The sequence below is a fragment of the Collinsella sp. AF05-9 genome (assembly GCF_003465595.1).
Classification (GTDB): domain Bacteria; phylum Actinomycetota; class Coriobacteriia; order Coriobacteriales; family Coriobacteriaceae; genus Collinsella.
This window is the reverse complement of sequence record NZ_QSBB01000001.1, coordinates 1-115,343: the sequence shown is the minus strand read 5'-3', so window position 1 is coordinate 115,343 and position 115,343 is coordinate 1. Positions and strand designations below refer to the sequence as shown.

Here is a 115,343-nt window from a genome sequence, read left to right as displayed (position 1 = left end):
GGAGCAGTTGGAACAGATCGTCGGTACCGTAAAGACAATCTTCTTGAGCTCGATAGCTGCGGTCTTCACGGTGTCGAGCGCCTTGCCGCCGCCGCATGCGATAAGCACGTCAGCTTCCTGGCAGGCAGGGGAGTTTACGACCTTGGCGATATTGGCACGCGTACTGTTGGTGCCGTAGACGCGCGTCTCCAGAATCTCGACGTCGGTACCCTCCAGTGCCGCTTCGATACCGGGAAGTGCCGCGGCCAGTGCTCGTTTGCCACCGATGATTGCGACCTTGGTCGCCCCGTACTCGGCCAACGCGCCGTGCAGCTCGTCAAAGCAGTCTTCGCCAACGGTATAGTCGCTCATTCCGATCGTGCGCATAGCAATCTTCTTTCGTTCGATAAAGTGCTTACAGGTATTTTGCTCCAAGAGAAGGTCCACGGCCGCAAGAAATTTCGAACGTATAAAACCAGTGTTGAGGGTTTTTCGCCGGTGCGGAACGTGCTAGCATACTCCGCATAAGCGTTGATGGGGACGAGTAGTCGGCCGTCCGCATGCTACAGAGAGCGGGGAGCGCTGAGAACCCGTGCATGCGACCGATGAAAATCACCCCGGAGCTGCGGTCCCAACGGACGTGCCGCGCAGGTTCGTCTTAGTAGACATCGCCGAGATGGTCGTCGATACAGACCAGCCGAGTAACGGATGCGAGCGCGCGAATACGCGGGCGAGGGCATCTAAGCTGGGTGGTTAAGCGAAGAGCTTTTGCGGGCGTGCAGCCCGTTTGTGGCGCTTCGTCCCAGCTTGTAGGGACGGGCGCTTTTTTGGTGCCCAGAGGGCGTGCGCGCCCACGACATGAAAGGGGTACCGTGGCAAACGAGTACAAGCAGACGATGAATCTGCCCAAGACCGGTTTTCCCATGCGTGCCGGTCTTTCCAAGTCCGAGCCCAAGCGACTCAAGGACTGGCAGGACAACAAGGTCTACGAGCAGGTTCTGAAGAAGAACGAGGGTCACAAGAAGTTCGTGCTGCACGACGGCCCTCCGTACGCCAACGGTCCGATCCACATCGGCCACGCCATGAATAAGATCTCCAAGGACATGATCAACCGCTACTGGATGATGCAGGGCTATGAGGTTCCCTACGTCCCCGGTTGGGACTGCCATGGTCAGCCGATCGAGCACAAGGTCGAGGAGAAGCTCGGCACCGAGAAGTTCAACCAGACCTCCACGGCTAAGATCCGCGAGCTCTGCAACAAGTTCGCTGTCGAGAACATCGAGCTGCAGAAGGCCGGCTTCCGTCGCCTGGGCGTGCTCGGCGACTGGGACAACCCCTATCTGACGCTCTATCACCAGCATGATGCCGCCGACATCGAGGTCTTCAAGGCCATGTTCGATAAGGGCATGATCTATCGCGGCCACAAGCCGGTTCACTGGTGCAAGCATTGCCACACCGCACTCGCCGAGGCCGAGATCGAGTATTCCGACGAGACGAGCCCGTCCATTTTCGTGCGCTTTGAGATGACCTCCAAGCCCGCCGGCCTCGAGAACTTCGACGGCCCGGTCGACTTTATCATCTGGACGACCACGCCGTGGACCATCCCCTCCGACCAGGCCGTTTCCCTTAAGCCCGGCGCCGCCTATGTCGCCGTTGAGCACGAGGGCCGTGCCGAGGTCATGCTCGAGGACCTGGCTCCTAAGTGTTGTGAGGAGTTTGGCTGGGAGTACACCCCGGTCATGGTCGATGGCAAGCCCTACGTGGTTTCCGCCGAGACCTTCCACCACATCCACTACAAGCAGCCGATCTTTGACGGCGTTGAGGGCGTGGCGCTGCTGGCCGATTACGTCGGTGTCGATGACGGTACCGGTATCGTCCACAACTCGCCCGGCCACGGCGTCGACGACTACTTCGCCTGCCTCAAGGAGGGCATCACCGACATCTGCATGCCGGTCGATGACGACGGCAAGTTCTACACCGGCGAGGAGTTTGGCACCGGCGGCCCCTTCAGCGGCATGGATACCGATGAGGCCAACCCGCACATCATCGAGTTCCTGCGCGAGCGCGGCACCCTGGTCCTCGAGAAGAAGATCACGCACAGCTATCCGCACTGCTGGCGCTGCAAGCACCCGGTGCTCTTCCGTGCTACCGACCAGTGGTTCGTCTCGATGGACAAGACCGGTTTGCGCGAGCAGGCTGGCAAGGAGGTCCGTGAGAACGTCAAGTGGTATCCGGCTCACGCCGCCAACCGCATCGGCGCCATGGTCGAGCAGCGTCCCGACTGGTGCATCAGCCGCCAGCGCAACTGGGGCGTGCCTATCCCCAGTTACACATGCGCCGACTGCGGCGAGAAGGTCATGAACGACGCCACGCTCGACGCCGTCATTAAGCTCTTCCACGAGAAGGGCTCCGACGCCTGGTTCACCGACGCTCCTGAGAGCTATCTGGGCGAGGCCTGCGTCTGCCCCAAGTGCGGTGGCCATCACCTCAAGGCTGATAAGGACATCCTTGACGTGTGGTGGGACTCCGGCGTGTCTTGGAAGGCCGTCTGCGAGTACCGTCCCGAGCTGGAGTACCCGGCGGACGTCTACCTCGAGGGCTCTGACCAGCACCGCGGTTGGTTCCAGAGCTCGCTGCTCACCTCGGTGGGCGCCAACGGCCACGCTCCGTACAAGGCGGTCGTCTCGCAGGGCTTCACCCTCGACGGCCAGGGCCGTAAGATGTCCAAGTCGCTCGGCAACGTTATCGACCCCAACAAGGTCTGTGACGAGATGGGCGCCGACATCATCCGCCTGTGGGTTGCTTCCGTCGATACCAGCTCCGACGTGTCCATCGACCACGAGATTCTTGCTCGTACGTCCGATGCCTACCGTCGTTTCCGCAACACGCTGCGCTTCCTGCTCTCCGAGCTCGAGGGTCAGTTTGAGCCCGAGACCGACGGCGTCGCCTTTGCCGACCTGCTGCCGCTCGACAAGCTCATGGTTGCCCGCCTGACCCAGGTCCAGGCCGAGGTCGACGACGCCTACGCTAGCTACGAGTTCCCGCGCGCCTACCGTGCGCTTTACGACTTCGTGGTTACCGAGCTTTCCAACGTGTACCTCGACGCCCTGAAGGACCGTCTGTACTGCGAGAAGCCTGGCTCGCTCGAGCGTCGCAGCGCCCAGACCGTGCTCGCCGAGCTCTTCTCGATGCTCATGCGCGACCTGCAGCCGATCTTGTCCTATACGGTCGACGAGGCCATGGCCTATGCGCCCGCCGGCTGCGTCGATAACCAGAAGTACGCCGCGCTGCTCGATTGGTACAAGTCGCCCATCACGGTCGACGAGGCCAACGAGTTTGAGGGCGTGCTCGAGGCTTCGCTCGAGCTCCGTAGCGTCGTGACCAAGGCCCTTGAGGATGCCCGCTCCGCCGGCACCTTCACCAAGAGCCAGCAGGTCCGCGTCAAGGCGGTCGTTCCTGCCGAAATGTATGCGCTGCTGACCGGCGACAAGGCCGTCGACCTGGCCGAGTTCTACATCGTCTCCGATGTTGAGCTTACCCAGGGCGAGGAGCTTTCTGTTGCCATCGATGCAGCCGAGGGCGAGTGCTGCGACCGTTGCTGGAACTACCGCACCACCGTCGGCGAGTACAACGGCCACGCTCACATTTGCAAGCGCTGCGCGAATGCCCTTTAAGGCACGGTAACTCGGCATTTTAGTTATAGGGAGAATTTAGGCGCCTTCGGCCCATTTGCTCCGCTGAAGAAAAGCGACATTCCGTTATCCGGAATGCCGCTTTCTTTTATGCTGGTTATTTATCTGACGTTAGCGAATGTGTCGTGCGCTCTGCGTGTGGCAATATAAGATGGTTATTTGCGTTTAACGGATTTTGATTATCTGAGGGTAGGGGATTTCTTTGGGTCGTGGTGCGGATATGACGCCGCCTATGCGTTGGCGGTTGGGTGTTGCTGGTGGGGTGGCGCTGGTTGTGCTGCTTGTTGACCAGCTGACCAAGCTTGCGGTTCGTGCCGTGGGCGACGCCTTGCATGTGACCGTCATCCCCGGTGTTATCGACTTTATGTTTGTCCGCAATATCGGTGCTGCCTTTAGCATGGGCGAGGGGCATGGCATCGCGTTTGCCGTGCTGGCGTTGGCGGTCATTATCGCTATTGCCGTGTACCTCGTTCGTGCACCCCAGCTCGCCCATCTTGAGGTTGTGGGCATGGCGATGGTTGCGGGCGGTGCTATCGGCAATGCTATCGATCGTTTGGCCTTTGGTTTCGTGACCGATTTTATTGCCACCACCTTCATTGATTTCCCTGTCTTTAACGTTGCCGATATCGGTATTACGGTCGGTGTCGTGCTGGCGCTCATCGGCTACATGTTCTTGAGCCCTGCCGCTCGTGAGGTCGATGCGACCGCCGAGCTCAACGCCCGTGACGAGGCCCGGGCCAAACGTAAGGCCAAGCAGCGTGGGGAGCGTGCCCGCAAGATTCGCGAAAGGAATGAGCGCTAATGGCCGACATCCATATCCTTGTTGCCGACGATGCCGCTGGCCAGCGTCTCGACGCCTATCTGGGCGCCAACGATGGCTGCCCCACGCGCTCTGCCTGCGCGCATCTGATTGAGGGCGGGGCCGTAGTAGTCAATGGCGAGACCTGCCTGTCCAAAAAGTACGCCGTGCGAGCCGGCGACCGTATTTCGGTCGATTTGCCCGAGCCGCACGATCCCACCGACGTGATTCCCGAGGCCATCCCGCTCGATATCCGCTACGAGGACGACTATCTCATTGTGCTCTCCAAGCAGCGCGGCCTGGTGTGCCATCCTGCGCATGGTCATGAGAACGGTACGCTCGCGAATGCGCTGGTCTATCACTGCGGTATCGACCATCTGGGCACCGTGCAGGGCGAGGACCGCCCCGGTATCGTGCATCGTTTGGATCGCGATACCTCGGGTCTTATGCTTGCGGCAAAGGACGACGACACCCAGCGCGCGCTCCAAAATCTTATCCGTACGCGCACGCTCGACCGCCGCTACATTACGCTCGTTCACGGTCATATCGCCATGGATGAGGGCACCATTAACACCGGCATTGCCCGTTCTACACGTGACCGTGTCAAGATGGCGGTTTCCGATGATCCTTTTGCACGCCAGGCCATCACGACCTTTAAGGTCCTTGAGCGCTTTGATTCCACGCGCTTTGATGACGGCTACACACTCGTTGAGTGTCATCTGTTTACCGGTCGCACGCATCAGATTCGCGTGCACATGCGCCATATCAACCACGCCTGCGTGGGCGATCCGCTCTACGGTAAGTGCGATGCGCGTGCCGATCAGGGTCTGACCAGGCAATTCCTCCATTCCTGGCGCGTGGCGTTCGATCATCCCGTGACGGGAGAGCGCATTGAGTGCCGCGACGAGCTGCCGTGGGATCTCGCCGCCGTCCTCGACGACTTAGCCCCGCGTTCGCTTGGTCGCACTGCTGCCGGCGACGAAATCGTACCGCAGCTCGGCCTGCTCGAACCCTAGCCAGTATTAGGTGGTTTCTTGAACTCGGTAAGCCTGCGGTAAGATATACGGTTGTTTACGTAACACGTTCCTGGGAGCCTGCATGCTCGCCTTTTTACAAACCAACACACCCATCGTGATCTTCAACCAGATTGTCGTCACGCTGCTCACGGTCTGCTTCTTGTACCAGGTGGTCTTCTTTGTCATCGGTGCTCTCCGCGGCGAGGTCGCGCCTCCCAAGGCCAAAAAACTCCACCGGTATGCCTTCTTTATTGCAGCACACAACGAGGAGGCCGTTATCGCCAACCTCGTTCGCTCCATCAAGGACCAGGATTATCCGTCCGAGCTCATCGAGGTCTTCGTGGTCGCCGATGCCTGCACCGATAACACTGCGCAGCTCGCGCGCGAGGCGGGCGCTGTCGTGTACGAGCGAAACGACCTGGCCCGTAAAGGCAAGAGCTGGGTCATGGACTTTGGTTTCGACCGTATCCTTAACGAGTATCCCGACACCTTTGAAGGTTACTTTATCTTCGATGCCGACAATGTTATCGCCCGCGATTACGTGTCCAAGATGAATGATGCCTTTGACCAGGGCTTCCATGTGGTCACGAGCTATCGTAACTCCAAGAACTTCGGAAGCTCGTGGATCTCGGCAGCGAATGCCACTTGGTATCTGCGCGAGGCGCGTTTTCTCAACAACGCGCGCAACATCTGCAAGACGTCCTGTGCTGTCTCGGGTTCGGGCTACCTTATCTCGGCTAGCGTTATTGAGGGCATGCACGGCTGGCAGTTCCACACGCTGACCGAGGACATCCAGTTCACTACGTTCTGTGCCATTCACGGCATTCGTATTGGCTATGCGCCGGCGGAGTTCTTTGACGAGCAGCCCGTGACGTTTAAGGCGTCCTGGAAGCAACGTATGCGTTGGACCAAGGGCTTCTACCAGGTGTTCTTTACCTACGGTAAGCATCTGGTCAAGTCGACCTTCCGCTATCATCGTTTTGCCGCCTACGATATGTTTATGACGATTGCCCCTGGTATGCTGTTATCGCTGATTTCGATGCTCGCCAACGCCACGTTCCTGATCGTCGGTGGTCTTTCGCATGGCTTTTTGGCTACCGAGGTCGAGATGCAGGCGTGTGCCGCTTCGCTCATCATGACCTTCGTCATGATGTATCAGACCTTCTTTATCCTGGCGCTGCTCACGACTATCTTCGAGTACAAGCACATCCATTGCGCGCAAAAGTGGCGCCTGGTGACCAACCTGTTTACCTTCCCGATCTTTATGTTCAGCTATATCCCCATTACGGTGGCTGCGTTGTTCCTGAAGGTCGACTGGGTCCCGACGCAGCATGCCGTCAGCGTTACCCTCGACGAGGTCATGCAGGGCGCTAAATAACCACCACCAAAACCACCACGAAGGGGACAGGCACCTCTGTGGTGGTTTTTGCTTTTGAGTGACTGCCCCGGGAGGTGTTCAATGGTCTATATTCCCTTTTGGATCTGCGCCTTTGCCGGTGCGGTGATTGATGTCCGTGAGCGGCGGTTTCCCAATGAACTTGCTGGCGCGTGCGCCGTGGCGGCGTTTGCGGGCGTTTGGCTCGACCTCGGTTTGAACACAACGCTTGACCACGCAGGTCTTGCCGTCATCGTGTATCTTGCCCTCGTTCTGACTGAGTTCCTCTGGCGTCGTCTTCGCCAAATCCCGGGCATCGGCATGGGAGATGCCAAGGCACTCTTCGCGCTTTGCACGCTCGACCCTATGGGTGGCATCGTGGCATTTGCCGCCGCGCTCCTGGTCCTTGCCCTCTCCTGCCTCATCACAAAATCGCGCTCCTTGCCATTGCTCCCGTTTTTGGTGCCGATTTTTGCCATAATCGAGGTTGTGGGCTGCACTTTGTAACCGATTGCGCATCCTTCTTAAGGAGCATGCCATGGCAACTAATCAAGAAACGGCCGTCATTAAGGCGCGCATGGACCGTATTCCCTCGGCGTTGTCGCCCGAACTTTTCGAGCGCATTGCCACCGATCGTGCTTCGGGCTATGTTAACCCGTATCGTTGCAACGACGATCAGGTCATTCGTCGTATTGATCGCGCCTCCGACAAAGGCACGCTTATGCGTCCGGCGTTTATGCGCGATACCGAAAAGATACTTCATCTTCCGGCGTACACCCGTTATGCAGGCAAAACGCAGGTCTTTAGCTTCCGTAGCAATGACGATCTGTCACGCCGCGGTTTGCACGTGCAGCTTGTCTCCCGCATTGCGCGCGATATCGGTCGCGCCCTGGGGCTCAATTGCGATCTGATCGAGGCGATTGGCCTGGGCCACGACTTGGGCCACACGCCTTTCGGCCATGCCGGTGAGCGTTTTCTCAACGATATCTATCATGAGCGCACGGGTCGCTACTTTTTCCATAACGTTCAGTCGGTCCGCGTGCTCGACGCCCTGTATGGCCGCAACGTGTCGCTCCAGACGCTCGACGGCGTGCTATGCCACAACGGCGAGTACGAACAGCGTGTTTTTGAGCTTTCGGACATGGGTTCCTTTGACCAGTTCGACCGAACCGTCGAGGAATGCATTGCCACAGGCTATAGCGCGATTGAGCACCTGCGTCCCATGACGCTCGAGGGCTGTGTGGTGCGTATCTCGGATATCCTCGCCTACGTCGGTCGTGATCGTCAGGACGCCATTGCGGCGGGCCTGCTGTCGCCCGACGCTTTTGACGATGGTCGGGGCGGCGCCTATAACAGCTGGATTCTCACGCACGCTTCCATCGATATCGTTGAGCATAGCTACGGCAAACCGCGTATCGAGATGAGCGAGGACCTGTTTGAGGAGATCCGCCGAGCCAAGCGCGAGAACTACGAGAAGATCTATAGCAAGGGCGGTATCGAAGGCGATTCCGAGGAGGAGCTGCGTGAGGCGTTCGAAAAGCTCTACGACCGTTGCCTGCAGGATATAAACGAGGGTGACGAGTCCTCCTACATCTTTAAGCACCACATTTCGCGTATTGAGCAGCAGCTTTCCTATTATGGCCGCATCTATGCTTGGCAGGACGACAAGGATCAGACTGTCGTCGATTACATCGCAAGCATGACGGATGGTTATTTCTGCGAGCTGACGAGCAAATTGTTCCCAGGTCTAAAGTTTCCGCACCGCACCTATATTAACGAACGGTAGTTCGTATCCTTTCGGTATACTGTTGGTCAACAACGATTTTGATTGATGCACGGGATGGCTATGGACGACCTTTTTTCTGCTTCGACGCGCGAGCGCTCTTTTCAGAATGCCCCGCTTGCGGTGCGTATGCGCCCCAATTCGCTCGACGAGTATGTGGGCCAGCAAAAGGCCGTCGGTAAGGGCTCGTGGCTGCGCGCCGCGATTGAGCATGACGTGCTGTCGAGCGTGATTCTGTACGGCCCGGCTGGCACGGGCAAGACGACGCTGGCCCACATTATCGCCAACCATACCAAGAGCGAGTTTGTCGAGGTCAGCGCCGTGACGGGCACCGTAAAGGACTTGCGCCGCGTGATTGACGAGGCCAAGACGCGCCTGAATACGTACGACCGCCGCACCATTCTATTCATCGATGAGATTCACCGCTTCTCTAAGTCGCAGCAGGATGCCCTGCTGCATGCAGTTGAGAACCGTACCGTCATTATGATTGGCGCTACGACGGAGAATCCGTACTTCGAGGTCAACTCGGCGCTGCTCTCACGTGGTCGAGTCGTGGAGCTTGAGCATTTAAAGGACGAGGATATCGCCATGCTTATCGAGCGTGCGCTCGAGGCACCTCAGGGCCTGAACGGTAAGTTCTCGGCCGATGAGGATACGGTCAAGACCATTTGTACGCTGGCTGCGGGTGATGCACGCTCGGCCCTGACGACACTTGAGCTGGCGAGCGAGATTGCCGTCACGCGTCCCGATACCGAGGGGACGCCGGCTCCGGCGGCGGGGGAGCGCTATCCCATCACGGTCGACGATGTGAAGATCGCCAATCCGCGCCGTGGGTTTTCGTATGACAAAAACGGTGACATGCACTACGACATTATCAGTGCGTTCATTAAGTCCATGCGCGGCAGCGACCCCGATGCCACCATTTATTGGCTCGCGCGCATGATCGATGCAGGGGAGGATCCTAAGTTTATTGCACGCCGTATTATGATTCAGGCTTCTGAGGATGTTGGCAACGCCGATCCGCAGGCGCTTTTGGTGGCGCATGCCGCGTTTAAGTCTGCCGAGGTCATTGGCTATCCCGAGTGCCGCATTAACCTGGCTCAGGCTGCACTCTATGTGTGCTTGGCGCCTAAATCCAACGCGTGTGAGGCTTCAATCGATGCGGCGCTGGCCGATATTCATTCTAGTGGGCTTCGCGAGGTGCCGAGTTATCTACGCGATCGCCATCGCCCGGGCAGCGATGAATACGGTGTGTATAAGTATCCGCACGATTATCCCGAAGGCTGGGTCGACCAGCGCTATTTGCCCGAAGGCTTAGAACGCGGTGCATTTTGGCAGCCTGCCGGCCGCGGTTGGGAAGAGTGGCGTGTGGAGCAAAGCGAGCGCGACCGTAGCGGCAACGCTCCCAAGTAGGCCATTGGCGCCTCGCACATTCCCTTTGGGTATCTTTGCCCTTCTTTGGGGTACCATGAAAAACGTCTGTATTTCGATTCCTTCGGGAGGCTTGTATGAGTCCCATTCAAATCGCCCTGCTGGTGCTCGCCGTTGCCGGCGTGTGGGCTGTTGTCGAGCTCGCGCTCACGCTGCGCAAGACCCGCACCGTCGTCGACTCGCTCGACAAGACGGTGAGCGACCTCAATAATACGCTCGCCGAGGCACAGCCCGTGATGGCAAAGCTCGATGGCGCTGTCGATGAGCTCACCCCCGCGCTGGCACAGGTTGAGCCGCTCCTCAAGTCGAGCAAGACTGCCGTTGATGCTCTGACGTCTAACCTCGTTGAGGTTGAGGCGGTCGTTCGCGACATCTCCGAGGTCACGGGCAGCGTGGCCGAGGCTAGCAATGCCGTATCGAGCGTGACTGATTCTGCTGCTGGCGCCGTGCAGAAGCTCTTCAATAAGGTGAAGGCTCCTGCAGCCGACGCCGATCGCAAGCTCGCCGCTGCCGCCGCCGAGGCCGAGCAGCCTACTGAGCGCGTTCTGATTGGCGATGACGATGCCGCTGCTGACGACGATGATGTTCAGAAGCCCGCAGCCAAGCCTGCTCAGTATTACACCTATACGCCTGCCGAGACCTCCGAGGAGTCCTGCGATGAGTAGTGAAGCAACCTGCCCCATCACGCTGAGCGTTGCCGGTGACCCTCGTCTCGCGCGCTTGGTGCGCATGACGGCCGCCAACGTCGGCGCCCTGTGCTCTATGTCCGTCGATCGCATCGAGGATATCCGCATGGCTGCCGAGGAAGCCTTCATCTTTGGGTGCACCGCGGTCGACTGCGACGACATCACGATCAATTTCGATGTGGACGAATCTCACGTCGGCATGACCTTTACCTTTGGGGATCAGGCCACCGTCGACGAGGATGACCAAGCTACTGTGTATGCCGAGCTCATTCTTGCAAGCGTGTGCGATTCCTACGAAAAGACTGCGGCGCCCCTAACGCTTTCCCTCGACCTCAAGGCGGATATCTAATATGACCGAACGTTCCCGGAGCGGCAAGACCGCTTGGGACAAGGAGAAAACCCGCGAGCTGTTTCGTCGTTATAAGGAGACCGGTGATTCGGATGCCCGCGAGCAGCTCGTCATGTCCCATATGAATCTGGTAAGGTTTCTTGCCAACAAATTTAAGAACCGCGGCGAGCCGCTCGATGACCTTTTGCAGGTCGGCTATTTGGGCCTGCTCAAGGCTATCGACCGCTTTGACCCTGAACGCGGACTTGAGTTCACGACGTTTGCCACGCCCACCATCTTGGGTGAGATTAAGCGCCACTTCCGCGACAAGGGCTGGAGTGTGCGCGTGCCGCGTCGTCTGCAGGAGCTCTCGGCCAAGGTCAACCAGGCTACCGATAAGCTCACCAACGAGCTGCAGCGTTCGCCCAAGGTTGAGGAAATCGCCGAATACCTGGACGTGACCGTCGACGAGGTGCTCGAAGCCATGGAGTCGTCCTCGGCCTACACCTCGGTGCCCATCGAGGCCCCCGGTGCGTCCGATTCCGATGATGCGCCTTCGATTCTCGATCGCTATGCCGACGACGACAACGAGCTCGACTTTACCGATGACCGCCTGGTAATCGAGGAAGCCATCCGCGATTTCTCGCCGCGCGAGCGCGAGGTTATCGAGCTGCGCTTCGTTAAGGGCATGACCCAGATCGAGATTGCCAAGAAGCTTGGCATCTCGCAGGTGCAGGTCTCGCGCCTGCTGCGCCGTACCCTTAAGAAGATTCAAGATAAGATCGACCCCGACGGAGTGATGATTCGTTCATGAGTGAGCACCCCCAACAAATCGACCGCACGCTTCGCGATACCCGCATTCTGACGCTGCGCATTTGGGGTGTCGTCGGCTGCATTGTCATCGCTGCCGTCATCTTTAACCTTATGGGCATCCTGGCACCGGTCATCGAGTTTCTCGCTGTCGGTTCCATCATCGCTTTTGTGATGTCTCCGATCACCAACTGGCTCGAGCATCACGGCGTCGGACGTGGCCTCGGTTCGCTCATCGCACTCATTGTGGTTGTTGCCGTGCTCGTCGGCGTCGTCTGCATCCTATCGCCTATTTTGCTCGGTCAAATCATGGAAGTCCTGAGCCGCCTGCCCGAGCAGCTTCGTGTTGCGGGTGGCGATCTCAACGAGATGCTCTCGCACGCCAAGACGCTCAATAACACGCCGCTCAAGGAGTATCTGGACGACATCTTTCTTCGCTGGTTACCGTAGCGTCCAAGTACGTCTCGCAAATCGCTGCCGAGCTCGGTCGCGGTGTATTCCCGCTTATTACCAATACGGCCTCGCAGCTGTTCGTCATCTTCCTGGGCTTGGTGCTTGCCTATTGGTTGGCCTGCGACTATCCCCGTATGCACCACGAGGTCTGCACCATCATCGGACAGGAAAAGGAGACCTCGTACCGCTTTATGGTGGCCATCCTTTCGCGTTCGGTCGGCGGCTACATGCGTGGCATGGTCATCACATCGATCTGTGGCGGTTTTCTTGCCTTTATTGGTTTTACGATCATCGGCCATCCGTATGCAGCACTCATGGCTATCTTTACCGGCATTATGCACCTGGTTCCGGTTGTCGGTCCCTGGGTGAGTGCGGCGATCGCCACGGTGCTCGGCTTTATGTTCAGCCCCATGCTGGCGTTGTGGACGCTTGTCGTGACCATGGTGGCTCAAAACGTCACCGATAATGTCATTTCGCCTAAGGTCATGCAGAGCTCGGTGCAGGTGCATCCCGTTATGAGCCTGACGGCTCTCGTTATCGGTTCGGCACTCATGGGTCCCATCGGCATGGTTATCGCCATTCCGCTGTGCGCGGCCCTCAAGGGCATCTTCGTCTACTACTTTGAGAACGAGACCGGCCGTCAGCTCGTGGCCTATGACGGCGCCGTGTTTAAGGGCACTCCGTATCGCGATACCGAGGGTAACCCAGTTGCCGCCTACGACGCGCTTGGCGACGATACGTTCATCTACGAGTCCGAACTCATCGGCAACGAGACCGCCCCCGAGGCCCAGGCAATGCCCAAGCCCGAGTTCGATAATCCCTGGATTAAGCTCTCAGGCCTACAGCCCGACGCGACGGGTTTCTTTAAGAACCCCTTTGCCAAGGACGACGACACAAGCTCTGACGACGACACCAAAACCGGCATCGACGGCTCCATGGACGATTCGGATTCCAAATAGGCCCTGTTAGCGTTTCTTGATGTTGTAAATAACAATAAACGCGATCAAAGCGATTGATAAGGGGCCAGCCACATAGAAAAAGATGGTGTCAATTGCGCTTAGGGTGTAATACGCTTTATCGCCAGATGTTACTGCGTACAATGCGTAGCCAAATCTCGGCTGGTTCACATACCAGCTCGAGTAAGCGAAGATTGCTAAAAGGGCTACTGAGGTTAGTGCATTCACGACAAACCGTTTGCTATTCATTGATCGCTCCTTCCGGACGATTCCTATATGAAATTTTACCAAAATCATTTTTTTCAAAGTATTTGACAGACCATAATAACGTGCACTTTCGCTGAAGGGTCGCTGTTTGGCGGCCCTCTTTTTTGCACAGGCGCGGTGGGATGGTAATATCGTTACGTTTGAACTGTTTCGATGTGAAACCGAGGAGATTCCCTCTATGAGTGCTGACTACCCGTCAATGACTACGGCCGAGATTCGCTCCAAGTTCCTCAACTTCTTTGAGGAGCGCGGTCTTAAGCTCTATCCTTCTTCGTCCCTCGTCCCCGACGATCCTTCGCTGCTGCTTGCCAACGCCGGCATGAACCAGTTTAAGGAGTACTACCAGGGCAAGAAGACCATGAAGGAGATCGGCGCGATCTCCTGCCAGAAGTGCGTCCGCACCAACGACATCGACTGCATCGGCGAGGACGGCCGTCACCTGTCCTTCTTTGAGATGCTCGGCGACTTCTCCTTTGGCGGCGTCTCCAAGCAGCAGGCCTGCGCTTGGGCCTTTGAGCTCATCACCAAGGAGTTCAAGCTTCCGCTCGACCGCCTGTACTTTACCGTCTTTACCGAGGACGACGAGACCCACGACGTGTGGCGCTCTCTGGGCGTTGCCGAGGATCACATCTCTCGCCTGGGCGAGGACGACAACTTCTGGGCCGCTGGCCCCACCGGCCCCTGCGGTCCGTGCTCCGAGATCTACTTTGACATGGGCGAGGAGGTCGGTTGCGGCAGCCCCGACTGCAAGCCTGGCTGCGACTGCGACCGCTTCCTTGAGTTCTGGAACCTCGTGTTTACCCAGTACGACCGCCAGGAGGACGGCTCCATGCCGGAGCTGCCGCACCGCAACCTCGATACGGGCATGGGTCTGGAGCGCATGGCCGCTATCATGCAGCACAAGACCGCTAACTACGACGGCGATCTGATGCAGCACCTCATCAAGCTCGGTGAGAAGATCAGCGGCAAGACCTATGACGCCGACGATTACTCCGGCGCCAGCCGCTCCCTGCGCATCATCGCCGACCACTCCCGTGCCGTCGACTTTATGATCTCGGACGGCATCCTGCCCGGTAACGAGGGCCGCGAGTACGTCCTGCGCCGCCTGCTCCGTCGTGCCGTGTTCCACGGTCGTCTGCTGGGCATCGAGGGCGCCTTCCTGACCAAGTTTATCGACGAGGTCAACGCTCAGATGGGCGAGGCTTATCCCGAGCTGCTCAAGAACGTCGCGCTCGTTAAGGGCATCGTCGCCTCCGAGGAGGAGCGTTTCTCAACGACGCTCGACAACGGCCGCGTTTACCTGGACGAGGCCCTGGCCGCGCTCGCCGACGGCGCTGTCCTTCCGGGCGATGTTGCCTTTAAGCTTCACGACACCTTTGGTTTCCCCATTGACCTGACTGTCGAGATCGCCGGCACCGCCGGTCACGACGTCGACATGGATGGCTTTACCGCTTGCATGGAGGACCAGAAGGCCCGCGCCCGCGCCAACGCTAAGGGCGATGCCTGGGGTAGCTTTAACGACGTGTGGGTCGAGCTTTCCGACAAGGTTGCCGCGACCGAGTTCGACGGCTATGACAACGACGTCATCGATGGCGCCAAGGTTGTCGCCATCGTGCGCAACGGCGAGTCCGTCGAGTCCGTTGCCGCCGGCGAGGACGTCGAGGTCGTGCTCGACCGCACCCCGTTCTATGCCGAGATGGGTGGCCAGCAGGGCGACGCCGGCAAGCTTTCCGCCGAGGGCGTTGCGCTGACCATTTCCGATACCAAGAACCACAACGGCCTGTATGCCCACGTCGCCCACGTCGCCGAGGGCACGCTGACCGTCGGTGCTACCGTGACCGCCGCGCTCGACGCCGAGCGCCGTGGCTTCCTGCGTCGCAACCACACCGCCACGCACCTGCTCGACGCCGCGCTTAAGCAGGTCCTGGGCGAGCATGTCTCCCAGGCTGGCTCGTTGGTGACGCCCGAGCACCTGCGCTTTGACTTCACGCACTTCGAGGCCCTGTCCTCCGAGCAGCTCAAGGCTGTCGAGGACCTGGTCAACCAGCAGATCTTCGCTTCCAAGCCGGTCGTGACCCGCGTCATGGGCATCGACGAGGCCAAGGCCGCCGGTGCTGTCGCCCTGTTTGGCGAGAAGTACGGCGATGTCGTCCGCGTTGTCTCCGTGGGCGCCGAGGATCAGCCGTTCTCCCGTGAGCTCTGCGGTGGTACGCATGCCGCCAACACTGCCGAGATCGGCCTGTTCAAGATTATTTCCGAGTCCTCCACGGGCTCGAACGTCCGTCGTATCGAGGCCGTGACCTCTAAGGGCGCCCTTGATTACATGGCCGACCGCCTGGCGCTCGTTGACGCCGCTGCCGCTGCACTCAAGTGCCGCGTTGACGAGGTTCCCGCCCGCGTGGAGAACCTGCAGGCCGAGCTGCGCGAGACCGCCGGCAAGCTCAAGAAGGCACTCACCGGTGGCTCCTCCGATGCGATTTCCAGCGCCATCGAAGGCGCTGTCGAGGTCAATGGCTACAAGCTCGTCGTCGCTGAGCTCCAGGGCCTTGAAGCTGCCGACCTGCGCAACGTGTGGGATACCGTGCACCAGAAGGTCGCCGGCCCCGTCGCCTGCGTCGTCGCTAGCGTGACCGAAAAGGGCACCCCGGCCCTGCTCGCTGCCGGCTCCGATGACGCCGTCAAGGCCGGTTTCCACGCCGGTAACGTGATCAAGCAGATCGCGGGCCTGGTCGACGGTCGCGGTGGCGGTCGTCCCAACATGGCCCAGGCTGGCGGCAAGAACGCTGCCGGTATCGCCGATGCCCTCGCGGCTGCCAAGACCGCGCTCGGCGCTTAAGTAGTCGCTGTGGTCGCGCTCGCGCTGGACATAGGGGAGACCCGGATTGGCATTGCCGTCTCGAGCCGTGATGGCAAGATGGCAATGCCCGTCAAGGTGCTCCCGGCTGCCGAGGTCACTGGCATGGCCAAGACGTTCCGTTACCTGGTTGAGGACTATGAGCCCGATATCCTTGTAAGCGGACGTCCCTTGACCATGGCCGGTGAGCCCGGCCCCCAGGCCGAGCGCGTTGCCGCCGTTGCGCAAAAGATTGCCCAAGAGCTCGATCTTCCGCTTGAGTTTGAGGATGAGCGCCTGTCCTCGCAAGAGGCAAAGCGTATCCTGCGCGAGCAGGGACTCAACGAAAAGCAGATGAGGGGCAAGATTGACATGATCGCCGCCAGCCTGTTCTTGCAGACGTGGCTCGATCGCAAAAACGAGGAGGTTTCGCATGCCTAGCGCTTCCGATCCGCGCCAGCCGAATCGCCAGGGGCAGCCTACGCCGCGCCCTGTATCGTCCGGCCAGCGTCCGATGCAACCGACGCAGCGTGCGGCTCAGCCTGCTGCTCGTCCCGCACAGCCCTCCTCTCGTGCAGCACAATCTGCTCAGCGTCCTGCCCAACAGCCCGCTGCCCGCGCAGCCCGGGCCGCAAGCGGTACCCGCTTTAAGCAGCAGGCGCCCACGCAGCGTGCGCAGGCGCCTCAATCGCATACGCGTACACATCATGCTCACGGCACACATGGCGTAGCTCCGGCCACGCGCTCGAGCTATAACACGCATGCCCGCCGTGGCGTCCAAAAGAAAAGCTCTCCGGTGCCTATGATTATCGGCGTTGTTGTTGCCGTACTTGCTCTTGCTGCCATTGCCTTCTTTGTCGTTCCGGCCGTCAAGGGCCTGTTTTGCGGGGAGGAGACAGGCGTCACCGCTGGCCAGCGAGTTACCGTCACGATTCCCGAGGGAGCTTCGGGCGATACGATCGCCTCGATTCTCTCCGAGAACCATATTGTCGAGAATCCCAAGGATTACTACGCGGCGGTCAAAAAGCTCAACGCAGATATGTCGCTCAAGCCCGGCACGTACTCGTTCACGACGCTGATGGATGCGACCAAGGTTGTCCAGCAGCTCATGGAGGGGCCCAATGCCGGCTCCGATGCGCTGACTATCCCTGAGGGCCTAACGGTCGACCAGGTCGCCGATCGCGTGGCCGCGGCATACGACAGCATCTCCAAGGAAGACTTCCTTAACCAGGCCAAGGCGAGCAATTATGTGAATGATTACGCTTTCCTTAAAGATGCCGCGAACGATTCGCTCGAGGGCTTCCTATTCCCCAAGACCTATTCGTTGGGTAAGGACCCGTCTGCCGATGATGTGATTCGCGCCATGCTTGACCAGTTCAACGCCGAGTATAAGTCGCTTGACTTTGCCAGCTGCGAGGCCAAGATCAAGGAGCGCTATGGCGTGGAGATGTCCGATTACGACATCGTTAACCTTGCCTCGATCGTCGAGCGCGAGGGCCTCAACGCCGATCAGCGCGCGCATGTGGCTTCGGTTTTCTATAACCGTATGGCGGGCAAGCTCGATGGCCTGCGTTACCTCAATAGCGATGCGACCATGATGTATGTCACCGGCGGCGAGGTTACCGCCGACGACCTGCAGAGCGATAGTCCGTATAACACCTATAAGCATGAAGGCCTGCCGCCCACGCCCATCTGCTCTCCGTCGCTCGAGGCGCTCAAGGCTACCCTTGAGCCGACCGACTCTGATGACCTGTATTTCTACATTACACAGGACGAGGAGTATTTCTCGAAGACCTACGAAGAGCACCAACAGTCTTGGAATTGATCATGAGGATTTTTAGCCCCAAACGTTATGTTGCCTCAGTTGACCGCATCGACCTCGATACCCTCTGGGCCGACGGCAAGCGCGCCATTCTACTCGACCGCGATAACACTCTGGTGCCGCGCGATACCGAGCAGGTTCCCGCTGCGGTTTCAGCTTGGCTCGAAGCCGCCCATGCCAAGGGCTTTAAGCTGTGTATGGTGTCCAATAACTGGCATCGCGACCAGGTCATGGCATCGGCGCGCGAGCTGGGGCTCGAGGCTATCAGCCACGCCATGAAGCCCGCCCCGTTTGCCCTGAAGGCGGGTCTTAAGCGTCTGGGCGCCACGGCCGACGAGGCCGTGCTGATCGGTGACCAGCTGTACACGGACGTGTGGAGCGGTAACTTTGCCGGCGTTGACACTATTCTGGTCAAGCCGCAGGCGACCCAGGACCTGTGGTACACGCAGATCTTCCGCATCTTTGAGCGCCGGGCCCTGCGCGACCTTCCCTGCGAGGAATAGGTTTCGCCATGTCTCAGCACATCAAACACGGCTGCGACCATATCTTCTTTATCGGCTTTTTGGGCGCGGGCAAGTCGACGCTTGCGCGCAACGTGGGCACTATGTTCAAGCGGCGTTTTATCGATACCGATCGTTTGGTTGTGCGTCGATGCGGCAAGTCGGTGACCGAGATATTTGAGACCGAGGGCGAGGATCGTTTTCGCGAGCTCGAGACCTCGGCACTCCGTTCGCTTCAAAGCGAACGCAGCCTGCTGGTATCGTGCGGGGGCGGCATCGTCGAGACGCCGGTGAACATTGAGCTGATGCACGAGATGGGTACCTGTGTGTACCTCGAAGGCGACTTTGAGGACTCGTTGCGCCAGATTCGCCGCTCCGATACCCGGCCCGATTTCCGCTCGCCCGAGCACGCTGCGCGCCTGTTTGAGCATCGCCGTCCGCTGTATCGCCGGGCCGCCGATATTACCCTTGATATTCGCAACAAGTCCTTCGAGGACGTTTCCTACCTTTGTGCCGAGATGCTTTTGGAGCGTGGACTGCTATGATTCGCCGTCAACTTATCAATTTCCAAAACCGCAGCGTCGATGTCCGCGTCGGATTGGGCGCGTTCGAGGAGCTGCCGCGCATGTTTGCCTCGGCTGTGGGCAAGCCTAAGCGCGCGATGGTGGTTTGGAACGACGCCACATCCGAGCGATTTGGCGAGGTTGTCGAGCATGCACTGGTTGACGCCGGTTTTGCCGTGTCGCTGCTCGCCCTCGAGGTTTCCCCTGCCGGTGCTACGCTTGCCGATGCCGATACCGTCTTTGGCGCCCTGTCGGCTAACGGCATTACCTGCGACGATCTCGTTGTCGCTGTCGGCGACACGGCGACCTGCTCGGTCGTTTGCTGGTGTGCCAATCAGTGGTGCGGTCGCACCGAGTGCGCCTTGCTGCCGACGACGTTCGACGCCATGCTCACGGTCGCGACGACCATGAAGCCGCTCGTCGCCTCGTCGGCGCATGCGCTTCCCGCTATCGCGTTCCGTCCCGAGCCGGGCTTGGTCGTGTGTGACCTCGACCTTGTACGCGAGGCGGACCCCGAGGATCTCAAGCTCGGCTATGCGGTGCTCGTTGTCACCATGCTTTCGAGCAGCAAGTCCCGCTGGAATCAGTTTACTGAGACCGTCCCCGAGATTCTCTCGGGCGAGGAGGTTGCGCTCGTCAATGCCGTTCAGTGGTCTCAGACTGCACGCAAGGACGTACTGATGGCCACGAACCCGAGCGCCCGCCATGCGCTCGATTTTGGCAAGACGGGGGAGCGCACCCTGCGCGCCTGCTTGGGCGATGCCGCTTCGCCGGTGCCTGCCTACCAGCTGTTGTCCGAGGGCATGCGCTTTGAGGCGCGCCTAGCCCATGATGCCTGCGACTTCGACATCGATTACGTCTTTGAGGTCGATGACTGCCTGGAGGACTTTGGTATCGAGGAGCTTGCCTTTGATCTGGAGCCTGCCGCATATATCGAGGAGTTCCGCAGGCAGCAGTTTGCCCGCTCGAACCGCAGCATGTTGCCGCTGCCCGCGGCACTCGGCGCCATTCGTTTAACGAGCGTTGAGGACGAGGTTCTTGAGCGCCATGCTCACGCCTACTTGGCTTCTCGCAAAGAACTTCTCTAAGATTTATTGACATCCATCGTCTTTCGTATCATGTTGAGGGGCGGGTTTCAATCGGTCGTGGATCACATGCGATTCCGTCGTTCGGTTGAGACCCGTCCCGCACTTTTAGAGACAACAAGAAAGGAATCTGCATGTCAGAGTTTGCTGCCGGCCCTGCCGGTCGTATCGAGCGTGTCCGTGTCCTGATGGCTGAGCGCGGCTACGACGCTATCGTGGTTCGTGACGAGGCCAATCTTCGTTGGCTTACGGGCGTGAAGGGCGTCTTTGATTACACCTTCGAGTTCCCGCACGCGGCGTTTATTACGGCTGACCAGTGCCTGTTCCATACCGACTCGCGCTACCTCAACAGCTTTGAGGAGAACACGCCCGCCGGCAGCCCTTGGGTCTACGACATGGACGAGGGTACCATCCCCGGTTGGGTCGCCGGCAAGATCGCGGCCAACACGTGCCGCGTCTGCGCTGTCGAGGACGACATGCAGATCAACTTCTACCAGGGCATTCAGCGTGGTCTGGAGGATCGTTCCGTCGCCTGCATGCTGCCGCTGATGCATGACGACATTCGCAAGATGCGCGCCATTAAGGACGCCGAGGAGATCGAGCTCATGCGCCATGCGCAGTCGATCACCGATGCCGCCTTCCAGCATATGCTCGGCTTTATTAAGCCCGGTATGACCGAGAAGCAGGTTCGCAATGAGCTCGAGAACTTTATGTTCGCCAATGGCGCCGACAGCCTGGCCTTTGGCTCCATCGTGGCGAGCGGCCCCAATACCGCCAATCCGCATGCCGTCCCGAGCGACCGCGTGATCGAGAAGGGCGACTTCGTCCTTATGGATTACGGCGCGGGCTACTGCGACTATCGTTCCGACATGACGCGCACCGTCGTGATGGGCGAGCCTACCCAGGAGCAGCTCGACCTCTATGCGCTCGTGCGCCGTACGCACGAGGAGTGCGTCGCCGCCATCCATCCGGGCGTCGAGGGCAACGACATTTTCAAGCTTTCCAAGAAGATCATCGGCGATGCCGGTTATGGCGATTACTACAACCATGGTCTGGGCCATGGTGTCGGTATCGACATCCATGAGCTGCCCAACTTCAACCGCAGCAAGAACATCATCGAGGTCGGCTCGGTTATCACCATGGAGCCTGGCGTGTACCTGCCCGGCGTGGGCGGCGTGCGTCTGGAGGACTACGGCGTGGTCACCGAGAACGGCTACGAGCCCTTCACCAAGACACCGCATGACCTTCACGTCATCGATTGCTAGTCTACTTCGGTAGATAGTTTGGGGCGGGGCGTCTGGATCGATTCGGACGCCCCGCGTTCTCTTTTTATGCGCTCGCCGCAGGCGCCGTCTGCAAGTGTATAATTTCGCTCGTATGTAATTTGGACGCTTGTGCGTTCTGCCCATAACAAGAAAGGTCGCTATGCCTACCATTTCTACCGCCGACTTCAAGAACGGCCTCGGTCTCCGCATTAAGGACAAGGTCTACACCATCGTCGAGTTCCAGCATGTCAAGCCCGGCAAGGGCGGCGCGTTTGTGCGCTACAAGACCCGCGACATCAAGAGCGGCCGCGTCGTCGAGAACACCTGCAATGCCGGCACCAAGTTCGAGAGCGTTATGCTCACCACCCGTGAGTTCCAGTACCTCTACAACGATGGCACCGACTACATCTTCATGGACAATGAGACCTATGAGCAGGTTCCTGTTCCCGAGGACATGGTGGGCGAGAACTCCAAGTGGCTGCGCGAGAACGACATTTGCCAGCTTCTCTTCGCCGACGATGAGCTCATGGGCGTGACTCCGCCGATGTTCATCGAGACCACCATCGTCCAGACTGACCCGGGCTTTAAGGGCGACACCGTCCAGGGTTCCACCAAGCCGGCCACGATCGACACCGGCGCCGTCATCCAGGTCCCCATGTACCTCAACGAGGGCGAGGTCATCAAGGTTGACACCCGCGACGGCAAGTTCGTCTCCCGCGTCTAGCAACCAACTCTTCTAGGAGGACTCATGCCCCAGGAAATCAAGATTGACGGCATCGGCATTTCGCCCGATGTTCTGACCGCCATCGTCTCGCGCGCCGTGTCGGATGTCGAGGGCATCGCCTCCGTTGGCGTCAAGGACCTTGCCACCAACCTTGTCTCCATGATGCTCTCGTCCAAGGCCCCGGCTTCCGAGCCGGCGGTCGAGGCCGAGGTCGTCGGCGACAAGCTCGCACTCACCGTGCGCGTTGTGGTGTTCTTTGGCTATCCGTTCAAGAAACTCGCCGAGGCCGTTCGCGCCGCTGTAGCCGCCGCCATCGATGCCCAGGTGGGTGTCGAGGTCGAGCGCGTTGACGTTTGCATCGACGGCCTCGTTTTCCCCAAGGAGTAACCTTTGAGCCTTAAGGTTTATCGCGGGCGCACGCTTGCCCGCAGTCAGGCGCTGCAGCTGCTGTTCCAGGCCGAGGCCACGGACAGCCCGCTCGAGCGCGTCCTCGAGGGCGATTTCCTGATCTCGAAGGGTCCCCTCGACCCCTATGCGCTGGAGCTGTGCCGCGGTGCTTACGAGCATATCGACCGCATCGACTGCGCTCTGCGTTCCGTTGCAAAAAACTGGGATCTTATGCGCATGCCCGGCGCCGACCGCAATCTGCTGCGTATCGCCGTTTACGAGATGCGTTTCCTCACCGACGAGGAGGTCTCGGATGCCATCGTGATCAACGAGGCCGTTGAGCTTGCCAAGGCCTATGGCACCGATCAGTCCGCGTCGTTCGTCAACGGCGTGCTGGGTAAGATCGCTCGCAGTGAAGAGCTGCCGGGCGAGGATCTGTACCAGGAGCTGCTGGCCGAAGATCGCGCTCGCGAGGAGGCACGGGCTGCCGAGGCTGCCGCAAAGGTTGCGGCTGCTCAGGCCGAGGCTGGCGTGCTGGCCGAGGACGCGGACGCTGCTGAGGCCGTCGAGGCCGACTCCGTCGAGGAGTAGTCATGCCAGAGGGTTCTGTCCGCAACTTTGACGAGATCTCGGACCGTTTGGATCAGATCATCGCTACCGTTCGCTCCAAGGACACCTCCTTGGAGCGTTCGCTCGATCTGTTTGACGAGGCGATTGAGCTGGGCTCCCGCGCGGTCGACATGGTCGATAAGTTTGAGCTCACGCCGCGTGAGGCCGACAAGCTCGAGCAGGAATACGATGAGGATGCGGCAAACGAATCCCAGGATAGCTAGGCCGCATCTCCGGATACGAATGGTTGATGGCATTCATGAAACGCGTGCGTCTTGATGACGAACTGATTTCACAGGGCATCTGCGCCGATCGCGCGGATGCCCTTCGCACTCTTATGGCCGGCTTAGTCTCGAGTGGCGGCGAGCGCTTGACTTCGCCGGGCCTTAAGGTGACCCCGGGCCTGCCGTTGCACGTGAAGGGGCGCATTCCCTATGTTGGCCGCGGCGGTCTTAAGCTCGAAGGCGCGCTTGATGCGTTTGGTATCAATCCGACGGGCCTTGCCTGTCTGGATGTGGGCTGCTCTACCGGCGGCTTTACCGATTGCCTGCTTAAGCGCGGAGCTGCGACAGTTGTCTCGGTGGACGTGGGTCGCGCCCAGTTCGATTGGTCGTTGCGTCAGGACGATCGCGTGACGCTGTATGAGCGCACCAACGTGACGCAGCTGCCCGAGCTCGGCTACGGCGACGCAATCGACCTGGCCGTGTGCGACGTGTCGTTTACGAGCATCGCGAACATCATCGACGCCGTGCTGGCGTGCCTGACGCCGACGGGGTCGTTCTGCACGCTCGTGAAGCCGCAGTTTGAGGCTCCGGCGGCGCTGGTGGGCGAGGGCGGTATCGTGACAGATCCCACTGTGCGTGTTGACACGCTCGTGGCGGCGATTGAGCTCTTTGCCGCCAAGGGCCTGTTCCCGCTTGACGTGTGCGTGTCGCCCATCCATGGCGCCAAGGGCAACGTGGAGTTTTTCCTGTACGGCACGAGGTTTGCCCCCAGCGAGCACTCCGATGACGAGTTGCAATCCCAGGTATCGGCTTTGAGCGAGAAAGCTGCAACGCTATGAAGGTCTTTCTGGTTCCCAATTACTACAAGCAAGAGGCGGTCGAGAGCGGCCTGATGCTCGAGCTTTGGCTTTCGCGCCAGGGCTACGAGGTCGCATGGGCTGCCGACCAGCGATCGAAGATTCAAAGCACGCCTGATATTGATGGCTCAGATCTGGTCATTACGCTCGGCGGCGACGGTACGTTGCTGCGCGCTGCCCGCATCCTCAACCATCGCGAGATTCCTATCCTTGGTCTTTCCTATGGTCACCTGGGCTTTTTAACTGCTGCGAGCCCCGAGGAGCGCGACATTCTGCAGGTCGTGAGCGATGCTCTGTCCGGTGAGCTGCACGTGAGCCGCCGCGCCACCATCGCCGCGGATATCGTGTCCGTGCGCGACGATGGCACGAAGGATGTCGTGCGCACGTTTGCCCTCAACGATATGGCACTTACGCGCGGCCCCCTGTCCGATATGGTTGAGTTTGACATCACGGTGTCCGGCCATCATATCGATCGCCTGCGCGGCGACGGTGTCGTCGTTTCGACGGCGACCGGCTCCACCGGCTATGCGCTTTCCGCCGGCGGCCCCATCGTCAGCCCCGATTACACGGGTATGGTCTGTGTGCCCATCGCCCCGCATACCATTCAGGCTCGCGCTTTTTTGACCTCGCCGAGTGATGTCGTCGAGATCTTTATGTCTGATGACCGTCCGAGTGTTCCGGCGATCGCTATCGATGGACAGTTTATTACCTGCGATGGCACCGTTGAGAGCGTGGCGGTGCGTCGCGGTCCCGGAGATGTGCTGCTTCTCGATTACGGTCCCGAGAGCTTCTATAACTCCGTGAGCCGCGTGTTCTACGGAGTGCGTCATGATCGATGAGCTGCAGGTTTCCAACATTGCACTCATTCGCGAGGCGACGCTGGTGCCGAGTGCGGGCCTAACGGTTTTGACTGGCGAGACCGGTGCCGGCAAGACCGCGCTGCTCTCGGCGCTCAAGCTCATTTTGGGCGAGCGCGCGGATTCGTCGACCGTGCGCGAGGGAGAGGCGCTGGCGACCGTCGAGGCGCGCTTGTTCGACGGCCCGCACGACACGGAGGGCTTTACCGTGCAGCGCAGCCTTTCTGCCGAGGGTCGCAGCCGCGTCAAGATTGACGGCCGCATCGCCAGCGTGCGCGAGCTTTCCGAGCGCGTCGGCGTGATGATGGATCTGTGCGGCCAGCATGAACATCAGCGTCTGCTCGATCCGGCACATCATGTTGCCATGGTCGATGCCTGGGCTGGTCGCTCTGCGCTCGAGGCGCTGGAAAAGTACCGTGTCTGCTTTAAGGCGTCGCGTGCGGCTGCCAAGGAGGTCCGTCGCGTAGAGGAGGCGTCGCGAGCGCAGGGGAGTCGCGTCGAGGAGGCGCGCTTCGCCCTGGAGCGTATCGCCGAGGTTGACCCCAAGCCGGGTGAGTATGAGGAGCTCGAGGAGCTGCTGCCGCGCTCCGAGCATGCCGAGGTGCTGGTGGCGACGGCCAACGATGCCCATGCATCGCTTACTTCCGAAGGGGGAGCGCTCGATGCCGTGAACGGCGCCGTGGCAGAACTGTCGCGCATGGCTACCGTCGATCGCAAACTGGGTGACATCGCCGACGCACTTTCGGATGCCTGCATCTCACTCGAGGATTGCGCCAACGAGCTGCGTGCTTATCGCGATGGCGTTGCGTTCGATCCTCGCGAGCTCGCTCGCATGCGCGAGCGGTATTCCGACCTTAAGGGACTTCTGCGGCAGTGGGGTCCCACCATGGACGATGTGTTTGCCATGCGTGACCACTCGCGGGAGTTGTTATCGCTGGTGGACGATGGTGACGAGCAGATTAGGAAGGCACGCGAGGCACTCGGCGCGGCGGAGCACGAACTGTTCGCCGCTGCCAAGGCGCTTAAGCGCGCACGCAATACGGCAGCCCCGCGTTTTTGTCACGAGGTGGGTCGTCAGATGGCACGCCTCGAGATGGGCGGCGCTGAGCTGGTCTGGGAGTCCCGCGATCTCCCTCGCGCTGAGTGGACACCCGCGGGCCCTTCGAGCTACGAGCTTCTGTATCGCAGCGGTGCCGGATTGACGCCGCGCCCTCTGCGCCGCATTGCCTCGGGCGGCGAGCTCAGTCGCGTTATGCTGGCGAGCAAGGTGGTCTTGGGTAATGCTGACGGCGTCGACACACTGGTATTTGACGAAGTCGATGCCGGTGTCGGTGGTTCCACGGCTCGTGCTCTTGCTGGTGTGCTGGCCGATCTTGCCGCTACGCATCAAGTGATTGTCGTAACCCACTTGGCGCAAGTCGCCGTCATGGCCGACAAGCATTATGTTGTCAGCAAGGAGCCGGGCGATGTTCCCCAGACGCATTTGGACGAGGTAACCGGCGAAGCGCGTACCGCCGAGATCGCCCGCATGCTCAGCGGCGATCAATCGGAGGCAAGCGTAGCGCACGCCAGGCAGATGCTTGCGGAGGCGCGTGCCTAGGCCGAGCCGCCACATGCATGTCCAACCCGGCCGCCACGAAACGGGTCCATCTACTACGTTTGGTAGGGCATCGGCGACCATATCAAGAATTGAAAAAAGAAAACCGCAGGTAGAACGCCTGCGGTTTTCTCGATTTTGGGTGTATGGTTGGCGCCTGCGGTTAAAACGTAGTAGATGGGCGTGTTTCGTGACGAGAGGCGTCTATCGGCTCCCCAATTTACCTACTCAACGACCTTATCCGGCTGGATGAGCTCCTCGTAGTAGCTGATATGCTCACGCGCGTCTTCAATCTCGGGCAGCAGGAAGTTGTAGATGACTTCGATGATCATCGTGGCGCTGATCTTGGAGAACGCAAAGTCGCCCGTCGTCAGTAGCGCTTCGTGGTTGACGGTATTAAAAGTGTAGTCTGCCAGACGCGCGAGCGGGGATTTGCTGTCGCTGCTGATGACGACTACGGTGGCACCGCAGTTGCGAGCCGCTTTTGCCATGCGATTCAGTCGGCGCGATTTGCCGGAGTTTGAGATTAGCACGATGACGTCACCTGGGCGTAACGTGAGCGCAAAGCCAATTGATGTCTCGCTAATGGTGCTCGCCATGCAGCGCAGGCCCAGCTGCGAAAACTTAAACGTCGCATCGAGCGCGACCGCGTTGGTATTGCCCACAGCCGCAAACTCAATAACCCCTGCATGCTTAAGGGCATGCACAACAGCCGCCAGCGTATCGTGGTCGATCCCGTCGATGGTCGCATTAAGCTCGCTCACCTTGGCAGCCAGGATGTTCTTGAGGCTCTGCTCCATATTGTCGAGCGAGACCTCGTCAGTCAGGCCCTCGTTGCGCTGGCTTTCCAAATCCCTCGCCAACGAAAACTGAAAGCTGCGGAAGCTGCCAAAGCCAAGCTTGCGGCAGAAGCGCGAAACGGTCGCCTCGGACGTGGCGGCGGCGCGCGAGAGCTGAGCCGCCGTGAGGCGCGGCGCCTCGGACTGGTGCTCCAATATATAGTCGACAATGCGCTGCTCGGACTCGCTGTATCCCTGATGGGTACTAATGAGGGAAAGTGCGCTCTTGCTACTATCGGTCATGGATGGCTCCTGGTTGGCATGAAAATCTAATTTGATTTGCAATGCCATAGTATAGGGGGATTTTCAATTACAAGATACACCTTGCCGTTTCAAGTGTTGATGGTAAACTTTCACCTACCGTTTACGGTTATGAAAGAACCTTTCACCGGAGAATTGCTCCTTGTCTCTTCTCACGCGGACGGTAGGTTGGTATCTTTCAGTTGTGGAAAAGCGCGCAAGGACGCGCGTGTAGGGGAGCGCCTGCGGGCGCAAAACTTAAAAAGGAGGGACACATGGCTAAGTTTGACATCATCGCCGCCACCGGTTGCCCGACCGGTATCGCGCACACCTTCATGGCGAAGGAGGCGCTGGAGAAGGCAGCTGCCGAGCGCGGTCTGACCATTAAGGTCGAGACCCATGGCCAGGTCGGTGTCGAGAACGAGCTCACCAAGAGTGAGATCGCCGGTGCCAAGGCCGTCGTCGTCGCAGCCGATAAGGATGTCCAGGCGGAGCGTTTCGCCGGCAAGCGCATGGTTTCCGTTGGTGTTTCCAAGGCCCTGTCCGTCGAGGCAGCCGGTAAGCTGATCGACCGCGCGCTCGCCGCCAAGGGTGACGACTCGGTTGCGGCTGCTGCCGATGTCGAGGATGAGGTCGAGGAGAAGGAATCTATCGGCCACATCATCTACAAGCACCTCATGAACGGCGTCAGCCACATGCTGGTCTTCGTCGTCGCCGGTGGTGTCCTGACCGCCGTTTCGTTCCTGTGGGGCATCACGTCCTTCGATTCGACGGCGTCTGACTACAACAGCTTTGCCGCTATGCTGAAGATCATCGGCGGTATCGCCATGAACCTCATGGTTCCCGTGCTTTCCGCCTATATCGCCGAGTCCATCGGCAAGCGCCCGGCGCTCGTCCCCGGCTTCGTTGCCGGTATGATCGCCATCCAGGGCCTGCCCGTTAACGCCGAGACCGGCATGATCGACGCCGGCGGCGCCGGCGTGGGCTTCGGCTTCCTGGGCGGCATCGTCGGCGGCTTCCTCGCTGGCTATGTCATCCTGCTGCTCGAGAAGGTCTTCTCCAAGCTGCCCAAGAATCTGGACGGCCTCAAGGCTATCTTCCTGTACCCGCTGTTCTCGACCGCCATCGTCGGCCTGGTCATGCTCGGCATCTCCGGCCCCATGGCTGCCATCAACACCGCCATGATGGACTTCCTCAAGGGTCTGTCCGCCTCTGGCGCCATTGTCCTGGGCCTTGCCATCGGCTGCATGTGCGCCGTTGACATGGGCGGCCCGGTCAACAAGGCTGCTTACGTCACCGGTACCGCTATGCTCACCGAGGCCTTGGCTGCTGGCGTTGGCACCGATACCTACAACTTCGGCACCAACTTCATGGCTGCCGTCTCCGCCGCCTGCATCGTTCCGCCGCTGATCACCACCTTCGCCGTCGTCGTTGGCAAGAAGTACTTCAGCCAGGAGGATCATGACGCCGGTATCGTCAACCTCATTCTTGGTTGCACCCACATCACCGAGGGCGCCATTCCGTTCATGACCAAGAACATCTGGCCCGTCATGCCCATCATGATGCTCGGTTCCTCCATCGCCTCGATCCTGACCATCATGTTCAACGTTCACGATCCGGCGCCTCACGGTGGCTTCCTGGTCCTGCCCGTTGTCGAGAACGGTCCGCTGTGGGTCCTCGCGATCCTCATCGGCGCTGTGATCGGTGGCATCCTGTTCGTGGCCTTCAAGAAGTACGACTTCGAGAAGAATCAGAAGGCCGCTCCTGTAGCCAAGCCGGTTGAGGCTTCCAAGGCTGCTGCCGTTGAGGCCCCTAAGGCCGATGCTGCCGACTTCGTGAAGGTCGAGAATGTCTTTGTCGCCGAGGACTTCGCTTCTCGCGACGAGGCTCTGAGCTTCGTTTCCAACCAGGCTGTCAAGGCCGGTATCGCCAGCGACGCCGACGCCGTGATGAACGCCTTCCTGGCCCGCGAGGCCGAGGGCACCACGGGCATGATGGAGGGCTTCGCCATCCCGCATGCCAAGTCCGACGCCATTACCGAGGCTGCCGTCATCGTCGTTAAGGACGAGTCCGGCGTGACCGGTTGGGATACCATGGACGGCGCTCCCGTCAACGTGGCCATCGCTCTGCTCATCCCTGGTGCACAGGCTGGCACCACGCACCTCAAGATCCTGTCCAAGGTCGCCGAGGCGCTCATGGACGAGGACTTCCGTGCCACCGTCAAGGGTTCCACCGACGCCGCCGAGATCGCCAAGACGATCAACGCCCGCCTGGTCTAATTCCGCAGTACGCGAATAACATCGCCCCCTGTAACAAAGGCGAGGACTCCCTACGGGTCCTCGCCTTTTTTCATACCACCCGGCACTCAGGGACGTTCCTTTCCTGCCGGCACCCCGGGACACTCCTTAGTCCCCAACAGGGCATAAATAGCCCTCATCGACTGAATCACCCACGCGAACAATAATTCAGCCAGAATTCCTTTTGCACGATATTTCTTGGACGGAAGCATGTTCCCGCAGCTCGCCTGCCGGGCGGGGCGGTTAAGTTTGTCGCGAGTTCCGCACGCAAAGGAAGGCACTTAATGTGCTTTCCGTCTTGCGCAGGACTGTAGAGCAGCAAACTTAACCGCCCCGCCCGGCAGGCGAGCGGACAGCGAACGACATCTGTCCAACAATTCGTGCGAAACACAATGAAAAACCGTTTGATGTGAGTTAATATAAACAACGTCGTGAATCTGACTCCTGCCACATGCATGACAGGGGTTAAACACAAAAAAGGAGTCAACTATGGTTTCTGAGAAGGCTACCCTCGTTAATCCTCAGGGTCTGCACATGCGTCCGGCTGGTCTGTTCGCCTCCACCATGGGCAAGTATGCCTGTGACGTGACGGTCGTCACCCCCGAGAAGGAGGTCAACGGCAAGTCCCCGATGGCCCTCATGGCTGCCGGTATCCCCTGCGGCACCGAGGTCGAGGTCAAGTGCGACGGCGCTGACGAGGCCGAGGCTCTGGCTGCTGCCATCGAGCTCATCAAGAGCGGTCTTGGCGAGTAGAACTCAAACGGGTCGCATGTTGAACAACTAAGTTCATATTTGGGGGCGCAGTGACCTGTTGTAAGGTAGCTGCGCTCTTTTGTCATGGATATGGCAAAACGCTTTATCACATGACACGGAGAGAGGAATGGGAATGTATCAGGGAGTCAACGCTTCCGAGGGCATCGGCATCGGCACCGTCATGGTCGCCGTCGATCCCGACTTGACGTTTGAGCCGCACGAGGTTGCTGATTCGGCAGCAGAGAAGGAGCGCTATCAGACCGCTCTTTCGGTCTTCTGCGAGAAGACCCAGGCTCAGGCCGACCACATGAAGGAGACGGTGGGCGAAGCCGAGGCCGAGATCATGAGCGGACACATTGTCCTGGCTCAGGACCCGGGCATGACCGACGCCATCAACGCCGCCATTGACGGCGGCACCTGCGCCGAGCAGGCGCTCATGGACACCTCGACCATGTTCGAGAACATGTTCCTGTCCATGGACGACGAGATGTTCCGTCTGCGCGCGGCCGACATCGCCGACATCCGCACCGGTATTCTGGCCGAGCTGTTGGGCAAGGAGGTCGTCGACCTCTCCGTCTTGCCCGAGAACACCGTCGTTGTCGTGCACGACCTCACGCCGTCCATGACCGCCACGATTGATAAGGCCCACGTTGCCGGTATCGTCACCGAGACCGGTGGCCGCACGTCGCACTCCGCGATCATCGCGCGCGCCCTCGAGATCCCGGCTGTCCTTTCGGTTTCCAACAGCTGCACCGCGCTGCGCAACGGCATGACCGTTGTCGTCGACGGTGGCAAGGGTATCGTCGAGGCCGATCCCGACGAGGAGACGCTCGCTGCCTACACCGCCAAGGCCGAGGCCTTCGCTGCCGAGAAGGCAGCCCTCGAGGCCTTCCGTGGCAAGCCGTCCGTGACTGCCGATGGCATCAAGAAGATCATCGCCTGCAACATCGGTAACCCCGATGACGTGCCCAACGCGCTCGATCACGACGCCGAGGCCATCGGTCTGTTCCGCTCCGAGTTCCTGTTCATGGACTCTGCTGAGCTTCCTTCCGAGGAGGAGCAGTTCAACGCCTACCGTAAGGTCGCCAGCGCGCTCAAGGGTGCTCCGGTTATCATCCGCACGCTCGATGTGGGCGGCGACAAGGAGATTCCGTATCTGCACATGGTCAAGGAAGATAACCCCTTCATGGGTTTCCGCGCCGTGCGTTACTGCCTGGCCAATCCCGACCAGTACAAGGTTCAGCTCCGCGCTCTTCTGCGCGCTAGCGCCTTCGGTGACGTCAAGATCATGATCCCGCTCGTCACCTGCGTCGAGGAGGTCTTGGCTGTCAAGGAGCTCGTCGAGCAGTGCAAGGCCGAGCTGACCGAAGAGGGTCGCAAGTTCAACGAGAACATCGAGGTCGGCATTATGGTCGAGACGCCTGCCGCTTCGCTGCTCGCAGACCGTCTGGCCGAGGTCGCCGACTTCTTCTCCATCGGCACCAACGACCTGATCGGCTACACCATGTGCGCCGACCGTGGCAACGACACCATCTCCAACCTGTACCAGGTGTACTATCCCGCCGTGCTCCGCTCGCTCAAGAACATCATCGAGAGCGGCGTGAAGGCCGGCATCATGGTCGGTATGTGCGGCGAGGCCGCTGCCGATCCGTTGCTCGAGCCGCTGCTGATCAGCTGGGGCCTGGAGGAGTTCTCGATGAGCGCTCCGTCCATCCTGCGCGCCCGCAAGACCATCAGCCAGTGGACCAAGGCCGAGTGCGACGAGCTCGCCGAGAAGGCGCTCGCCTGCAACACCGCCGCCGAGGTCAAGGCACTGCTCGAGTCCGCAGCTCGCTAATTTGGTATCAGAGGTAACCGCGTGGTTGGAATGGGCCGGCCACGCGGCCCTCACATATACAGGGGGTACTGTAAATGTTCTACACGCTAACCGCTAACCCGGCTGTCGACATGACGGTTTCGAGCTCTCCGCTCGAGCCCGACGAGAACGTCCGCACCGGCTCGGCCAGCTACACGGCTAACGGCAAGGGCCTCGACGTGTCCTTCGCCTTTAAGAAGATGGGCGTCGACACCGTCGCGCTCGGCTTCTTCGCTGGCTTTACGGGCAAGTTTATCGTTGAGGAGGTCATGAACCTGGGCTGCCTGTGCCGCCCGGTCTGGACCGACGGTATCACGCGCATCAACACCTACGTCAACGATGGCCAGCATGAGTACGGCATCCTGAACCCCGGCGCTCCGATTACGCCGCAGCACCAGGAGGAGCTCTACAACATCTTGGACACCGCGGGCGATCTTGAGTGCCTGATCGTCTCCGGCTCCGTGCCTCCCAAAGCTACGCCCGACTTCCTGGCTCAGGTCATGGAGCACGCTCAGGCCCGTGGCGCTGACGTCGTCCTGGATCTGTCCTCTGACAAGCTCAAGGAGCTCGCTCACAAGAAGCCGCTGCTCATTAAGCCGAACCATCACGAGATGAAGGCCATCTTCGGTGTGCCGGTCGACACCGACGACGAGGTCCGCGTTGCCATGAAGCTGGCTCACGAGGCCGGCGTTCAGAACGTGCTGCTCACCCGTGGTAGCCGCGGAGACGCCTACTTCTCCAACGGCGAGGACATCTGGTACGCCAAGCGTGAGTTCAACATCAAGCTGGTCTCTTCCGTCTGCGCCGGCGACTGCACCCTCGCTGCGTTCCTGCACAAGTGGTACAGGAATCGCGACAACGTCGAGGAGGCCATGAAGCTCGCTATGGCCACCGGCGCCAACGTTGCCGAGTCCGTCGGCATCGGCGACTTCGGTCACGTCGACGAGTACAGCAAGCGCGTTGCTGTCCGCAAGCTCGATCGTCAGTAATCGAAACGCGACATATTCGTGCGCATGTGGTGCCCCGGTTTCGGCTGGGGCGCCTTTTTGTTCCGCCACGGGGGAGAGGTGTCCCGCCGTACTTCATCGCTTCCACACCGTTCACCGAGTTGTCCTAGCCTTTTACCGATGCGTGGAATATACTTTCATTAACACGTTGCTTCGTGAAAGGAACATTCATGATTTACACGCTCACCGCAAATCCCGCTATTGACTACAACATCGCCTGCGACGGTCTTTCCGCCAACACCGTCACCCGCACGCACGACGCGGTCTATACGCCCAACGGCAAGGGCCTCAACGTCTCGTTCACCCTTGATCACTACGGTGTCGACACGACGATCTTGGGCTTTTTCGCCGGCTTCTCGGGCGAGTTTATCGTCAAGGGCGCCGAGGCCCTGGGCGTGCCCGTCAAGCCTGTTTGGACCGACGGCATCACGCGCGTCAACGTGTTCCTCAACGCCGGCCCCGACACCGAGTACAACATGGTCAACGCCGGTGCCGCCATCAACGATGCCAACGAGCAGGAGATGTTTGAGCTTATCGATTCGCTTGATGACATGACCTGCCTGGTCATCAGCGGCTCGCTGCCTCCCAACACTTCCGAGGGTTTCCTGTCCGAGGTGCTTCGCCGCGTCAAGGCCAAGGGTGCCGAGTTCGTGCTCGATATCTCGAGCCATCAGCTGGCAGACCTCATTGCCATGGAGCCGCTGCTGATTAAGCCCAATGACGACGAGCTGCTCGATATCTTTGGCATTAAGGTGAGCGGTGGCGACGACGAGTCCGTCAAGGGCGCGATGGCCGAGCTGCACGCCAAGGGCGCCAAGAACGTGCTGCTGACCCTTGGTGGCGCCGGTGCGTACTTCTCCAACGGTGAGCACATCTGGTTTGCCAACCGCACCTTCGACGTCAAGCTGCTGTCGACGGTGTGCGCGGGCGATTCCTCGCTGGCCGCCTTCCTGTCCGTGTGGCACGACGCCCCCGAGCGCGTCGAGGACGCCCTGCGCCTGTCGATGGCAACCGGCGCCAACGTGGTTGAGTGCCCGGGTCTGGGTGACTTTGCCAAGGTGGACGAATATAAGAAGCACATCGAGGTTCGCCAGGTCTGCTAGCAGCATCGATACGTCGTTGCCGAACACCCGCTTTGGATTACCAAGGCGGGTGTTTTTTGCGCGCTGAACGTATGTGGCGTCTGCTGTCTCGATTTATCTAATCGACGACGCGATTGCGTGTGCGTGTTTTCTCGTTTCTTGTTAGACTTCTTGAGAACCATCGATTTACGCTCACAAGTGCAGGAGGCCATAGGCATGTGCAATGTTTCGCTCAACGGTACGCAACCGTCCGATGCGTCCCTGCGCGTCCTGCGCGCGCTTGAGGCGGCTGGTCTTGAGGCTTGGTACGTGGGCGGTTGGGTGCGCGACGCCCTGATGGGGTGCCCCAGCCACGATGTCGACATGTGCTGCAGCGGCCTGTGGCAGGAGTCCAAAGCGGCGCTCGAGGCCGCCGGCATCGCGGTTGTGGAGTCGGGCATTAAATTTGGCGGAATCACGGCTATTTCCGATGGCGAGCGCATCGAAGTCACCACGTACCGTCTGGATGGCTTCTATACCGATGGGCGACATCCCCAGAGTGTGGAGCCTGCCGCCTCGCTCGAGGACGATCTGGCGCGCCGAGACTTTACCGTCAACGCCATGGCCTGGCATCCCGAGCGCGGGCTTGTCGACCGCTACGACGGCCAGGGTGACTTGGAGCGCAAGCTGATTCGCGCTGTCGGCGATCCCAAGCGTCGCTTTAACGAGGACGCCCTGCGCATGCTGCGTGCGGTACGCTTTGCCTGCCGCCTGGACTTTATGATTGAGCCCGAGACTAAGCGCGCGCTTGCCGAGTGTGCGCCGCTGCTCGATGCCGTGGCGCGTGAGCGTGTGGGTATTGAGCTCGAGGGCATTCTTTCGACCGGTCATGGGGGAGACGCGATGCTCCGCTACCCCGAGCTCATCTGCGCCGCCGTGCCCGAGCTTGCGCCCGCTCGCGGGTTTGATCAAAGCAGTGTCTATCATGCGTTTAACGTCTACGAGCATATCGCCCGCGTGCTGACGGTGGCAGGGGAGCTGGCGCTGTGCGACGGCGTCGCGCCCTCGTCGAGCCTTATGTGGGCGGCGTTTTTGCACGATGTGTCCAAGCCCGAGTGCTTTACGGTCGATCACGCCGGCAGCGGACACTTCTACGGTCATCCCGAGCTCGGCGCCAAGAAAGCGCGCGCCATTATGGATCGCCTGGCGCTCTCGCACGACCTGGTGCGCGACGTGTGCCTGCTCATCAAATATCACGACAAGCCACTGCGCCCCGAGCGCTCCTGCCTGCTCAATATGATGCGCGCGCTTTCGGGCGAGGGCGTCGACACGCCGCGTCTGATGGACGAGCTCATGGATCTTAAGCGTGCTGACACACTTGGCAAGGCCCCGTCGTGCTTCTATTACGTCGAGACGATTGAGGAGATGCGCGCGATGGCGCACGAGCTGCTGAAGGCGGGGGAGCCCTATACGCTCAAGATGCTCGCCATTAACGGCGGCGACCTGATCCGCGCCGGTGTGAAGCCGGGGCCCGAGCTAGGCCAGCTACTCAACTCCGCCCTCGATGCCGTGATCGAAGACAACATTTCCAACGAGCGCGAAGCTCTTTTGGTCCATCTCAACTTGAATTAGCTATCCTGTTTACCTGCGTGTTCCATAACCTGCCGACAATTTTTCGGCAATTTGGAATTTCTTCTTGCGCTGACGTTTTTTGTCCCGTAATATATTTCCTCGCAGCACGGCAGTGCAGATGTCATGTGGCCCGTTCGTCTAGCGGTTTAGGACGCCGCCCTCTCAAGGCGGAGATCACCAGTTCGAATCTGGTACGGGCTACCACTTCTTTTCTGCTGAGGCTTATGGCCCGTTCGTCTAGCGGTTTAGGACGCCGCCCTCTCAAGGCGGAGATCACCAGTTCGAATCTGGTACGGGCTACCACTCATCTGATACCCGGTCTTTCCACGGAAGGCCGGGTTTTTTATTATCAAACAACCGTCTGCAATTCCCGTTTGAACAAGAGCTTTGCGTTCTGCTTATGGCCCTTACGGGTACAATTACCAAGATATTTTGACTGTTAGAAGGAGTCTCATGACGGAGTCCTCTCAGCATACGTCCAAGCCCCAGGTCGAGGTTGAGGCCTCGGGCGGCGATGACAATAAGAGTGCACGCCGCGGCGCCATCTTTATCGGCGTCGTGCTGGTGGGTTATATCGTCTATCTGGTGGTAACCGGGCAGATGGGGCAGTTTTGGGCCGCTATGTCGAGCGTCCAGGCGCCCTGGCTCGTTGCCGCGTGTCTATGCATGTTCATGTATCTGTTCTTTGGCATTGTGGCCTATGCGATCGCCGTCTGGCTCGACCCCAATTCACCCGTCGGCATTCGCGACCTGATCTCGGTCGAGGCGAGCGGCATCTTTTTTGGCAACCTCACGCCCATGATGATGGGCTCGACTCCCGCCCAGATCTACCGTCTGACCAAAGCGGGCCAAAATGTCGGCGAGGCCGGAGCCACGCAGTTCACGCGCTTTATCGTGTACCAGTTTGGCCTCGTTGCCTGGGGCGCTATCCTACTGCTTGCCCGCATGCCGTTTTTTGCCGAGCGCTATGGCGACATGACGCTGCTGTGCGTCTTTAGCTTTGGTGGGCACTGCTGCATCTTGCTGGGCATCTTCGCCGTCGCGCTCATGCCTAAGACCGTCACGCGCGTCGCCCATTGCATCATCAATTGGCTCGAGCGCATAGGTGTCTCGGCCACTAAGATCGAGGGATGGCGCACGTTTGTCGACGGCGAGATCTACTCCTTCTCCGAGAAGTTCAAGCTTTCGGCCGGACATTTTTCTTCCATGCTGCTCACCGTGTTTATCACCATGCTGCAGCTCGCGTTTTTCTATCTGGTTCCGTATTTCCTGATGCTTGCCTTTGGCCATCACGAGGTCGACTTTTTCTCGGTCATGGCCGCGAGTGCCTTTGTCCAGCTGCTGAGCTCTGCGGTTCCCTTGCCCGGTGGAACTGGTGGCGCTGAGGGCGGCTTTGCATTGTTCTTGGGTCATTTCTTTGGGTCGGCTTCGACCGCCGGCTATCTGCTGTGGCGCCTCATTACGTTTATTGCGCCGACCATTTTGGCTGCGCCCCTGCTGGGACTTAAGAGCGCCCACAACGAGAGCATCCATGCGCGCTGGGATCGCGTGATGCGCAAACTCGGCCGCACGTCTCAGACGCCCTCTGCGCCCACTAAGCCGCATCCCACGAATGCGGTTACCGTTGATCCCAAGAAGCACGCTCAGAAGGCTTCTGGGACCGCTAAGCCGGCTCATAAAGCCTATGTGCGCCAGACGGGCGACGGTATTCGCGTATCTCCGTCGGCACTCAATAAGAAGAAGCACCCTAAGTCGCAGTAGGGCAGTCGTGCGTTCTTCATGATGCGGGGCATATTTGTGCTGTATGGGGGATAATCCTCTTACGTAGATTATCTCTCATCTGTTGATGAATGCCCGTATATCGAAGGGACACGCCCATGGCCACCAGCAAACCGCGTATTGATCGCCGCATCGTTCGCAGCCGCAATGCCATCCTTTCCGCTTTCGAGCGCCTGCTCATGGAAAAGCCGCTGGCAGACATTACGGTGAGTGCCATCGCGCGCGAGGCCAATGTCGACCGCAAGACCTTTTACGTTCACTTTGGTACGGTTGACGGCCTGCTCGATGCCATTGCCGTCGATGTGGTGGAGATGATTGTCGACTCGGTCGAGAAAACGCTTGCTTCAATGGACGGTGACACCAACGAGCGCGCCCTGGGCGCGGCGGCGACCTTCTTTAAAACCGTTAACGAGGCACTGTGCAACAACTTGGTGCTCAATCGTCAGCTGATCGAGAACATTCCGCTCGATGATTTTATGGCTCGTCTTCGTGCGCCGCTCGAGCACGAGATTGCCGAGCGCGATCTGCTGCCCCACGGTCTCAAGGACGAGATGTTCGACTACTATCTTGCGTTTTTGCTGTCGGGTATTATCGGTATCTATCGCACATGGGCACTGTCTGACGGCTCGGTTCCTATCGAGCGTGTCTCGGAGGTTGCCAACGACCTGACTCTCAATGGCCTGTCGAGTCTGGAATCTCGCTTGGATTAGGTCTAGTTGGGCTCGTCGGCGTGGAAATTCCTGTTCACGAGGTTCTCCGGCGCCTTGGAGACCTCGCCGGCGTAGGAGCTATAGCCTGAGGATCCTTAAATGAAAGTCCAGTTTATCCTTCCCACTCCAATTGGGAATCCTCCGATGCGCCTTCGCACGCTCGCATGACCTCGATACCATGCGAGCGTGCGAACTCGACGAGCTCTGCGTTGCGGGCGTTTATGGTGCCGAAGGCGGCGGGGCACACGATAAGGCGCGCGCAGTGGACGAGGAACTCTTTGGCGCGGGCTATGGTTTTATCCCCGATCGGCTCGAAGGCGCGCTCGGCCACGCATTCCGCCGCCAGGTCGCGCGCGAGCTCGCAGTCGATGTCCCCTTCGTGCAGAACGCCCGCGTAGAACGCCTTGCCCTGCCGAATGAGCCGGCGAAACACAGCCGACCCCGTACCTGCGCCGGCGATGACGAACGTGTGCGCATCGCCGTGTGGGCGCCCAATTTCCACGCTGCCGAAGCGCTCGTTGAAGGTGCCATGTTGAAGGCCGTAGAGCTCGCCAATTGTCTCGCGCGTGAATATGTCCTCGGGTGCGCCAGCGCGGAAGACCCGGCCGTCCTTCACGCAAATCACCTTGTCGGCGCTTTTCTGCGCGAGCTCGAGTTCGTGGATGGACATGATGACAGCCACATTCCGCGATTTCGCAAGGTGGCGAAGTATTCGCAGCAGGTCGATCTGGTAGCGGATATCGAGATACGACGTGGGCTCGTCGAGCACGAGCACACGCGGATCCTGCGCGATGGCGCGTGCGAGCATGACGCGCTGGCGTTGCCCGTCGCTTATCTGCATGAAGTCGCACTCGGCGAGCTCTTCCACATGTGCGGTTTTCATGGCCTCGTCGACCCGACTATGGTCGTTAGGCGAGAGTGTGCCCATTCGCCCGGTGTAGGGATGTCTTCCCGCCTCTACGATATCGCGGCAGGTGAGGAGCTCGGTCCGGGGGCGATCTGTCAGCATAACGGCAAGGTCCCTTGCGAACTCCGCCGTCTTCCATCGGGAAATCTCCCGCCCGTCGAGCTCGACCGCGCCGGCAAGCGGTGCCAGATGGCGTGTGATGGTTTTCAAGATGGTCGACTTGCCCGAGCCGTTCGGCCCGATGAGCGCCACGACATCGCCCGCGCGAACCTCCAGATCGACGCCTTCGACTACGACCTTCTTGTCGTAGCCCGCCGACAGGTCGCTTATGCGGAAAAGCGGCGCTCCGTCAGCCTGCGTTTCGACCGGAGTTTCGAGGTTCGGCTCCGCTCGGAGGAGGCGTTCCTCGCGCAGTTCCGCACGAGCCGAAAGTGCCTTCTGGCGCTTTCGTGCGAGCTCAGGACTGTCTAAGCATGGAATGTCCCCTCCGAGCGTTTTGGGCCGCGGCGCGAATTCTCCCATCTACCTCACCCGCTTCTTCAACATGAGCGCGATAACCACCGGCGCGCCGAAGATGGCGGTGACAGCGCTGATGGAAAGTTCGACGGGAGAGAACAGCGTGCGCGCGATCAAATCGCAGCCCGCGCAGAAGATGGCGCCTCCCAAGAAGCACGCAGGAATCACGCGGATGGGCTTCGACGACTTTAGCGCCGACTTCACGAGATGCGGAACCGCAATGCCTACGAACGACACCGGACCAGCGAACGCGGTCACGCAGGCGGAGAGCATGCTCGCTAGAAGGACGAGCGCCACGCGGAAGCGTGCGACGTTCACGCCGACGCTTTTCGCGTAGGCTTCTCCCAGCTGGAAGGCGGAAAGGGGCTTCGATATCGCGAATACGCATGCGCTTACGGTGATCACCACGACCGTGATGACCGCGACGTCGTCCCAGCTCGAACCCGAGAAGCTACCCAAAGACCAGTTGTGCAGGTTCACGATGGACTGGTCGTCGGCGAAGGCGATGAGGAAGTTCGTCGCCGCCGAGCAGATGTATCCCACCATGACGCCCGCCACGATGAGCATGGCCATGGAACTTATGCGCCGTGCAATGAGGAGCACGAAACCGATGGTGATAAGCGAGCCCAGAAACGCTGCGGCCACCATGGCCGGCGAGGACATGGCCTGGTTTGCGCCCAGAAGTACGATCATCGTAAGCGCGACGACGAACTTTGCGCCCGAGGAGACGCCCAAGATGAACGGGTCGGCGATGGGGTTGTTGAAAAACGTCTGCAGCAGGAACCCGGAGAGCGAAAGTGCCCCGCCGAGAAGCACGGCTGAAAGTACGCGCGGCAGTCGAATCTCCCAGATGACCTGGCTTTCCATGGAATTGGCCGCGCCGCCCGAAAGGATGCCGGGGATGTGGTCTGCGGGCACGAGCACGCTCCCGATGCACAGGTTGGTCCCGACGAGCACGATGAGGGCAACAGCGAGCAGCGCCGTCACGACGCGACACCGCGCGGCGCGCCCCGATTCGTCGTATGCCATGGAAAGTCGGCTTCTCATGGTGCTAGCCGAGCTTCTTCAGATAATGGAAGTCGCTCGTGTCATCGCCGGTGAACGCCCCGTGCAGCTCGTCGATAATGTCGGCGGTAGAAGTCATCTGCTGGTACATGTCGGCGCTTGTGACCCAGACGTTGCCGTTCTTCACGGCTTTGAACTGCGACAGTAGCGCGTTTTTGCCTACGAAGTCGTTCAAGGTGGCAACCGATTCGTCGATGGTGCCGTTGTAGACGATGATGTCGGCATCCTTCGCTGTCGCGTAGAAGCGCTCCATTTCGAGCGTTACTGACGAACCTGACGTCGACGCCGTCTGCGCGTCATCGAGCGCGTAGCTGCCGCCTGCAAGCTCGATCATCTGCGCCACGTAGTCGCCCGCCCGCCGCGTGACGGCGGCCCCGTTCGAGTTAATGTAGAAATACGCCACGGTTTTACCTGACGACGCGAGCCCCGACGTTTGCTCGACGCGGGCCTTCTGCTCGTTGAACAGGTGCGTGGCCTCGTCTTCCTTGTCGAACAGGACGCCGAAAAGCTTAATCCACTCGACGCGCCCGAGTGCTTTGGGCTCGCTCGACGACTGTTCGGTGAGCACGACGAGCCCGAGCTTCTGCAGCTTTTCCTTCACATCGGGCGTGTGGTTGATCATGGTGTTCTCGATGGCGAGCGTGCAGCCCGAGGCCGATATTCGCTCGTAGTCGGGCGCGCTGTACTTGCCGCCGTAGGCGATCGCCCCACTTCCGAGCGCGCTTTTGAAGCCCGCGACCGAGCAATCGTCGGCTTTCGTGCCCGACATTAAGATATTGTCGTTCGCATCGAGCGCGTCGACCAGGCACATCGTCGCCGACGACACGAGGTACACCTTGTCGGCGGGGCGCCTTATGACCGCGATGTCGGAGCTTAACCCATCAGGTACCTTCGCATCTTGCGGCACCACGAGGAAGCGCTCCCCGTTCGAAACGCAGATAAGCCGCAGGCCGCCTTCGAACTCGTCGACAGTGAAGTGCTCGGCGTATTCAAGCTGAAGCGCTCCCGTCGGCTCCCAGCCGCAGCCCAAATCGGCGTTGTGGAAGTCGGCCGCGGCGCTTGAAGCCGTTCCCGCAGGGGAGCCGCCGCTTGCTTCTTCGCCCGATTTCTCCTTCATGGTGGATGAGTCGAAGTGGATCGTGTAGTCGATGGTGTGCGGCGTCGACATGGCGACGGTCTCGGCCGACACGGCGATGTCCTCGTCGAGCGTGACGGGTATCTCGAACGTGGAGTTGCCGCCGTCGTTTACGGGCGCGTAGTCCACGCCGTCGACGGTCATCTTGTCGTAGTTCGAACTCGACCAGGTGATGGTCGCGGTGTAGGTGTCGCCATCCTTCACAATTGTGGTGGGTGAGGCGATGCTTGCGCGCCCTGACCCGCCGGAAAGCGAGACGCTCACCGTGTATTCCTGAGAGCCCGCCGTGCCACCGGTCGCGTTCGGGCTCGCACTGCACCCCGCGAAGGGAAGCGCGAGCAGGGCGACGAGAACGCAGGCGATCGCGCGCGCCGCGATGCTGTGGAGCTTCCTGTTTTCCCCCTTGGGAAGAATCGACCGCATGGCGTTACTTCAGTGCGTCGGCGCGCAGATCGACGCCGGCGGATTCGAACACAAGTGTGCGGTCGTACCACTGCTCTTTTCTAATACTCCACGCGGCACAGGCGGTGTCCTCGTCGAGCGCATCAACGGGCACGTCGTAGGTGTACTTGCCTTCCGCGTTTTCCACATAGGGGATGAAGTCGGCCTCGCTCGCGGCGGCAGCCTCGTCGCCCGTGCCCATGAAGAGCTTGCCGTAGCCCGTGCCGGAAAGCGTCATCACGCAGCGCATGGAGCCGTTTTCCACGATGAGCTGGGCGTCCACGATCCTGAACATGTTCGAGCTGGAATCTACGGTGATTGGATAGGTGCCGTCGGCCACCTTGTCGGCGGTGATGGGGGCAGCGCTTGCGCCCGCGGGCGCATCGGCCGCCTGTTCGGTCTTTTCCTGGGAATCGGCATCGCTTGCCTTTGCGCTGTCGATTGAATTTCCGGCGCAGCCGGCGAGCGAGAACGCGCAAAGCGCCGCCGTCAGGGCGAAGACGAGGGTTTTCTTCAACATGGAGGGGGTTCCTTTCAATCGCTTCGACCGCCCGTGCCGTGCGGTGGGCGGTCGGGATGCGAATGCAACGGGCATGCGTCGTCAGTCGGGGAAAGGCGCATGCCCGTTGCACGGGGACGCGACCGGCGCCCCCGTGCGCGGCGAGTTTACAGCTTGGCGATGGCGTCGTCCACGTGCGAGACGTAGATGTCGTCGACCGCGACGTTCTGTCCCAGACCCTGGAGCAGGCACGTCACTTCGAAGCCGGCGGCCACGAACTTCGCAGCCCAGCTGTCGGGGTCGGTCTCGTCTGCCATGTCGTTGTTCGCGTGGTCGCCCGCGACCACCATGAACGGCGCGAGCACGGCCTTCTTGTAGCCTGCGGCGCTCGCGGCGGCGATAACATCCTCGCAGGTCGGTTCAGCCTCGACGGTGCCGACGAAGAACTGCGTCAAACCCTCGTTCTTGAACACTTCCTGCATCTTGGCATAGTCGGCGTTGGAATCGGCTTCGGTGCCGTGGCCCATGAGGCACAGCGCCGTCTCGCCGTCGTCGAAGGACGCCATGTTCTCCTTAATGGCTGCGGCCACCTTTTTGTAGTCGTCGTCGGAGGTGAGCAGCGGGTCGCCGAGCGAGATCTTGTCGAACTTGTCGGCGTACTTGTCGAGCTCGTCTTTCACGTCGGCGTATTCCAGGCCAGCCATGAGATGCGTCGGCTGCACGACGATTTCCTTCACGCCGTCTTCCACGCAGCGGTCAAGCGCCTCGGTCATGTTGTCGATCGTGATGCCGTCGCGCTTCTTCAGCTTGTCGATGATGATCTGCGCGGTGAAGGCGCGGCGGATGTCGTAGTCCTGCCAGTACTTCTCGCGGATAGCGTCTTCGATGGCGCCGATGGTGATGTGGCGCGAGTCGTTGTAGCTCGTGCCGAAGCTCGTGACGAGGATGACCGGCTTCGCGGCCTTCTCCTTTTCACTAGATTTCTCGGAACTCGCGGAGGTGTTGGAGCAGCCCGCGAGCGCGACTCCGGCGAGCGCGACGGCTCCGGTTGCTGCGGCGCCCATGAAGCCGCGGCGTGACATCTGGTCGGACATGGTTTTTCCTTTCCTCGGTTTGCCGGTCCCCCGGCGACAGTTGCTTGTCGGCACAAGCGAAAGAAAAGCGCACCCCTCGGGGTTCACAAGGAGCTAACGCCACGGCGATGCCGTGAGGAAAAGGCGAAGCAGTCAGGCTTGGGGCGCGAGGCGGTTCGCCCGCGCGTCCTATACAGTAATGTCCCTTGCCCAGGATTCCCACCTGGTTCCCTCCGCAAGCCAGCGCGGGCTGTGCAGGCGCCGCGCCGGTCATTTCCTTTTATCCGATTGTCATATGCTCGTTGCCGAAACTTTTACTATGATAGTGGGCACTTGTGAACGTGTCAAAGCCAGCGCGGGCGGCATTGCGCCTCCTGCCTGCGTATTTGCGCCGATTGCTGCCGCAGGCGCCGTGTTTTGCCCGCTGCGCGAATGGCGGCGTAAACGGTTGCGATGAGAAACGGGAAGGGAAGGCTCGGATGATTCATATCGTTGGCGCAGGTTCGGGCGCCGCCGACCTTATCACGCTGCGCGGGGCGCGTCTTCTACGCGCGGCCGACGTGGTCGTTTGGGCGGGGAGCCTTGTGAACCCCGAGCTGCTCGCCGAGTGCAAGGAATCCTGCGTCGTCTACGACAGCGCGCACATGACCTTGGAGGAAGTGCTCGACGTGATGTGCGCGGCGGATGCGCGGGGCGAGGAAGTGGTGCGCCTGCACACGGGCGACCCGTGCCTGTACGGCGCCATCCAGGAGCAGATGGACGCGCTCGACGCGCGCGGCGTGGTCTACGAGGTGGTGCCCGGCGTGTCGAGCTTTTGCGGTGCCGCGGCGGCGCTTCGCCAGGAATACACGCTGCCGGGAATCAGCCAGTCGGTCGTGATCACGCGGCTTTCCGGGCGCACCCCCATGCCCGCGGGCGAGGGCATGCGCACCATGGCGGAAAGCGGCTCGACTATGGTCATCTTCCTGAGCTCGGGTATGCTCGCCGAGCTTTCCGCCGAGCTTTTGGCCGCGGGCCGCAGCTCCGACGAGCCGGCGGCGCTCGTGTACAAGGCGACCTGGCCTGAGGAGCGCGTGGTGCGATGCACAGTGGGCACGCTCGCTGATGCGGGCGCGCGAGAGGGCATCGACCGCACGGCGCTCGTGGTGGTGGGCCGCGTGCTCGGAGTTCGCGGTGGGCTTGCGCACAACGGCGCGCAAGCGGAGTCGTACGAGCGCAGCAAGCTTTACGACCCTTCGTTTGCCACGGGGTATCGGAAGGCGAGCAGCTAGCGTGGCCTTCGAGCACTACATATATACCGGGACGACCCGCCTGCGCTGCGGCTACACCACGGGGAGTTGCGCCGCGCTTGCGGCGAAGGCGGCCTGCGAGATGCTTTTGTCACGAAAGCCCGTCGGCCGCGTGTCGATCGTCACCCCCGGCGGGCTGCCCGTCGAGGCGAACGTGGTCGACGCATGTATCGGCGAGGGGTGCGCCCAGTGCGCCGTGCGAAAGGACGCAGGCGACGATGCAGATGTGACCGACGGCGTGCTCGTGTACGCGCGCGTGGAACATGCGGGGTCGGGCACGGGCGCTGCGGGCAGCAAGGGCGTGCCCGCGCGCGAATCGGAAGTTTCCGTCGATGGCGGCGTGGGCGTGGGGCGCGTGACGTTGCCCGGGCTCGAGCAGCCGGTGGGGGCGGCCGCCATCAACGCGACGCCGCGCGCGATGATCACTTCGGCGGTGCGCGAGGTGTGTGCCGCGCACGGCTTTTCTGGAAATATTGCTGTGACGATTTCGGTACCCGAGGGTGTTGCCCTTGCCGAAAAGACCTTCAACCCGCACCTGGGGATAGAGGACGGCATTTCCATCCTGGGCACGACGGGCATCGTCGAGCCGCGCAGCCTTGCTGCCTTGCGCGACAGCATCGAGCTCGAGATCCGGCAGCATGCGGCTATGGGGCGGCGCGGAGTCGTGCTCACGCCCGGCAACTACGGCGGGCAGTTCATCTCGGGGCATTTCCACCTAAACGGTGCGCCGGTGGTCTTCATCTCCAACTTCGTGGGCGATGCGATTGATTGCTGCGTTCGCGAGGGATTTACCAATGTCCTTCTTGTGGGACACATCGGCAAGCTGGTGAAGGTTGCGGGCGGCATCATGGACACCCATTCGTGTACCGCCGACTGCCGCGCGGAGATTCTGGCCGCCCACGCGGCCTTGGCCGGCGCTGGCGCGAAGACCGTGCGCGATATCATGTCGTCGGTCACGACCACGGCGGCGCTTGAGGTAATCGAGGCCGCCGGCGTGGGGGACGCTGCGCGCGCCTCGCTCGCTGTGGCAATCGAGGACAGGTTGCGCCGCCGCGCGGCGGGCGGATGCGACATCGCCGCGGTCGTGTTCGACGCCGAGCGCCGCGAGCTTTTCCGCACGTCGGGCGCCGATGCAGTTATCGGGGAATTGGGGGCGACGTATGAGTAAAGGCGTGCTGTACGGGGTGGGCACGGGGCCTGGCGACCCCGAGCTGCTCACGATCAAGGCCGTCCGCACAATCGAATCGTGTCCGGTCATCGCCGCACCGCAGACGGCGGACGGGGCCATGGTCGCGCTCGACATCGTACGCGGTGCCGTCGACCTTACAGGCAAGACGGTGATCCCCGTGCGATTCTCGATGACGCGCGACGTCGAGCGCCGCGCGGCCGAGCATGCCTCGCTTGTTCGCGAGCTTGTCGCGCACCTGGATGCTGTCCGCGACGTCGCGCTGCTGAACCTGGGGGACCCGAGCATCTACGCCACATTCCAGCGCATAGCGCCCGACGTGCGCGCCCGCGGGTTCGAGGCGCGCGCTATTCCCGGCGTGCCGAGCTTCTGCGCGGTCGCCGCGGCGCTCGAGCGCGACCTCACGCCCGAGATGTCGTCGCCTCTGCACATCGTGCCCGGCGGCTACGACGACGTGCGCCGCGCAATCGGCTGGCCGGGGGCGAAGGTGGTCATGAAGGCGCGCCGCTCGCTTGCGGACACGAAGCGCATCCTTCGCGAGGAGGGCGCCTTCGACGGTGCCGAGCTCGTAGAGGACTGTGGGCTTCCGGGCGAGCGCGTGTACTGCTCGCTCGACGATGTGCCCGATCGGGGCAGCTACTTCTCGACGATGGTGGTGCGCTAGATGAGGGTTTCCTGCATAGCGTTCACTGAGAGGGGGTATGCGTTGGCGGAGCGCACCGCACGCGCGCTTTCCGATTGCGCGCAGACAGGTGAAGATGACCCTGGCTGGGACGTTTCCGTTTCGCGCGGGTTCGGCGAGGGGAAGGCCGACCTGCGCGCATGGACGGCGCTCGCGTGGGAAGCGTCGGACGCGCTTCTGTTCGTGGGCGCGGCGGGCATCGCCGTGCGGGCGATCGCGCCGCATGTCGCCTCGAAGGCAAGCGATTCCGCGGTTGTGGCGATCGACGAGGCGGGGCGCTTTGCCGTCCCGCTTTTGTCGGGGCATTTGGGCGGTGCGAACGAGCTTGCGCAAACTGTGGCACGCGCGGCAGGGGCCATCCCCGTCATCACCACGGCGACCGACGTCCGCGGCGTGTGGGCGGTGGATACGTGGGCTCGCTGTGCGGGGCTCGCCGTTTCGAATCCCGAGGCCATCAAGCGAGTGTCGGCGCGGCTGCTTTCGGGCGGGCGCGTGGCGCTCTATTCCGACATGCCGATTTCGGGACAGCTGCCTGAGGGGGTTGACATTGCGTCCGACCGCGCTCGGGCCGATATTGTCGTGTCGCCGTTCGCTGGCGCGAATGCAGGTGCGTCCGTTCGCGCGGCGGAGACAACGGGCGAGGTCGTGCCCGCCGGTGAGACGGGGAAGCCGGCGGGCGTGCGGGCGCAGACGTCTGCGCCCGACCCGCTTCGCCTTGTCGTGCCCTGCATCGTTGCGGGCATAGGGTGCCGTCGCGGTGCGTGCGCCGAAGCGATCGGGGAGACGTTTCTTCTCGCGTGCGGGCAGGCGGGTATCTCGCCTTCGGCCGTGCGCGAGGCGGCGACGATCGACGTGAAGGCGCACGAGGAGGGTCTGCTCGCCTTCTGTCGCGCGCGCAATATCCCGCTTGTGACGTATTCCGTAGAGGAGTTGTCGCAGGTCGAAGGCAGCGTTTCACCATCTGATTTCGTGCGCGCGACGGTGGGGGTCGACAACGTGTGCGAGCGCGCGGCGCTCGCGGACGGGGGCAAACTTATCTTCCCGAAGCTCGCTCACGGCGGCGTGACCGTCGCGTTTTCCAAGGTAACTATCGAACTTTCGTTTAAGGAGCTGTGATGGGAAAGCTCTTCGTGGTGGGGATCGGCCCGGGCGGCCCCGACGGCATGACGATTGCGGCTCGGCGCGCGCTCGAGGCGGCCGACATCGTTGTGGGGTACACGAAATACGTGGAGCTCGCGCTCGCCGCCGTGCCCGACGCGGCGCATCTCGCGACGCCGATGATGCACGAGGTCGAACGGTGCCGCCTGGCGCTTTCGCGCGCGCAGAGCGGAGAAGCCGTGGCGCTTGTGTGCAGCGGTGACGCGGGCGTGTACGGCATGGCGAGCCCCGTGCTGGAGCTTGCTGAGGACTACCCCGATGTAGACGTGGAAGTTATCGCCGGGGCCACCGCGGCTCAGAGCGGGTCGGCGGTGCTCGGCGCCCCGCTTGCCCACGACTTCGCGGTCGTGTCGCTCTCCGACCTGCTCACGCCGTGGGAGGTCATCGAGCGCAGGCTCGCCGCCGTGGCGAGCGCCGACTTCTGCATCTGTTTGTACAACCCGCGCAGCAGAAAGCGCGCCGACAGGCTCTCGCGCGCGGCGAAGATTATGCTCGAATGGAAGGCCCCCGACACGCTCTGCGGCTGGGTACGCAACATCGGGCGCGAGGGGCAGCAGTCGGGCATGTGCAGGCTCTCCGAGCTGGGGGAGTTCGACGCCGACATGTTCACCACCGTGTTCGTCGGCAACGCGGACACGAAGCGCGTAGGCGGCCGTATGGTCACGCCGCGCGGGTATCGGGAGATTCCATGCGAAAGGTAACGATCATCGGGGCGGGGCCCGGAAACCCCGACTTGCTCTCGCGCGCGGCGCTCGACGTGATCGACATCGCCGACGTGGTCATCGGCGCTCATCGCGCGCTTGTCGGCATCGACGTGCCGCCCGACGTGGTGAGATGCGAGCTCGTGAAGACGGCGGACATCGTCGCCGCTCTCACCGATGCGGCGTCGTGGCAGCGCGCCGTGGTCGTGATGACGGGTGATGTGGGGCTGTTCAGCGGCGCGCGCCGCCTGGTGGAGGCGCTCTCCGGCGACGCGCAGGTGGACGTGCGCGTCATTCCCGGCATAAGCTCAGCGTCGTATCTCGCCGCGCGCCTCGCGCGTCCATGGCAGGATTGGCGCTTCGCGAGCGCTCACGGCGTGGCGTGCGACATCGTGGCCGAGGCCGAGCGCGCAGGTGAGCTCTTCCTCGCCACGTCGGGCGGGGAAGACCCCTCGCGGCTTTCGGGCGAGCTTGTGCAGGCGGGCTTCGGGGACGCGCGCGTGACGGTGGCCGAGCGCCTGTCGTACCCCGACGAGCGCATCACCTGCGCGACCGCAAGTGAAATCGCAGGTCAGACGTTCGACGACTTGAACGTGATGCTTATCGAGTTCGCAGGCTGCGCCGGGTCGCCTGCGGGCTCTAGCGCAGCCTCCGAGGCGCCGGCCGGCGCGTCTGCGCCCGCGGCGGCTTCTTTCGCGGCGGACTCTGCGGGCGCATTCCGCGCCGCGAGCTCCCGCTGGCCGTACGCTTCCTCGGGCATTCCCGACGAGCTCTTCATCCGCGGTGACGTTCCCATGACCAAGCAGGAGGTGCGCGCCGTCGCGCTCGCGAAGCTGCGCCTTACCGCGACCGACACCGTGTGGGATGTCGGCGCCGGTACGGGGAGCGTTTCGATCGAGGCGGCGCTCGTCGCGCGAGCGGGGTCGGTATGGGCGGTCGAGCGCAACGCGGCCGGCGTGCGGCTCATCCGAGAGAACGCGGATGCATTCGGGTGCGGCAACGTGCATGCGGTCCCCGGTGTCGCCCCCGAAGCGCTCGCGAAACTGCCCGTCCCCGACGCCGTGTTCGTCGGCGGGAGCGCGGGCGAGCTTCCCTCCATCGTGGAGGCGGCGCTCGAGAAGAACTCGCAGGTTCGCCTGTGCGTGCCATGCGTCACCGTTGAGACGCTCACCGAGGCGTGCGCGCTTCTCTCGGGTTCGCGCTTTAAGGGGTTCGAGGCGTGCCAGGTGTCGGTCGCCCGTGCCGAGGCTGTAGGCTCGCACCATCTTATGAAGGCGCAAAACCCCGTGTTCCTCGTCAGCGCGCGTGGTGCGGGCGCGGATGCCGAGGAGCTTGCCGAAGTCGGCGCGCTTGCTGAGTCGCCTGTCGGGGAGGACCTCTCTGTCGAGGGGAACCCATCCGTTGAGGTGGTCTCGCTTGCTAACTGCAGCGCCGCAGGTGGGGAAGGCGGCGCCCGGTGAGCACGTCCATCCCGCGCTTCATGGTCGCTGCGCCCTCGAGCGGGAGCGGCAAGACGGTCGTAACGTGCGCGCTCCTGCGCGCGCTCGCGCGCCGCGGCATTGCATGCGCGGCCTTCAAATGCGGCCCCGACTACATTGACCCGCTCTTTCATCGCCGCGTCGTGGGTGCGCGCTCGGGCAATTTAGACGGCTTCTTCACCGACGCCCCGACGCTGCGCGCCCTGCTCGCACGCGGCGCCGCGGGCGCGGATGTCGCGGTGCTCGAGGGGGTTATGGGCTTCTACGACGGCATGGCGCCCGGCGTGGCCGACGCGAGCAGCTACCAGGTTGCGCGCGACACGGAAACGCCGGTCGTTTTAGTGGTGAACGGGCGCGGGGCGTCTTTATCGCTCGCCGCTGTAATCCGCGGCATCGCCGAGTTCCTGCCTTGTGCGAACGTGCGCGGCGTCGTGCTGAACAAGATGAGCGCCGCTGCCTGCGCCTACGCGGCGCCTGCGATCGAGAAGCACACGGGCGTCGCGGTTTTGGGGAATATCCCCGCCGACGAGGCGTTCTCGCTCGAAAGCCGGCATCTGGGGCTTGTGACCGCCGACGAGGTCGAGCAGCTCTCCGCGCGCATCGACAAGATGGCCGAGCTGGTGGAAAAGAGCATCGACGTCGACCGCTTGCTCGAAATAGCGGCGACGGCACCCGATATCCGCGAGGAACCTTACCGGTTGGAGCCGATCGCGGGAGCGCGGCCCATCGTCGCCGTCGCGCGTGACGAGGCGTTCTCGTTCTATTACGAGGAGAATCTGCGCGCGCTCGAGGACCTGGGTTGCGAGCTGGCCTTTTTCAGCCCCCTGTGTGATAGCGAGTTGCCCCGGGGGACAAGCGCCCTCTATCTGGGGGGCGGCTACCCGGAACTCCATGCGCGGCAGCTCTCCGAGAACGTGTCGATGCGCGAGGCGGTGCGGCGCGCGGTGGAATCCGGCATGCCGACGGTCGCCGAATGCGGTGGGTTTCTGTACCTGCAGCGCGAAATCGCCGATAGCGAGGGGTGGCGCTGGCCTGTTGCGGGCGCCCTTGAGGGCGCAAGCGAGAACGGGGGAAGGCTGTCCCATTTCGGGTACGTGGAGCTCACTTCCCAACGCGACGGGCTCTACGGGCCGCGCGGCACACGCATCCGCGCGCACGAGTTCCACTACTGGCAGTCCACCTGCCCGGGCGGCGACTTTTGGGCGCAGAAGCCCCGGCGCGACAAGGGCTGGCCGTGCATGACGACCACCCCGTCCCTGGCGGCTGGCTTCCCGCATGTGTACTATCCTGCTAACCCCGACGTTGCGCGCGCGTTCGCGTCTGCCGCAGCGTCGTTCGCAGAGAGGAGACGGCATGGCTGAAGCAACCGAAACCGCGCTTGCCTGCATCCGCGAGGAAGTCGAGCGCGCGTTCTCGTCGGCGCCGGGCGCCGTGCTCGAAGCCGCGCTTTCCCGGATCGCGCCCGCAGACGAGTGCGCCCGCGCCGCCGCGTACGCCGCGTGGGATTCCATTGCGCACCCCTTGGGGGGATTGGGCGACTTTGAAGACGCCGTCGCGTGTATCGCCGCAGCTCAGGGGAGCGCCGAGGTGGCCGAGTTTCCTCGTGCGCTCGCGGTATTCTTCTCCGACAACGGGGTCGTTGCCGAAGGCGTGTCGCAAAGCGGACAAGACGTGACGCGAGCCGTCGCGCGTAACATGTGCGAGGGGGCCGCGAGCGCCTGCCGCATGGCGGCGTTCGCGGGTGCCGAGGTCGTGCCCGTCGACGTGGGTATGGCCCGGGGCATAGAAGACGCGCGCATGGTGCGCGCGAACGTGCGGCGGGGGAGCGGCAACATCGCTCACGGCTCCGCTATGTCTCGCGATGGGGCCGTGCGCGCGATCGAGGTCGGAATCGCCGTCGCGTGCGGGCTTGTCCGCGCCGGCGTGCGCCTTCTCGCCGCGGGCGAGATGGGCATCGGCAACACGACCACCTCGGCGGCGGTGGCCGCAGTGCTCATCCGGGCGGACGTGCGGAGCCTCGTCGGGCGCGGCGCGGGGCTCTCGGACGCCTCGCTCGCGCGCAAGCGCGACGTGGTCGAGCGCGCTATCGACGCGAACTCGCCCGATCCCGCCGACCCGATCGACGTGCTCTCGAAGGTGGGCGGCTTCGACATCGCGGCGATGTGCGGCTTCTACCTGGGGGCCGCGGCCTCGAAGGCGCCGGCGCTCCTCGATGGGGTTATATCCTGCACGGCGGCCCTGTGCGCGGTGCGCCTGTGCCCCAACGCCTTGGGCTACCTCGTGGGCACCCACGCATCAAGCGAACCCGCAAGCCACGAGCTCCTTCGCGAGCTCGGCATAAAGGCGCCCCTCGACGCAGGCATGCACTTGGGCGAGGGCGCGGGCGCCATGGCGTATCTGCCCCTTCTGGATTCGGCGCTGCGCGTGTACCGGGATGGGAAGACGTTCACGGCGACTGGCATGGCTGCTTACGAGCATTTCGAGGCCGGGAAATGACGGTGACGCTCGTCATCGGCGCCGCCGCGAGCGGCAAGAGCGCCTACGCCGAGTCCCTGTGCCTCGGGCACGACGGCCCCGGCGTGTACCTCGCAACGATGGAGCCCTTCGGGGAAGATGGCGCCCGCCGTATCGCGCGCCATCGGGCGCTGCGCGAGGGCAAGGGGTTTTCTACCCTCGAGTGCACGCGTGACGTGGGCGCCGCAGTGCCCGGGCTTCCGCGCGGCTGCACGCTTCTTTTGGAGGACGTGGGCAACCTGGTTGCGAACGAGCTCTTCGCGGAAGGCGGCTTGTCCCCGCGTGACCCTGACGCTGTGGCGCGCGAGGTGCTCGGAGGCATTGAACGGCTCGCTCAGGCCGCTGCGTATACGGTGGTGGTCACCGTCGACGTGTTCGCCGATGGGATGCGCTACGATGAAGGGACCGAGGCATGGAGGCGCGCGCTCGCGCGCGTGAACGCGGGTGTGGCGGCGCTGGCCGACCGCGCAGTCGAAGTGGTATGCGGGATTCCCGTGTGGATGAAAGGCGAAGGACCTACAAGGTGAAGATAGTAGAGGCAATCGGCGCGGCGTTCGGAACGTTCTCGCGTATCCCCGTTCCGAAATCGGCCTGGACCGATTTCGGGTCAACCCATGCGCTTGCCGCGTTTCCCCTGGTGGGCCTTGCGGAAGGCTTCCTCATGACGGCGTGGGGGTACGTGGCGAACCTGCTCGGCGTGCCCGCGACCATCGTCGCGGCCGTGCTCGTGGCGCTGCCTGTGGCGGTGACGGGAGGCATCCACCTAGACGGGCTCTGCGACACCTCCGATGCGCTTGCAAGTTGGGCCCCGCGCGAGCGAAAGCTCGAGATCATGCACGACCCGCGGGCGGGCGCCTTCGGGGTCATCGGTGTTGTTGTGTACCTTATTCTGCAGTTTTCCCTTTTCACCGCGCTGCCGCTTACGGCGGGGGCGTTCCTCGCACTTCTGTGCTCGCTCGTGTTCTCCCGCTCGCTTTCGGGGCTCGCCGTTGAATGCTGGTCTGCCGCGCGGGCGGACGGCATGGCCGCGGGGCTCTCGCCTGCGAAGAAGCGCGCGGCGATCGTTGTGCCGCTTTGCGCTTTCACTGCGGCTTCGGCTGCAGGGATGGTCGCGTGCGCTCAGGCCGTCGGCGCCCTTATGGCGGTGGCGGGGCTTTTGGCGCTCGCGTGGTACCGCCATGTTGCTCTGTCCCGCTTCGGCGGAGTGACGGGGGATTTGGCCGGATGGTTTCTGCAATGGGCCGAGCTCGCGATGCTTGCCATGCTGGTGGCGGGGGGCATGCTCCTATGATGCTCGTGGTAGGTGGCGCGCATTCGGGGAAGAGGACCTTCGTGCGCGAAAAGCTCGGGTTCGCGGCGGACGATTTCGTCGACGCGGCGCAGTTTGCGGAGGGCGGCGTGCCCGCGGCTTTTGCCGGCCGTGTCGCTTACCGTGCTGAGGAACTCGTACGCGCGCTCGACGCTGACCGGGCGCTCGAGCGGCTGATCGGCTTAGACGCAGTGATTCTGCCCTTGGTCGGCTCGGGGGTCGTCCCCATGAGTGCGGAAGACGCCCAATGGCGCGAGCGCGCGGGGCGCCTGGGATGCGCGCTCGCTGCGCGCGCCGACGTCGTCGTGCGCATGACGTGCGGGATTCCCCAGGTCATCAAAGGAAACCTTGCCGATGCACCTCGAGGGACGCAGGGCGCGGGTGCGCCTTTGGAAGTCGTCTTCGTGCGCCATGGTGCCACGGCGGGCACGGAAGACCATCGCTACAGCGGGGCGGGCACCGACGAGCCCCTGTCGAGTGCGGGCGAGCGCGCTTTGCGCGACCTCGCGTGCGATCGTGACGTGTTCCGTGTTATCACGAGCGGCATGGCCCGCACCGACCAGACGGCGCGCATCCTCTTCCCGAACGCGGAGCTTATGGCGTGCCCCGGTCTGCGCGAGATGGATTTCGGCGACTTCGAGGGGCGAAGCGCCGCCGAGCTTAAAGAGGATGCGCGCTATCGCGCCTGGGTAGACTCCTGGTGCGAGACGCGCTGCCCGCATGGCGAGGGCAAGAGCGATTTCACCCGCCGCGTCATCGCGGCGTTTCGGGAGGCGTGCGAATCGGAGCGCGCCCAGGGGAGTGGGCGCGCCGTCTTCGTCGTTCACGCGGGTACCGTGAAAGCGCTGCTCTCCGAGCTAGCTGTCCCGAAAATGGGATACTTCGACGTGCATACCGAGCCGGGCGGCGCATGGGCCGCCACTTGGGATGGGCGCTGCCTTCGCGACGTTCGCCCCGCTTCGGGGGGCGATGCCCGGTGATGACGATTCTTGCCGTCGCCGCCGGGTTCGCGGCCGACCTTGCCTTCGGCGACCCGCGCTGGCTTCCCCATCCCGTCGTCGCCATGGGGCGCGCGATCACGTGGGCCGAAGGCCGCCTGCGGGGCGCATTCCCGCAAACGTCCGCGGGCACGCGCGCCGCAGGGCTTGTGCTTGCCGTGGCGCTTCCGCTTGCGTGTGGGCTTTTGACCTGGGGAATCCTGCATCTTTGCGGCATGGTTCACTCCGGCTTGCGCTTCGTGGCCGAGGCATGGGCGAGCTATCAGATTCTCGCGGCATGCGAGCTGCGCCGCCAGAGCCTGGCCGTGGCCCGCGCGTTCTCGAAGGGCGGACTTGTCGAGGCGCGCGAAGCCGTCGGGCTCATCGTGGGACGCGACACGTCTGTTCTCGACGAGCAGGGCGTCGCGCGCGCCGCTGTGGAAACGGTGGCGGAGAACGCGAGCGACGGCGTCATCGCGCCGCTTTTCTACCTTATGATCGGGGGTGCGCCCTTGGGTATGGCGTACAAGGCGGTGAACACGCTCGACAGCATGGTGGGCTACAAAAACGAGCGCTACATCGACTTCGGCTGCGCCTCGGCGCGCCTCGACGATGCGGTGAACTGGATCCCCTCGCGCTTATCGGCCCTGATCATGATCGCCGTGTGCCCGATCGTCGGGCTCGACGCGCGCGGGGCGGCGCGCATCTGGAGCCGCGACAGGCGTCGCCATGCGAGCCCGAACGCGGCGCAGACCGAGTCAGCGTGCGCGGGCTCGCTCGGGCTGCGCCTGGCAGGACCTGCGGTGTATTTTGGCAAGCTCGTTGAGAAACCGACGATAGGCGACGCGTCCCGCGAAATCGAGTGGGGCGACATCGCCCGGGCGACAAGGCTCATGCTCGCCGCGTCCGTATGCGCTCTCGTCGTCTTCGGTGCCGCGCGTGCGGCGGTCGTGCTCTCCGTGGGGGCGATGGCATGAGGGAAGACCGCGTCGCGCCCCGGGCTGCCGGGGGAATCCTGCGCGCCCGTGCGCATGGGGGTAGCACGCAATCGCTCGGCATCGCTTGCGAAGGGGGCGCCTCCAACCTCATCGACTTCTCGGTGAACGTGAATCCGGCAGGCCCCTCGCCGCGCGCCCTCGCCGCAGCTTGCAAGGCGCTTTCTCGAATCGACGCCTACCCCGATAGGGAAAGCCTCGCCCTCGTTCGCGCCCTAGCGCGCGCCCAGGGCACTCCCGAAGATACTATCGTCTGCGGCGCGGGCGCGTCCGACATCATCTGGCGGCTCGCCGCGGCGGTGCGCCCGAAACGCATCGTCGTGTGCGCGCCGACGTTCTCTGAATATGCGGAGGCGGCATCGTACTACGGCGCATGCGTGCAGGAGTTCCCGCTCTCCGAAGCGGACGACTTCGACGTGCCCGCCTCCTTCGCCCGCGCGATCGAGGGGCCGGGAGACGTGGCGTACCTCTGCAATCCGAACAACCCGACGGGGCGCCTCGTCGACCCCAGCGTGATCGATGCCGCGGCTTGTCGCTGCGAGCAGGTGGGCGCGCTGCTCGTCGTGGACGAGTGCTTCCTCGGATTTGCGCCCGACGCCCGCGAAAGGAGCGTGGCCGCACGCGCCGCGTGTTCGCGCCATGTGGCCGTGCTCTCCGCGTTCACCAAGCTCTACGGAATGGCGGGGTTGCGGTTGGGATATCTGATCAGCGGAAACACCCAACTCATCGAGGGGATTCGCCGGGCGGGGCAGGCGTGGCCCGTCTCCTCGGTCGCCGAGGCCGCGGGCATCGCCGCCCTGGAAGACGTCGAATACGTCTCGCGCACGCGCGATGTATTGGCGGGCGAGCGAGCGTGGCTTTCCCGCGAGCTCTCCTCGCTCGGGCTTTCCGTCGTGCCGTCGGATGCGAACTTCCTTTTAGTCCGCACGCCGGCGAAAGACATCCCCGAGCGCCTGTATAAACAGGGGGTTTTGGTCCGCACGTGCGACTCGTTTTCGGTACTGTCCCGTTTCTGGTGCCGCGTCGCGGTGCGCACGCGCAAGGAGAACGCCCGGCTTGCGATGGCGTTCAGCCGCGCGCTTCGGGCGGAAGGCGCATCCGGCGAAGGCGAACCCGACGAACGGGGCGGCGCTTCTTGCAGCGGCGCTATGGCGGGCGCGGATGGCCGAGGCTCGGCGAAGGAGGTCGATACCCGTGGGTAGGGCGAAACCCATCATGATCCAGGGCACCATGTCGAACGCGGGGAAGAGCCTGCTCGCGGCGGGGCTGTGCCGCGTGCTTTCGCAGGACGGCCTGCGCGTGACTCCCTTCAAGAGCCAGAACATGGCACTCAACAGCGGCGTCACGGCCGACGGGCTCGAGATGGGGCGCGCCCAGATCATGCAGGCCGAGGCGTGCGGCATCGCGCCCGACGTGCGCATGAACCCCATCCTGCTCAAGCCCGAAAGCGGCCACCGTAGCCAGCTCATCGTGGCCGGCAAGGCGCAGGGAGCCTTCGCTGCGAGGGACTACTTCGCGCGAAAGAAGGCGCTCATGCCGCAGATTTTGGAGGCGTTCGATTCGCTCGCGGAGGATAACGACGTCATCGTCATCGAGGGCGCCGGCAGCCCCGCCGAAATCAACCTTGCCGAAAACGACATCGTCAACATGGGGCTCGCGCACGCCGTGTCCTCCCCCGTGCTGCTTGCGGGCGACATCGACCCGGGCGGGGTATTTGCCCAGCTCTACGGCACGGTCGCGCTCCTTGCGCCCGAGGACCGCGCGCTTTTGCGGGGGCTTGTGGTGAACAAGTTCCGCGGCGATGTGGAAATCCTGCGCCCGGGTTTGGTCCCGCTCGAGAAGATGTGCGGGGTTCCCGTCGTGGGGGTCGTGCCGTATCTTACGCTTGACCTGGACGACGAGGACTCGCTCGCGCCGCGCCTATCTGCCCGCGAGGCGCGCGGCGTCATCGACGTCGCCGTCGTGCGTCTTCCGCATCTGTCGAACTTCACCGACTTCGACCCGCTTTCGCGCGTGCCCGGCGTGGGCGTGCGCTACGTTTCCTCGACGAGCGATCTGGGCCGACCCGACCTGGTGGTGCTTCCCGGCTCGAAGACTACGCTCGACGACGCGCGCTGGCTTGCGGCTAGCGGCATCGGAGCCTGTGTACGCGCGCTTTCGGGCGCGGGCACGCCGGTGCTCGGCATATGCGGAGGCTACCAGCTTTTGGGAGACGAGCTTTCCGACCCGCACGGCAGGGAAGGCGCTGGCACCGCGCGCGGGCTCGGGCTCATCCCTGCAAGTACGGTGTTCAAGGAGGAAAAGCGCCTCGCCCAGTCGGAGCTGCGCATCACGGGCGCCCAAGGCGCGTTCTCGGTGTGGAACGGCATGACGGCGCGCGGGTACGAGATTCACGACGGCGAAACGACCGTCTCCTGCGCTCCTGCGGGCACGATTGGCGGCAAACCGGAAGGCGCGGCCTGCGGAAACGTGTTCGGAACCTATCTCCACGGCCTGTTCGACGAACCGGGGGTTGCGCTCGCCCTCGCGCGCTCGCTCGCGCGCATGCGCGGCCTGCCCGAGAGCGTCGTGGGTGCTGCGGGCGCGGCGTCCGCGGCCGATCACCGTGCGCGCGAGTTTGACCGCCTGGCCGACGTCGTGCGCGGGGCGCTCGACATGGAGTATGTCTACCGCATTATCGAGGAGGGCGTATGATCCACGTGTATCATGGCGACGGCAAAGGCAAGACCACGGCGGCGATGGGCCTCGCCCTTCGCATGCTCGCTGCAGGCCGCCGCGTCGTCGTCGTGCAGTTCCTGAAAGACGGCGAAAGCGGGGAGGTGCGCCTGCTCGCTGAGCATTTCGGCGTGCCCGTGTTCGCGGGGAAGGTGTCGGACAAGTTTACCTGGTCGATGACGTCGGTAGAACTTGCCGCGACGTGCGAGCTGCACGATGGGAACCTCGCTTCCGCGCTCGCCGAGCTCGAGGGCGCGCAGGAGGGGCTGCTCGTGCTCGACGAGGCGCTCGACGCGCTTTCGAAGGGGCTTGTCGACGAGGCGCTCGTGGACCGCGCACTCGATATGTCCGCGCTCGGCGTCGAAGTAGCGCTCACCGGGCGCGCGCCTTCCCGCAAGATCGTGGAGAAGGCCGATTACATAACCGAGATGCGGTGCGAGAAACACCCCTACGCTCAGGGGATATGTGCAAGAGAAGGAGTGGAGTACTAGATGGATTCCAAGGAGATGGCGCCTGGCGACATCGAGCGGCGCAGCTTCGAGATCATCACCGAAGAGCTCGGCGGCCGCACGTTCCCGCCGTTCGAAGAGCCCGTCGTGAAGCGCGTCATCCATACCACTGCCGACTTCTCGTACGCCGATTCCCTCGTGTTCACCCATGACGCCGTGCACTGTGCGCTCGACGCACTGCGCGCAGGGGCCACGGTGCTCACCGACACGAACATGGCGCTCGCAGGCATAAGCAAGCCCGCGCTCGCGAAGCTCGGCTGCAAGGCCGTGTGCTTCATGGCCGACCCTGATGTCGCCGCGGCTGCGCGCGCCGCGGGCACGACTCGCGCCGTTGCGAGCATGGACAAAGCTTGCGGCATCGAGGGTCCGCTCATCGTGGCCGTCGGCAACGCTCCCACAGCACTTCTGCGCCTCGCCGAGCTCATGGACGCGGGGAAGATCGCGCCCGCTCTCGTCGTTGGGGTGCCGGTCGGGTTTGTGAACGTGGTCGAGGCGAAAGAGGAGCTACTCGCGCGACGCGTGCCGGCCATCGTCGCGAGGGGTCGCAAGGGCGGCTCGACCGTGGCGGCTGCCATTCTGAACGCGCTGCTCTACCAGATCACGCGCCCAGGCGGCCCGAAGTGACGGCGCCCGCATCCGCGCCGGCGCTGCGCATCTTCGCCGGCACCACCGAGGGCCGCCTTCTGTGCGAATGGGCGGGCGGGGCGGGCATCCCCGCCCGTGCCTACGCGGCAACCGAGTACGGAGGCGAACTTTTGGGCGAGCTTCCGGGCATCGAGGTGCATGCGGGCAGGCTCGACGAGGCCGACATGGAGCGCGAGCTTTCCGGCGCGCGCATCGTCGTCGACGCCACGCACCCCTTCGCTACGCTCGCAAGCGGCAACATCCGGGCCGCTTCGCTCGCCGTGGGTGTACGATGCCTGCGCCTTGCGCGCCCGGTCGAGGCGCTGCCCAAAGGCGTCGTGTCGGTCGCGTCGATCGCCTGCGCGGCGCGCTTTCTCTCCGAGAACCCGGGTCGCGCGCTTCTCACGACGGGGAGCAAGGAGCTTGCTCCCTACACGAGCGTCGCCGATTTCGCGGAGCGCTTCTTCGTGCGTGTGCTCCCGCTGCCCGGTGCTATAACGAAGTGCATCGACGCGGGGTTTTCGCCGTCGCACGTCATCGGCATGCAGGGGCCCTTCACCCGCGAGCTCAACGAGGCGATGCTTCGGCAGGTGGGCGCCCAGTGGCTTGTGACCAAGGACTCGGGAACCGTAGGCGGCACGGCCGAGAAGATCGCCTCCGCGCGCGACGTGGGAGCGCGCTGCATCGTGGTCGCCCGTCCCGCCGAGGGAGGCGGGGCCCTTTCGCTTCGGGAAGTGGAAGACGCGCTCTTACGGGAGTTCGCGCGCTAGGCGCTCGCCGCGCCTGCGCGCCCTCTCGCCCGCGAGGAGGAGCGCCCCGAGCAAGCTCGACCCGTACAAGCCCGTCATCCATCAATAGCTCGAGGACGACGCCCAGAACTGGCGCAAACAGCCCTTCAATAAGTTGCGGTGAAATAGTGTCTGTTTTTGCTGCTAGATAGCATATTCAGTCCCTAATTCACCGCAACTTGTTGGTGGTGGCTTACTGGTAGCTGGTGGTGACTTACTGGTAGCGTAGGCACTCCACCGGGTTGAGCTTTGCCGCGCGGCGAGCGGGGTAGAAGCCAAAGATTACGCCGATGCCGACTGAAACCGCAAAGGCGAGCAACACCGTCGTAAGGGAAAAGCTCGGCGTAATCGTCCCGCTGGCTCCAAACTCGCTCATAATGCTCGAGTTGGCGGCAAAAAACGCGAGCCCCCATGCCAGCAGATAGCCGATCACAACACCGAGAATGCCGCCGGTGATGCACAGTGCCGAGGATTCGGCCAAAAACTGAGAGGTGATATCACGTCGGCTTGCACCAAGCGCGCGGCGAATACCGATCTCGCGGATACGCTCGGTCACATTGGTGAGCATCATGTTCATGATGCCGATACCGCCCACGAGCAGCGAAATACTGGCAACGGCGCCCATGATGAGCGAGAAGGCGCCCATAAAGGAATTGAGGGAGTCGATAGCGCTTTTCATGGAGCTTACCGATACGCTATCGTACTCGTCGTCCTTCGAGATGCCCTTTATGCTACGCACCTTGGACTCGATGGTCTTGCAGAGCTTATCCATATCCGTGCCTTCGGCGGCGAGCGCCGTCACGCTCGGAAACGACGGATTGTCATCGCCGTAGAGCTCGGCGATCGCGGCCCGTGGCATGTACAGGTTCAGCGAACCCATGGATTCGCTGCCACCATCGATAACGCCGACAATTTGCACTTCTCCGCTCGACACCTTGATGGTCTTGCCGAGTGCGTCCTGTTCGTTACCGTACAGTTGCTCGGCACCGCCGCGGCCGATGAGCGCCACGCGCGCACCGGATTTCGACTCGATACCGTTGTAGGTGCGCCCTTCGACGATCTTGCTGGCGCCCACGGCATCGAGCATGTCACTATCGACGCCGTGTGCCATGACGGTATAGCTTTTATCCCCGACTTTGTACTCGGAATAGGCACTGTCGACAATGCCGATCTGCTCGATTTGCGGCACCATCTTACGCAGTTTCTCGACGTCCGAATCGGTGAGCTCTTGGGACGAATAGATCTGCACCATGCGGGCGGCGTTAAGACCCAGGCTGTTGACTAGGCTGTTTTGGATGCCTCCGATAAGCGAGGTCATGGCTATGACCGACGCGATTCCAATGACGATGCCCAGGATGGTGAGCAGGCTGCGTCCCTTGTTGGCCTCGAGCGAGTGAAGGGCTTCTTGGACGAGATCGCGGGTGCTCATGCCTTCGCTCCTTTCGGCTGATTGGTGGTTGTAGAAATCACGGGCAGATTGTTGACGGCCCCGCGGAGCGTATTCGGTGTATGCGCGATATATGCACCGTCGTGAATCCGTCCGTCGCGAATGGTTACGGCGCGGTCGGCCTCGGCGGCAATGCCGGGATCATGCGTGATGAGCACGATGGTCTTGCCGCGCTCCTGGAGCTTGTGGAAGGTCTCCATCACGAGCGCTCCGGTGGCGGAGTCCAGGTTTCCCGTCGGTTCATCGGCCAAGATGATGGGCGGGTCGTTGACGAGGGCGCGCGCGATGGCGACGCGCTGCATCTGTCCGCCCGAGAGCTCGGAGATGCGATGGTCCCAATGGTCGACCGGAAGCGTGACGGCTTGCAGCGCGTGCACGGCGCGCATCTCGCGTTGGCTACGCGGCACATTGGTGTAGGACAGCGGCAGCATGACGTTTTCGATCACCGTCAGGCGCGGCAGCAGATTAAAGCTTTGAAAGACAAAGCCGATGCTCAGCGCGCGCACCTCGGTGAGCTCATCATCGTCGAGCTCCGCCACGTTGAGGCCCTGCAGGTAGTAATCGCCTGCCGTCGGCTTGTCCAGGCAGCCCAGGATGTTCATGAGCGTCGACTTGCCCGAGCCCGAGGGGCCGGTGATGGCGACGAACTCACCGGGATCTACTGCCAGGCTTACGTTATGCAGGATGTGGGCGCAACCGGCCTCGCTCTCAAAGATGCGGTGCACGTTGCGGATGTCGATGACGGGACGCATTACTTGCCCTCGTCGGCAGGCATGTTGTCGCCGCCGTCTGCCGTCATGCCTGTGCCGGTATCCGTCACGATGGTGTCGCCGTCGCGTAGCTTGGTAACCGGGACGTCTGGGTTGATCTCGTTGCCCTGGTCGTCGCGCTTGACCTGCGTTTTGCCGACCACGGCGTCGTTATCGTTTTGCGTCACGACGGTCACCTTCACGCGGCGCGTCTTTTTGCCTTCCGAATCGGTGGCCAGATTGACGTAATAGTGCTCGCCATCTTCGGTCATCAGCGCCATGGTCGGCACCATCACCACGTCGTCGAGCTTCTCGGTCACTACCGAGACCTCGGCAGTCATACCCGGCTTAAGGCGACTGTCGGGTGCTTCGATGAGGATGTCGACGTTAAAGGTCACGCTGCCGCCGCTCCCGGAGGAGGAGTCGGAGTTTGCCACCGAGGCGATAGCCGTGACGGTGCCTTGGCTCACGATATCGGGAAACGCGGGATAGGTCACGTTGGCGCTTTGGCCCACGGCAATTTTGGCGATATCCTTTTCGCCCACCTGAACCGTCACCTTCATCTTGGACAGGTCGGCGATTTGCATGCACTGTTTGCCGCCGCTCGTGTCGCCTTCGCCCATGATCATGCCTCCTGTTACCGTGGCGCCCACCTTGGCGTTGAGCTCCACGATGTTGCCCGAGCTCGGGGCCGTGACCGTACGGCTGGCGGCCTTGGCGTTAGCCTGATCGAGGTTTGCCTGGGCCGATGCGAGGCTGCGCTGCGCGGCCGATACGGCGTTCGTGTCCGCTGATGCGGCGGAGACGCCAGTCGCTGCGGAAGCTCCATCGACATCCGTCGTTGGGGCGGCCTGCGCGGCAGCTGCGGCTTTCTTCGCGTTGGCGAGGTCTTCCTGTGCCGCTGTCACCGCGCGCTGCGCCTCGGCAACGTTGCGATCGAGCTCGTCGTTTTTAATGGTCATGAGCACGTCGCCCTCGTTGACGGACTGGCCGGCTTGCACGTTGATTGATGCCACCGTTCCGTCGACAGAAGGGGAGACCACCGAAGCCGAGATGGGCTTGAGCTGGCCTTTAGCCTCGACGGTGGTCGTAAACGTGCCCTCGGTGACCATGTCGGTCACCGGCCCGTTGGTTCCTGCGGGCCGTGCGTTGATGACTGAGGTCACGACAACGGCGATGAGCACAATGGCGGCCACGACGCCGGCCGCAATGCCGCGCCGGATGAGCTTTTTGCGCCGACGCTCGGCACGCTTCGCTTTGAGTTTGGCGTAGGCCTCTTCGTCAGAAATCTCGGTTGTATCGCTTGTGCTGCCGTTTTGCCGTGCGGCGTGCACGTTTGTTATGAGGGGAAGCGTTTCGGTGGCACCCTCGGGCGTTCGATCGGCATCATTCGGTCCCGGGGTAATGGTGGGGACATTCGACATGGCGTCTCCTTAATAGAAAGTTCCTCGATAATTATATGCGCCCGTCGCGATGGCCGGGCGCATATAGCGGTATCTTTCGGAACTGTTAGATTGGAGCGTCAGTTCCCCGTTGTGTGAAGGCGTGTTTCCCTACGAGTGCACGACCACGCACAGGCCAACGCTAATGCAGTCGTGGAGCGCCTTGGCATCGGCCAGGCGCAGGTTGATGCAGCCGTGGCTGCCGCACCACTTATAGGACTCGGCGTTGTCGAAGCTCTTGTCGTTTTGCCAGGTGGCGTCGTGGAAACCGATCATATTGCCCTCGAACGGCATCCAATAGCTGACCGGGCTCTCGTATTTGGGCTTTCCGGTCTCGGGGTCTTTAGCACCGATGAGCTTGCTTGCGCCGTCGTTGCTGTTGATCTGCCACACGCCCTCCGGGGTGGCGTCTTCGCCCGGTTTGCCGGAAATAAAGTTGGCCTCCCACACGATATTGCCGTTCTCGTCGTAGTAGCGCGCGTGCTGCTCGGACAGGTCGACGTCGATATAGGCCTTCCAATCGGGCTCGCCCTTGGCAGTAAACGTGTCGGCCTTCTTGGAGTACGAAATCTCGATATCGCCGGTCTGCTTGTTATTGATAGCGTCCTCGACCTGCTTGGCGAGCGTGTCGCTGTCGATGGACCAGCCAAAGTCGCCGCCCTCGACAGCGCACTCCTTGCCGTCGGCGCGTGTCCACCAGCGGGTGGATCCCACGGTGTTAAAGCCGTTAGCGAGTTCGGCGGCCCAGCTGCCGATCTGCGACGTATCGAGCGTGGGGTTGGCCGGATCGGCAAAGCTGATCCACTGCAGCACCGAGCTGCCGTCCACTTTACCGGCATCATTGCCGTTGAGCTTAAGGGTCACGTTGACGCCCAGGAAGTTGTTGGCGGCATCGCATGCAGCCTGAATCTGGTCGTTGGTGAGGGTGCCGTTGAGCGGTTCGTAGGCGTCGTTGCCGATCTTGGTGATATCGACGTTCTCGGCGAGCGACGCGAGTTCGATCTCGGCATATTTGATGACATGCTCGCGGTTGATCTTCTCGTTGGAACGGGCCTTCTCAACGGTGAACTTGCCGGCCTTCTCGTCATAGGAGCTGGTGGCCTCGAAGGTGCCCGAGCGGCCCTCGTTGAACTCGTCGATGGCGCTGCCCAGGTCCTCCTCAAACTGCTTTTGGTCAAAGGCATCGGAGAGCATGGACAGGTCGACGTCCTGGTCCAAGTCGACCGAGTCGTTCTTGGTGGCGCTAACGGTTTTGCCGCCGAGCGACGCGAGGAGGCGCGATGGCCACAGCAGCGGCTCGTTTTTGTTGATAATCTCGTGGGCGGCTTCTTCGCCATCGACGATGGGCTCGTCGGACTCGGGCTGGTAGATCCAGCTAAAGTCATCGCCCGACACGGTGAGCTTGTAGTGCTTCCATGCCGAGTTGACCTTGGTGGCTGCCGAAGATGCGTTAGAGAGCGAGATGTCGACGCCGGCGATGGTAGTGTTGGGGTAAGCGACCTGCGAGAACGCCACGACGCCTACGATGTAGACGATCGCGACGAGACCGAGGACGACAAAGAGGGCCGTCTTGCCGCCCGACTTGCTGGTTTTGTTGATGCGCTTGTCCGCGGGCCCGCGATTGCTTGCCGCGCGAGCGTGCGAAGGGCCCTGCTTGGGGGCGGGACCCTGTGCGGGGCGCTGCTGGTATTGCTGATGCTGCTGGTATTGACGCTGATTCGGGCGCTGGGAGGCATTGGCCGGGCCGTGTTGTTGGGTGTGGGCCGGCGCGATGGGGCGCGGCGATTGGACGCCGCCAGTATGCCTACTGGGCTGTTGCGGATCGGGAATCATGTTGCTGCGGTCGATTTGCGACATCGTTTATATTTCCTTCGAGTTTCGCCTTGCGGCTCATCGTGTTTTAACTGGGCTTGCATTATAGCGATTAGCCTGTTGTTTGTGGTGCGGAAACAGTATCAGTTTGGAGAAGTCTGCCTATCCGCATATGCCGCATTTGGCGCAGGCAGAAAGCGCGGCCGGGGCTTGAGCGATGCCGCCCTTGGCCGTCTCGCGCAGGGTTGCCGGCAGGGCGTGGCCCACCGAGAGCATCACATGCGCCATCTGGTCAAACGGCACCAGGCTCTTGATGCCGGCGAGCGCGAGCTGGGCCGAGCTGAAGGCCGCGGCCACGCCGATGGCATTGCGGTTTTGGCACGGCACCTCAACAAGTCCGCCCACGGGGTCGCAAACGAGGCCTAGCAGATTGCTCAGCGCGATGGAACTGGCGTCGAGTGCCTGCTCGGGGGTGCCGCCGAGCATCTGCACCAGCGCGGCGGCGGCCATCGCGGCGGCGCTTCCCACCTCGGCCTGGCAGCCGCCCTCGGCGCCGGCGACGCAAGCGCTCGTGGTGAGGTTGAGGCCGATGGCGGCAGCACAGTAGAGGGCGTCCATGACCTGCTCGTCGTCGAGCTGCAGGTGGTCGGCAAGTGCCAGCACGCAGCCGGGCACGACGCCCGCGGAGCCTGCCGTGGGGGCGGCGACGATCACGCCCATAGTGGCGGAGCGCTCGAGCACGGCCATCGCGCGGGCCACGGCATCGGTCTGAACGGTGCCCATCAGGTTTGTGCTCAAATCGTTACGGCCGGTGGCATCGACGAGCTTCGCCTCGCCGCCGATGAGCCCGCCGAGCGAGCGCTGCGGATTGGCGATGGGGGCCGTGGTCTCCTCGCGCATAACGTCGAGCACGCGGCGCATCGCGGCGACGGCGTGCTCCTCGCCGGTCAGACGCGCTTCGCGCACGGCCATGACGGCGCCGATGCTGAGTTCCAGCTCCTTGCAAGCGTCGAGCAGCTGTTCGCCGTCATCGAAGATCTCCTTGGCCGAGACGCCGGGGGAGAGCGATGATGCCGAGCCCGGGAGTTCAATAAAGGTGGCGTAGTCGACGTTGTCGAGCTTGCGGAGCATGGGAATGACGGTATCGTCGGGGACGCCGTCGGTCTCAAAGACAGAGTAGGCCTGGCCGCCCACCTCGGTGCGGTAGGTGCGGCAAAACGCGATGTTCACGTGTACGTAGGCGAGTAGGTTCGTGAGTGCGGCGAGCACGCCGGGAACATCCTGGTGCGCCACGAAGAGCGTTGAATACATGCCCGAGATGTCGACGCCGACGCCGTTGATGCGGCTGATGCGCATCTTGCCGCCGCCTAGGCTCTCGCCGCGGACCTGTGCCGTGGCACCCCTGTCGTCGAACATCTCGATATCGACGGTGTTGGGGTGGATGGAGGCGTCGTCGCCCTTAATGTCAAAGTGATATTCGAGGCCTTGTTTGCGTGCGAGGTCGAAGGCCTGCTTGATATTCTCGTCGTCGGTGTCGAGGCCCAGGATGCCCGCGACAAGCGCGCGGTCGGTGCCGTGGCCACGGTAGGTGTGCGCGAAGGAGTTCCACAGGCCAAAGGTAACCTTGGTGATGCGGCCCTCGAGCAGGCTGGCGGCAACCTGGGCGCACCGCAGGGCGCCGGCGGTGTGCGATGAGCTGGGGCCGACCATGACGGGCCCCAAGATCTCGAATGCCGAGGTCGTAGCTAGTGTTTGCGGCTTGCCTGCCATGGCTGCTCCTATTCTATCCCGTCGTCCCGAGGGGCGGGGCATAAGGTCGCCTACTCGGACAGTCCTGCTCGCACGGAGAGCACATTAAGTGCTCTCCGGCTCGTGCGGAACTCGCGATCGACCTTATGCCCCGCCCCTCGGGACTAAGGATACATGGTAGAGGCGCTCGTGCTGCAAAATTCATGAGCTGGTGACCTATTCTGCGTCCCAGGTCGGCTCATCTTCACCACCGGTTAATAAAAAAGAAGTACCGCTTGGGGGCGGTACTTCTTTTGGTGCGTTGTTATTTGGCTGTGGCTTTTCTCGTTAGCTTACAGGCCGCAGGCTGCTTTGAGTTCTTCGACTCGGTCGGTTTTTTCCCAGGTGAAGTCGGCGTCTTCGCGACCGAAGTGGCCGTAGGCTGCCGTCTTCTCGTAGATAGGACGACGCAGATCCAGGTCGCGGATGATCGCGCCCGGGCGCAGGTCGAAGGTTTTCTCGACGGCTTCGACGATCTTGTCCTCGGCAACATGCGCGGTACCGAAGGTGTCGACCATGATAGACAGCGGCTTGGACACGCCGATAGCGTAGGCCAGCTCGACCTCGCAGCGGTCGGCCAGGCCCGCGGCCACCACGTTCTTGGCGACCCAGCGCGCGGCGTATGCGGCGGAGCGGTCGACCTTGGTGCAGTCCTTGCCGCTAAAGGCACCGCCGCCGTGACGGCCGTAGCCGCCATAGGTGTCGACGATGATCTTACGGCCGGTGAGGCCCGTGTCGCCCATGGGGCCGCCCACGACAAAGCGACCGGTGGGGTTCACATAGATATCGGCGCCGTCCCACGGCATGTTCTCGGCAGCCATGACGGGGGCGATGACGTGCTCGATGAGGTCGTCCTTGATCTTGCCCATGTCCTCGATCTCGGCGGCGTGCTGCGTGGAGATGACGATGGTCGTGACCTCGACGGGCTTGCCGTCCTCGTAGCGCACCGTGACCTGGGTCTTGCCGTCGGGGCGCAGGTAGGGCAGGGTGCCGTCGTGGCGCACGGCGGCCAGGCGCTCGGCCAGGCGGCTCGCCAGGTAGTGCGGCATGGGCATGAGGGTCTTGGTCTCGTTGGAGGCATAGCCAAACATCATGCCCTGGTCGCCGGCGCCGATCAGATCGATCGGGTCGGTGGTGGCGCCGGTCTGGGTCTCGAAGGACTCGTCGACGCCCTGGGCGATGTCGGGCGACTGCTCGTGGATGAGGCTCATAACTCCGCAGGTATCGCAGTCAAAACCGAACTTTGCGCGGTTGTAGCCAATGCGGCGGATAACGCCACGGGCAATCTCCTGCACGTCGACGTATGCCTGGGTGCGGATCTCGCCGGCAACGATGACCGTGCCGGTGGTCACGAGGGTCTCGCAGGCGCAGCGGGCGTTCTCCACGTTGGCGGGCACGCCGTTGGGCGCAATGTAGCCCTGCTCCTGCAGCTCTATTTCTTTAGCGAGGATTGCGTCGAGGACGGCGTCGCTGATCTGATCGGCGATCTTATCGGGATGGCCTTCGGTCACCGACTCCGACGTAAAAACAAAGGACCCGTGTTGGGGTGGGATGGAACGAAGTTCTTCTGGCATGATAGCCCCTTTCAAAATACGTGTCCCGGCGACCGTTACCATTCCGCCGAGCTCTATATGCAAGGGCACATCATATCGCGTTAATCAAACATTCACACCCTTTCCGCACCTACTCATTGGGGACAGACTTAAATGACCAGTCTTAAACCAAGAATGTCCCCAATGACTACAACGACTGGTCATTTAAGTCTGTCCCCAATGAGTAGTCCCCAATGACTGGGTCGGTGCCCTTTGTGCGGAGGTTGCTTTGATGCTTTATACTGATGCGGTTAGACATCCATCCTGCAATCGAGGAGATTTCCATGGCATCAGACGTTCGCGTCCGCTTTGCACCCTCACCGACGGGCAAACTGCACATCGGCGGCGCCCGCACCGCTATCTATAACTGGGCTTTCGCCCGTGCAAACGGCGGCACGTTCATCCTGCGCATCGACGACACCGACCCCACCCGCTCCACCGACGAGAACACGCAGATTATCTTGCGCGCCATGCGTTGGCTGGGCCTGGACTGGGACGAGGGTCCCGAGGTGGGCGGCGACTTTGGCCCCTACGCCCAGACCGGGCGCCTGGACCTGTACAAGCAGGCCGCCCAGAAGCTTTGGGACGAGGGCAAGGCCTATCCCTGCTTCTGCACCAAGGAGCAGCTCGACGCCGACCGCAAGGCCGCGCAGGAGCGCAAGGACCCCTTCCAGGGCTATCAGCGTCGTTGCCGCGATCTTGATCCCGAGGAGGCCCGCCGCCGCATCGAGGCCGGCGAGTCCTACGTCCTGCGCATCAAGGTGCCCGAGGACCGCGGCGACGTCGTCATCCACGATGCCGTCCACGGCGAGGTGACCTTCGACGCCAAGGAGCTCGACGACTTTGTCATCTTCCGCTCCGATGGCACGCCCACGTACAACTTCGCGACCGTCGTCGACGACGCCATGATGAAGATCACCCATGTCATCCGCGGCGACGACCACCTGTCCAACACCCCGCGCCAGGTCATGGTCTACGAGGCCCTCGGCGCGCCCGTGCCCACGTTCGCCCACATCTCCATGATCCTGGGCGCCGACGGTAAGAAGCTCTCCAAGCGCCACGGCGCAACTTCGGTGGAGGAGTACCGCGACGCCGGTTACCTTTCCGACGCCTTCGTCAACTACCTGGCGCTGCTCGGCTGGTCGCTCGACGGCGAGACCACGATCATCCCGCGCGATGTCCTAGCCAGCAAGTTCTCGCTCGACCGCATCTCCAAGAACCCGGCGACCTTCGATCCCAAGAAGCTCGATTGGGTCAATGCCGAGTACATCAACGGCATGTCCGACGCGCAGTTTGCCGATGAGATCATGGTCCCCAAGCTGCACGAGGCGGGTCTCATCGAGGGCAACGTCGAGTACGGCGAGGACTGGATTGATGCGCTTGCCGCCATCGTCAAGCCGCGCACCAAGATGCCGACCGACGCCGTGACCGTCGCCGCTCCCATCTTTGCTACGGCCGAGACTCTCGAGTATGACGAGAAATCCGTTAACAAGGGCCTGGCTAAGGAAGGCATGGGCGCCATTCTGGATGCCGCCAAGGCTGCGCTCGAGGGCGTGGACAAGTGGACTGCCGAGGCCATCGACGCCGCGCTTGAGCCGCTGCCCGAGCAGATGGACCTCAAGAAGCGCGTGGTGTTCCAGGCCGTGCGTGTGGCCGTTTGCGGCAACATGGTGAGCCCTCCGCTGGGCGAGACCATGGCACTCGTCGGCCGCGACGACTGCCTGGCGCGCATCGACCGCGCCCGCACGATGGCGCTGTAGCAGCTGCGCAAACGTATGTATCCGAGCCCCGTTCACCCGAGCGGGGCTCTTGTTTCTGTACCGATGAGTGGGTTGCTGGGACATAATAATCAGTAGTGTTTGTCCCATGTTCGAGCGACGCAACAAGCTCGACACTCGTATCGGCCATGGGACAAACACCACTGATTATTTTGTCCCACCCCTTTCAGGTCCGTTCGTTAGAGGTGGTGTATGGCTCAACAACTGTCGCTGTTTGGTTCACCGGAACCGGAGGAGTCTCCGGCGGCACCGGCATCCGCTGCTGCCTCGGCCAAGCCCGAGCCTGCACCTGAGCCCATTGCCGCCTACTCGTGCGTGGTTCTCGATATCCCCACCCGTGCGCTGTCCGAACCGTTCGCTTACGGCATTCCTGAGTCCCTTGCCAACGAGGCCCAGGTCGGATCGACGGTCCTGGTCCACTTTGGCAACCGTGCCGCTGCAGGCTACATCGTCGATATTGCGCCCGAGCTGGGCGACCTGCAAGGCAACAACGCCCTTGACCTTTCGCGCATCAAGCCTGTCGAAGCCATCCTCAGCAAACCGCTCTTTACCGCCGAGGCTGCCCGCATTGCGCGCTGGATGAGCCGCGAGTACGTCGCGACGCTTTCCGAGTGCCTGCGCTTATTTTTGCCTCCGGGTGGCAGTCCGCGCGTCGTTAAGGGCGATGACGGCGTGTGGACGGTTGAACGTCCAGCCGTCAATCCCATCCAATATCGCTGGGTCATGCTTACGCCCGAAGGCTTTGACTACACGCCGCCCAAGACCGCGGTCCGCCAGCGTCAACTCATCGAGGCGCTCCAGTGCGGACCAGTCACGACGCGCGACCTCAACCTTCTCTATAACAGCATGTCGGCGACCATCAAGGCGCTCGAAAAACGCGGCGTTGTGGTGGTGGAAGAGCGCCGCGCCTGGCGTGGCTGCGGCGAGCAGACCACGCTGTCCTCGGCAAGCGGCAAAGCGCCGGTCTCCCTTACCAGTGGCCAGCAGCAAGCACTTGCTCAGATCGAGCGTGCCCGTCTGGACGCTCATGGCGACGTGGTGCTGGTAGACGGCGTCACCGGCTCAGGCAAAACCGAGGTCTACCTCTCCGCCATCGAGCGCGTGCTCGCAGCCGGTCGCTCTGCCTGCGTGCTGGTGCCCGAGATCTCACTGACGGCCCAGACCGTCGGCCGCTTCCGCTCGCGCTTTGGCGAGACGGTCGCGGTTTTCCACTCGCGTCTTTCGGCTGGCGAGCGTCTGGACCAGTGGGATATGGTCGCCAGCGGTGCGGCCCGCGTGGTGGTCGGCGCCCGCTCGGCTCTCTTTTGCCCGCTCAGCGACTTGGGCCTCATCATCATCGACGAGGAACACGAGACAAGTTACAAGCAGGGCTCCAGTCCGCGCTACCACGCGCGCGAGGTGGCGGCCGAGATGGCGCGGCGCTATCGCTGCCCGCTCGTGTTGGGCTCCGCCACGCCTTCTGCCGAGGCCCTCGACCGCTGCCGTCGTGGCACGTATAACGGTGCCACTTGGACGCGTGTCGAGATGCCCGAGCGCCCGGGACACGCCGTGCTTCCCACGGTCCGCATTGCCGACCTGCGCCGTGAGTTTTCTCACGGCAGCCGCTCCATGTTCTCAAAACCCTTGATGGAGGGCTTGGAGCGTGTGGTCGAGCGCCGCGAGAAGGCCGTGCTGCTGCATAACCGCCGTGGCTTTGCGCCGTTCCTGATGTGTCGCGAGTGCGGCTGCGTTCCCACCTGCAACCACTGCTCCACCGCGCTTACGTATCACGAGCGCACGCACACGCTGCAATGTCACACATGCGGATCCTCCTGGCGCGTGCAGCCGTATCCCGCGCCCACGAGTCGTTGCCCCAAATGTGGCAGTCGCTACCTGGCAAAAATGGGGCTGGGCACGCAGCAGATCGAGGACGCACTGCACCAGATGCTGCCCGAGGACGTCGCCATCATCCGCATGGATGCCGATTCCACGCGCGGCAAGGATGCGCACAAAAAGCTGCTCGAGCAGTTCGATGCGGCCGATTGCGCCGTGTTGCTGGGCACCCAAATGATCGCCAAGGGCCTCGACTTTCCCGAGGTCACGCTCGTGGGCGTGGTCAATGCCGACTTCGCCCTCAAGCTGCCGGACTTCCGCGCAGGGGAGCGCGCCTACGATCTGCTGGAGCAGGTGGCGGGCCGCGCCGGCCGCGGCGATCGTCCCGGCGAGGTCATCATCCAGACCTATCTGCCCGAGGATCCGGTCATTCGCGCCGTCGCCGAGCACGACCGTTCTATCTTTACCGACTACGACCTTGACCAGCGGCGCGACGCGCTGTATCCGCCCTTTGTGCGCCTGGTCAACATTTTGGTGTGGTCGACGAACGCGGATGACGCGCAGGACTACATTGGGCGCATTGCAAAGCTTCTTAAGCGCCGCTGGCATGCCGCCGCGCCCGACTTTTTGAGGGCGGGGAGTGCCATGCCGCAGGTGCTGGGCCCGGCTTCGTGTGTAATCGAGAGAGCCAAGGACCGTTACCGCTTCCATCTGCTTGTGAAGTCGCCCGTGGGGTACCATGTCTCTGATGATATCGACGCCTGCCTCAAAGAGGTGGGCTCTGTGCGCGGCGTGAGCGTGAGCGTTGACGTCGACGCCTATGATTTGATGTAACAAACCGAAAGGATGGCCATGGAAGCCAACGGAATCGTACTGTCGCCCGACCCTCGTCTGCGCCAGGAGTGCGCCGTCATCGAGGAGATCACCCCGGCGATCGAGGCGCTTGCCGAGAAGATGAAGAAAATGATGTTCGATAACGGCGGTTGCGGCCTGGCTGCTCCGCAGATCGGCGAGCTTATTCAGCTCGTCACCATCGACTGCGACTACAGCGACAAGAACGACTACGACCCGTACGTGCTCATCAACCCTGTCATTGTTGAGCAGAGCGACCATCTGGTGCCGTTTAGCGAGGGCTGCCTGTCCATCCCTGGCATAAGCTGCGAGATCGAGCGTCCCGACCATGTCGTCGTCGAGGCGTACGACCTGGATGCCAACCTGATTCGCTATGAGGCTTCGGGCGACCTGTTCTGCGTGTGCCTGCAGCACGAGATCGATCACCTGCACGGCAACACCATGTTCGAGCGCCTTAAGCCTATGCAGAGGATCAAGGCCGTCAAGGAGTACCAGGACGCCCTGGCCCGCGGCGCTCGACCGGGCGAGACTGAGTAGGTTTGTCCGTCCCCGGGGCGCCCGCCTATATCATCCCGTGCTCAAACATTCTCGCTGCGCTGCGAAACTGCGCGCGGGACGATATAGGCGGGCGCCCCGGGGACTACGTTGACGCTGCTTGTCTCGCCCAGGTGCCGTCGGGCCAGGGATGGGCGTCTTCGCTGATAGGTGCTTTGTTGGAAGAGCTGCTTTTATTGCGGCTCTTTCTTTGGTTTTGGGTATATTTGTTCTTGTTGAATTGTTATTGCGGATGGCCTGGGAACCTTGCTTTCCGCTGTTCTTTGTAGCCGTCTCGGCTTTGGTTGAGGGGAGACGATCTTTATGCGTATTGTGTTTATGGGTACGCCTGATTTTGCTGTGCCTTCGTTGACTTCGCTTGTTGAGGCTGGGAACGAGATTGCGCTTGTTGTTACTCGTCCTGATGCTGTTCGTGGGCGTGGTAAGAAGCTTGAGCCTTCTCCTGTTAAGGCCAAGGCGCTTGAGCTGGGGTTGCCGGTTGTTGAGGCTAATCGTATGACGCCTGAGGTTGTTGAGGTGCTCCAGGCTGCCCAAGCTGATATTTTCTGTGTGGCTGCCTATGGTTGCATTTTGCCCGATGAGGTGCTGCATATGGCGCCGCTTGGTATTGTGAATGTTCATGCTTCGCTGCTGCCTCGTTGGCGTGGGGCTGCTCCTATTCAGCGTGCGATTCTCGCTGGTGATGAGGTTGCTGGCGTTTCTATCATGCGCATTGGGCACGGCGTGGATACTGGTGCTTATTGTGCTCAGGCTTCCACGTTGGTTTCCGGTAAGCATGCTGAGGCGCTGACCATGGAGCTTGGTGAGCTTGGCGGCAAACTGCTGGCTGATACGCTTCCTTCTCTTGCCGATGGCACCGCCGTGTGGACTGAACAGGATGAGGCGCTCGTCACCCATGCTGCCAAGATTTCCAAGCAGGAGATGCGCTTGGATCCGCAGATGGCGGCGCTCGATTGCGCGCGTCATGTGCTGGCCTCTTCCGATACCGCGCCTGCTCGTTGCGTGATTGCCGGCAAGACTGTGCGTGTGCTCGATGCTGCGCCGGCTGATGTGTCGCTTGACGAGGGTCAGGTTCTTGTTAAGGCCAAGCGTGTTTACCTTGGCCTTTCCGATGGCTCGGTTGAGTTGCTCGAGGTTAAGCCTGATGGCAAGCGTGCTATGGCCGCTTCTGCTTGGGCTGCTGGCCTGCAGGGTGCCGATCTTTCGTGGGGTGTTTTGTCATGAGCAAGCTGTCTCCCGCGCGCAAGCTTGCGCTCGATGTACTGATGGAGGCCGATCGCCGCGGCATGTATGCGCGCGACGTGCTGTCCTCTCGCGCATCGGCCAAGGCTATTGACCAGCGCGATTCCGCTTTTGCCGCCCGCTTGGCGCTGGGCGTGGCCGCCACGCAGGGTATTTTGGACGAGCTGCTCGATCAGTTTCTCGATAAACCCAAAAAGGTTGCGCCGCGCGTTCGCATGGCGCTTCGTATCTCGGCCTTCGAGATGCTCTACCTGCATACGCCGGGCCGCGTTGCCGTGAGCCAGGGTGTTGAGCTGGTGCGCAGTGGTGCTAAGTCCGCCGCTGGCTTAGCCAATGCTGTATTGCATAAGGTTGCGGACAATGTTGAGGACTTTGCTACTGCGTCCGATGTGGATGAGTCTGAGCGACGCTTGGTTCGCCTGTCTCGCCTGATGGGCTTGCCGCGATGGCTGTGCGCTCGCATTATAGCATCGTTTGACACGCCAGAGGGTGCGCTTAACTTTGCCGGCAATCTGGCCCCCGCGCCGCTGGCCCTGCATGAGAACGCTTTTGCTTCCAAGCCCGATCCGTATATCTCGCAGCTCGTCGCACCTGTCTTCCCGGGCTGCCATGCCCCGGTTGATGCCCAGGTTACCGTTGCTTCGGGTGTGTTTGAGCGTGCTGCCGCGGTGGCCTCGGACCTTAACGCCCAGCTTATCGCCACAGCTGCCACGCGCCCTGGTTGCTGCCTTGAGATTGGTGCCGGCCGTGGCACCAAGACCTATGTGATGATGTGCCAGGCCAAGCGTGCGGGCTATGAGCGTCAGCATACGGCGCTCGATTTGCATGATCGCAAGTGCGACCAGAATCTCGCTCGCCTGCATAAGGCAGGTATTCAGGGCGTTCGTACGGTTTCGGGTGATGCTTGCGAGCTTGATGAAGTACTGACGTCGTTTGATGCCATGCTTGGCGAGCCGGTTAAGTTCGATACGGTCTTTATCGATGCGCCGTGCTCTGGCACCGGAACCATGCGTCGTCATCCCGAGATCCCGTGGCGCCTGACCGAAAAGGATGTGACGGTTGAGCTGCCCAAGCTGCAGCTGACGATGCTCAAAGAGGCTGCTGCGCGCGTGGCTGCCGGCGGCGAGCTCATCTATGCGACGTGCTCGGTTTTCGACGAGGAGAACACGCAGGTCGTGGAAGCGTTCCTGAGCTCTCCCGAGGGTGCCGGCTTTAGCGTTGCACCGCTTTCCGAGGCGCAGATTCTTCAATTGCCTGAGTTCGCCCAGGCCAAGAAGCTCGTCTCCGTACGCCAAAACGTTCGAGGCCTCTTCCAAAGTGTGCCGGTAAACGCCGACTCCTACGACGGCCACTTCTGCGCACGCCTGGTCCGCCAGTAACTATTAAGTTGCGGTGAAATAGGGATTGAATAGCGGCTTCTACCTCGCCAAACAGTCCTTATTTCACCGCAACTCATAAGGAAACCTGGGCAGCTAAAGAATCAGCCCCGCGATCGGTGCCGGTCGCGGGGCTGATTGGTTACTAGTGGCTGTGTGGGCAGTTGGCGCAGCAGCCGTTGGTGGCGCTGGTGCTGGAGCCGCCGCTTCGCTGGTCGGTGTTGTAGAAGCCGCTGCCCTCAAACTTGATGCCGCTAGCCGAGAACGTCTTGGCCGCCGGGGCACCGCAGCTCGGGCACACGACCTCTGGAGTCTCGGACATGGGATGCTCAACCTCAAACACGTTGCCGCAGCTCGAGCACTTGTAATCGTAGCGCGCCATAATACTTCCTTTTCAGCACAAAGCGGGCAGATTACTCTGCCCGCAAAAATTCAAACGTCTATAACTGTACCCTATATCGGGGGTTTTATCACGCTTCGCCCCAGAATCTATTGTTGTTGCGCAGGAGCTGTGCGGTTTTGTTCTCGGCGGCTGCAATGTCCGCCTCGTCAGCCTGCCAGGTCCAGTTGCCCGTGGCCACGCCCGGAACGTTCATGCGCGCGTCGTCGCCTAGCCCCAGAACATCCTGCAGCGGCATCATCACCAGGGGAGCGTCGCTTGCCAGCGCGTCGTTCATCAGCTTGGACGCCACCTCAACACCGCTCGGCACGTCGCCACCCGCAAAGGAACGCGTGCACCACCCGGCCAGCGTCGACGTATCGTGCGTCGAGGTGTACAGAATCTTGCCGGGCGTGGGATGCACACCGCAACGAACGTCGTAGTCGCTAAACTCCAGCACGTCCATGCCGGGGAAGCCGCAGGTCGATGCCATGGCGCGAACGCCGGGCGTCAGATAGCCCAAGTCCTCAGCGATAAAGTTGAGCGGACCCAGCTCGTCGTAGGCGGTCTGGAACAGGTCTTTGCCCGGTCCCGACAGCCAACGACCGTCGGCGCAGGCCTTGCCCGCAGGAATGCTAAAGTAGCTGTGGAATCCCAGGAAGTGATCCAGACGCACGCGGTCGTAGAGCGAGAACGCGCGACGCAGGCGATCCATCCACCAGCCATAGCCATTCTGCTTCATGTGGTCCCAGCGGAACGTCGGGTTGCCCCACACCTGGCCCTCGGGCGCAAAGTTATCGGGCGGCGCACCGGAGATCTCGATTGCCTTGCCGGTATCGGATAGCCAGAAATTCTCGGGTTCGCTCCACGCATCTGCCGAATCGTCGGACACGTACATAGGGATATCGCCGATGACCTCGATGCCCTTCTTGTGCGCATAGTTCATGAGCTCGCACCAAGCCAGGTCAAAGCGATACTGCATGTACGCCTGAAGCTCGGCCTCGTCGTGGAAACGCTTGTCGTCGATCAGATGCTCGTTGTAGCGCGCGACATCGGCCGGCCAATCGTGGCGCGACTCGCCCTCAAAGTACTTCTTGACGGCCATGTAGACGCAGTACTTCTCGAGCCAGTCGGCATTGCGATGTTTAAATGCCGTGTAGAGCGGGTCTGCATCCTCACCGCCACGGGCCTTCCAAGTCTCAAAGTCGGCCGCCAGCTCCTCTTGGCTTTCGGGCAGTAGATCGATATTGCCTGCAAAGGCCGAAGGCCCGGCGTAAGGGGAGCGGAAGAAGTCCGTCGGGTTAACGGGCAGGACCTGCCAGTAGCGCATGCCCATGGCGGCCAGATGGTCGATAAAGCGACGCGTGGGTGCGCCGATCGTGCCGGGCTTGCCGTCATCGGTCGGCACCGACGTGATGTGGCACACGACGCCCGCGCCGTGATCGAGCGGCTCCTGCAGGCGCTGCTCGGCATGGTGATAGATGATCGACGAGCCCAGCGGATACAGGTCGAGCGTGACCGTACCGTTGTGGATCTCGCACTCGTGGCCGCTGATCACGTCACTCGCGCATTCGCCGAGCGCCGGAATCGTCACGCGGTGCGAATTGCGCAGGCTGCGGTTGATGATAACCGTCGCGGACTCGCCATTCTTGCCCGTGCGGTTGTATGCCAGCACCTCGTCGTTGAGCGCGAAGGCCTTGATCTCGCCGTCGATCATAAATGGCAGTGCGCGGCGTACGGCGGAGGCGTTCTTGACAATAGCCAGCGTGTCGAAGTCGTGCAGTTGGTCCTTGGTCGGTAGGGTGCGGCGGTTGCCCGGATCGGTAAGGCCCTCCAGGCCGTATTCGTCGCCGTAGTAGATCGAAGGCACGCCGGGGAAGGTCATCTGCATGAGCGTTGCAAGCCAAAAACGGCTCTTGGCCAGGCCCATCGAGTTCTCGTCCAGGCGCCATTTGCTGCGCTCGCACTCGGGCAGCTGCGACTCATCGGGGCCGCCGCCGAGCACCGAGATAATGCGCGGACGGTCGTGGCTCGAAAGCAGATTAAGTGCGCAGGACAGGGCCTCACGGGGATAGTTCTCGCGCAGGGTTTCGATATCCTCGGCTGCCTGGTAGGCGTTCTTGTAGCCCATCAAAAAGCCGATGACCATGTCGCGGAAGGGGTAATCCATAGCAGAGTCCAGCTCGGAGCCTTGCAGATAGCGGCGCAGATGGCCGTAGCTGATCTTGTTGGAGGCGTCTTCCCAGACTTCGCCGAGCAACAGTGCATCAGGCTTCTCGGCGAGCACGGCCTTTTTGATCTCGGCCAGGAAATCGTCCGAAAGCTCGTCGGCCACATCGAGGCGCCAGCCATGAGCGCCGGCACGTAGCCATTTACGGATCACGCCGTCCTTGCCCAGGAGCCGCTCGCGTACCAGCTCAGAGCTCTCATTGATGGCGGGCATATTGCCCACGCCCCACCAGCAGTCGTATGAGCCGTCCTCGTGGAAATAAAACGCATCGCGCCATGGCGAATCCTCGCTCTGCCACGCGCCCACGCCGGGGTAGTTGCCGTAGCGGTTGAAATAGATGGAGTCGTCACCCGTATGGTTAAAGACGCCGTCCAGAATGATGGAGATGCCCAGCTTCTCGGCCGCCTGGCACAGCTCGGTAAAGTCCTGCTCGGTGCCCAGGATCGGGTCGATCTTGGTGTAGTCGGCCGTGTCGTAGCGGTGGTTGCTCGCGGCCTCAAAGATGGGGTTGAGGTAGATGGCCGTGAAGCCCAGCTCCGCGATGCGGGACAGGTCATTTTGGATACCCTTGAGCGAGCCGCCGTAGAAGTCCCAGGTCTTGATGGAGCCGTCCTCGGCGCGCTCGTACACGGGCGGCTCGTTCCAGTCCTCGATCATGCGGCGCTGGATTCCGTTGCGCGGTTTTTCGACCTCGGCCAGCGTGCGCTCGCGCCAGTTTTCGTCACGGGCATAGCGGTCGGGGAAGATCTGGTACACCATGCCGCGCTCGTACCAGGTGGGACGGTTCTCGCGGTGCTTGTAGACGGTAATCTGGAAGGACGGAACCTCGGAGTAGTCGTAGGTCACACCCTCGCCACCGGTGCGACCCTGCGGTGCACCCAAGCGGACCTCGGGCTGGCCCTCGATATTGCAGATAAAGCTGTACCAGATAAGACAGGGCTCGGTGCACTCAAGCTCTGCAGTAAATATGCCGTCGCCCTCGTGCGTCATGGGATACAGAGACTCACCGATTTCATCGACCCAGGTGCGCAGCGTAAGCGTTGCCTGGTTGGGATCGGCATCCTCCAAAATCACCGAGAGTGCAACGGAAGTTCCAGTGGTCACAGCGCCAAACGGAGTGCGAAACTGCGGCAGGCGGCTGTTGTGAATCAATCTCATAGTACGGTCCAGTTCTATACAATCATGGCCAGCGGGCCATGGGCTTAACGCACAGTACTTAAGTATATCGTTGCACTTTAGTTGTATAAACTACAGCCGCTCATTATCGGCGAACGGTTGTCCTAGAAAATCGTTTTACCATCCAAATTATCGCGGCATTCGAAAACGTACTTACCGATACTATTTGTAGCCAACCAGAAGTACCCCGGTTTACTACGATAAATTGAATAATCTCAACCATAGTCATTTTGGTGATATTAAAACCGCAGGTAGAAGCGTTACCACTTTTGTAGATTACTCGCCGTGGTCGGCCGGAGCCATTTTGTCGTAGTAAACCGGCCCTCTTTTTAATGCGAGGTTCAACCAAGAAGAGGGCGCCTGCTTGGGGCGCCCTCTTTTGCGTTGAGGATTAAGTTTTAATCGTCAGGATTAGCGGCGCTTGCGGGCGGCCGTTGCTTTGCGGACGGAGGTCTTCTTGGTAGGAGCCTTTTCCTCAGTGGGAGCGGCGGGGGAGACCGGGGCCTCCTTGGCGAGCTCGGCCTTTGCCGTGGCCTTCGGAGCGGTCTTGACCTCAGCGGCCTTCGGCGTCGGCTTGGCCTTTACCTCGGCCTTGGGCTCCTCTTTGGCAGCAGCGGGCTTAGCCTCTGCCTTGGTAGTTGCGGCCTTGGTCGTGGTCTTTTTGGCCGTTGTCGTGCTGCGCTTGCGCGTGGTGGTCTTGGCGGTGGGCTCGGTCTCGACGGTTGCCTCCGCCTTGGAATCGGCAGGCGTCTCCTCGACCTTGACGGCGGGCTTTGCGGCAGCCTTCGGAGCGGCCTTGGTCGCAGTAGCCTTGGCGGCCGTCGACTTCGTTGCCGTGGTCTTCTTGGCAGCTGTTGCCTTCTTGGCGGTCGTGGTCGTCTTCTTGGTAGCGGTCTTGGCCGGAGCCTTTGCCGCAGGCTTATCCTCGGCGGTGACGGTCTCGGCCTTTACCTCGGGAGCAGCCTCGGCCTCGGCGGCCTTCTTGGCAGCTGCGGTGGTGCGCTTGCGCGTGGTCGTTGCCTTGGCGGTAGTTGCCTTGGCAGTGGTGGTCTTACTCGCAGCGGCCTTCGTTGTCGTGGCCTTTTTAGTCGTCGTCTTACGAGTCGTGGTCTTCTTTGCCGCAGGCTTCGCAGCCGGCTTCTCCTCAGCCTTGGGCTCCTCAGCAGCAGCGGGCGCCTCAACAACCGACTCGGCCTTGGGCTCGGGCTCGGCCACAACCTCGGGCTCGGCCTCAACTTTCTCAGCCACAACCACAGGCTCGTCGACAACAGCCACAGGCCTCTCAATCTCCGGGTGCATAAAGAAGTACAGGTCCAGATACTTGTCGGCCGAGCGCGTCCAGCTAAAGTCCTGGCTCATGGCCTGCGTGACCAGCTGATCCCACGCCTCACGGTTATCCCAGAACAGACGCGCCGCGCGGAAAACCGCATCGCCCATCTCGTCGCCGTTAAAGTTACTAAACGAGAAGCCCGTGCCCTCGCCGGTAAACTCGTTATACGGAATCACCGTGTCCTTCAGACCACCGGTCTCGCGTACGATAGGCAGGGTACCGTAGCGCATGGCGATGATCTGCGACAGGCCGCAGGGCTCAAACTTCGACGGCATCAGGAACATGTCGGCTGCGGCATACATACGCTGCGACAGCGCAGGATCGAACTCGATGCGCGCGGCCATGGTGCCGGGGTACTTGTCCTGGAAGTAGCGCAGGCCGTCCTCGTAGTCGCGGTCGCCAGTGCCAAGCACGGCCACCTGCACGCCGCCGGCCAGAATGCGGTCGAGCGCGTACATGACCAGGTCCATGCCCTTTTGGCGCGTCAGGCGCGTGACCATCACCATGAGCGGGCGGTCGTCGCGAACCTCGAGCCCCAGCTCTTCCTGCAGCTTGGCCTTGCACACGGCCTTGCCGGAACGGTCCTCCACGGTGTAGTTGGCGGCAATGCGCTTGTCGGTCGCCGGGTCAAAGCCTGCCACATCAATGCCGTTCAGGATACCCTGCAGCGCGTAGGAACGCTCGCGCAAAACGCCGTCCAGGCCCTCGCCAAATTCGGGCGTCTGGATCTCGTTGGCATAGGTGGGGCTCACCGTAGTGATGGCGTCGGCATAGCGCAGGGCGCCCAGCATGTAGTTGATGCTGCAGGCGTCGCAACGCAGCTGCGAGGCGGCCGCCGGAATATGCGCCACACCAAGGATGTCCTCCATCACGGTGTCGCTAAACTGGCCCTGGAACGCCACGTTGTGGATAGAGAACACGGTCTTGACGCGGTCGTACAGCGGCAGGCCCTGGTAGAACTCGCGCAAGAACACGGGCGCCAGTGCCGTCTGCCAGTCGTTGCAGTGCAGGATGTCGCACTCAAAACCGGCCGGCAGGTGCTGCAGACTCTCGGTGATGGCCTTGGAGAAGAACGCAAAGCGCTCGCCGTCATCAAAGAAGCCGTACGGATAGTCGCGCGCAAAGTAGCGCTCGTTGTCGATGAACATATAGGTGACGCCGTCGTGCTCGAGCTTCTCGAGACCGCAGTACTCGTTGCGCCAGCCCAGGCTCACGTAAAAGTCGGAGAAGTGCTCCATCTGCGCCTTGTACTCGTCCTTGATGGTGGCGTACTTGGGCACCATGACGATGACCTCGGCGCCGGCGCGCACAAGCGCCGCGGGCAGCGAGCCCGCCACGTCGCCCAGGCCACCGGTCTTTACAAACGGTGCGCACTCGGCCGAGGCAAACACGATCTGCATCTTTTTGCTGGAATCTGCCATATTGTCTCCCATGTTGCAATTCGAGAATAGCCGCCTGGCGCTAACCGGGCGGCTATTCTACATGTTACGAGCGATGTTGCGGTGCCAACGTTAACGTACGATGGTGGTGTCGGAAGTTAACGGAGCCTTGCCCAGCACCAGGATGTTCTCGGGCGTGCCGCGAAGCTCGGTGTTGGTGGGAACCACGTTGTTTTTGTCCAGAATGGCGTTCTCGACGCGGGCGCCGCTCTTGATGATGCAGCTCTGGTTGATGATCGAGTTGGTCACCGAAGCGCCTTCCTCGACCACGACGCCGCGCGACAGGATCGAGTTGCGCACGGTGCCCTTGATGATGCAGCCGGCCGAGATGATCGAGTTGCACGCGTGGCTGCCGGTCGCATAGCGCGAAGGCGGCACGTCGTGAGCCTTGGTCAGGATCGGGCGCTCGGGGTCAAAGAGCTGGTCGGCCACGGTCTGGTCGAGCAGGTCCATGCTACGGCGATACAGCGACTTTTCGCTAAACACGCCCACGACCTCGCCCTTGTACTCGTAGCTGCACACGTCGATGTTGCCAAAGTCGCCCTGGAGTGCCTCGAGCAGGTCCAGATAGTCGGCGGCCTGGTAGTGGTCGATGATCTCGAGGAGCGTCTCGCGGTTGACGATGCAGCAGTCCATGGAGGCGTTATCGCCGTACGCGACGCCGGCGCTCACGCCCGTCAGGCGGCCGTTCTCGTTAATCTCGAGTTTGGTCTCGTCATCGACGTTGCGCGTGGCCTTGCAGTACACCACGGTCATCTGGGCGCCGGAGTTCTCGTGCGCCTCGATGATGGTGTTAAGGTCCATGTTAAAGATGATGTTGGTGCCCATCATCACAACATAGGGATTCTCCGAGCGCTGGAACAGCGTCTTGTTGGAGATGATGTCGCGCAGCAGGAAGCGCATGCCGCCCTTGGTGGTGCCATACGCGTTGCCGGGCACCATGAACAGGCCGCCCTTCTTGCGGTCTAGGCCCCAGTCCTTGCCCGAGCCCACGTGGTCGATCAGCGAGCGGTAGTTACCCGGCATGACGACACCGACGGTCTTAATGCCGGCATTCATCATGTTGGAGAGCGGAAAGTCGATCAGGCGGTAGCGGCCCAAAAACGGAACGGACGCGATGGGGCGGTCCTTGAGCAGGACGCTGCCGTAGGTCGAAGAGTAGTTAGCGGTGATGTAACCGATGGCCTTGCGATTGATCATCGGATCATTCCCCCTTCCCGATAACGACGTCATTTCCAACGACGGCCGTATCCTTGGTGGTATCGACAGAGCCGAGCTTCACGCCCTCTTCGACCGTGGAGTTCTCGCCCAAAATAGCGCGGCAGATGTGCGCGCCGCTCTTAACGTGCGCACCCGGCAGCAGCACGGAGTCCTCGACCACGGCGCGCTCCTCGATGATGACATCGGTCGAAAGGATCGAGTGGCGAGCGGTGCCGTAGATCTTGCACCCGTTGGAGACCAGGCAGTCGTCCAGACGGCCGTCCGGGCCAATGTAGTGCGGCGGACGCGTGGTGATGTTGGACATGATGGGGAAGTTCTTGTCAAACAGGTCGAACTCGGGGTTGTTGCCCAGCAGGTCCATCGAGGTCTCGTGGAAGCTGGCGATGGTGCCGACATCCTTCCAAAAGCCGTGGAACTCGTAGCTGTACAGGCGCTTGTTCTCGCCGAGCAGCTTTGGGATGATGTCCTTGCCAAAGTCGTGGCTCGAGCGCTGGTCCAGAGCGTCCTCCTCGAGCGCCTCGATCAGCACGTCGGCCGAGAAGATGTAGATGCCCATGGACGCAAGGTTCGAATCGGGCTTCTCGGGCTTCTCGGTGAACTTGGTGATGCGGCCGTCCTCGGGGTCGGTGGTCAGGATGCCAAAGCGGCTGGCCTCCTCCCACGGCACGGGCATAACGCTCACCGTGAGGTCGGCGTTGTTCTCAATGTGCGTCTTGAGCATCTTGCGGTAGTCCATGCGATACAGGTGATCGCCCGAAAGAATCAGAACGTACTTGGGGTCGTTGGCCTTGATGTAGTCGAGGTTCTGCGTAATGGCGTCGGCCGTGCCCGCATACCAGGCGCCGCCGGTTTGCGTCTCGTACGGCGGCAGAATCGACACGCCGCCGTCGCGGCTGTCCAGATCCCACGCCTCGCCAGAGCCCACGTAGGCATGCAGCAGGTAGGGACGGTACTGCGTCAGAACGCCCACCGTGTCGATGCCCGAGTTGGAGCAGTTGGAGAGCGAAAAGTCGATAATGCGGAACTTGCCACCAAAGCTAACCGCCGGCTTTGCGATCTTTTGGGTGAGTGCCCCCAATCGGCTGCCCTGTCCTCCTGCGAGGAGCATCGCGATGCATTCTTTCTTACTCATCGATTTCTCCTTCTGTCATCGATGTTCCTAAACCCATTAGCGACGGGCGCGGCGCTCGGTCGCGCCCGTCGAGTAATGCCGTGCGGCAAAGGGAGCTCGCGCGCCTTTACGCGTGCCAGATCTCGTCGCGGTACTCGCGAATGGTGCGGTCGCTCGAGAACCAGCCGGAGGAGGCGGTGTTGAGCAGAGCCTTGCGGTTCCAGGTCTCCTGGTCGCCGTAGCTGCCGGTGAGCTTCTCCCAGGCGTCGACGTAGCTGCGGAAGTCTGCCATGACCAGGTCGGGGTCGTTGTTGTTCATGAGCTCGTTGTAGATGCTCTCGAAGTTGCCCGAAAGACCCGCAAAGGTGTTGTCCTTGAGCTCGTCCATCACGCGGCCCAGACGCTCGCGATCGTTGTTGAGCGTATCCCACGCAAAGTAGCTGTTCGACGCCCAGAGCTGCTCGACCTCGGGAGCGGTCAGGCCAAAGATGGCCTCGTTCTCGCGGCCGGCCAGGTCGGCGATCTCGATGTTGGCGCCGTCGAGGGTGCCCAGCGTAATGGCGCCGTTCATCATGAGCTTCATGTTGGACGTGCCCGAGGCCTCCTTGCCGGCCGTGGAGATCTGCTCCGAGATCTCGGCGGCGGGGTAGATGAGCTGGGCGTTGCTCACGCGGAAGTTGGGGATAAAGCAGACCTTCATGACCTCGTTGACGCGGGCATCATTGTTGATGACGTCGGCCACGGAGTTAATGAGGCGGATGGTCTCCTTGGCAAAGGTGTAGCTCGAGGCAGCCTTGCCGCTAAAGATGAAGGTCGTCGGCGTCACGTGGAAGTTGGGATCGGCGATGCGACGGTTGTAGATGTCCATCACCTTCATGATGTTCATGAGCTGGCGCTTGTAGGCGTGGAAGCGCTTCACCTGGACATCGAAGACGGTGTTGGGGTCAATGACCAGACCGGTCTCGGCCTTAACGTAGGCGGCCAGGCGCTCCTTGTTGGCGCGCTTGGAGGCACCCACGGCCTTGAGGAACTCGGTGTCGTTCTGGAACTCCTTGAGCTTTTCCAGCTCAAAGGCGTCCTTGAGCCAGCCATCGCCAATGGCCTCGGTCACGAGCTTGGCGTAGGTCGGGTTGGCCTCGGCAAAGAAGCGACGGTGCGAGATGCCGTTAGTCTTGTTGTTGAACTTCTCGGGCGTCAGGGCATAGAAGTCCTTGAGCACGATGTTCTTGATGATGTCGGAGTGGATCTTGGCCACACCGTTGACGCTGTGGCTGCAGATCACGGACAGGTTGGCCATGCGAATCTCGCCGTCCCACAGAATGGCGGTCTGGCGCAGACGCTCCTGCCAGCCCTCCTGCGTGGTGTCGAACGACTCGTGCCAACGACGGCTGATCTCGTCGATGATCTGGTACACGCGGGGAAGGAGCTTAGAGAACGTACCGATGGGCCACTTCTCCAGAGCCTCGGGCAGGATGGTGTGGTTGGTGTAGCTCACGACCTGCGTCACGATGTTCCAAGCGTCATCCCACTCGAGCTTCTTCTCGTCGATGAGAATACGCATGAGCTCGGGGCCGCACATGGCGGGGTGCGTGTCGTTGGTGTGGATGGCCACAAACTGCGGCAGCAGCTCCCAGTTCGCGCCGTGCTCCTTCTCGAAGGTGTCGAGCAGGCTGTAGATGCCGGCCGAAACAAACAGGTACTCCTGCTTCAGGCGCAGCAGACGGCCGTGCTCGCCGGCGTCGTTGGGGTAGAGGATGGCGCTGATGGCCTCGGCCTCGGCGCGCTCGGCGTCGGCCAGGGCGTAGTCGCCGCGGTTGAAGGCCTCCAGGTCAAAGTGCTCCTCGACCGGCTCGGCAGCCCAGACGCGCAGCTTGTTGACAGTCTCGCCGGCATAGCCCACCACGGGGATGTCATAAGGGACGGCCAGGATGTCCTGCGTGTCCACCGTGCGGTAGAACGTGCGGCCGTCCTCCTCAAAGCCCTCAACATGGCCACCAAACTTGATGGTCACGGCCTTGTCCTGACGACGGACCTCCCAGGGATAGCCGTGGGTGAGCCACTCGTCGGTGGTTTCGACCTGGCTGCCGTTGACAATCTCCTGCTTAAACAGACCGTAGCGGTAGCGCATACCGTTGCCGTAGCCGGCAATGCCCTCGGCTGCCATGGAATCCAGGAAGCATGCGGCCAGACGGCCCAGGCCACCGTTGCCCAGAGCCGGATCGGGCTCCTGGTTCTCGATGACGGACAGGTCAAAGCCCATGTCGTCGAGCGCCTCGGCGACCATGTCGCGCACGCCAAAGTTGAGCAGGTAGTTGTCGAGCAGGCGACCGATCAAAAACTCGATCGAGAAGTAGTACACGCGCTTCTTGCCCTCGGCGGTGGCGCGGGCGTCGCTCTTGGTGGCAACGGTGCGTGCCTTCTCGGCCACGAGCTTGGCCAGGGCGTTAAAGCGGTCGAGGTCGCTCGCGGCCTCGACACTCTTGCCGCTAATGCTCATGACGGCATCGCGATAGAGCTCGGTAAACTCCTGCTTGTTGTCGAAGATCTTATTCATACGTTCCTTTCCCCCGGGGATGTTTCTCCCGGAACGGTTATGACTTGTATCCTACGCCCCGTCGGGGCGGGTGATTACAGCTGTAACGGCTTTGTTACGCATCCTTGGCAGACGGCTTAACAGAAGCAGACTTGGCCTTGGTAGCGGCCTTTTTGGCAGCCGGATTCTTGGCCGTGGTGGCTTTAGCAGCGGGCTTTGCGGCAGCCTTAGCCTTGGCCTTGGTCGTCGTAGCCTTTGCCTTAGCCGGAGCCTTCTTGGCGGCCGCAGGGTTGGGCTTCACCGAGGACGTGCGCTTCTTGGGCGCAGCCTTGGGAGTCTCGACCACCGGCGGCTTGTAGCTGCTGGGACCACGGCGCTTAAGCACCACGCCTGCCAGGCCGGGCACCTTAATCTCAATGGAGTCCATCTGCCCGTTCCAGGGATAGGGCTCGCTCGAGCAGGTGTAGGGTTCCTCACCGGCGTATCCGCTGCCGCCAAACTCGGGACGGTCGGAGTCAAAGATGACCTCCCAGTCGCCCTCGCGCGGCACGCCCACGCGGAAGCTCTCGTAGCTCGCCGGGTCAAAGTTGATCAGGATCACCAGGTCGTCGTCGATGTCCTCGCCCTGGCGCACAAAGCTCACGATGGACTGCTTGGAGTTGTCCGCGTCGATCCAGGTAAAGCCGTCGTCGGTGTAGCCACGCTCGTACAGGGCGGGCTCTGCGGTGTATAGGTGATTGAGCGCCTTAATGAACGCCTGATGATGACGGTGAGTCTCGTACTCCTCGGTCAGGAACCACTGGATGGACTCGTAGTAGCGCCACTCAATAAACTGGCCGATCTCGTTGCCCATAAAGTTGAGCTTGGCACCGGGGTGCGTCATCTGGTAGAAGGCAAGCGTGCGCAGGCCGGCAAACTGGCGCCACCAGTCGCCCGGCATGCGGCCGATCAGCGAGCACTTGCCGTGCACGACCTCGTCGTGGCTCAGCGGGCAAATGAAGTTCTCGGTAAAGGCGTACATGATGGAGAACGTGAGCAGCCCGTGGTTGCCGGGGCGCCACGGAAAATCGGTCTGCATGTAGTGCAGGGTGTCGTTCATCCAGCCCATGTCCCACTTGTAGTGGAAGCCCAGGCCGCCGTCCTGCGGCGGGTAGGTCACGAGCGGCCACGCGGTGGACTCCTCGGCCATCATCATCACGTCGGGGAAGTGGGCCTCCACGGCGCAGTTGACCTGACGGATAAACGCGCTGGCGTCCAGGTCCTCCTCGGTACCGTACTTGTTGAACTTCTTTTGGCCGGGATCGTCAATGCCAAAGTTGAGGTACAGCATGCTGGACACACCGTCCATGCGGATGCCGTCCACGTGGAAGTTCTCGAGCCAGTACAGCACGTTGGAGACCAGGAAGGAGCGGACCTCGCCGCGGGCGAAGTCGAACTTGTGCGTGCCCCAGTTGGGGTGAATCTCGTGCTCAAACAGCATGTGGCCGTTAAAGGTGGCAAGGCCGTGGGAGTCGGCGCAAAAACCGCCGGGCACCCAGTCCATGATCACGCCAATGCCCGCCTCGTGGCATGCATCGATAAAGTGCATGAGCTGCTGCGGGTTGCCGTAGCGCGACGTGGCGGCGTAGTAACCGGTCGTCTGGTAGCCCCAGGAGCCATCGAAGGGATGCTCCATAAGCGGCATGACCTCGATATGCGTGTAGCCCATGTCGCGCACGTAGTCCACGAGCTCCACCGACAGGTCGTCGTAGGTGTAGAACTCGCCGCGTTGCGCGGGGAAGGGATCCATGGGGCCGGGATAGTTGCCAAACTCGTCTGGATCGCCCTGCGGCGCGTCGCCGTGGCGCTTCCACGAGCCAATATGCACTTCGTAGATGTTAAGGGGCTGAGACATGTGGTTGTGGCCGGCACGGCGCTTGAGCCACGCTGCGTCGTTCCACTTATAGCCATCGAGGGTCCACAGCACGCTGGCGGTACCCGGAGGGCACTCGGCCTTAAAGGCGTACGGATCGGCCTTGTAGAGCTTTTCGCCCTCGTTGGTCTCGATGAGGTACTTATAGAGCTGGCCCTGCTCGGCGCCAGGAATAAAGCCTTCCCAAATAGCGCTCGTATGCACGGGCACCAGCGGGTTGGCTTGCTCATCCCAGTCGTTAAATTCGCCAATGACGTGAACGCTCTTTACGTCGGGTGCCCAAACGCAAAAGCGCCAGCCGCGCGTACGGTTCTGCGTGTCGGGGTGCGCGCCCATCTTTTCCCAGCTGCGCTCCCACATACCGATGCCAAACAGATAGACATCGTCCTTGGTGAGCTCCGGTGCGTGCGGGGCGGCTTTGCGGGTAGCAGGCTTTTTGGTTGCTGGCTTTAGCTTTGTATCGCTCACGTTTGATCCCATCATGACGCGGCAGCGTGTTGCCTTGGTGACTAGATGCGAAAGATCCAAGGCTGCACGAATCGAAGGGACGGCGATAGTTCTATGATTCGTTCCACCTCGCGTGCTCGGTGGAACTTTCGGCACGAAATACGATAACACCTGTTCGTTACTTTTATGGAGAAAAGTGGATTTGCGGCGGCGTTTAATCGGCGAGCGCCATGTTTAGACCACTGGCAGAATTGCCGTGGTAAAACTCTTGACAGTTTTACCAAATAGGGTTTCTAGACTATTAGATTGACGTTTGGTAAAACGTTTTTAGCAGGTTGTTTACCATTTGACATCGAAAGGTACGTTTATGTCCCAGACCGCCGCTCCCAATGTTGCTTTTATTTTCGATTGCGACGGCACGCTGGTTAATAGCACCCCCGTCTGGGGCTATGCGCAGCCCGAGTTATTACGCCGTCATGGCATTGATGTAACGGTCGACGATTTTGCCCAGTTTGAACATCTTTCGCTGGAGGACGAGTGCCAGGCCTACCACGACACGTGGGGCATTGGCGCGAATGGCGAGGAGCTGTATCGCGAGCTGGGCGAGATTTTGATCGATGGCTACTCCAAGGTGCCGCCGCGCGAGGGCCTGCTTGCATTATTGGAGCAGGCGAAGGCGGCGGGCATTGCCATGTGCGTTGCCACATCCACGCCGGCCGAGCTGGTTACGTCTGCGCTTGCTGGTGCTGGCCTTGATCGCTATATGGAGTTTATTACCACGACGGGCGAGGCGGGGCGCTCCAAGCAATTCCCCGATGTGTACGAGCTGGCGTTGCGTCGCCTGGAAGAGCGCCACGGGCACAAGTTTGATCGCGCCTGGGTGTTTGAGGACGCGGTCTTTGGGCTTAAGAGCTCCAGCACCGCTGGATTTAAACGCGTGGGCATCTATGACCCGCACGGCCGTATGGAGCGCGACGAGGTGCGTGCCAACTGCGACATCTTTATCGACAGCTATGAGGACCTGGATCTGGCCCGCGTGCTTTCGTTTGAGGGCTAGGCGAGGGCCGTGGGTTGTAAGGTATTAGTAGTTTGCGGCTCGCCGGTGCTGGCGAGCCCCGAGTTGCTGCGCCAGCTGGCGGGGGAGTGCGACCACGTTGTCGCCGTGGACCGCGGGCTCGATGCGCTGCTGGGCGCGGGGCTAGGCTGCGACGTCTACGTGGGCGACGCCGACACCGTAAGCGATGAGGGACGTGCTTTGGTCGATGCCGCTGCCGTTTTTGAAGTAGAGCGCCACAACCCATACAAGGACTACACCGATCTGGCGCTGGCGCTCGATTCCGTCCGCCGTCGCTGGCCGGGTGCCGAGGTTGTTACGACCTGCGCCACCGGAGGCCGTCCCGACATGGCACTGTCGGTACTGGGCCTGCTCGCGGGATACGTAGATGCCCCCGTCTGGATCGCCGAGGACAAGGTGGTTGCGCGCATCCTCCACGCAGGCGAATCATGGACCATTGAGGGCGCCGAGGGCATGACGTTCTCCATCATCGCCATCGCCCCCAACACCGAGGTAAGTGAACACGGTCTTGAATGGGAGCTAGATCACAGCCCCCTCGGCCTGTTAGCCGACACGGGCATTAGCAACATAGTCCGATCCACCGCAGAGATCGAAGTCCACACCGGCACCGCCATCGGGTACCTTTACAAGTAGGGTCCATCGCATCAGGGTTTTATCGGGACGGTGGATAGAAATAATCGCTCGAAGAGTGATTATTTCTGCCCCGTCCCAGGAAAACCCGTAAGTAAGACAATCAATCCAAAATTCCCCCTTGCATCCCCGAAGATCTTCCCCTATAGTATCTCCTCGTTACGGGGGCGTAGCTCAGCTGGGAGAGCGCTTGACTGGCAGTCAAGAGGTCAGGGGTTCGATCCCCCTCGTCTCCACCATCGTGAATTCAAAAGGCCACCGGGTATCTGGTGGCCTTTTTCATACCCATCAACCCACAAACCAAAGTGATGCGTTCACTCGCGCCCTCCCCGCAAAAAGTTGCGCAATTACCTTCCCGGTTTTGTACAAAGTTTGTTAGCCAAACTTAATAGTTTGAGCAATTCACGCCGCCAGCAATACAACTCAGGCAGTGCTCACCAACCCACACACACCCATAAACCTGCGGCAATGTGCGCAAGACGGCACAATATCCCCCATAACCACGGCAAATAAACAATATGTTGCTCAACACACCCCAAAACGCATGGGTCACCTGCTGTGCTAGGATACCTAACGTTACATGGGTTCAACTGTGCTCACGGCTCCAGCAAGCCGCAATGCACAGGGTCGATCAGCATCCGGCCGTAACGGCGGTGCCAGAAAAACCACGAGCTCCAATAGCGTCGTCATGCGTATCGCTTTGAATGACTTTGTTCTTGTCTGTGTGCAAGCTGTACTTTCGAATCGATATTTCATGACAAATCGCAGCAGTTCTGCAGCTGTTCGCGTGCGGTCCAGTTTTGTTCCCGCTTGACTGGGCCGCACGCAGCCAGCTGGGGACGCGGTCTTATTTGCGATACACGTCCGCGTCTCTAGCAGCTGCTTTTATACATACCGTTCACGGTGGGGCAGAGCCACGTGCTTGTCTAACTGGGCTCAGGGTTTGAATATGGAGCGCCTTCGCGCACAAGCGCCCTGGCGAAGCCATACCCAAACCCCGTGAGCCACACGTAAGACAGCAAGGGGGTGGTGCTCGTGTGGTATGTGATCCAGGTCATTAACGGTCGCGAAGACGTAATGCGCGAGCGCATCGAGCGCGTGGTGCCGGCGAGCGCCATGCAGGAGCTCTTTTATCCCCAATATCAAACCGAGATTAAGATACACGGCGAATGGGTCAATACGACCAAGCCACTCTTTCCCGGTTACCTTATCTGCGACACGGCAGATCCCCGCACCGTGCAACAGTATCTGCTGCGCATGGACGACTTTGCCCGGGTGTTATCCCAGGACGGTCAGTTTGTGCCGCTGGCAAAAGAAGAGGTTCAGCTTATTGGCGGCTTTACGCATAGGGGAGACCGCGTAGTGCCCATGAGCGAGGCCTTAAAAGACGGCGATCAGGTCGTAGTGACGGCAGGTCCGCTGCTGGGCCACGAGGGCCTTATCAAAACCATTAACAGACGCAAGAGCACTGCTTATTTGGAGCTCGACATGTGCGGCCGACGCGTAACTACGCGCGTTGGCCTCGCCGTGCTTTCAAGCGAGCAGCGCGTCATGCGAAACCTAAAAAAGGCGATCGCCTAGCTGCAGGCGACTGCTTAACGGAACAGGAAGGACCCTCGGGGGCGGGGACATAGTGTTGGAAGAGAACGTGCAAAACAATCAAATGGGGGATGCGGCAGCGCTCGCTGTCACGCTTGAGGACAGGTGCGAGGCTGCAAAGCTTAACAACGTCGGAAAGCATGAGCCTAAGCTGTCGGAGAACGGTATCCCGGCCGACGTGCTGGAAAAGTTGTTGCCCGGTGACGACATTATTGAACTAGAAGAACCCGTCGTAAACGGTGGGTTCTTCTATCGCTTTATCAAGCGCTTTTTTGATGTTGTCTCCTGCGGTTGTGCGCTCATTATTCTTGCGATTCCGATGGCTGTTATTGCCATCAAGATTAAGTCCGAGTCCGAAGGCCCTGTCATTTACGCACAGCGTCGCGTTGGCAAGGACGGCAAGGTCTTTAATATTTATAAGTTCCGCAGCATGTATACCGATGCTGAATCTCGTGGTGCCCAGTGGGCTCAGGACGAAGATCCGCGCGTAACGCCATTTGGCAAGTTTATGCGCAAGACGCGCCTAGATGAGATTCCGCAGTTCTGGAATGTTTTTAAGGGCGATATGAGCCTTATTGGTCCGCGTCCGGAGCGTCCTGCCTTTTGCGATGAGTTCGAAAAGCGAATCCACGGTTGGCACTACCGCACCAAGATTCGTCCGGGTATCTCCGGACTTGCCCAAGTGACGGGCGGCTACGACCTGCTTCCCAGCGAGAAGGTCATGTTTGACCTTCAGTACATTAAATCGAGAAACATCAAGATGGACGTTGTGATCATGCTTAAGACGCTTGGTGTTGTGAGCACTGGAGAAGGTGCAAGGTAATGCGTTTACTCTTCTTGACAGATAGCTATCGACCCAGTCGATCCGCCTGTGCCAATCGCGTCAGCGTCCTTGTTCGGGCTATGCTTGACGCGGGAATTGATGTTCAGGTTCTTTCTTCAAGTGACAGTCTTCTCGGTGCTCCGGAAAATTACGAAAAGCCCGATTTTGTTACGTTTTTTGAAACATTCCCGCTTCAAGAAAAAACGCTAGTCAATCGTTTAAAGAATAACTTTGGAGGCCAACGGGAGTCTATTAAAGTTGCTGATGGCATGGGTGATTTTGATGTCGTGCTTTGCACGACTCCTCCGTTGCTTTTGACAACTTCGGCGATTTCTATTGCAAAAAAGAAGAACGCAAAACTAGTTTTAGATGTTCGGGATATTTGGCCAGATGTGGCAATCGAAATGGGCACTTTTAAACCAAATAGCCTTTATGGACGATTCTTTTCCCATATTGCAAAGCGTGGTTTTAAAGCAGCGGATATGGTAACGACGGTCTCGGCTGGAAAAGTCACTAAACTAGCATCTCGAATCTGCAAGGCAGGTTCATCGGTCCAATTAGTTCCCAATGGCATTGATGAATCGTTTGTTGAATCTACAGAAGATAAAGCCGTCGTTGATCAATTTAATCTGGATAAAGGCACCGTATGTTCTTATGTGGGCAATATCGGACTTGCACAGGGCTTGGGAACGCTTCTAGATATTGCTGCAGTGCGGCCGAATATTCGATTCCTTCTATTTGGAACTGGTGCAGACAAGCAAAAGCTTGAAGACAGAGTTCACGAAGAAGGTATTACAAACGTAGAGTTTTGCGGCACTGTTGACGCGGCTGGTGTATATACCGTATTAAAGCATTCGGCGTTAGCCTATGTCCCTTTGGTCAGCTCGAGGCTTAAAGACAGCATTCCAACCAAACTTTATGAATGTATTGCATGTGGTTGTCCGGTTCTTCTTGCAGCCCAAGGCGACTCCGTTGACTTGCTTGAGGAAAGTGGCCTTGGTAAACATGCTGCCCCTGAAGATCTAAAAGGGTTGCTTCGAGAGTTCGATGCCTTGATTGAACAAAAATATACTGAGGAAGAAAAGCGAAATGCTGCCGCTCGAATGCTATCAGAGCATTCGAGACAAAAGGCGGCTTGTGAATTCGCTGAGTTGCTGCTGGCTGAATTCGAGGGCGATTGCTGATAATGAAATTGCCCAGTATCCAAAAAGCGCTTCTATACGCAAGAACCATTCGTCGCATGAAGCCCTCCATGATTGGCTCTAGACTAAAAGTGCTTCACAAAGTGCCTTTAACGGTTCCTCCGCGTATTCAGTATTTAAGCTTAGCTATACCTAGTCTAGACTGCGACGAAATTTACGCTGGCCGGTTCGATGTCGATTCGCTGGCTCGAAATGAATTCTTTCTCATCAATGAGAGGCATAAGGTAGATCTTTCGTGCTGGAGTGTTCCTGAGGCCTCTCATTTATGGAATTTTAATCTTCATTATTTCGAATTTTGCATTCCTCTGGCAGCACGCTATGCATTGGGCGGAGACCGAGAGGATGCCGATCAATTTAAGAGACTTGTTCTCACTTGGATTGCGACATGCAAATATCCGCTTGGCGATGCTTGGCATCCTTATACAATTTCTCTAAGGCTCGTCAATTGGCTTATCTGTATAGATTTGTTTGGTGATGCGCTGGCGGAAGACTCCATTTTTATGGAAACGGTATTTGAGAGTATGTATCACCAATACCGTCACCTGCTTGCAAATCAAGAAAAGCACCTGTTAGCAAATCATTATTTTGAAAATCTAAAGACGATCATTATTTGTGCGCTAATGTTTGGTGAAAATGATGTGCTGTCGACTGTTGAGCGTGATTACATAAAACAGCTTGACGAGCAAATACTTCCAGACGGCGTGCACTTTGAACGTTCCATGATGTACCACAAGCTTATTCTTGAGGGCTTGTTGCGTGTGGAGCTGGCATATCGCTCGATTGGCAAATCCGCGCCAACAAAGGTGGCCACAAAAGTCAAGCAAATGCTCGACGCCATGGCTTCAATTGAGCGGGGTATGGGGAAGACGCCATTCTTTAACGACGCTGCTGACGGTGTTGCAAAGGAATGTGAGCCACTCATTCATGCGTGCCGGAATATTTATGGCTACGAGCCCGATTACAACAAGACTGCCTTCCCTGACTCCGGCTTCTACAAGTTCTACGATGACACCGCCGCCTTGGTTTTCTTCGCGGGGGAGCCCTGTCCGTCCTACATGCTGGGTCACGCCCACTGCGACCTGCTAAGCTTCGAGCTTTCGCTTGACGGCAGGCCAGCGATCGTAAACTCGGGCACCTATGCCTACCAGAGCGAGCTGAGGCCTTTCTTCCGCAGCACGGCTGCGCATAACACGGCGACCATCGATGGCGATGAGCAGATGGAACTCTGGGCCGAACACCGTGTCGCGCGCGGCGTGAGTGATGTTTGCGTTGAGGAAAATAACGGCCATTGCATCGTCGCGAGTTTCCGTAACTTTAAGGGGCATCTACATCGTCGCAGGGTCGAGTTGCGTGACGGCCAGCTTACCGTTAAGGATTCGACTGACAGGCCGAACGCTGAGGTCATACAAAGATTTCATCTTTTGTTGCCTAATAGTTTTGCTATTAAAGCATGCAATTCTTGTCTTAAATCGACGTACAAATCGATCTACTCTGCAGGATTCGGTTTGCAGTGTCCAATCACCGAAGTCGACCTTGCTGAACCTAAAGAGACAGGCGTGATAATAGCTTTTGAAAGGCGAGATGTTGAATAACCCTTTATACATTGGTAGCTTTCCACCACCCTACGGTGGCGTGACCGTTAAGAACGCGCTGCTGTTTGAAGCGATCTCCGAGAAGATGCAGCTTGACAAGCTCAATCTTATGGATGTGAAACACCATGATTTAGCTGCTATTGCGGCGTTTGCTAAGGCGGTTACAGGACGAAATGGCGTTCTCCTTATTGGAGTTAGTTCTGATTGGCGTAGGCGAATAACAGATTTTCTTTATCGCTTTAACAGGTCGAAGATGAGCAGATCGTTACTCTTCGTTATGGGCGGAATGGTGCCCAACGACGAAGCGTATGCAAAGCGACTTGGGTGCTATAGGTGCGTTTTTGTTGAAACGCAGGGGATGCGCGAGGCATTTGAGCGGGCTGGAACGCGGAATGTGGCGGTATACCCGAATTGCAGGAAACGTCCTGCTACGCCCTGCCATGTGCGTAAAACTGACAAGAGGGGGGTTCGCCTAGTGTATTTCTCGCTGATTAGCGAGGATAAAGGCGCACAGCTCACTATTGATGCCGCCAAGGAACTATCTAATTGTTCTTTCACTTTTTACGGACCTATCGATGCGCCATACAAAGAGAAGTTTATGCGGGAAGTTGCGTGTCTTCCTAATGTAGAGTACCGGGGGTTATTTGACTCGGTGTCTGGGGATGTCGTTTCGGAACTCAATCAGTATGATATTCATCTGTTTCCAACGATGTGCCCTAACGAAGGTGTACCCGGGGTCATCGTTGAAACGAAACTTGCTGCGGTTCCTACGATTGCGTCTAATCGCGGCTATAACAGTGAGCTTATCAATAACGGCAAAGATGGCGTACTGACTTGCAGGGACACGGTTGATGAGCTGGTCGATGTCATATCGAGCCTGGCAGCCTCTCCAGAACAGCTTGATTCGATGAAGGAAGCGGCGCTGCTCTCTGCTGATTTCTTCTACGTCGAACGGTATTTGGACACGATTTCGGAAGTTCTTCAGGAGCGGTGAGATGGCGGACTGCAAGATAAGATGCGCGCTCTTTTCACTCGTGGAAGAGGCTAGGGACGCTGATCTGGTGCTTGATGTCGCTTCTACTTAGCTTAAGGTTGAGTTTCACTTTCCGGTCGCATAGAGAAGATTTCTGAGCATCGGACAATAGTGGCAGATGCTCCATCCGCTGTGAGTAAATGCTGCCACCGTCCGGAGATTGTCGAAGACAGAGAAGATGGCGCCGTGCTTGAGGTGTGCGGTGCAGTTAGTCTTCTAGATTTCATGTCTGGTCTTTCTACTGACCCTTCTCGGCTTGACCGGATGAAAACTACTGTGTTCGCTTCGGTGGACCGTTTTATATAGGTCATTACGTCGACATAAACTTCTCAAAGTTGGCGGAATGAAAGCAATAAGACTGCAAATACAAATCTAAAAGAAAGGTAAGTAACAATGGTTAACGTTATCGGTCTCGGCTACATCGGCCTGCCCACCGCCCTCATGATGGCATCCCACGGCGTGGAGGTCGTGGGCACGGATTACAACGAGGAGCTCGTCGCCACGCTCAACGCCGGCAAGACTACCTTCAAGGAGGAGGGCCTAGACGAGCTGTTCGCCGACGCCCTGAAGTCCGGAATCAAGTTCTCCACCGACTACCAGGTCTGCGACACCTACATCGTCTCGGTCCCCACTCCCTACGACAAGCTAGACAAGAAGATCGACCCCTGCTACGTCGTGGCGGCCTGCAAGACCGTCCTCGAGGTCGCGCCCGAGGGCGCCGTGCTCGTAGTCGAGTCCACCGTTTCGCCCAACACCATCGACCGCTTCGTTCGCCCGCTGCTCACAGAGGCTGGCCGCGGTGACGTCAGGCTCGTCCATGCCCCCGAGCGCATCATCCCGGGCAACATGGTCTACGAGCTGCTGCACAACAACCGCACCATCGGCGCCGACGACCCCGAGGTGGGCGAGGCCGTGGCGAAGGTCTACGCCAGCTTCTGCCAGGGCGAGATCTCCGTCACCGATATCCGCACCGCCGAGATGACCAAGGTCGTCGAGAATACCTTCCGCGCGGTGAACATCGCCTTCTCCAACGAGCTCGCCAAGATCTGCCGTATCGGCGGCATGGACGTCGCCGAGGTCATCCGCATCGCGAACAAGCACCCGCGCGTGAACATCCTCAACCCCGGCCCGGGCGTCGGCGGCCACTGCATCCCGGTCGCCCCGTGGTTCCTGGTCGGCGACTACCCCGAGACGGCCAACTTCATCCGCCTCGCCCTGCAGACGAACGCCTCCATGCCCGAGTACGTCATGCACCGGGCCCACGAGGTCATGGCGGAGCGCGGCATCACCGACGCCTCGAAGGTCGGCATCTACGGCCTCACCTACAAGGAGAACGTCGACGACGTCCGCGAGTCCCCGACGCTGCAGATGCTCGAGTCCATGTCCGAGCACCTCTGCGCCGGCTCCGTCAAGGTCTACGACCCGTGGGTCGAGCGCGACGAGGTTCCCGGCCAGGTCCATTCCATGGAGGAGTTCTTGGACGGTCTGGAGATGGTGATCGTGATGGTCGGCCACTCCCAGATCAAGGACAACCCCAGCATCTTCGGCGATCGAGTTCTCATCGACCCGCGCAACGTTTGCGGCGTCGGCGAGAACGTCTACAAGCTGTAAAGGGGAGACGTGACAGCATTCGAAGTGGCAAGGGGCGTGAATTAGTTGCTTTTACTGACGGCATTTGCGCTTGCGGCGAATACTGCCTATGCAGCTAAAAACCCCGAGCGGGGACTTGCATTCTATTTAATATTAGTTTTAATATGGCCGGTATCGACGATTGCAGGGCTGCACTGTTCGTACGAACTCCTAGGTTTTGTGCCAGTATTTTTCGCATTGTTCTGCAAGAAATACGACAGCATCACCATAGGCAAGCTCCCCGTACTTTGGTTGTATTTCCTTTTTGCTGTAATAAGCACGGCATACTCAGCCATATTTAATGATGGTCAGATTCAATGGTTCAGCATGCTCGGTGTTATTCGTCTTCTGCTGCTTCTTGATATCTCGCTGGCTCTTTTGAGCCGTGATTCAATCACTGCTATTATTAGCGTTGTTGTTGCTATAAACGCTGTGGTGGTTACTTGGCAGTTGATTGATCCGTCGGCCGGAACCTTGACGGCTCAACTTTATGCAAAAGAGTCGGCCCAGGCTTTGGTTCAAAGCAACACGAATTATGCGATGAGCAGGTTAACAGGGACATTCAACAATGTGGTACCCAATGCGCTATTTCACATTGTCGCATTCAATGTATTCCTCACAAGGATGCTCAATCGCGGTGGCGATTTTCAATCTCTCGCAATGATGGGTTTGACGGCATATTGTGGCTTGATGGCCGCCTCGAAAGCTTATCTCGGCGGACTTATCGTCTCAGTCATTGCTTGGGTTGTATTTTTGTTTATATGGAAGCAAGCTAACGCACATGTGTTTCAGCTTAAAACCGGGTTGGCTTTTTTGGTTCTCGTTGTCCTCGGAATAATTCTGATTAATTTTGCAAGCGGGAGCCGTATCTCGGAGACGTTTGCCTACTATGCCAACTCGTTCTTTTCTGGGGACGCATTCTCAACACGTTATGGAAGTGACGGACTTGTCTCGACCGGTCTTGGTGAGTGGAGCTCATTCTTCCTAACCGGAGTTGGTTTCACAGTCGTTGGAAACGAGTTCGTAGGCGACTCGCAAATCGTAACAATGCTTCATGCTGCGGGCGTTCTAGGTGTTGCATGTTTTGTATTTGTTATGGTCCAAATGCTAGTTACGGCAATTCGAAAACGCGAGGTTGTTTCCGTTAGTCTGGCGATTGCGCTTTTGGCGATTTCGACTTCGGGAACAACTTTGTTTTCGATTGGGGGCATTCTCGCTGTCTGCGTTATCTTCGACGGCAGGTTCAATGAGATGGGGCTTCAATCAAATGACGTAGCGAGGAGAGAGACTACATGAATGAAGTTCTTATTGTCATCCAACCGCTTCTTGGTGTCGGTGGAATAGAGACATATTTCTATAATCTTATGAGGGGGAATCTGAATCGCGGGCGACGAGTTATTTGGCTTTGTGACGAGAAACCCAAGGTCGACGATTCGTTCGATGATTTGCTTGCGCTGGATGGACTCGAGATGGTTCCGTTCCGATCGGCAAAAACAAGATTTCCAAAGCGCCTGCAGATTAATCTTCAGGAGGAGGATAAAGTCACAATCGTTTGTGCGTATACGCGATTCCTCCTCTTGGCTGAGCAGCTTAAGAGGCGGTTGGCATGTAGGACAGTCAACGCATTCTACCTAATGCCCCATTTTGTCGGAGCCTTGCAGTTTCCCGAGCTTGTTGCTCCTAGGCTTATACAACCCATATTGAAGAGCTGGTACCGCGGCCTAGTACTAAAGTGGTTGGATAATGGGGAGTATCTATTCTTCGATCAGAAACACATCAACGCTCTTACGGAGAATTATTCGATTTCACGTCAAAACTTGCAACGTTTGATTGTCCCCTGCGTCAGGGAGATGCGCTGTTTCGACGATAAAAGGGCCCTCGCAAAGGCAAAGTCGAGAAATGAGCAGTTTCGTATTGTCTGTTCTTCTCGTTTTGAGTTTCCTCATAAAGGGTTCATTCTCGGAGTGCTCGATGATTTCGCAGAATTGAAGAGAAAGTACAGTCAGATTGCATTAACTATTATCGGAGATGGACCTGGTAAAGGTGATGTTGAAAGAAAGCTTGCCGATATGATGGATGATGTCCGGTCGTCTATTGAGCTCCTCGGCTTCCTCTCTCCTTCGCGATTCGACAAAGTTCTCGAAGATGCCCATTTGCATATCAGCCTTGCTGGCTGTTTGTCGATTGGGGCACGATGTGGCACTCTGTCGCTTCCGGCACGTCACTACACCACTGATTTCCAAACGACGGGATTCTACGCCGCTTCCTCGTTTGAGGGCAGCATGGTGACGAGCCCGTGCGACGACGGCATGAAATACCTAATCGAGGCTATTGAAATGCCTGACGAGGAATATGTCAAACTTTCTTGCGAATCATTTAAGGCGGAACCACAACAAGAGCCTGACTTCGACTTCTTCTTCCGCATGCGCAACGCTACTACTTCAGGTGCGGCCGATTTGAAGGACAGGATTCTCTTAAATCTATTGATGCTCCTTATCCATCTTCGTTCGCGGGTCGGGGGTGGCTGTTCCTTTGAATAAGGAAATGTTGAAGAAGAATACGATAGCCTCACTGGTTTGGAAGCTATTCGAACGGGGCGGGCGAGCAATAGTGGAGCTCGCCGTTCAAGTTGTAATGGCTAGGATGCTTTCGCCAGATGAGTTCGGGGCGCTGGCGATAATGCTGGTCTTCATTAACGTTGGCAACGTAATAGTTCAATCAGGGCTTAATACAGCGCTTGTTCAGGCCAAGAGAATCGATGATGACGATACCTCAACTGTTTTTTGGTTAAGTTTTGGTACGTCGATCCTGCTGTACGGAATTATATTTTTTGCATCTCCCTTCATTGCCGAGTTCTATGGCATGGAATACATCGCATGGCCGCTTCGTGTGCTTAGTTTGATTCTTTTGATAACGGCATTTAATTCGGTACAGGTCGCGTTGGTTCAGCGCGAATTAAAATTGCGAAAAGTGTTTAATGCTACCTTGGTGGCAGTTCTTGTTTCAGGCGCCGTCGGCATTGCTGCTGCAGTCGTTGGTGCTGGGCTTTGGGCTCTAGTTGTTCAGCAGCTTCTTTATCAGATGATAAATTGCTTTGTGCTGGGATTGCAGATTAGTTGGAGTCCATCTCTTGTTTTTAGCCGTTCAAAAGCAAAGAAACATTTTTCTTTTTCGTGGAAGCTTCTCGCTTCCGGTTTGCTTGAACAGAGTTATCAGTCGCTTTCCGACCTCATCATCGGCAAGCAGTTTAGCGCTACGAGCCTCGGTTTAGTGTCTCAGGGAAAGAAATATCCGCAGGCGCTGGGATCGATGTTGGACGGGGCTATTCAGCCCGTCATGTTGTCGGCGGTATCGCGAGTGCAGTCCGATGTTTCACAAGTGAAACGCCTAGTGCGCCGGGCCTTGAAGACCTCCACTTTTCTTATCGTGCCCAGCATGACGCTGTTTGCCGTGGCAGCCAAGCCCATCATGGGGTTGCTGCTGGGGGAGAAGTGGCTGCCGTGTGTACCGTTTTTGCAGATGTACTGCTTCATCTACGCGCTGCTTCCCATCCATACGTCGAACTTACAGGCTCTTAATGGCATGGGCCGAAGCGACTTATTCCTGAAGCTTGAACTGGTCAAGAAGGCCTACGGCATTTGCTTCATCCTCTTCGCCGCGTTCGTCCTTAAGGATGTCTATTTGATGATTGCCATGTATATGCTCTCCGGCGTCATCGCAACTATTGTCAATGCCTATCCTAACAAGCGCGTAATCGGATACTCGTACGGCGAGCAACTGCGCGATATTGCGCCCGTCTTCGCGCTATCTGCCTTGTCCGGCGGGCTAGCATTGATGTGCGGGGCGTTTGTTGCCAACGAACTGTTGCACATCATTGTGGATATTGTAGTTATGGCTGCGGCTTATTTGGGGCTAGCGAGGATTCTTCACCTTGAATCGCTGGAGTACCTGCTAGCGACGCTCGGGGAGATGCATGGCTCGAGAAAGAGGAAGCGCGCCCAAGGATAGTATTACAGCTTTTCGATCTATAAATACCGAATAATTGGATAGAAGGGAAGGCAACATGTCCGACCGCATACTGGTAACCCGCTCGTCAATGCCGTCTTTGGACGAGTACGTCGAGGAGATAGCTCCCCTGTGGGAAAGTCATTGGCTCACCAACATGGGCGTGAAACACAAGAAATTAGAGGTGATGCTGAAGGAACGTCTAGGCGTCGGTAATCTGGCCCTTTTCACCAACGGCCACAACGCGCTCGAGTGCATCCTGGAGGCCATGGCGCTTCCTGCAGGCGGCGAGGTGATAACCACTCCGTTCACCTTCGCCTCCACCACCCATTCGATTGTGCGCAAGGGGCTCACGCCGGTGTTCGCCGATGTTGCGCCGGGTAACCTGACGCTGGATCCTGAGTCTATCAAAAAGATGATAACCCCGCGCACCTGCGCGATTGTTCCCGTGCACGTGTACGGGAACCTATGCGACGTAGACGCCATTCAGGAGATAGCCGACAGCCACAGCCTGAAGGTGATCTACGACGCGGCGCACGCTTTCGGCGTCGAGCGCGAGAGTGAGGACGGCACCTGGAAGAGCGCCGCGACCTTTGGCGATGCCGCCATGTTCAGCTTCCACGCCACCAAGGTTTTCAACACTATCGAGGGTGGTATGGTCTGTTTCAAGGACGAGGAACTTTACCCGCTTCTCAACCAGTGGAAAAACTTCGGAATCACGGGTCCTGAGGACGTGGAGTACGTTGGCGGCAACGCTAAGATGAACGAGTTCTGCGCCGCTATGGGTGTGTGCAATCTGCGCCATCTGGACCTTGAGATCGAGAAGCGTAAGGCGGTTGCCGAACGCTACTGGGAGCGCCTAGGCGGCGCGTCGGGTGTGACCGTCTTCAAACCGAGCAAGGGTGTTCGCTACAACTATGCATACCTTCCCGTGCTCTTTGATCCCGAGGACTTCGGTGCCACGCGTGACGACGTCTTCGTCGCTCTGGACAAGGCAGGTGTGGGCGCACGAAAGTATTTCTACCCGTTGGTTTCAGATTTCGCGTGTTACCGTAGCGTGTACTCCAGCGACCGCACCCCTGTGGCTAAGAGGGCCGCGAACCGGGTCTTGACTCTTCCCATGTACGCTGATTTGGCTCTGTCCGACGTTGACCGCATCTGCGACGTAGTGCTGGGGTGCGGCCGATGAACTGTGCCAAGAAGTCCATCTTGATGCTGGGCGGCTCGCGCCAGCAGGTGGTGGCAATAGAGAAGGCCAAGGCCTTGGGATTCCGCACAGTGCTTTGCGATTACCTACCCGACAACCCTGGCCAATTCTCCGCAGACGTCTGGTACCAGGAGAGTACTACGGATCGCGAGCTGATGCTTGATATAGCCCGGAAGGAGAACGTCAGCGGCGTGCTTGCCTATTCCAGCGACCCGGCGTCTCCCACGGCGGGTTACGTGGCTGAAACGTTGGGTCTTCCGACTAACCCGCTCTCGGCCATCGAAACGATGTCGGAGAAGCACCTGTTCCGGGCATTCCTTAAACAGGCGGGTCTGCCGTGTCCACAGGCCGTATCATTTACAAAGGGATCGTCGGCCGGGGAGGTGGCTGCTCTTGTCGAGGGCTTCCGTTTTCCCATTGTGGTGAAACCCACGGACTCCTCGGGATCTAAGGGCGTGAGCGTGCTGGAAGACCTCTCCGCCCTGGACGCCGCTATCGCTCACGCGAGCGGGTTCTCCCGCAACGGTACGCTCATCTGCGAGGAGTATATTCGAAAGACCTTCCCGCACGTCATAGGTGGCGACATTTTCGTCGTGAACGGGGAAGTTAGATTCTGGGGCCTGATGTCTTGTCTTCGCGACGAAGGTCTGGGAGGCCTGGTCCCAGTCGGCAAAAAAACCCCTTCCGGGCTTTCTGCCAGGGAGAGCGCTGCCGTGAAAGACGTGCTGCAGCGGCTTGTTGCCGCGTTGGGCGTGCGCTTCGGCGAGCTGAACGTGGAGGTCATCGTAGGCGAGGGGGGGGTGCCCTATGTGCTTGAGTTGGGAAGCCGCGCTGGGGGCAACATGATTCCCGTGCAGCTCTCCGATGCCAGCGGGCGCGACCTTGTGGCCGCTAATGTGCTGTGCGCCATGGGCGAGGATCCCGGGGACATTGCCTGGGATTCAGCTGAGTGCAAGGGGGCGTACGCAACCTACGTCCTACACTCGGGTACCGACGGCGTCTTCGAGGGCGTTGAGAAGTCTGAGGCGATAGGGCCTCACGTGTACCGCGAGGTGATTTACAAAGAACGCGGAGAGGCCGTGGAGGCATTTGACGGGGCCAATAAGGCACTCGGCATTGAGTTTTTGCGCTTCGCCGAGGAGGCGGAGATGGATGAGATACTCCGCAGCATAACTCGCGAGATTAGGTCCGTGGTTGTTGCCCGGGGTCAATAGAGTACCTTGATTATAAGAGGCGGGGCGCTCGGAATTCGCGCGGGGGCTCCAAATTAAGGCATGTGGCGGACAACTCCTGTTTGATAAGGGGTGCTGCGGCTCGCATGCACTCATTTTTGACCTGCACTTGATTGCGGGGTGGTCTGTGAACCCGTTTCCGCTCTGCAGGACAAGTAACGCTACCGCGTTTTTTGCGCGACAACGGGTTCAACCCGTCCTGAGCTTTACAGCTGCCATAGCGTCGATGAAGTTATGGCGGAGTATGATGCAATCGCGAACCCCCCCCATTGCCAAGCCAGTGGACGCCGCGGGCCATAAGGACTGCTCGCGCGTGGATGGGCCGAGGGTCTGTGCGAGGCTGAACAATAAGCACTGAGTTTCTCGCATGGTGGGCGCTGCAGCATGGGACAGTTTTCGGAGAAGCAAAGCGACTCTTTCGACGCGAATGAGTTCGTGACGGGCGGTAAGTTCGTGTGCAAGACTTTCACCTCGCGGCTACATGACCCGGCAGCGCCAAGCTCCAGCACTGCTGCTGCCAACACCATGCCGGCTTCACTGCCCGAGTAGGCGCAGGAGGAGTTGGTGTCGAAGCTATAGCGCCTGGCTGACCTGTTGGGTTTACGCGACGGTGCGTTCAACGCAGAGACTCGCGTGGACACGGATGGTCACGCCTGCATCATGGTGGGCTTACCGCGCGGCGTCGGCAACTGCCTGTGCGATATGCTCAAACATGCGAACAAGGGGAAGGCCGGCCTGGTGATGGCTACCTTGAAGGTGGCTCTCCGAGAGTCGGTGGGAGAACTTTCCATGACGCGGTATGACAGCTTCTTGATCCAATGGATGCTGTTCTCAGATCATGATGGACCTTCGCGTATGGAGTATACACGCGGCTTCAAGGTCGCACTTCAGCTGAAGAGCTGCCGTAGATTGAGCTGGAGGCGAAGGTGGAAGCCTTCGGCGCCGCCAACCATGTGTTCGGGCCGGTGCTCATGAGGTTCGATTCACAAAATGAACTCGACGGTTTACGGGCGAACCCTAGGGAGTGTATGAAGGCACGGGCTGTCTGATGGCGGCGTGCATGACAAATAGAAATTCGGAACGCGTCTGCGGTCCGGTGTTGGATTCAACGACTTAGAGAGGCGGATAATGATGAAAGGCATAATCCTTGCGGGTGGGTCTGGTACCCGCCTGCACCCCATTACCAAGGCGGTGAGTAAGCAGCTGCTACCCATCTACGACAAGCCGCTGGTGTACTACCCGCTGAGCGTTCTGATGCTCGCGGGCATACGCGAGGTGCTCATCATCTCGACGTCGCGAGATCTGCCGGCCTTCCGCGAACTTCTGGGCGATGGCGACGAGCTTGGCATGCGGCTGGCGTATGCCGTACAGGCCGAGCCCAGGGGCTTGGCTGAGGCGTTCACAATCGGCCGTGACTTCCTGGCCGGAGAACCTTGTGCGCTGGTCCTCGGCGACAACATGTTTCACGGCCAAGACCTGACGCGTGTGCTTAACCGCGCGAAGGTGAAGGTCGAGCACGACGGCGGCGCGGTGGTGTTTGGCTATCCGGTACAGGACCCCCGCGCCTTCGGTGTGGTGGAGTTCGACGAGCGGCACCACGTGGTGGGTATCGAAGAGAAACCAGAAGTTCCCAAGAGCAACTATGCTGTGCCGGGGCTGTACTTCTATGACGGGCAGGTCTCAGACATTGCCGCCACAGTGATGCCTTCTGCGCGCGGTGAGCTGGAGATTACAAGCGTCAACAATGCCTATCTCGATCAGGGCCAGTTATCGGTCGAGCTAATGGGGCGAGGCATGGCGTGGCTGGACACGGGCACACCCGAGGGGCTTTTGAAAGCCGCCGAATACGTGGAAGCCGTTCAGAGTCGCCAGGGGTATTACATCGCATGTCTGGAAGAAATCGCTTATCGTCGTAGCTTTATCAATCATGCACAATTACGCGAGCTGGGTGAAGCACTGAAGAAGACTGCTTACGGCAAGTATCTTTTGAATGTTGCGAGCGAGCCAAAGAGGGAGTAAACATGGCCGACATCTTCGAGCCCAAGAACATCATCGTCACTGGCGGCTGCGGCTTCATCGGCAGCAACTTCGTGCACTACGTGGTCAACAACCACCCCGGCGTCCACGTGACCGTCCTGGACAAGCTGACCTACGCCGGCAACCCCGAGAACATCGCCGGGCTGCCCTCCGACCGCGTGGAGCTCGTCGTGGGCGACATCTGCGACGCCGAGCTGCTCGATGAGTTGGTGCCGGGCCACGACGCGATCGTGCACTACGCCGCAGAGAGCCACAACGACAACTCCATCGCCGACCCGGAGCCGTTCCTGCGCACCAACGTCGAGGGCACCTTCCGCCTGCTGGAGGCCGTCCGCAAATACGGCATCCGCTACCACCACGTCTCCACCGACGAGGTCTACGGCGACCTGGCGCTCGATGACCCCGCCAAGTTCACCGAGGAGACGCCGTATCACCCGTCCTCGCCGTACTCGAGTACCAAGGCCAGCTCAGATATGCTGGTTCGCGCCTGGACCCGCACCTACGGCCTGCGCACCACGATCTCCAACTGCTCCAACAACTACGGCCCCTACCAGCACGTGGAGAAGTTCATCCCCAGGCAGATCACCAACATCGTCAACGGCGTGCGCCCCAAGCTCTACGGAAAGGGCGAAAACGTCCGCGACTGGATCCACACCGAGGACCACTCCTCGGCCGTCTGGGACATCCTGACCAAGGGTCGCATGGGGGAGACCTACCTCATCGGGGCCGACGGCGAGAGGAACAACATCACCGTCCTGCGCATGATCCTGGAGGCGATGGGGCGCGACCCCGAGGACTTCGACTGGGTCGCCGACCGCCCCGGCCACGACCGCCGCTACGCCATCGACAGCACGAAGCTCCAGCGCGAGCTCGGCTGGAGGCCGGCCCACACCGACTTCGCCGAGGGCCTGAGGGCCACCATCGACTGGTACGTCGAGAACGAGGCCTGGTGGCGCCCGGCCAAGGAGGCCACCGAGGCCAGGTACAAGGCGCAGGGGCAATAAGAAAGGTGGCAGCCAATATGAAGAAAGTAATGCTCGTCTTCGGTACCCGCCCGGAGGCCATCAAGATGTGCCCGCTCGTCAACGAGCTGAGGGCGCGTACGGATGAGTTCGAGACCGTCGTGACTGTGACCGGCCAGCACCGCGAGATGCTGGACCAGGTTCTGCGCGTCTTCGATGTGACTCCCGACCACGACCTGGCGATCATGAAGCCGGGCCAGACGCTGTTCGATGTGACGTGCGACGTGCTGCTTAAGCTCAAGGCCGTCCTCGAGGACGAGACGCCCGACGTGGTCCTGGTCCACGGCGACACCACGACCAGCTTCGCCGCAGCGCTCGCGTGTTTCTACCTGCAGATCCCCGTGGGGCATGTGGAGGCCGGCCTGCGCACGCACGACATCTACAGCCCCTGGCCGGAGGAGTTCAACCGCCAGGCGGTCGACATCGTGAGCGAGTACTACTTCGCGCCCACGGAGGCCAGTAAGCAGAACCTCCTCGCCGAGGGCAAGCCCGAGCCCAGGATCTGGGTCACCGGAAACACCGGCATCGACGCCCTGCGCACCACCGTGCGCGAGGGCTATTCCCACCCCGAGCTCGAGTGGGCCGAGGGCTCCCGCCTCATCCTCATCACGGCGCACCGCCGCGAGAACCTGGGCGAGCCCATGCACCGGATGTTCCGCGCCATCCGCCGCGTGATGGAGGAGCACCCGGACACCAAGGCGATCTACCCGATCCATATGAACCCGCTCGTCCGCAAGGCCGCCCACGAGGAGCTCGACGGCTTCGACCGCCTGCATATCATCGACCCGCTCGAGGTGCTCGACTTCCACAACTTCATGGCTGCGAGCCACCTCATCCTCACCGACTCCGGCGGCATCCAGGAGGAGGCCCCGAGCCTGGGCAAGCCGGTGCTCGTCATGCGTGACACCACCGAGCGCCCCGAGGGCGTTGCCGCCGGCACGCTGAAGCTCGTCGGCACCGAGGAGGACGTCATCTACCGCGAGTTCAGCCGCCTGCTCAGCGATCAGGCCGAGTACGAGGCCATGAGTCATGCGTCGAACCCTTACGGTGACGGGCATGCGAGTGAGCGGATTGCCGACGTGCTTGCGGTGTAGTTAATTCGATCTGTTTAATGAAGCTGCTTTTAGCATACAGGGTAAACATTCTGAGGTGGCGATTAAGCTTGGAGCAGACGATTTTACAGTCGCTATTCACTCTAGGTAGACGCTGTCGTTTAGCCAGGTCCTACGGTCCTTGTTGGCTCGAGCGGTACATCGAGGCAGATGAAGCCGATTATCGTTTCGATTCCTAAAATGTGGTCAGTAATGCCACTTGGCGCAGCGTGTTTTTTCTCGTTGTTCTATCGTGATTCACAGAAAGAAGCTCTTGGTTTAGCGTCTTACGCGATAACGCATCACTCATCATCGATGTGGGAATGTGTCCGATAATCCACTTTTATGACTCTTGAGTCTGATGGCACGTTTAGCAGGCTATTGGACAAATCGGCCCCTGTATCTTTACTCGTGAGGAAATTATAGATGACGGCCTTTCACACCTTGCTATTGAATGGAATTTTCCTCGGCTTAGTCTTCCTCATCCTCCCTTTCGATACCTTTCTTCTCTTCCATTTCGTAACAGTTTGTATCCAAATTTCATATGCTGTTGCCGTTTTTTGGCAATTCAGGGGGCAACAGGTTACTGTTTACGCTTTTGTTGCGTTGGCTGCTGCTGAATTCGCATCTTGTTTGGTTTGCTATGCTTTTGGCCAACCACTTGCTATGTATGGAATTTGCCTACTTCAATTATGTTTGGATGCTGCCGCTTATCTCATACTTAGAAAATGTGTTACCGATATGCCTGTTAGTATTGCCAGGCATTTCTTTATCGCATTTATAATTGATGGGTTGATATGGGTGTGTGTCCTTTTGCTAAGGTCTCTCTATGCTTCTCCTTCTGATCTTAGCTGCAATTTTGTGCTGCTAGCTGAATGCGCTACTTGCAACATAGCCCTTTTGTTTCTTCCCAGTTATTTCTACACTAAATTAAAATCTGCTAGTAATACCTATTTCTTTTCTCGAATCTTCAAAGCGTCCTCGTTTTCTGCCCCAAGCATCAGTTCAGAACCTTTGATTGAGAATTATTTTCTGCTCGCTACTTTTATCAGCCCTTCATCCTTTATTGCAAGAATTCGAGATGAGATAACGCCTTATGTTGGTTCATTTGGGATTAAGTCTCAAATCGAATATGACGTTCCTACGAACTTGAGTAAAAGCAATGCCATCAATGTCCCGATTATCTTTCAGGGTAAATGCGAATTGACGAGAGAGCTTACGTTCTCTAGCCCCCAGGGTTATGGTCTTCATCGTTTATCAGATGACGACTTGAAGAGCGTTATTCAAAAGGAGCTCATTTTGTATTTCCGCTATCATACATATCCCACGCTTGTGCGCTTGGGTCCCTTTGTTGATTTCTTGTTCTCTTATAATCGCTTTCAAGATGACAATCAATTTAAAACTCAAGCAATGGATGCGATTTCTCAAGCTTTCGGACTTAAGAATGTCGATGCATTAGATGCTTTTATTAGGACCGATCAGTTGCATGAAGACTCGGTTTCCTTTTTAAAAATGCTTTTGAACTCCTACCGCTTTGTTAAGCCTATCGTTATTGGAGTAAGTTCGAGTCAGGGATTTTCAAACCGTTTAACTGTCAATGTTGAAAGGCATGTGCCCCAGGTTCCGCTTAGAGAATATTCGTCAATGAGGATGGTGCTTTTAGTCGCTCGAATTAAACGCTTCTTTACCAAAAAGAGAATGCACTATTACTTCGGATTAGGGTCTGCCGATTGTGCTAGAAGCTATCATTTTGCGTTCCACGGTTTAACTGACTGCTATTTAGCTGGCATGAACATTAACACCATCGGCACCGACGACTTTTGCATGGCAAAAGAGATGAATGTGAGCAATCGCTATGATCAGCAGTTCTCGCGGCTGTATATTAGGGAAGGGCATGGATTTTCAAGAGCGGTTTTGGAACTTTCGTATGAGAGGCGTAGTCAAAAACCTGTTGCTACGCTTTGCTTCGTTTCTGCTACTTGCCTTGTAATTCTTGCGTACCTATTTGTCTCGTCTGGTCTTTCCTCTCATGAAACTGTTTTAGCAATTATCAATGGAGATCAAACCTCCCATTATGCCAGTGACCTATTTAGACTTATTTCAATCGTGTCTGCCGCTACGATTGTTTCTGTTTGGCAGACGATGCATGACTATTACGCAGAGGAGTGGCTATGGCTCGGCGTTGGAGCCGTTGCGGCGTCCTCGGTTTTAGCGCTGGTTCTAGGCCTCATTCTATACTTCTGTGGGGATTCTAACGGTGTCATTAAATTTATGTGGGTTTTGCTTATCTGTCTTGTATTCCTAGCGTTTTTAGGATCAACTCTTGCATTATATGGGAAAATCAAGTTGCACGGCGACCTGATGTCTCGCGTGCCTGTATCAAGGTCTCTATCTGATTCATCGGAGGCTACTATGGATGTCAAGTCAGATTATGCTTTATACCCAGAGAGCGATTTCCGTGCTGCTACGACTTCCCAAGTCGACAACTCATGGACACTTGCGGTGCAGTCCTATATTTCCGATCTTCCCCGTGATTTCACTGTCAGCGATCGACTCTCTGAATATCTAACATCTATTTATCCCTACCGATGTTTAATTGGCCCTCACTGGAAAGACGGCTGGCTTGTCCCCATATGGGCATCTGCCGTTAATCCCTATCATCAGCCATCCAACGTTTATATGAGCCTTTACGAAGAGGCACGTTAAGTAAATTTTCTTAACTTTGATGAAAGTCATAAAATGCTATTTTTAGAAAAACTACTTAGGGCTAAGTTATTTGATAAAACAAAGCCTGCCAGCTCAAAGAAACAGTCGACATCTGGATACTGCGATGCTTCCATCCTGATTGGCGACTCAAATCTTGATTTTTTATTCAACAAGAGACAACAAAAGAATAAAAGCTTCAGATTAGCTAAGTAAATAGCTCCACCTAGTGAGCGATATATTTTTTGCCCCTATATTGTTCATCGTTAGGTTTAGGCTTGGTTCCGGGTTTCCTTTCTCGGCGGAATAGAACTCGTGTCCCCTGTATTGAATTGTATATTTACGCTGGGTTTCCTCGAATCCGCCCGAATGGCTTGGATTTGGGCTCTGTCGGCGTCGAGAAGCTCGCTGAGATTGCGCTCGCACAGTCTCAGCGAGCTTCTCGATACCTATTTTCTCGACTATTTTCCGCATCTTTCTGGAGCTAGTGTCTCCCGCAGGGATGTTCGGTCCCTGTGTGCATTCTGGAGTTTACGACCTACTCGTTGAGCAGTCTGGGTTGATTTCCGATCTCAGCCGAACACATTGAGCAAATAGGCCGTTCCCGC

Annotated in this window: 95 protein-coding genes and 3 tRNA genes (1 of these 98 running past the window's edge); 77 read left to right on the top strand and 21 right to left on the bottom strand. The window is 60.1% G+C overall.

The genetic code is table 11. The features are described 5' to 3' along the window. On the bottom strand, positions 1–366 hold the start of the coding sequence (locus DWV43_RS00490) for an iron-containing alcohol dehydrogenase family protein (RefSeq protein ID WP_117816773.1). 717 nt of this gene lie to the left of the window's left edge; the window shows 366 of its 1,083 coding nt (coding positions 1–366); its start codon is at positions 364–366; the stop codon falls past the left edge of the window. Positions 367–875: 509 nt separating this feature from the next. Here DWV43_RS00490 and ileS point away from each other — a divergent pair. The 12 genes from ileS (at position 876) to DWV43_RS00430 (ending at position 13,311) form a co-directional block, all read left to right on the top strand. After that, the gene (ileS, locus tag DWV43_RS00485) at positions 876–3,653 is read left to right on the top strand and encodes an isoleucine--tRNA ligase (protein ID WP_369832298.1); all 2,778 of its coding nucleotides are present in this window, start codon (positions 876–878) and stop codon (positions 3,651–3,653) included. A gap of 238 nt (positions 3,654–3,891) precedes the next feature. Beyond that, positions 3,892–4,473, top strand: coding sequence for a signal peptidase II (lspA, locus tag DWV43_RS00480; protein WP_117776354.1), 582 nt, complete (start codon positions 3,892–3,894; stop codon positions 4,471–4,473). Further along, positions 4,473–5,486, top strand: a complete 1,014-nt coding sequence (locus DWV43_RS00475; protein WP_117816771.1) for an RluA family pseudouridine synthase — start codon at positions 4,473–4,475, stop codon at positions 5,484–5,486. Before lspA ends, DWV43_RS00475 begins: the two co-directional genes overlap by 1 nt. A gap of 82 nt (positions 5,487–5,568) precedes the next feature. Continuing rightward, complete coding sequence (locus DWV43_RS00470; protein ID WP_117776279.1) at positions 5,569–6,864, top strand: glycosyltransferase family 2 protein; 1,296 nt, start codon at positions 5,569–5,571, stop codon at positions 6,862–6,864. A gap of 81 nt (positions 6,865–6,945) precedes the next feature. Next, on the top strand, positions 6,946–7,368 hold the full coding sequence (locus DWV43_RS00465) for a prepilin peptidase (protein WP_117776278.1): 423 nt from the start codon (positions 6,946–6,948) through the stop codon (positions 7,366–7,368). A 31-nt stretch (positions 7,369–7,399) separates the two neighbouring features. Continuing rightward, positions 7,400–8,647, top strand: a complete 1,248-nt coding sequence (locus tag DWV43_RS00460; RefSeq protein ID WP_117816770.1) for a deoxyguanosinetriphosphate triphosphohydrolase family protein — start codon at positions 7,400–7,402, stop codon at positions 8,645–8,647. Between the two features lie 60 nt (positions 8,648–8,707). Next, positions 8,708–10,057: a replication-associated recombination protein A gene (locus DWV43_RS00455; RefSeq protein WP_197032187.1), complete on the top strand. Its 1,350-nt coding sequence runs from the start codon at positions 8,708–8,710 to the stop codon at positions 10,055–10,057. Between the two features lie 95 nt (positions 10,058–10,152). Beyond that, the gene (locus DWV43_RS00450) at positions 10,153–10,740 is read left to right on the top strand and encodes a DUF948 domain-containing protein (protein ID WP_117816769.1); all 588 of its coding nucleotides are present in this window, start codon (positions 10,153–10,155) and stop codon (positions 10,738–10,740) included. Beyond that, positions 10,733–11,110, top strand: a complete 378-nt coding sequence (locus tag DWV43_RS00445) for an ATP-binding protein (RefSeq protein ID WP_117816768.1) — start codon at positions 10,733–10,735, stop codon at positions 11,108–11,110. Before DWV43_RS00450 ends, DWV43_RS00445 begins: the two co-directional genes overlap by 8 nt. Position 11,111: 1 nt before the next feature. Then, positions 11,112–11,903: an RNA polymerase sigma factor SigF gene (locus DWV43_RS00440; protein WP_117816767.1), complete on the top strand. Its 792-nt coding sequence runs from the start codon at positions 11,112–11,114 to the stop codon at positions 11,901–11,903. Continuing rightward, positions 11,900–12,349 carry an AI-2E family transporter gene (locus tag DWV43_RS10465; protein ID WP_117816766.1) on the top strand — a complete coding sequence of 150 codons (450 nt, stop codon included), beginning with the start codon at positions 11,900–11,902 and terminating at the stop codon, positions 12,347–12,349. Before DWV43_RS00440 ends, DWV43_RS10465 begins: the two co-directional genes overlap by 4 nt. Next, on the top strand, positions 12,337–13,311 hold the full coding sequence (locus DWV43_RS00430) for an AI-2E family transporter (RefSeq protein WP_117816765.1): 975 nt from the start codon (positions 12,337–12,339) through the stop codon (positions 13,309–13,311). Before DWV43_RS10465 ends, DWV43_RS00430 begins: the two co-directional genes overlap by 13 nt. Positions 13,312–13,317: 6 nt before the next feature. Here DWV43_RS00430 and DWV43_RS00425 read toward each other — a convergent pair whose 3' ends face one another. Next, positions 13,318–13,557 carry a hypothetical protein gene (locus tag DWV43_RS00425; RefSeq protein ID WP_117564125.1) on the bottom strand — a complete coding sequence of 80 codons (240 nt, stop codon included), beginning with the start codon at positions 13,555–13,557 and terminating at the stop codon, positions 13,318–13,320. 196 nt (positions 13,558–13,753) lie between these two features. Between DWV43_RS00425 and alaS the strand changes: the two genes are divergently transcribed. From alaS to DWV43_RS00355, 14 genes are all read left to right on the top strand, one after another. Further along, positions 13,754–16,411, top strand: coding sequence for an alanine--tRNA ligase (gene alaS, locus DWV43_RS00420; protein ID WP_117816764.1), 2,658 nt, complete (start codon positions 13,754–13,756; stop codon positions 16,409–16,411). 9 nt (positions 16,412–16,420) lie between these two features. Continuing rightward, complete coding sequence (gene ruvX / locus DWV43_RS00415) at positions 16,421–16,849, top strand: Holliday junction resolvase RuvX (protein WP_117583450.1); 429 nt, start codon at positions 16,421–16,423, stop codon at positions 16,847–16,849. Continuing rightward, entirely contained in the window at positions 16,842–18,233 is a 1,392-nt protein-coding gene (gene mltG / locus DWV43_RS00410; protein ID WP_233539168.1) for an endolytic transglycosylase MltG, read from the top strand. Before ruvX ends, mltG begins: the two co-directional genes overlap by 8 nt. A gap of 2 nt (positions 18,234–18,235) precedes the next feature. Then, entirely contained in the window at positions 18,236–18,733 is a 498-nt protein-coding gene (locus DWV43_RS00405; protein ID WP_117583452.1) for a YqeG family HAD IIIA-type phosphatase, read from the top strand. Positions 18,734–18,741: 8 nt separating this feature from the next. Next, positions 18,742–19,275, top strand: coding sequence for a shikimate kinase (locus tag DWV43_RS00400; protein ID WP_089571747.1), 534 nt, complete (start codon positions 18,742–18,744; stop codon positions 19,273–19,275). Beyond that, complete coding sequence (locus DWV43_RS00395) at positions 19,272–20,381, top strand: hypothetical protein (protein ID WP_117816762.1); 1,110 nt, start codon at positions 19,272–19,274, stop codon at positions 20,379–20,381. The genes DWV43_RS00400 and DWV43_RS00395 overlap by 4 nt, the downstream gene beginning before the upstream one ends. Before the next feature lie 131 nt (positions 20,382–20,512). Beyond that, complete coding sequence (locus DWV43_RS00390) at positions 20,513–21,643, top strand: Xaa-Pro peptidase family protein (protein WP_117816761.1); 1,131 nt, start codon at positions 20,513–20,515, stop codon at positions 21,641–21,643. Between the two features lie 160 nt (positions 21,644–21,803). Further along, positions 21,804–22,367: an elongation factor P gene (efp, locus tag DWV43_RS00385; protein ID WP_117757241.1), complete on the top strand. Its 564-nt coding sequence runs from the start codon at positions 21,804–21,806 to the stop codon at positions 22,365–22,367. 24 nt (positions 22,368–22,391) lie between these two features. After that, on the top strand, positions 22,392–22,754 hold the full coding sequence (locus DWV43_RS00380; protein ID WP_117816760.1) for an Asp23/Gls24 family envelope stress response protein: 363 nt from the start codon (positions 22,392–22,394) through the stop codon (positions 22,752–22,754). A 3-nt stretch (positions 22,755–22,757) separates the two neighbouring features. Next, complete coding sequence (gene nusB, locus DWV43_RS00375) at positions 22,758–23,345, top strand: transcription antitermination factor NusB (protein WP_117816759.1); 588 nt, start codon at positions 22,758–22,760, stop codon at positions 23,343–23,345. A 2-nt stretch (positions 23,346–23,347) separates the two neighbouring features. Then, on the top strand, positions 23,348–23,587 hold the full coding sequence (locus DWV43_RS00370) for an exodeoxyribonuclease VII small subunit (RefSeq protein WP_006233978.1): 240 nt from the start codon (positions 23,348–23,350) through the stop codon (positions 23,585–23,587). A gap of 35 nt (positions 23,588–23,622) precedes the next feature. Then, positions 23,623–24,426 carry a TlyA family RNA methyltransferase gene (locus DWV43_RS00365; protein ID WP_117816818.1) on the top strand — a complete coding sequence of 268 codons (804 nt, stop codon included), beginning with the start codon at positions 23,623–23,625 and terminating at the stop codon, positions 24,424–24,426. After that, positions 24,423–25,283 (top strand): NAD(+)/NADH kinase, encoded by an 861-nt coding sequence (locus DWV43_RS00360; RefSeq protein ID WP_117758136.1) that lies wholly within the window; start codon positions 24,423–24,425, stop codon positions 25,281–25,283. Before DWV43_RS00365 ends, DWV43_RS00360 begins: the two co-directional genes overlap by 4 nt. Beyond that, the gene (locus tag DWV43_RS00355; RefSeq protein ID WP_117816758.1) at positions 25,273–26,901 is read left to right on the top strand and encodes a DNA repair protein RecN; all 1,629 of its coding nucleotides are present in this window, start codon (positions 25,273–25,275) and stop codon (positions 26,899–26,901) included. Before DWV43_RS00360 ends, DWV43_RS00355 begins: the two co-directional genes overlap by 11 nt. A 221-nt stretch (positions 26,902–27,122) precedes the next feature. Here the strand turns inward: DWV43_RS00355 and DWV43_RS00350 are convergent, their stop codons facing one another. After that, entirely contained in the window at positions 27,123–27,980 is an 858-nt protein-coding gene (locus DWV43_RS00350; RefSeq protein WP_226790721.1) for a MurR/RpiR family transcriptional regulator, read from the bottom strand. A gap of 272 nt (positions 27,981–28,252) precedes the next feature. On the opposite strand from DWV43_RS00350, the gene DWV43_RS00345 reads away from it, so the two are divergent. From DWV43_RS00345 to DWV43_RS00300, 10 genes are all read left to right on the top strand, one after another. Beyond that, a complete protein-coding gene (locus DWV43_RS00345) occupies positions 28,253–30,256 on the top strand; it encodes a fructose-specific PTS transporter subunit EIIC (RefSeq protein ID WP_117816756.1) in 2,004 nt (667 codons plus the stop codon). 507 nt (positions 30,257–30,763) lie between these two features. After that, positions 30,764–31,027, top strand: a complete 264-nt coding sequence (locus DWV43_RS00340) for an HPr family phosphocarrier protein (RefSeq protein WP_022094575.1) — start codon at positions 30,764–30,766, stop codon at positions 31,025–31,027. Between the two features lie 133 nt (positions 31,028–31,160). Then, the gene (gene ptsP / locus DWV43_RS00335) at positions 31,161–32,864 is read left to right on the top strand and encodes a phosphoenolpyruvate--protein phosphotransferase (RefSeq protein ID WP_117757234.1); all 1,704 of its coding nucleotides are present in this window, start codon (positions 31,161–31,163) and stop codon (positions 32,862–32,864) included. Positions 32,865–32,938: 74 nt separating this feature from the next. Beyond that, positions 32,939–33,871 carry a 1-phosphofructokinase family hexose kinase gene (locus DWV43_RS00330; RefSeq protein ID WP_117757233.1) on the top strand — a complete coding sequence of 311 codons (933 nt, stop codon included), beginning with the start codon at positions 32,939–32,941 and terminating at the stop codon, positions 33,869–33,871. A gap of 188 nt (positions 33,872–34,059) precedes the next feature. Beyond that, a complete protein-coding gene (locus DWV43_RS00325; RefSeq protein WP_117816755.1) occupies positions 34,060–34,992 on the top strand; it encodes a 1-phosphofructokinase family hexose kinase in 933 nt (310 codons plus the stop codon). A gap of 195 nt (positions 34,993–35,187) precedes the next feature. Continuing rightward, positions 35,188–36,582: a CCA tRNA nucleotidyltransferase gene (locus DWV43_RS00320; protein ID WP_117816754.1), complete on the top strand. Its 1,395-nt coding sequence runs from the start codon at positions 35,188–35,190 to the stop codon at positions 36,580–36,582. A 127-nt stretch (positions 36,583–36,709) separates the two neighbouring features. Continuing rightward, a tRNA-Glu gene (locus tag DWV43_RS00315) sits at positions 36,710–36,786 on the top strand. 22 nt (positions 36,787–36,808) lie between these two features. Continuing rightward, a tRNA-Glu gene (locus DWV43_RS00310) sits at positions 36,809–36,885 on the top strand. A gap of 150 nt (positions 36,886–37,035) precedes the next feature. Next, positions 37,036–38,343, top strand: a complete 1,308-nt coding sequence (locus DWV43_RS00305; RefSeq protein ID WP_117765642.1) for a lysylphosphatidylglycerol synthase transmembrane domain-containing protein — start codon at positions 37,036–37,038, stop codon at positions 38,341–38,343. Between the two features lie 116 nt (positions 38,344–38,459). Beyond that, the gene (locus DWV43_RS00300; protein WP_055250431.1) at positions 38,460–39,071 is read left to right on the top strand and encodes a TetR/AcrR family transcriptional regulator; all 612 of its coding nucleotides are present in this window, start codon (positions 38,460–38,462) and stop codon (positions 39,069–39,071) included. 112 nt (positions 39,072–39,183) lie between these two features. On the opposite strand, the gene DWV43_RS00295 is transcribed toward DWV43_RS00300, so the two are convergent. The 5 genes from DWV43_RS00295 to DWV43_RS00275 form a co-directional block, all read right to left on the bottom strand. Then, positions 39,184–40,500 carry an ABC transporter ATP-binding protein gene (locus DWV43_RS00295; RefSeq protein WP_117816752.1) on the bottom strand — a complete coding sequence of 439 codons (1,317 nt, stop codon included), beginning with the start codon at positions 40,498–40,500 and terminating at the stop codon, positions 39,184–39,186. Beyond that, on the bottom strand, positions 40,501–41,523 hold the full coding sequence (locus DWV43_RS00290) for an iron ABC transporter permease (RefSeq protein ID WP_117716073.1): 1,023 nt from the start codon (positions 41,521–41,523) through the stop codon (positions 40,501–40,503). Between the two features lie 22 nt (positions 41,524–41,545). Continuing rightward, the gene (locus tag DWV43_RS00285) at positions 41,546–43,117 is read right to left on the bottom strand and encodes an ABC transporter substrate-binding protein (RefSeq protein WP_147346246.1); all 1,572 of its coding nucleotides are present in this window, start codon (positions 43,115–43,117) and stop codon (positions 41,546–41,548) included. 4 nt (positions 43,118–43,121) lie between these two features. Next, positions 43,122–43,655 (bottom strand): hypothetical protein, encoded by a 534-nt coding sequence (locus DWV43_RS00280; RefSeq protein ID WP_117816750.1) that lies wholly within the window; start codon positions 43,653–43,655, stop codon positions 43,122–43,124. Between the two features lie 146 nt (positions 43,656–43,801). Then, positions 43,802–44,728 carry a sirohydrochlorin cobaltochelatase gene (locus tag DWV43_RS00275; RefSeq protein WP_117583469.1) on the bottom strand — a complete coding sequence of 309 codons (927 nt, stop codon included), beginning with the start codon at positions 44,726–44,728 and terminating at the stop codon, positions 43,802–43,804. Between the two features lie 458 nt (positions 44,729–45,186). Here DWV43_RS00275 and cobM point away from each other — a divergent pair, with 458 nt between their 5' ends. The 17 genes from cobM to cobK are packed head-to-tail and all read left to right on the top strand — an operon-like array spanning position 45,187 to position 61,614. Continuing rightward, positions 45,187–45,978 (top strand): precorrin-4 C(11)-methyltransferase, encoded by a 792-nt coding sequence (gene cobM / locus DWV43_RS00270; RefSeq protein ID WP_117806197.1) that lies wholly within the window; start codon positions 45,187–45,189, stop codon positions 45,976–45,978. Between the two features lies 1 nt (position 45,979). Then, positions 45,980–47,164 (top strand): cobalt-precorrin-5B (C(1))-methyltransferase CbiD, encoded by a 1,185-nt coding sequence (gene cbiD / locus DWV43_RS00265; RefSeq protein WP_233539167.1) that lies wholly within the window; start codon positions 45,980–45,982, stop codon positions 47,162–47,164. Continuing rightward, positions 47,157–47,846, top strand: a complete 690-nt coding sequence (gene cobI, locus DWV43_RS00260) for a precorrin-2 C(20)-methyltransferase (protein ID WP_117757225.1) — start codon at positions 47,157–47,159, stop codon at positions 47,844–47,846. Before cbiD ends, cobI begins: the two co-directional genes overlap by 8 nt. 42 nt (positions 47,847–47,888) lie before the next feature. Beyond that, positions 47,889–48,980: a cobalt-precorrin 5A hydrolase gene (locus tag DWV43_RS00255; protein ID WP_233539166.1), complete on the top strand. Its 1,092-nt coding sequence runs from the start codon at positions 47,889–47,891 to the stop codon at positions 48,978–48,980. Next, positions 48,980–49,723, top strand: a complete 744-nt coding sequence (gene cobJ, locus DWV43_RS00250; RefSeq protein WP_042435525.1) for a precorrin-3B C(17)-methyltransferase — start codon at positions 48,980–48,982, stop codon at positions 49,721–49,723. The genes DWV43_RS00255 and cobJ overlap by 1 nt, the downstream gene beginning before the upstream one ends. Then, on the top strand, positions 49,711–51,183 hold the full coding sequence (cbiE, locus tag DWV43_RS00245; protein WP_117816748.1) for a precorrin-6y C5,15-methyltransferase (decarboxylating) subunit CbiE: 1,473 nt from the start codon (positions 49,711–49,713) through the stop codon (positions 51,181–51,183). The genes cobJ and cbiE overlap by 13 nt, the downstream gene beginning before the upstream one ends. After that, positions 51,180–52,562 (top strand): cobyrinate a,c-diamide synthase, encoded by a 1,383-nt coding sequence (locus tag DWV43_RS00240; protein WP_233539165.1) that lies wholly within the window; start codon positions 51,180–51,182, stop codon positions 52,560–52,562. The genes cbiE and DWV43_RS00240 overlap by 4 nt, the downstream gene beginning before the upstream one ends. After that, the gene (gene cobT / locus DWV43_RS00235; RefSeq protein WP_117776481.1) at positions 52,555–53,697 is read left to right on the top strand and encodes a nicotinate-nucleotide--dimethylbenzimidazole phosphoribosyltransferase; all 1,143 of its coding nucleotides are present in this window, start codon (positions 52,555–52,557) and stop codon (positions 53,695–53,697) included. Before DWV43_RS00240 ends, cobT begins: the two co-directional genes overlap by 8 nt. Next, complete coding sequence (locus tag DWV43_RS00230) at positions 53,694–54,242, top strand: bifunctional adenosylcobinamide kinase/adenosylcobinamide-phosphate guanylyltransferase (protein ID WP_117816747.1); 549 nt, start codon at positions 53,694–53,696, stop codon at positions 54,240–54,242. The genes cobT and DWV43_RS00230 overlap by 4 nt, the downstream gene beginning before the upstream one ends. Then, a complete protein-coding gene (locus DWV43_RS00225) occupies positions 54,128–55,006 on the top strand; it encodes an adenosylcobinamide-GDP ribazoletransferase (protein ID WP_117816746.1) in 879 nt (292 codons plus the stop codon). The genes DWV43_RS00230 and DWV43_RS00225 overlap by 115 nt, the downstream gene beginning before the upstream one ends. Further along, entirely contained in the window at positions 54,940–56,004 is a 1,065-nt protein-coding gene (locus DWV43_RS00220; protein WP_233539163.1) for a histidine phosphatase family protein, read from the top strand. Before DWV43_RS00225 ends, DWV43_RS00220 begins: the two co-directional genes overlap by 67 nt. Then, on the top strand, positions 56,004–56,978 hold the full coding sequence (gene cbiB, locus DWV43_RS00215; RefSeq protein WP_117816744.1) for an adenosylcobinamide-phosphate synthase CbiB: 975 nt from the start codon (positions 56,004–56,006) through the stop codon (positions 56,976–56,978). The genes DWV43_RS00220 and cbiB overlap by 1 nt, the downstream gene beginning before the upstream one ends. After that, entirely contained in the window at positions 56,975–58,198 is a 1,224-nt protein-coding gene (locus DWV43_RS00210) for a histidinol-phosphate transaminase (RefSeq protein ID WP_158569796.1), read from the top strand. The genes cbiB and DWV43_RS00210 overlap by 4 nt, the downstream gene beginning before the upstream one ends. Further along, the gene (locus tag DWV43_RS00205) at positions 58,191–59,690 is read left to right on the top strand and encodes a cobyric acid synthase (RefSeq protein WP_233539162.1); all 1,500 of its coding nucleotides are present in this window, start codon (positions 58,191–58,193) and stop codon (positions 59,688–59,690) included. Before DWV43_RS00210 ends, DWV43_RS00205 begins: the two co-directional genes overlap by 8 nt. Continuing rightward, a complete protein-coding gene (locus tag DWV43_RS10235) occupies positions 59,687–60,202 on the top strand; it encodes a cob(I)yrinic acid a,c-diamide adenosyltransferase (RefSeq protein WP_199569288.1) in 516 nt (171 codons plus the stop codon). The genes DWV43_RS00205 and DWV43_RS10235 overlap by 4 nt, the downstream gene beginning before the upstream one ends. Beyond that, positions 60,203–60,844 carry a precorrin-8X methylmutase gene (locus DWV43_RS10230; RefSeq protein ID WP_199569286.1) on the top strand — a complete coding sequence of 214 codons (642 nt, stop codon included), beginning with the start codon at positions 60,203–60,205 and terminating at the stop codon, positions 60,842–60,844. After that, entirely contained in the window at positions 60,841–61,614 is a 774-nt protein-coding gene (gene cobK, locus DWV43_RS00195; protein WP_117816741.1) for a precorrin-6A reductase, read from the top strand. The genes DWV43_RS10230 and cobK overlap by 4 nt, the downstream gene beginning before the upstream one ends. A 232-nt stretch (positions 61,615–61,846) precedes the next feature. Here cobK and DWV43_RS00190 read toward each other — a convergent pair whose 3' ends face one another. The 6 genes from DWV43_RS00190 to metK all read right to left on the bottom strand — a co-directional run bounded on the left by DWV43_RS00190 (position 61,847) and on the right by metK (position 70,444). Continuing rightward, positions 61,847–63,061 carry an ABC transporter permease gene (locus DWV43_RS00190; RefSeq protein WP_117816740.1) on the bottom strand — a complete coding sequence of 405 codons (1,215 nt, stop codon included), beginning with the start codon at positions 63,059–63,061 and terminating at the stop codon, positions 61,847–61,849. Beyond that, on the bottom strand, positions 63,058–63,831 hold the full coding sequence (locus tag DWV43_RS00185; RefSeq protein WP_117816739.1) for an ABC transporter ATP-binding protein: 774 nt from the start codon (positions 63,829–63,831) through the stop codon (positions 63,058–63,060). The genes DWV43_RS00190 and DWV43_RS00185 overlap by 4 nt, the downstream gene beginning before the upstream one ends. Then, complete coding sequence (locus DWV43_RS00180; protein ID WP_117816738.1) at positions 63,831–65,252, bottom strand: efflux RND transporter periplasmic adaptor subunit; 1,422 nt, start codon at positions 65,250–65,252, stop codon at positions 63,831–63,833. Before DWV43_RS00180 ends, DWV43_RS00185 begins: the two co-directional genes overlap by 1 nt. 129 nt (positions 65,253–65,381) lie before the next feature. Continuing rightward, positions 65,382–67,127 (bottom strand): L,D-transpeptidase, encoded by a 1,746-nt coding sequence (locus DWV43_RS00175; RefSeq protein WP_117816737.1) that lies wholly within the window; start codon positions 67,125–67,127, stop codon positions 65,382–65,384. 117 nt (positions 67,128–67,244) lie between these two features. Continuing rightward, on the bottom strand, positions 67,245–68,852 hold the full coding sequence (sdaAA, locus tag DWV43_RS00170; RefSeq protein ID WP_117816736.1) for an L-serine ammonia-lyase, iron-sulfur-dependent, subunit alpha: 1,608 nt from the start codon (positions 68,850–68,852) through the stop codon (positions 67,245–67,247). Positions 68,853–69,163: 311 nt separating this feature from the next. Beyond that, a complete protein-coding gene (gene metK / locus DWV43_RS00165; protein ID WP_117816735.1) occupies positions 69,164–70,444 on the bottom strand; it encodes a methionine adenosyltransferase in 1,281 nt (426 codons plus the stop codon). A gap of 302 nt (positions 70,445–70,746) precedes the next feature. On the opposite strand from metK, the gene gltX reads away from it, so the two are divergent. From gltX to DWV43_RS00140, 5 genes are all read left to right on the top strand, one after another. Continuing rightward, positions 70,747–72,222: a glutamate--tRNA ligase gene (gltX, locus tag DWV43_RS00160; RefSeq protein WP_117816734.1), complete on the top strand. Its 1,476-nt coding sequence runs from the start codon at positions 70,747–70,749 to the stop codon at positions 72,220–72,222. A 210-nt stretch (positions 72,223–72,432) separates the two neighbouring features. Further along, positions 72,433–74,886, top strand: a complete 2,454-nt coding sequence (gene priA, locus DWV43_RS00155) for a primosomal protein N' (protein ID WP_117816733.1) — start codon at positions 72,433–72,435, stop codon at positions 74,884–74,886. An 18-nt stretch (positions 74,887–74,904) separates the two neighbouring features. Then, complete coding sequence (gene def / locus DWV43_RS00150) at positions 74,905–75,441, top strand: peptide deformylase (protein WP_117635192.1); 537 nt, start codon at positions 74,905–74,907, stop codon at positions 75,439–75,441. Positions 75,442–75,762: 321 nt separating this feature from the next. Further along, a complete protein-coding gene (gene fmt, locus DWV43_RS00145; RefSeq protein WP_117816732.1) occupies positions 75,763–76,683 on the top strand; it encodes a methionyl-tRNA formyltransferase in 921 nt (306 codons plus the stop codon). Beyond that, entirely contained in the window at positions 76,680–78,080 is a 1,401-nt protein-coding gene (locus DWV43_RS00140) for an RsmB/NOP family class I SAM-dependent RNA methyltransferase (protein ID WP_117816731.1), read from the top strand. The genes fmt and DWV43_RS00140 overlap by 4 nt, the downstream gene beginning before the upstream one ends. Before the next feature lie 142 nt (positions 78,081–78,222). Here DWV43_RS00140 and DWV43_RS00135 read toward each other — a convergent pair whose 3' ends face one another. The 7 genes from DWV43_RS00135 to glgB all read right to left on the bottom strand — a co-directional run bounded on the left by DWV43_RS00135 (position 78,223) and on the right by glgB (position 91,891). Next, on the bottom strand, positions 78,223–78,459 hold the full coding sequence (locus DWV43_RS00135) for an FmdB family zinc ribbon protein (RefSeq protein ID WP_117816730.1): 237 nt from the start codon (positions 78,457–78,459) through the stop codon (positions 78,223–78,225). A gap of 88 nt (positions 78,460–78,547) precedes the next feature. Then, a complete protein-coding gene (locus DWV43_RS00130) occupies positions 78,548–81,844 on the bottom strand; it encodes a 4-alpha-glucanotransferase (RefSeq protein WP_117816729.1) in 3,297 nt (1,098 codons plus the stop codon). Between the two features lie 429 nt (positions 81,845–82,273). After that, positions 82,274–84,613: a glycogen synthase GlgA gene (glgA, locus tag DWV43_RS00125; RefSeq protein ID WP_199569285.1), complete on the bottom strand. Its 2,340-nt coding sequence runs from the start codon at positions 84,611–84,613 to the stop codon at positions 82,274–82,276. Between the two features lie 90 nt (positions 84,614–84,703). Continuing rightward, positions 84,704–85,831 (bottom strand): glucose-1-phosphate adenylyltransferase subunit GlgD, encoded by a 1,128-nt coding sequence (glgD, locus tag DWV43_RS00120; RefSeq protein ID WP_117816728.1) that lies wholly within the window; start codon positions 85,829–85,831, stop codon positions 84,704–84,706. Between the two features lie 4 nt (positions 85,832–85,835). Continuing rightward, complete coding sequence (locus tag DWV43_RS00115) at positions 85,836–86,984, bottom strand: glucose-1-phosphate adenylyltransferase (RefSeq protein ID WP_035138263.1); 1,149 nt, start codon at positions 86,982–86,984, stop codon at positions 85,836–85,838. 106 nt (positions 86,985–87,090) lie between these two features. Further along, entirely contained in the window at positions 87,091–89,517 is a 2,427-nt protein-coding gene (locus tag DWV43_RS00110; protein WP_117816727.1) for a glycogen/starch/alpha-glucan phosphorylase, read from the bottom strand. Between the two features lie 94 nt (positions 89,518–89,611). After that, a complete protein-coding gene (gene glgB, locus DWV43_RS00105) occupies positions 89,612–91,891 on the bottom strand; it encodes a 1,4-alpha-glucan branching protein GlgB (RefSeq protein WP_117816726.1) in 2,280 nt (759 codons plus the stop codon). 331 nt (positions 91,892–92,222) lie between these two features. On the opposite strand from glgB, the gene DWV43_RS00100 reads away from it, so the two are divergent. From DWV43_RS00100 to DWV43_RS00005, 19 genes are all read left to right on the top strand, one after another. Further along, positions 92,223–92,912, top strand: coding sequence for an HAD family phosphatase (locus DWV43_RS00100; protein WP_117816725.1), 690 nt, complete (start codon positions 92,223–92,225; stop codon positions 92,910–92,912). A gap of 9 nt (positions 92,913–92,921) precedes the next feature. Continuing rightward, positions 92,922–93,563: a thiamine diphosphokinase gene (locus tag DWV43_RS00095; RefSeq protein WP_117816724.1), complete on the top strand. Its 642-nt coding sequence runs from the start codon at positions 92,922–92,924 to the stop codon at positions 93,561–93,563. A 160-nt stretch (positions 93,564–93,723) separates the two neighbouring features. Then, positions 93,724–93,799: transfer RNA gene (locus DWV43_RS00090), tRNA-Ala, on the top strand. Between the two features lie 790 nt (positions 93,800–94,589). Further along, complete coding sequence (gene loaP, locus DWV43_RS00085) at positions 94,590–95,141, top strand: antiterminator LoaP (RefSeq protein ID WP_233539161.1); 552 nt, start codon at positions 94,590–94,592, stop codon at positions 95,139–95,141. A 67-nt stretch (positions 95,142–95,208) separates the two neighbouring features. Next, positions 95,209–95,982 carry a sugar transferase gene (locus DWV43_RS00080; protein WP_147346245.1) on the top strand — a complete coding sequence of 258 codons (774 nt, stop codon included), beginning with the start codon at positions 95,209–95,211 and terminating at the stop codon, positions 95,980–95,982. Further along, positions 95,982–97,166: a glycosyltransferase family 4 protein gene (locus DWV43_RS00075; protein WP_117816721.1), complete on the top strand. Its 1,185-nt coding sequence runs from the start codon at positions 95,982–95,984 to the stop codon at positions 97,164–97,166. The genes DWV43_RS00080 and DWV43_RS00075 overlap by 1 nt, the downstream gene beginning before the upstream one ends. A 2-nt stretch (positions 97,167–97,168) precedes the next feature. Then, the gene (locus tag DWV43_RS00070) at positions 97,169–98,776 is read left to right on the top strand and encodes a heparinase II/III family protein (RefSeq protein WP_117816720.1); all 1,608 of its coding nucleotides are present in this window, start codon (positions 97,169–97,171) and stop codon (positions 98,774–98,776) included. Then, a complete protein-coding gene (locus DWV43_RS00065) occupies positions 98,754–99,770 on the top strand; it encodes a glycosyltransferase (protein WP_233542705.1) in 1,017 nt (338 codons plus the stop codon). Before DWV43_RS00070 ends, DWV43_RS00065 begins: the two co-directional genes overlap by 23 nt. 432 nt (positions 99,771–100,202) lie before the next feature. Further along, a complete protein-coding gene (locus tag DWV43_RS00060; protein WP_117856203.1) occupies positions 100,203–101,420 on the top strand; it encodes a nucleotide sugar dehydrogenase in 1,218 nt (405 codons plus the stop codon). Positions 101,421–101,465: 45 nt separating this feature from the next. Then, entirely contained in the window at positions 101,466–102,734 is a 1,269-nt protein-coding gene (locus tag DWV43_RS00055; protein WP_117818196.1) for a hypothetical protein, read from the top strand. Further along, entirely contained in the window at positions 102,731–103,978 is a 1,248-nt protein-coding gene (locus DWV43_RS00050; protein ID WP_117818198.1) for a glycosyltransferase, read from the top strand. The genes DWV43_RS00055 and DWV43_RS00050 overlap by 4 nt, the downstream gene beginning before the upstream one ends. Positions 103,979–103,982: 4 nt before the next feature. Continuing rightward, positions 103,983–105,446, top strand: a complete 1,464-nt coding sequence (locus DWV43_RS00045) for a lipopolysaccharide biosynthesis protein (RefSeq protein ID WP_117818200.1) — start codon at positions 103,983–103,985, stop codon at positions 105,444–105,446. A 55-nt stretch (positions 105,447–105,501) separates the two neighbouring features. Continuing rightward, on the top strand, positions 105,502–106,632 hold the full coding sequence (locus tag DWV43_RS00040; RefSeq protein WP_117818202.1) for a DegT/DnrJ/EryC1/StrS aminotransferase family protein: 1,131 nt from the start codon (positions 105,502–105,504) through the stop codon (positions 106,630–106,632). Further along, the gene (locus tag DWV43_RS00035; protein WP_117818204.1) at positions 106,629–107,864 is read left to right on the top strand and encodes an acetyl-CoA carboxylase biotin carboxylase subunit family protein; all 1,236 of its coding nucleotides are present in this window, start codon (positions 106,629–106,631) and stop codon (positions 107,862–107,864) included. The genes DWV43_RS00040 and DWV43_RS00035 overlap by 4 nt, the downstream gene beginning before the upstream one ends. A gap of 402 nt (positions 107,865–108,266) precedes the next feature. Continuing rightward, positions 108,267–108,431 carry a hypothetical protein gene (locus DWV43_RS10125; protein ID WP_158569794.1) on the top strand — a complete coding sequence of 55 codons (165 nt, stop codon included), beginning with the start codon at positions 108,267–108,269 and terminating at the stop codon, positions 108,429–108,431. Positions 108,432–109,013: 582 nt separating this feature from the next. Beyond that, positions 109,014–109,901, top strand: coding sequence for a glucose-1-phosphate thymidylyltransferase RfbA (gene rfbA / locus DWV43_RS00020; RefSeq protein WP_117818216.1), 888 nt, complete (start codon positions 109,014–109,016; stop codon positions 109,899–109,901). 2 nt (positions 109,902–109,903) lie between these two features. After that, positions 109,904–110,923 (top strand): dTDP-glucose 4,6-dehydratase, encoded by a 1,020-nt coding sequence (gene rfbB, locus DWV43_RS00015; RefSeq protein ID WP_117818210.1) that lies wholly within the window; start codon positions 109,904–109,906, stop codon positions 110,921–110,923. A gap of 17 nt (positions 110,924–110,940) precedes the next feature. Further along, entirely contained in the window at positions 110,941–112,035 is a 1,095-nt protein-coding gene (wecB, locus tag DWV43_RS00010; RefSeq protein ID WP_117818212.1) for a non-hydrolyzing UDP-N-acetylglucosamine 2-epimerase, read from the top strand. A 423-nt stretch (positions 112,036–112,458) separates the two neighbouring features. Continuing rightward, positions 112,459–114,738 carry a hypothetical protein gene (locus DWV43_RS00005; RefSeq protein WP_117818214.1) on the top strand — a complete coding sequence of 760 codons (2,280 nt, stop codon included), beginning with the start codon at positions 112,459–112,461 and terminating at the stop codon, positions 114,736–114,738. Positions 114,739–115,343 lie beyond the last annotated feature (605 nt).

Excerpts from the sequence above, each read along its gene's own strand:
- cobJ (WP_042435525.1), top strand. The coding sequence starts at position 48,980 with ATGGGAAAGCTCTTCGTGGTGGGGATCGGCCCGGGCGGCCCCGACGGC.
- DWV43_RS00190 (WP_117816740.1), bottom strand. The coding sequence starts at position 63,061 with ATGAGCACCCGCGATCTCGTCCAAGAAGCCCTTCACTCGCTCGAGGCC.
- glgA (WP_199569285.1), bottom strand. The coding sequence starts at position 84,613 with ATGGCAGATTCCAGCAAAAAGATGCAGATCGTGTTTGCCTCGGCCGAG.
- DWV43_RS00100 (WP_117816725.1), top strand. The coding sequence starts at position 92,223 with ATGTCCCAGACCGCCGCTCCCAATGTTGCTTTTATTTTCGATTGCGAC.
- DWV43_RS00005 (WP_117818214.1), top strand. The coding sequence starts at position 112,459 with ATGACGGCCTTTCACACCTTGCTATTGAATGGAATTTTCCTCGGCTTA.
- DWV43_RS00035 (WP_117818204.1), top strand. The coding sequence starts at position 106,629 with ATGAACTGTGCCAAGAAGTCCATCTTGATGCTGGGCGGCTCGCGCCAG.
- DWV43_RS00345 (WP_117816756.1), top strand. The coding sequence starts at position 28,253 with ATGGCTAAGTTTGACATCATCGCCGCCACCGGTTGCCCGACCGGTATC.
- metK (WP_117816735.1), bottom strand. The coding sequence starts at position 70,444 with ATGCCAGAAGAACTTCGTTCCATCCCACCCCAACACGGGTCCTTTGTT.
- DWV43_RS10125 (WP_158569794.1), top strand. The coding sequence starts at position 108,267 with ATGGGACAGTTTTCGGAGAAGCAAAGCGACTCTTTCGACGCGAATGAG.
- DWV43_RS00175 (WP_117816737.1), bottom strand. The coding sequence starts at position 67,127 with ATGTCGCAAATCGACCGCAGCAACATGATTCCCGATCCGCAACAGCCC.
- DWV43_RS00290 (WP_117716073.1), bottom strand. The coding sequence starts at position 41,523 with ATGGCATACGACGAATCGGGGCGCGCCGCGCGGTGTCGCGTCGTGACG.
- DWV43_RS00295 (WP_117816752.1), bottom strand. The coding sequence starts at position 40,500 with ATGGGAGAATTCGCGCCGCGGCCCAAAACGCTCGGAGGGGACATTCCA.
- DWV43_RS00350 (WP_226790721.1), bottom strand. The coding sequence starts at position 27,980 with ATGACCGATAGTAGCAAGAGCGCACTTTCCCTCATTAGTACCCATCAG.
- DWV43_RS00070 (WP_117816720.1), top strand. The coding sequence starts at position 97,169 with ATGAAATTGCCCAGTATCCAAAAAGCGCTTCTATACGCAAGAACCATT.
- DWV43_RS10235 (WP_199569288.1), top strand. The coding sequence starts at position 59,687 with ATGATCCACGTGTATCATGGCGACGGCAAAGGCAAGACCACGGCGGCG.
- DWV43_RS00285 (WP_147346246.1), bottom strand. The coding sequence starts at position 43,117 with ATGCGGTCGATTCTTCCCAAGGGGGAAAACAGGAAGCTCCACAGCATC.
- DWV43_RS00180 (WP_117816738.1), bottom strand. The coding sequence starts at position 65,252 with ATGTCGAATGTCCCCACCATTACCCCGGGACCGAATGATGCCGATCGA.
- glgD (WP_117816728.1), bottom strand. The coding sequence starts at position 85,831 with ATGATCAATCGCAAGGCCATCGGTTACATCACCGCTAACTACTCTTCG.
- DWV43_RS00300 (WP_055250431.1), top strand. The coding sequence starts at position 38,460 with ATGGCCACCAGCAAACCGCGTATTGATCGCCGCATCGTTCGCAGCCGC.
- DWV43_RS00460 (WP_117816770.1), top strand. The coding sequence starts at position 7,400 with ATGGCAACTAATCAAGAAACGGCCGTCATTAAGGCGCGCATGGACCGT.
- gltX (WP_117816734.1), top strand. The coding sequence starts at position 70,747 with ATGGCATCAGACGTTCGCGTCCGCTTTGCACCCTCACCGACGGGCAAA.
- cbiB (WP_117816744.1), top strand. The coding sequence starts at position 56,004 with ATGACGATTCTTGCCGTCGCCGCCGGGTTCGCGGCCGACCTTGCCTTC.
- cobT (WP_117776481.1), top strand. The coding sequence starts at position 52,555 with ATGGCTGAAGCAACCGAAACCGCGCTTGCCTGCATCCGCGAGGAAGTC.
- DWV43_RS00360 (WP_117758136.1), top strand. The coding sequence starts at position 24,423 with ATGAAGGTCTTTCTGGTTCCCAATTACTACAAGCAAGAGGCGGTCGAG.
- DWV43_RS00115 (WP_035138263.1), bottom strand. The coding sequence starts at position 86,984 with ATGAGTAAGAAAGAATGCATCGCGATGCTCCTCGCAGGAGGACAGGGC.
- DWV43_RS00040 (WP_117818202.1), top strand. The coding sequence starts at position 105,502 with ATGTCCGACCGCATACTGGTAACCCGCTCGTCAATGCCGTCTTTGGAC.
- DWV43_RS00135 (WP_117816730.1), bottom strand. The coding sequence starts at position 78,459 with ATGGCGCGCTACGATTACAAGTGCTCGAGCTGCGGCAACGTGTTTGAG.
- ileS (WP_369832298.1), top strand. The coding sequence starts at position 876 with ATGAATCTGCCCAAGACCGGTTTTCCCATGCGTGCCGGTCTTTCCAAG.
- DWV43_RS00325 (WP_117816755.1), top strand. The coding sequence starts at position 34,060 with ATGATTTACACGCTCACCGCAAATCCCGCTATTGACTACAACATCGCC.
- efp (WP_117757241.1), top strand. The coding sequence starts at position 21,804 with ATGCCTACCATTTCTACCGCCGACTTCAAGAACGGCCTCGGTCTCCGC.
- DWV43_RS00210 (WP_158569796.1), top strand. The coding sequence starts at position 56,975 with ATGAGGGAAGACCGCGTCGCGCCCCGGGCTGCCGGGGGAATCCTGCGC.
- glgB (WP_117816726.1), bottom strand. The coding sequence starts at position 91,891 with ATGATGGGATCAAACGTGAGCGATACAAAGCTAAAGCCAGCAACCAAA.
- DWV43_RS00355 (WP_117816758.1), top strand. The coding sequence starts at position 25,273 with ATGATCGATGAGCTGCAGGTTTCCAACATTGCACTCATTCGCGAGGCG.
- DWV43_RS00280 (WP_117816750.1), bottom strand. The coding sequence starts at position 43,655 with ATGTTGAAGAAAACCCTCGTCTTCGCCCTGACGGCGGCGCTTTGCGCG.
- DWV43_RS00340 (WP_022094575.1), top strand. The coding sequence starts at position 30,764 with ATGGTTTCTGAGAAGGCTACCCTCGTTAATCCTCAGGGTCTGCACATG.
- DWV43_RS00455 (WP_197032187.1), top strand. The coding sequence starts at position 8,708 with ATGGACGACCTTTTTTCTGCTTCGACGCGCGAGCGCTCTTTTCAGAAT.
- DWV43_RS00050 (WP_117818198.1), top strand. The coding sequence starts at position 102,731 with ATGAATGAAGTTCTTATTGTCATCCAACCGCTTCTTGGTGTCGGTGGA.
- DWV43_RS00330 (WP_117757233.1), top strand. The coding sequence starts at position 32,939 with ATGTTCTACACGCTAACCGCTAACCCGGCTGTCGACATGACGGTTTCG.
- DWV43_RS00475 (WP_117816771.1), top strand. The coding sequence starts at position 4,473 with ATGGCCGACATCCATATCCTTGTTGCCGACGATGCCGCTGGCCAGCGT.
- rfbA (WP_117818216.1), top strand. The coding sequence starts at position 109,014 with ATGAAAGGCATAATCCTTGCGGGTGGGTCTGGTACCCGCCTGCACCCC.
- cbiE (WP_117816748.1), top strand. The coding sequence starts at position 49,711 with ATGCGAAAGGTAACGATCATCGGGGCGGGGCCCGGAAACCCCGACTTG.
- alaS (WP_117816764.1), top strand. The coding sequence starts at position 13,754 with ATGAGTGCTGACTACCCGTCAATGACTACGGCCGAGATTCGCTCCAAG.
- DWV43_RS00365 (WP_117816818.1), top strand. The coding sequence starts at position 23,623 with ATGAAACGCGTGCGTCTTGATGACGAACTGATTTCACAGGGCATCTGC.
- cobI (WP_117757225.1), top strand. The coding sequence starts at position 47,157 with ATGAGTAAAGGCGTGCTGTACGGGGTGGGCACGGGGCCTGGCGACCCC.
- DWV43_RS00450 (WP_117816769.1), top strand. The coding sequence starts at position 10,153 with ATGAGTCCCATTCAAATCGCCCTGCTGGTGCTCGCCGTTGCCGGCGTG.
- DWV43_RS00130 (WP_117816729.1), bottom strand. The coding sequence starts at position 81,844 with ATGAGATTGATTCACAACAGCCGCCTGCCGCAGTTTCGCACTCCGTTT.
- DWV43_RS10465 (WP_117816766.1), top strand. The coding sequence starts at position 11,900 with ATGAGTGAGCACCCCCAACAAATCGACCGCACGCTTCGCGATACCCGC.
- rfbB (WP_117818210.1), top strand. The coding sequence starts at position 109,904 with ATGGCCGACATCTTCGAGCCCAAGAACATCATCGTCACTGGCGGCTGC.
- DWV43_RS10230 (WP_199569286.1), top strand. The coding sequence starts at position 60,203 with ATGGATTCCAAGGAGATGGCGCCTGGCGACATCGAGCGGCGCAGCTTC.
- DWV43_RS00060 (WP_117856203.1), top strand. The coding sequence starts at position 100,203 with ATGGTTAACGTTATCGGTCTCGGCTACATCGGCCTGCCCACCGCCCTC.
- fmt (WP_117816732.1), top strand. The coding sequence starts at position 75,763 with ATGCGTATTGTGTTTATGGGTACGCCTGATTTTGCTGTGCCTTCGTTG.
- DWV43_RS00445 (WP_117816768.1), top strand. The coding sequence starts at position 10,733 with ATGAGTAGTGAAGCAACCTGCCCCATCACGCTGAGCGTTGCCGGTGAC.
- DWV43_RS00110 (WP_117816727.1), bottom strand. The coding sequence starts at position 89,517 with ATGAATAAGATCTTCGACAACAAGCAGGAGTTTACCGAGCTCTATCGC.
- DWV43_RS00390 (WP_117816761.1), top strand. The coding sequence starts at position 20,513 with ATGTCAGAGTTTGCTGCCGGCCCTGCCGGTCGTATCGAGCGTGTCCGT.
- DWV43_RS00230 (WP_117816747.1), top strand. The coding sequence starts at position 53,694 with ATGACGGTGACGCTCGTCATCGGCGCCGCCGCGAGCGGCAAGAGCGCC.
- DWV43_RS00425 (WP_117564125.1), bottom strand. The coding sequence starts at position 13,557 with ATGAATAGCAAACGGTTTGTCGTGAATGCACTAACCTCAGTAGCCCTT.
- DWV43_RS00400 (WP_089571747.1), top strand. The coding sequence starts at position 18,742 with ATGTCTCAGCACATCAAACACGGCTGCGACCATATCTTCTTTATCGGC.
- DWV43_RS00405 (WP_117583452.1), top strand. The coding sequence starts at position 18,236 with ATGAGGATTTTTAGCCCCAAACGTTATGTTGCCTCAGTTGACCGCATC.
- DWV43_RS00045 (WP_117818200.1), top strand. The coding sequence starts at position 103,983 with ATGTTGAAGAAGAATACGATAGCCTCACTGGTTTGGAAGCTATTCGAA.
- lspA (WP_117776354.1), top strand. The coding sequence starts at position 3,892 with ATGACGCCGCCTATGCGTTGGCGGTTGGGTGTTGCTGGTGGGGTGGCG.
- DWV43_RS00320 (WP_117816754.1), top strand. The coding sequence starts at position 35,188 with ATGTGCAATGTTTCGCTCAACGGTACGCAACCGTCCGATGCGTCCCTG.
- DWV43_RS00465 (WP_117776278.1), top strand. The coding sequence starts at position 6,946 with ATGGTCTATATTCCCTTTTGGATCTGCGCCTTTGCCGGTGCGGTGATT.
- mltG (WP_233539168.1), top strand. The coding sequence starts at position 16,842 with ATGCCTAGCGCTTCCGATCCGCGCCAGCCGAATCGCCAGGGGCAGCCT.
- cobM (WP_117806197.1), top strand. The coding sequence starts at position 45,187 with ATGATTCATATCGTTGGCGCAGGTTCGGGCGCCGCCGACCTTATCACG.
- DWV43_RS00395 (WP_117816762.1), top strand. The coding sequence starts at position 19,272 with ATGATTCGCCGTCAACTTATCAATTTCCAAAACCGCAGCGTCGATGTC.
- ptsP (WP_117757234.1), top strand. The coding sequence starts at position 31,161 with ATGTATCAGGGAGTCAACGCTTCCGAGGGCATCGGCATCGGCACCGTC.
- DWV43_RS00305 (WP_117765642.1), top strand. The coding sequence starts at position 37,036 with ATGACGGAGTCCTCTCAGCATACGTCCAAGCCCCAGGTCGAGGTTGAG.
- DWV43_RS00225 (WP_117816746.1), top strand. The coding sequence starts at position 54,128 with ATGGAGGCGCGCGCTCGCGCGCGTGAACGCGGGTGTGGCGGCGCTGGC.
- DWV43_RS00220 (WP_233539163.1), top strand. The coding sequence starts at position 54,940 with ATGGTTTCTGCAATGGGCCGAGCTCGCGATGCTTGCCATGCTGGTGGC.
- DWV43_RS00440 (WP_117816767.1), top strand. The coding sequence starts at position 11,112 with ATGACCGAACGTTCCCGGAGCGGCAAGACCGCTTGGGACAAGGAGAAA.
- def (WP_117635192.1), top strand. The coding sequence starts at position 74,905 with ATGGAAGCCAACGGAATCGTACTGTCGCCCGACCCTCGTCTGCGCCAG.
- DWV43_RS00185 (WP_117816739.1), bottom strand. The coding sequence starts at position 63,831 with ATGCGTCCCGTCATCGACATCCGCAACGTGCACCGCATCTTTGAGAGC.
- DWV43_RS00075 (WP_117816721.1), top strand. The coding sequence starts at position 95,982 with ATGCGTTTACTCTTCTTGACAGATAGCTATCGACCCAGTCGATCCGCC.
- DWV43_RS00470 (WP_117776279.1), top strand. The coding sequence starts at position 5,569 with ATGCTCGCCTTTTTACAAACCAACACACCCATCGTGATCTTCAACCAG.
- DWV43_RS00380 (WP_117816760.1), top strand. The coding sequence starts at position 22,392 with ATGCCCCAGGAAATCAAGATTGACGGCATCGGCATTTCGCCCGATGTT.
- DWV43_RS00140 (WP_117816731.1), top strand. The coding sequence starts at position 76,680 with ATGAGCAAGCTGTCTCCCGCGCGCAAGCTTGCGCTCGATGTACTGATG.
- priA (WP_117816733.1), top strand. The coding sequence starts at position 72,433 with ATGGCTCAACAACTGTCGCTGTTTGGTTCACCGGAACCGGAGGAGTCT.
- wecB (WP_117818212.1), top strand. The coding sequence starts at position 110,941 with ATGAAGAAAGTAATGCTCGTCTTCGGTACCCGCCCGGAGGCCATCAAG.
- DWV43_RS00370 (WP_006233978.1), top strand. The coding sequence starts at position 23,348 with ATGCCAGAGGGTTCTGTCCGCAACTTTGACGAGATCTCGGACCGTTTG.
- sdaAA (WP_117816736.1), bottom strand. The coding sequence starts at position 68,852 with ATGGCAGGCAAGCCGCAAACACTAGCTACGACCTCGGCATTCGAGATC.
- DWV43_RS00275 (WP_117583469.1), bottom strand. The coding sequence starts at position 44,728 with ATGTCCGACCAGATGTCACGCCGCGGCTTCATGGGCGCCGCAGCAACC.